The following is a 109660-nucleotide window of genomic DNA, read 5'->3' as shown; positions in this document are numbered from 1 at the left end:
TCTGCGAAGCAGCCGCCGAAGGGTTGCGCAGGGCGCCGGCCAGGAAGTTGCCTGCAACGTTGCCCACCCCGATTGCGGCTGCGCCGGAACCGATTGCTGCCAGGCCTGCGCCGATGTGTGCGAGATCGCCTTCCATGATGTTTCTCCTTACGAATTGGAAGTTTCGATGTTGGGGTATCGGACCTTAGTGCGACGGATGCAGCGCATCCTTCAGGTAAACACAGGTCAGAATGGTGAAGACGTAGGCCTGAATGAAGGCCACCAGGACCTCGAGGCCGTACATCGCGGTGATCGCCAGAACCGACACGGGCGAGATCACGGCAATCGCGGCAAAGCCTGCGAACACCTTGATAACCGCGTGGCCTGCCATGACGTTACCGGCAAGACGAATGGAGTGGCTGACCGGGCGTACGAAGTACGAGATCAGCTCGATGATCGCCAGAATGGGGCGCAGCGCCAGCGGCGCGCTGGACACCCAGAACAGGCCCAGGAAGCTCGCACCGTTCTTGACGAAGCCCAGAATGGTCACGGTCAGGAACACGGCCAGCGCCAGCGGGATGGTCACGGCGAAATGCGATGTGGTGGTAAACGACGTCGGGATCAGGCCCAGGAAGTTCGCGGTCACGATGAACATGAAAAGGGTCATGACATAGGGGAAGAACTTGACGCCTTCCTTGCCGCAGATGTCCTCGAGCATCTTGTAAATGAAGCCATAGGCCAGTTCGGCGATCGACTGCATGCGGGTCGGCACGATGGCGCGCTTGGAGGTGCTGAGAACCAGCAGGCCGATGATGGCCAGGATGGCCAGAAACAGCCACAGGGTCACGTTGGTCGGCGTGTACCAGGCAATCGGGCCGTCGCCGAACAGCGGCTTGACGATGAACTGGTCCATCGGGTGGAAAACCAGGCTGCTGCCTTCTGCTGCTTCTGCGCCGTGTTCCGCGGTTTTCGCGTCGCCTGCCACGTTCAGTCCCTCTCGTCCTTCTCGGCCGCGTTTGCCGCCGTCTGTTTCTCTTGAACCTCCTTCGCGCTGCGGAGCATAACCTTCACGCCCGCGACAAGGCCCAGCAATGTGAACAGCACCAGAAAGATCGGGATCGTCCCGAACAGGCTGTCCAGCCCGTATCCGATGCCAAATCCGATCGCCAGACCGGATACCATTTCGATGACCATCCTCCAGGCAAGCTCGCCCCCGGATATGTCAGCATCCGCGCGGGGCTTGGGCTGTTTGGCCTTTTTCGCCGCGTCGATCCGCTCCTCAAGCTGCGACAGGCGCTGCTTTTGGTCGTCTTCGGTCAACGGCGTTACCCTCACGCTTTCTTGGCCATGGTGCTAAGGGGGAGAAGGCGTAGAGTCAACGGCTCAGATGTCGCGCGTCGCGCCTGTGTAACCCGTTGTTATATTGCGTATTTTCAGCAAGAAGAAGCAGAGGCGCGCACGTGCCACGGCGGGCGCGTAGGCCAAATGGGACGAAATCGCATATTCAACCAAATGGTTGACGATTGATCGGGGTTATGGTTCTGCCGGGACATGTCCGACGATCTCGACGCTGTCTTTGCGGCCCTTGCCGACCCCACGCGGCGCGCCATTCTGGCGATGCTGCTTGAGGATGACATGGCGGTGACGGATGTGGCCGAGCCCTTCGAGATGTCGCTGGCGGCGATCTCGAAACATCTGGTGATCCTGACGCGGGCGGGGCTGATCGCGCAGGAAAAGCGCGGGCGGGTGAAGTGGTGCAAGCTGGAGCCGGACGCGATGCGCACGGCCACCGTATGGATGCAGGGATTTGGCCAGTTCGAGCCGGTGAATCTGGATGCGTTCGAGCGGTTTCTGGAGACCGAGTTAACCGAAGCCGAGGGCACTGGGACCGAAAGCGCCTGATCCGACTAGGGCCGGCGGTGGGCCGGTGCGGCCTGATCCTCGGGTTTCAGCAGCATCAGTAGCGCCACGACGGTCAGGGCGATGCCAATCAGGACGAGGCCGGTTGGCGCGCCGTTGCCCAGCGCGATCTCCCACAGGATCACCCAGCTTGGGGTGAGGTAGGTATAGGCCATGACCTTGGCCGACGGCAGATAAAGCGCGGCGTATTGCAACAGCACGAAGGTGGCCGCACTGGCAAAGATGGCCACATAGAGCAGCCCGATCCACACGATGGCGGGCAGATTCAGCCAGTCGGTCGCCCTCAGATCGGACCAGCCGTAGAAGATGAGCATCACACATCCGGCCAGCAGCATGCCAAAGGTGAAGACCACCGCAGGTTCGCCCCGGTTCAGCTTGCGGACCATCGGCGCATAGATCGCGTGGGCCACGCAGCCCCAGAAGTAGATGACCTCGCCGCTGCCGATCTGAAAGGCACGCAAGGCAGCCCAATCGGCGCGAAAGATCACCCAGAGCGCCCCGGCGGCGCCCACCGCAAGGGCCGCGGCCATGCGCAGCGTCGTGATCTGCCGCAGCAGTATCCACCCCGCAAGAGCAGCCATAACCGGGGTCAAGGTGAAGACGGCGGCGGCACTGACCGGCGGGGCGGTTTTCAGCCCCTCGAACATCAGCACGAAATAGGTGGCGAACAGACCGCCCAGCACGAAGTACCGCCACGGGGCGCGGAATGCGCTGCCGTGCAGGCTGGTGGTTGCCAGAGCGGCAATCCCGATCACGATCGAGGCAATGGCAAAGCGGGCGGCGTTCAGGGCGGCAGGTGTGATCTCGTTGGCGATCATCGAGCCCAGCGAAAAACTGCCCGCGACCAGCGCCGAGAATGTGAGCATGGCCAGATGGCCACGGGCCTCGGGGCTCACACCGACCAGCCCTTGGACTGTTCCTTGATGAATTTCAGGAAGGCTTGAACCTTGGTGGTGCGGTGCAGGTCCACATGAGTGACCAGCCACAGCTTGCCCGACCAGTCGGGCAGCGGGTCCATGACCTCGACCAGATTGTCGTCGCGGGCGGCTTCCCACCGGGCCATGAAGCCGATCCCGGCCCCGGCGCGTACGGCCTCGCGCATGGTGAAGTTGTTGGTGCAGCGGAAGGTGAGCGCTTCGGCGGGCGCAGTGGCACGTAGCCAGCGGGAGAAGGGCGCGCGGCTGTTTTCGTCGTCATTGCCGATGAAGAAATGGTTGGCGAAATCCTCGATGCCCGAGGGGCGGCCATACCGGGCGATATAGGATTTGCTGGCATAGAGCCCAACCTCCTGCGCCACGAAAGGCTGCACCACATTGTCCGGCTGATCTGGCGCGGCACCGGCGCGGATCGCCACATGGGCCTCGCCATATTCCAGCCGGAACAGGCGGTCGCCGGTCAGGTAGCGCACGATGAGGCCCGGATGCGACTGCTGGAACTCGGTCAGCGCAGGCACGACCAGCGGCGCCAGCGAGGCCAGAGAGGTCACCACCAGTTCGCCCGAGACATCGTCGCCCTTGCCCTTGAGCCGCCCGACCAACTGGTTGAACTGATCCTCGGTCGCCTGCGCCACCCGTAGCAGATCGTCCCCGGCCTCGGTGGGCGTGTAGCCGCGCGCGTGGCGCTGGAACAGTTTGACGCCCAGCCGGGCCTCGATGGCGTCGATATGGCGGATGACGGTGGCGTGGTGGACGCCCAGCACCTCGGCCGCGCCGCTGACCGTTCCCATCCGCGCCACCTGATAGGCGGTGCGCACCTCGTCCCAGTTGTCCATATCGGGTCGCCCTCAATGTGCAAATTCCAACACTTCTTGTTGATATATCGGCGTTGCGTTCGCAGGTGCAACAACCAATTTTGGGGCACCTGCAAGAAACATCTCCCTAAAAGGAACCGCAAAATGCCGCATACCATCCTGCATATCGACGCCTCGGCCCGCCGCGCGGGCTCAACCACCCGCGAACTGTCCGGCCAGATGGTCAAGCATCTGGGCGCCAACCGCATCATCCGCCGCGATCTGGCCACGCCGCTGCCGCTGCTGACCGAGGATTGGGTCAACGCCAACTTCACCCCTGCGGATCAGCGCGACGCGGTGCAGCGCGATCTGCTGTCGCTGTCGGACGAACTGGTGTCCGAGTTGAAGGAGGCCGATACCATCGTGATAGGCCTGCCGATCTACAACTTCTCGGTGCCTGCCGCGTTCAAGGCCTGGATCGATCTTATCGCCCGCGTGGGTGAAACCTTTGCCTACAGCGAGACCGGACCCAAGGGGCTGCTGGAAGGCAAACGTGCCATTCTGGCCGTGGCCTCGGGCGGCACCGCCGTAGACTCCGAAATCGACTTTGCCACCACCTATACCCGTCATGTTCTGGGCTTTGTCGGCATCACAGAGGTCGAGGTGATCGCCGCCGACCGCATGGCGCTGGACCCCGAGGCAGCGCTGGAAGGCGCGCGCGCCGCAGTGGCGCGGCTGGCCGCCTGATCCGCTACCACTCACTGCCGCCGGCCGTTTCCGGGTCGGCGGCATGCCACCTCTGGTCAACACTCCGGGAACCGGTCAGACTGCGCCCTTGGACGGAACTGCAGACGGGACCCACATAAAATGAAAAAGATCGGCATTCTCGGCGGCGTCGGCTGGGCCTCGACCGTGGATTATTACCGCGCGATAGCCGAAGGCGCAGGCCGGTTTTTTGCCGAACGTGGCCATGGCTCACCCCTGCCGATCCCGCCGATGACCATCGAATCCGTGACCCAGGCCAAGACCCGCGCCCTGCGCGGCACTCCCGGCGATGAAGAGAGCTGGGCCGCCTTCGACGTCGTCTTTCGTGACGCCCTGCTGACGCTGGAGAAGGCCGGTTGCGATTTCGCCATCATCGCATCGAATACGCCGCACGCCCGGCTGCACGCGATCCGGCAGGGCGTGAGCCTGCCGATCCTCAGCATCTTCGACGAAACTGCCCGGGCGACTGCCGCCACCGGTGCGACGCAGGCGCTGGTCCTCGGCACCATGGTGACCATGCAGGCGCGCAACTACGCCGAAACCTTGTCCACACACGGGATCACCGCCAACGACACTCTGCCCGACAGCGAGATTGCCGAGATGCAGGCCATGGTCGACGAGGATTTCTATGGCGGCGCCTCGAACCGCGCCCGCACCCGTCTGCTGGAGTTCTGCAACGCACACGCCGAGCCCGGCACTGCCATCCTGCTCGCCTGCACCGAATTGCCGCTCGCCTTCCCCGAACATCTCGACGCGGTCAGCTTCGAGGCCAAGGGGCACCTGTTTATCAACCCCTCAGCCGCCCACGTCGCTGCCGCCCTGCGCGAAGCCTTGCAGGATGAACGCGCGGCTCAACCCGGCTGAGCGCCCCCCAACTGTTCCTCTTGCCACAAACTTCCCCACCGGAGGCACGCGCCCACGGGGCGCGTATCCATGCTCAGGGCAGCCAGGTCACCTCACATCCGATCCGCTCGCAAAACGCCATCACATCCGCCTGCGTCATCGCCACGGTCCGGTCGTTGACCAGCGGGTGCATATAGATGACCTCGGCCTCCTGCGCGGCGGCATCCATGAAAAAGCGCACATCGTTGTTCACGCCGTTGATCATCGCCAGCGGGCTGACCGCACCGGGGCGGATACCGAGGTTCTGCATCAGCCGGTCGGGCGAGCCAAAGGACAGGTTCCCCACCCCAAGCGCGGCGCCTAACCCTTTGAGGTCGATCTCGCGGTTCTGCTCCAGCGTGACCAGATAGTTCCGCTTCTTCTTGTCCCGCAGATACAGGTTCTTGACCCGCAGCGCGTTTTCGCCGGGCACCATGAACTGATCCTCGACCGCCTTGGAGTCCTCGACTGTGCGCAGTGGCGCATGCTCGTGCAGGCGATAGTTCAGCCCCCACTCGGTAAGCTGCGCCAGAAGCGCATCGGAACTTACCGGCAGACTGTCCTGAAAGGCCGAAGATGCGTCCATGAGATCCTCCTGAGGTTGCCTGGCGCTCTTGACCCAATCGCAAACCCATTGCAAGGGCGGGCAGCGAGGCGACAGGTTGACTCGGGCGACCAATCCGCCTAAACGCACCGCCAATCATACGGAAGCGTCAAACCTTCCGGTCCTTGAGTCGTTCAGGGATCGCCCCCCACCAGCGTGTCACGCCCGTGGGGGCGTTTGTGCATTGACCCGTCGGTCCCTAAGTATGGGGCGCCAACAGCAAACCGGCAAAGGAGGCCGCAGGCATGTTTGAAAATCTATCCGAACGCCTCTCTGGCGTCTTCGATCGGCTGACCAAGCAAGGTGCCCTGTCAGAAGAGGATGTGAAAACCGCCCTGCGCGAAGTGCGCGTTGCCTTGCTGGAGGCCGACGTTTCGCTGCCAGTCGCCCGCGACTTCATCAAGAAGGTGCAGGAGCAGGCCACCGGTCAGGCCGTGACCAAATCGGTCACCCCTGGCCAGCAGGTGGTCAAGATCGTCCATGACGCGCTGGTCGATGTGCTGCGGGGTGAGGAAGATCCAGGCAAGCTCAAGATCGACAACCCTCCTGCGCCGATCCTGATGGTCGGCCTGCAGGGTGGCGGTAAGACCACCACCACCGGCAAGCTCGCCAAACGGCTGAAGGAGAAAGAGGGCAAACGGGTCCTGATGGCCTCGCTCGACGTCTACCGCCCGGCGGCGATGGATCAGCTGGCGGTGCTGGGCACCCAGATCGGTGTCGACACGCTGCCGATCGTGCCGGGCCAGAAACCGGTGGACATCGCCAAACGGGCCAAACAGCAAGCAGCACTCGGCGGCTACGACGTCTACATGCTGGACACCGCGGGCCGTCTGCATATCGACGAAGTGCTGATGCAGGAGGTCGAGGACGTCCGCAACGTGGTCGAACCGCGCGAGACCCTGCTGGTGGTCGACGGCCTGACCGGTCAGGTCGCCGTCGAGGTGGCCGAGGAGTTCGATGCCAAGATCGGCATCTCGGGCGTGGTCCTGACCCGGATGGACGGCGACGGGCGCGGCGGCGCGGCACTGTCGATGCGCGCGGTCACCGGCAAGCCGATCCGCTTCGTCGGTCTGGGCGAGAAGATGGATGCGCTCGAAACCTTCGAGCCGGACCGGATCGCGGGCCGTATCCTCGGCATGGGCGACATCGTCGCGCTGGTCGAAAAGGCGCAAGAGACCATCGAGGCCGAACAGGCCGAGCGCATGATGAAGCGCATGGTCAAGGGCCAGTTCAACATGAACGACCTGAAGATGCAGCTGGAACAGATGATCCAGATGGGCGGCATGCAGGGCATGATGGGCATGATGCCGGGCATGGGCAAGATGGCCAAGCAAATCGAGGATGCGGGCATGGACGACAAGGTCCTGCGCCGTCAGATCGCCATGATCCAGTCCATGACCAAGAAGGAACGCGCTAACCCCTCACTGCTGCAGGCCAGCCGCAAGAAGCGCATCGCGGCAGGCTCGGGCATGGAGGTCAGCGATCTCAACAAGCTCCTGAAAATGCACCGGCAGATGTCGGACATGATGAAGAAGATGGGCAAGATGGGCAAAGGCAAGATGCTGAAACAGGCCATGAAGGGCATGTTCGGCAAGGGCGGCGCGCCAGCGGATATGGCCGAGATGGCCAAAGGCATGGACCCCAAGGCGCTGGAACAGGCGGCAAAGGCGATGGGCGGCGGCAAAGGCCTGCCCGGCCTCGGCGGCGGCATGGCCCTGCCCCCGGGTCTGAGCGGGTTCGGTAAGAAGAAGTGACACCCATGCCTGCCACCGGTCCCACAATATGCCGCAGGGCGATCACGCCTGCCACGCGCGCACCCTCTCCCCTCGGGGGAGAGGGTCGGGGTGAGGGGGCTGTCCACCCATGACCGGCCTATCCCTGAACATCCCACGGCTCGAGACCGGGCGTCTGATCCTGCGCGCGCCCTGCGAGGCGGATCTGAACGCTGAGGCTGAGTTCTTCGCCTCGGACGCCTCGAAATTCGTCGGTGGACCCAAACGCCCCGATGAAACTTGGCGCTCGATTGCGATGCTGCTCGGCCACTGGGCCCTGCGCGGCTATGGGTTCTGGGGCGTCGAGGAGAAGGATACCGGCACTTATGTCGGCCATGTCGGCCTGTGGTTCCCGCACAGCTGGCCCGAGCCGGAAATTGGCTGGACCCTGATGAACACCGCGACCGGCAAGGGGTACGCGACCGAGGCTGCGCTGGCTGCCCGCGCCCATGCCTATGACGTGCTGGGATGGGAGACGGCGATCTCGCTGATCGACCCGGCAAACACTGCCAGCCGGGCGGTGGCCGAGCGTTTGGGCGCGGCCTTCGATTACACCTATGAACACCCCGCGTTCGGTACCATGCAGGTCTGGCGCCACCCTGGCCCGGGCGATCTGGTGAATGGCGGGATGGAGGCCTACGCATGATCGACCTCCAGATCCCCACTCTGAAAACCGACCGCCTGATCCTGCGCGGCCCCGAGGCGCGCGACTTCGACAATGTCGCCGCGTTCTTTGCTGACAAGGACCGCAGCTGGGGCTTTGGCGGACCGCTGGGCCGCAACGAAGCGTGGCGCTGGTACGCCAGCATGATCGGCCATTGGGTTCTGCATGGCTACGGCTTCTGGATGGCTGAAACCCATGAAGGTCAGCCCGTGGGCTTTGTCGGCATCTGGGGGCCCGAGGGTTGGCCGGAACCGGAGCTGGGCTGGGTCATGTTCGAGGGCGCCGAGGGCAAGGGCTATGCCCGGGAAGCCGCCGAAGAGGTGCGCCGTTTTGCCTATGAGGTGCTGGGCTTCGACACGCTCAGCTCGAACATCTTTCCGGGCAACGCGCGCTCCGTCGCGCTGGCGGAACGCATGGGCGCCACTTACGAGCGCAGCTACGAGAATGTCTCTCACGGCACCGAGATGGTCTATCGCCATCCCGGCCCGGAACAGCTGGCTGAGGGGAAGGCATGACCGGCTTTTCTCCCTCAGACCCGACCCTCGAAACCGAGCGCCTGATCCTGCGCAAACCTGCTGGGCGCGACACCGACGCGATGCTGCAACTCTTTCAGAGCGACCGCGCGGTTCATATTGGCGGGCCCTATTCGCTGGGACGCGCCTGGCGGCACTTTGCCTCTGAAATCGGCCATTGGGACATTCTTGGATTTGGCATGTGGGCCGTGACCGCCAAAGACGATGACCAGATCCTGGGCATGGTCGGTCCGTGGTGTCCGGCGGACTGGCCGGAGAACGAAATCGGTTGGCTGGTTCTGCCCGAGGCCGAAGGCAAGGGTATCGCCTTCGAGGCGGCGCAGGCCGCGATACGGCACGCGTTTGATGTGCTGGGATGGGAAACGGCGGTCAGCTATATCGATGCCGACAATGCGCGATCGATTGCTCTGGCCGAACGGTTGGGCGCAACGCTCGATCCGAAGGCACCGCAACCCAAAATCGACACACCGTGTCTGGTCTATCGGCATCCGCGCCCGATCGCAGGAGGTGCCGCATGAGCTTTGCCTGCGAACTCCCCATCAAGGGGCCAGCCGCCGACCGCGCCGCTGCGATGGCCGTACAAATCCCGGTGCTGGAGACCGAACGCCTGCGCCTGCGCGCGCCCGTGCTGACGGATTTCCCGGCCTATGCCGAGATCGCCTGCAGCCCCCGCGGCGCCTATCTGGGCGTCTCGTCGCGCAAGGACGCCTGGTATGATTTCGCCAACACGGTGGCGGGGTGGCTGCTGCGCGGGCACGGGTTGTGGTCCGTCGAAACCCTTGACGGCATCCTGCTGGGTTTTGTCGTGATCGGGTTCGAACCCGGCGACGAGGAACCCGAACTGGGCTTCGTGATGACCGAAGCCGGTGAAGGGCACGGCTATGCCGCCGAGGCCGCGCGCGCCGCGCGCGATTTCGCCTTCGGCACGCTGAAACTGCCCTCGCTCGTCAGCTATATCGACGCCGACAACGCCCGCTCGATCGCGCTGGCCAAGCGGCTGGGCGCGTATCAGGACGGCGTGATCCGCGAAGCGGGTGAGCCCGAGGCCTGCATCTTTCGCCACCCTCTGCCGGGGGAGGTGTGAGATGAGCGCACAGAACATCCCCACCCTCGAAACCCGGCGCCTGATCCTGCGTGGTCCCGCGCCGGAGGACTATCCGGATTTCAAGGCCACCTTCACCAGCTACCGCGCGCGTTTCATGGGCGGGCCGCTGAATACTTATGAATCGTGGATGCTCTATGCCGCCGAGATCGGCCACTGGCAGATCCGCGGCTATGGAATGTGGATGATCCACGACAAGGCCACGGACGAAACCTATGGCATGGCCGGCGGCTGGAAACCCGCAGGCTGGCCCGAGGCCGAGATCGCCTGGGTGATCTGGCCCGAAGCGGCGGATAAGGGCTATGCGCTGGAGGCCACCCACGCGGCGCGCGCCTATTTCTACGGCACGCTCGGCTGGGATAGCGCCGTCAGCTATATCGATCCCAAGAATCTGGACTCGATCCGGCTGGCCGAACGGCTGGGGGCCAAGAAGGACCACGACGCCGCCACCATCGACGGCAGCGATGCGGTCTACCGCCATCCCGCGCCTGCTGAACTCATCGGAACCCAGCTTGGCGACGGGATCGAGATGGAGATCTCGCACTATGCCGACCCGCTCTTCAAACCGAAAGGATGGGCCCTTGACTGAACACATGTCCGATCCCGTGGCCCGCGCAGCCGAACTGTTGGCCGAGCACCGCGACAGTATCGACCGGCTGGACGCGATCCTTGTCTACACCCTGGGCGAGCGGTTCAAGCACACCCAGTCGGTGGGTAGGCTGAAAGCGGCACACGACCTTCCCCCGTCCGATCCCGCGCGCGAAGCGGCGCAGATCGCACGGCTAGAAGACCTGGCAAAAAAGGCCGACCTGGATCCCGATTTCGCCAAGGCTTTCCTGAACTTCATCATTCAGGAAGTCATCCGACACCATAAGAAACACCAGGAATAACTCGTGACCCTAGCTGTCCCCTTGTCCAACTCAAAAGCTGAAAGAGCACTAAGCTCGGCCATTGGCAAAACAATTGAGTTTTGCCATGCCGAAGGCGGCTGCCTGGAAGCTGATGAGCATGGTCTTCAGGAGCAGCACACTCTCTGGGGTAACGTCAGCCTCGCCGTGGATGAAGATGCATCATTTGCACTGACTTCGCACAATGATGCGCTTCAGGTTTCCGAATATTGCGGGCAACCCGGCTTGAATGCCGCCCTAGGGCATCGTCCTAGAGCTGGCATCTATCTGCGCGGACTTGGGGACTTCACGCCGATTTCCCAGCTTCGCGTTTTTGAGGACAGAGAGACCTCGGCACTAATTGTTAACTTTGAAGCCGGCGGCCTTGTGGTGTTTGAGGCATGCGCAAAGGCAATCTCAGTTACAATCTCAAAAAAAGACACCGAAACAGCCGGTTTGTGGGCAGAGCGCTTGCAGACTGCAAAAGCCATCCAAGGAGAAATACAATGGCAATGAAAATCCGTTTGGCCCGCGGCGGCTCGAAAAAGCGTCCCTTCTACCGCATCGTGGCGGCCGACAGCCGCATGCCGCGCGACGGCCGTTTCATCGAAAAGCTGGGCACCTATAACCCGCTGCTGCCGAAAGACAGCGAAGAGCGCGTGAAGATGAACATGGAGCGCGTGCAGTACTGGCTGGATCAGGGCGCGCAGCCCACCGACCGGATCGCCCGCATGCTGGAAGCTGCTGGTGTTCGCGAAAAGGCCGAGCGCAGCAACCCCAACAAGGGCACCCCGGGCAAGAAGGCCCAGGAACGCGCTGAAGAGAAAGCCGCCAAGGCTGCTGATGCCGCCGAGGCCGCTGCTGCCCCGGCAGAAGAAGCTGCCGAAGAATAAGCGGGGCCTGCGTGCAGGATCAGGCTTTCAGTGACGATTTCCGCACGCAGTTCGATCTGCTGATGCGGCTCCGGCGTGATGTGCGCCGGTTCCGCACCGATCCGGTGGACGAGGCGGTGCTGGCGCGCTGCCTTGACACCTTTCGCCTGGCCCCTTCGGTGGGGCTGAGCGAACCCTGGCGCGTGATCCGCGTCGAAAGCGATGCGGCGCGCGCCGCCGCTTTGAAGAATTATCGGACCGCCAACGCGCAGGCGCTGTCGGGCTATTCCGGCGACCGCGCGCGGCAGTACAGCCGGTTGAAGCTGTCGGGGATGCAGGACGCCCCGGTGCAACTGGCCGTCTTTTGCGATGACGCCACCGGCAAGGGCCACGGGCTGGGCGCCAGGACCATGCCCGAGATGCGCCGCTATTCGGTGGTGACCGCCATCACGCTTTTCTGGCTCAGCCTGCGGGCGGAGGGGCTGGGACTGGGCTGGGTGTCGATCCTCGACCCCGAGCAACTGGCCCGCGATCTGGACGTACCTGAAGGCTGGCGCCTGATCGGGTATTTCTGCATTGGCTGGCCGCAGGAGGTCTCCGAGACGCCGGAGCTTGAAACCGAGGGCTGGGAAATGCGTGACAAAAACCTGTTGATCGAGACACGCTGAGGGCAGATGTTCAGACCGATCCGATTTGTCCTGCTGATCGCAATCGCCTTCATCGTCGGCGTGTTCTACGAGCGCAACGCCCACGGCGAGCGCTGCGCGCAGGCCGGTGGCCGGGTCGTGTCCAACCTGTGTGAAGGAGGCCAGAGATGAGCGATCTTGTCTGCGTCGGTGCCGTCGCCGGGTCGTTCGGGGTGCGCGGCGAGGTGCGGCTGAAAAGCTTTTGCGCCGTGCCGGAGGATATCGAGGCCTATTCGCCGCTGACCGACGAGACCGGCAAGGACAGCTATCCGGTCATCCTGACCCGTGCGGTCAAGAACGGCTTTGCCGCGCGGCTGGGCGGAATCGAGACCAAGGAACAGGCCGACGCGATCAAGGGCCTGCGCCTCTATGCCCGGCGCGATCAGTTGCCCTCGCTGCCGGATGACGAATATTACCATGCCGATCTGATCGGGCTTGAGGTCTATGACACCGGCGGCACACCAATCGGCCAGGTCAAGGCGGTGCAAAACCACGGCGCCTCGGATCTGCTGGAGATCCAGGGACCGGGGCTGAAATCGACCGTGCTGCTGCCGTTTACGCTGGCCGCCGTGCCGACTGTCGATCTAAGCAAGGGCCGCATCATCGCCGACCCGCCCGAGGGGCTGTTCTGAATCATGTCCGACACCCCAGCAAAATCCCACGGACGCAAGGCGATCCGCCCCACGTTGAAACCGCGCGAGTTGATGACACCGACGCCGGATCTGGTGGGCGTGTGGAAGGCCAAGATCATCACCCTGTTTCCCACCGCCTTTCCCGGCGTGCTGGGCGAAAGCCTGACCGGCAAGGCGCTGCAGGAGGGGCTGTGGCAGCTTGAGACCGTTGATCTGCGCGAGTTCGGTATCGGCAAGCACCGCAATGTCGATGACACGCCGGCGGGCGGCGGCGCGGGCATGGTGCTGCGCGCCGACGTTCTGGGCGCCGCGATCGAGCAGGCGATGGTCGGGGTGCAAGGGAACTGGCCATTGATCTATCTGAGCCCTCGCGGCAGGCCGATGGACCAGACGCTGATGCAGAACCTCGCCCGCTGCGATGGCGTCACCCTGCTCTGTGGCCGGTTCGAAGGCGTCGACGAGCGGGTGCTGGATCACTACGGCGTGCAGGAGGTCAGTCTGGGCGATTTCGTCATGACCGGCGGTGAGATCGCGGCGCAGGCGCTTATCGACGCCACTGTGCGGCTGATCCCCGGGGTTCTGGGCAATCAGGCCTCGGCCGAGGAGGAGAGCTTTTCCTCGGGCCTGCTGGAACACCCGCAATACACCCGCCCCGCCGAATGGCAGGGCCGCCCGATCCCCGAGGTTCTGATGTCCGGCCATCACGGGCGCATCGCGGACTGGCGGCATCGGATGTCGGAAGAGATCACCAAGGCCCGCAGGCCCGACCTGTGGGCGCGGCACCAGCAGGCGAAGGATGGCGAAACCGACTGAGGTTTTGCCAAACCACACCGGAATCTTGGTCCTTTTTTACGCTTCATGTGGACTGGACGCTACGGAGTCCGGGATTCTCGGCATATGCTGCTTCAAGTTGTGCCAAAGCCGCGATAACACATCTTGAACTTTTAAAGGCCGCGCGATTCGAAAGCGGTCCGAAGGGGAACGGATGAAAAAGATATTGTTAGGAGCTTTGGTGCTCATGACGGCGTGCGGGCGGCTGCCCGGCCCGTCGATTCCGATGCAATCCGGTCATAACCTGCATTCCGCCCGCGCCGCCGTACAGGCGTGTTCGGCCCATGCAGACCGAGGCGGGAAAAGTGCCGTTGTCGGCGGGTATGTCAGCAGCATCATTCTGGCCGGCGTGATTGTCGGACCGATCGTCGTCGCCTCGAACCAGCGCAGCATTCGTGCGCATGGCGAGGTAGACGGAGTGGACCGCTGCCTGTCCAAGCGCGGGTTCGAACGGCGTGATCTGACTTCGAACGAGGTCGCCCGGCTGAGCAACAGCACGCCGGAGCAGCGCGAGCGAATTCTCGATCACCTCGTCGGCGGCGGCAATATCGACACGTTTGGTTTGCCTTCGGTTTAAGCCGGTTCGGACAATGCCACCGCTACGGCGCGGGCACACCCGAGACCCAGCGCGACCAGCTCTCTGGGCCGCCACGGAAGACGTTGATGTCCACCCGGCCGCTGATCCCGGGCACCAGACCGGTGCCGGTATACTGCCAGAAGGTCCAGGGCGCGCCGGGATAAACCTCACGCGGGTGCCCGGCCACAGAGCGTAGCCAGAACTCGGTACCACGCAGGCGCCCGATGCCGGTTTCCTGATAGAAATCGACCGTCGTGTAGACAATGGGCCGTCGCCCGTAATGCCGTTCGAGAATATCCAGGAACCGTCTGGCCTCGGCGCGAACAGTCGCGCCGTCCGGGCGTTTCCGACAGGTGCGCGAGCGCGGGTTCCATTCCATGTCCAGCACATGCGGCAGGTCAGAGCCCTTGGGGACGTGCCGGATGAACCATCGCGCCTGTACATCCGCAGGTCGACAGAAGTAGAAATAATGATATGCGCCCCAAGGCACCCCTGCTGAACGAGCGCCGCGGCGGTGGTTCTCGAACATCGGGTCCGCCAGATCACCGCCTTCGGTCGCCTTGATGAAAGCGAAACTGACGCCCGAGGCACGGGCCGTCCGCCAGTCGATATCCCCCTGCCAGCGCGATATGTCGATGCCGTGAACCGGATAGGACCCGGGCGCACGGCCTTCCCATTCATGCGGATCGGCATCGCCGAACCTCGGATAGGTGACAAGAGACCCGGCTGCCGCGGTCGCGGGTTGCGCGGTTGGCCTCGGCTCGGGAGCGCGACGGCCGCAGGAAACAAGAACGGCCATCATCAGAAGAAGGGACAAAACCAAACGCATCAAATCACTCCAAACGTCTTTGACAAATCGCTTTCCCCCTCGATGTCCAGAATGCGTCTTTGGCATCGAAAGACAATCGGCCATGACCCGGCTTGCCGGATTTCCGCCGCCCGGTTCGAATTTTTGCGCAGGAACCCGGACAACAGCCGGTTGAGGGCTTGATCCCCGACCGCAAATTCCCTAAACGAGGCCGGTCTGGAATCGCCTGCCGCGACTCCGGGCCTTTGATCTGTCGCGCAACTGCCTGCCTTGCTTTCTTCGGCACACGGCGCGCGCCAGCGGATCGACGCAAAGGAACAGACGATCTGACCTCTGGCGGGCCGCCACATGCGGGACCCGGTGAAGACCAAGAGCTCTCAGGCCGCGCGCAACTTCGTGGATCAACCACGAGCAAACAGGAGAAACTGCGATGGACCTGATCGCACAGCTCGAGGCGGAACAGATTGCCGCCCTGGGGAAGAACATCCCCGACTTCAAAGCCGGTGACACCATCCGTGTCGGCTATAAGGTGACCGAAGGGTCGCGCACCCGTGTGCAGAACTACGAAGGTGTCTGCATCGCTCGCAAGAACGGCGACGGCATCGCCGGATCGTTCACCGTCCGCAAGATTTCGTTTGGCGAAGGCGTGGAGCGTGTGTTCCCGCTGTATTCGACCAACATCGACAGCATCACCGTTGTCCGCCGTGGCCGCGTCCGTCGCGCCAAACTGTACTATCTGCGCTCGCGCCGTGGTAAGTCCGCGCGTATCGCAGAGGTCACCAACTACAAGCCCAAGGCTGGCGCCGAGGCGTAAGGAGCGGAAAGATGAAAAAAGACATCCATCCCGATTATCACCTCATCGACGTCAAGATGACCGATGGCACCGTGGTTCAGATGAAATCCACCTGGGGCGCCGAGGGCGACCAACTGGCCCTGGAAATCGACCCGTCCTCGCATCCGGCCTGGACTGGCGGCGGCACCCGCCTGATGGACACCGGCGGCCGCGTGTCGAAGTTCAAGAAGAAATACGAAGGTCTGGGCTTCTGATCCTCATCCCCTTCGGAAGATACAAGGCCGTCCCGGTGGGACGGCCTTTTCTTTTTTGTACCACCGGCAAACAGCGTGGCGGCACATTATCTGGTTTCGATGCACGGCAGGCTCAGGTGAGATCTTCCATCTTGGCGTCCGGTGCGTTTTTCTTCACGGACTCGATGCCGTTTTCGCGCGATGCCGTGCTTTCATAGGTTTCGCTGGTGCCGATCACCTGCCCATTCGTCGCCTTGAGATTGAACATCGGCTTGCCGCTGCTGGTGTCCTTGCGCTCGTAGCGCCCGTCTTCCGGAGCGTTCTTGCGCACGGACTCGATGCCGTTCTCGGCACTGGCGCGCTGCTTGTAGCCCTCACTCGCCAGAATGATCTGACCGTTACCGGCCTTGAGACGGAACCGGAATTCGCCGGCCTTGTCCTTATAAAGCTCGAATTTCCCAGCCATGAAGCACCACCTTTCTTTTCACTGTCATGATGTGTGAACCTTACCCAGCATTTCGCTGTTGGCAATCACCGACCGTTTCCGGGCGCGCGAAATCGCGCCTTTGCCCGGCGATGGCAGGGCATCCGTACCTGCCCTGGCGAAATCCACTTTCCGCTCCGTCACTGTTCCCTTAGCGCCGCATTGCCCTTTTTTGGTGGGTAAGATCGGCGTCTCACCGCTTCCCTTCCTTTGGCGCACAACATATAGTGTCCGGCAACAACGCGCAGGCAATCGCGCGAAGGCTGGGGACACAGGCATGGCACATATCATTGTGGTCGGAAACGAAAAAGGCGGCGCCGGGAAATCCACGGTCTCGATGCATGTGGGCACCGCGCTGGCACGGCTGGGGCACAAGGTCAGCTCGCTCGATCTTGATCTGCGCCAGCGCAGCCTGGGGCGGTATTTCGAGAACCGGCGCACCTTCATGAACGGCTCGGACCTGAACCTGCCCAGCCCCGATCATCATGACCTGCCCGAGATCGACCCGGCCTCGCTGAAACCCGGTGAGAATATCTATGACCACCGCCTGTCCGCCGCCGTCGCCACGTTGGAAAGCGACAGCGACTTCATCCTGATCGACTGCCCCGGATCGCACACGCGGCTCAGCCAGGTGGCGCATTCGCTGGCCGATACGCTGATCACGCCGCTCAACGACAGTTTCATCGACTTCGACCTGCTGGCCCGTATCGACGCCAAGGGTGAAAAGATCCTCGGCCCCTCGGTCTATTCTGAGATGGTGTGGAATGCCCGCCAGTTGCGCGCGCAGGCCGGGTTGAAACCGATCGACTGGATCGTGGTTCGCAACCGCGTCGGCACCCAGCGGATGGTCAACAAGGAAAAGATGCAGCGCGCCATTGACATGCTGTCCAAGCGCATCGGGTTCCGCACCGCACCCGGCTTTTCCGAGCGGGTGATCTTTCGCGAGCTATTTCCGCGCGGCCTAACGCTGTTGGACCTCAAGGATATCGGGGTCAAGCAGCTCAACATCTCGAACATCGCAGCCCGGCAGGAATTGCGCGACATGATGAAAGCGCTCAGCCTGCCCGGGGTGGAGATCGATTTCTGAGCTTTAGCAGATTTGTTTGTTTGATTTGCGGGTCTTCCACACATTCGTTGCGACCGATGTGTAGGCAAGGCCGAACAGCAACAAGCGCAGAACGCGCCCCTGGCAAATTGTGGCTGTAGTTTCACAAGCGGACGCTAGCGCGGCTTGGCGCTCGGGAGGGGCAATCCCCAACTTCGAATCCCGCAATAGCCCTGCGCGAGTTGCTATTCCTTTTCCACATTTGCCAGAGCCATTTGCAGTTTCACGATCTTCGAGTCGCGCAGGGCGGCCAGTTTTTCAATAGACACATCGCCGATGGCTTCGCCAAGACCCTCAGCGAGCATTTGAGATACTTCAGGGGTGAGTTGCGGAGTACCGAGATCTTCCCACCAGCCGTTGAATGTATCGGAAAAATGGTCACAGAAAGCCGCCAAACCGCCTGATCCGGCACCAAGACTGAACAGCGTCGTCGGCCCCATTACCGCCCACCGAAGCCCGGGGCCTGCGGACATGGCTTTGTCGATATCTCCTACGCTGGCCACACCGGATTGCACCAGATGGATCGCCTCGCGCCAGACGGCGGCCTGAAGACGGTTTGCCACATGGCCCGGGACTTCCTTGTTCACGCGAATGGTGACCTTGCCGATATCCTTGTAGAATGCCTCGGCTGTGGAAACCACGCCTGGATCCGTCAGGTCATTTCCCATCACCTCGACCAGGGGGATCAGATGCGGCGGATTGAAGGGGTGGCCCAGAATGAAGCGCCGGGGGGTTCCCCATCCGGCCTGCATCTGGCCAAGCGTCAGGCCAGAGGCCGAGCTTGCCACGACGGCATCCGGTTCGACAGCAGGTTCGATCTCCGCAAAGATGGCGTGTTTGATTGGCAAGCGTTCCGGGACGTTTTCCTGAATGAAGCCAGCGCCTTCAACAGCCTCGCGCGCCGAAGGCACAAAGGTGACTCGATCCGGACTGCCTCTTGACGTCAGGCCCAACTCGCTCATGGTGTCCCAAGCCTGATCGATATAGGCGCGCACGGCGTCCTGCGCGCCTTCAGCCGGGTCGTAAACCGCAACCGAACGGCCGGAGGCCAGGAACAGCGCCGTCCAACTGGCGCCGATGGTCCCGGCCCCCAGCACGGCAGTGTGTGTGATATCAGCCATCAGAACAGACCCGTGTTGATTGGCGATGCGGCGGTCATGCCGCCGTCGATGGTGAACAGCTGCCCGGTGGCGAAACCCGCCTCGTCCGAGGCCAGCCAGACCGCCATGGCGGCGATGTCCGCGGGCTGGCCGAAGCGGCGGGCTGCATGGCGTGCCAGTGCGTCCTGTCGTGCCGCTTGTGGGTCATCCGACAGATCAAAGCCCGCCTCCAGCATGCCGGTTTCGATCCACCCCGGACAGATCGCATTGCAGCGGACACTGGGGCCATGATCGACCGCGATGGAGCGTGTCAGCCCATGCACAAAGGCCTTTGACGCGTTGTAGAGCGCCATCGTGGGGTCCGCGACCTTGCCGGATATCGACCCGATATTGATGATCGACGCGCCCTGAGGCATGACGGGAATGAACGCCCTGCACATGTTGAACACGCCGCGGCAATTGGCTCCGATGATCAGATCCCAATCGGCGTCAGTGCTGTCCACAACAGTCTTTTCGACCTGAACCCCGGCGTTGTTCACCAGGACATCGATGGAGCCAACGGCCAGCGCCAGTTCCATGACCCGCTCTGCATCCGCAACATCCGCGCTGTGCCAGGTGACAGACTCCGGCAGATTTTCCGGCCGGTCCCCGCGCCCACAGGTACTGACGGTTGCGCCTTCGGCCATGAAAGCCTCGACAATGCCGCGCCCGATGCCCTGACGACCGCCGGTGACCAGCGCTTTTTTCCCCGCGAGCCGCATTAGTGCGCCACCATGACATGTCGGATCGAGGTATAGGCGTCCAGCGCATAGACGCTCATATCGCAGCCGGTACCGGAGCCCTTCATCGCGGCCCAAGGCATTTCCGGGGTGCCCACGCCGTGGGTGTTGACCCATGCAAAGCCGTAGCGCAGGCGGCTGGTCATTTCCATCGCGCGGCCGACATTGGCGGTCCAGACAGAAGAGGCCAGACCATACCGGCCTGTGTTGGCGATGCGCAGGGCGTCTTCGGCGTCTCGGAAACGGGAGACCGAAACAACAGGGCCGAAGACCTCCCGTGTGGCAACTTCGGCGTCGTTGTCGACATTGGCCAGCACGGTCGGGTGGTAGAAATATCCGGCGCCTTCGCCCGCTGTGCCACCCGTCACAACCTCGCAGGAAGCGCGAGCGCGGTCGACGAAGCCTACAACGCGGGCGCGCTGGTTGGCCGAGATGACCGGCCCCATTTCCGTGCCCTTGGCCTTTTGCGCGCCGGTCTTGATCTGGTTGACCTGTGCCTCGATCGCCGCGACCAGCTTGTCATACACCCCATCCTGGGCCAGCACGCGGCAGGGCTGGGCGCAGTCCTGACCGGCGTTGAAAAAGCTGCCATAGCGGATGGTTTCGGCAACGGCATCTATGTCTGCATCGTCAAAGACGATCACCGGGGCCTTGCCGCCCAGTTCCAGATGCACATGGCGGATCTGATTGCCCGCAGCCCGCATTGCCGCCATGCCGGTCGCGGGGCTTCCGGTCACGGTGATGGCCTCCATCTGCGGGCTGTTGATCAATTGATCGCCGATGGTCGGGCCAGCGCCGTGGATGACATTCAGAACGCCCTTGGGCAGAATTTCGTTCAGCAGTTCTGCAGCCCGCAAAGTCGACAGCGGCGTGAGTTCGGAGGGTTTCAGCACAACCGTGCAGCCTGCTGCAATCGGTGCCGCCAATTTCCAAGCCGCCATCATCAGCGGATAGTTCCAGGGTGCAATGGCCGCAACAGGCCCAACAGGGTCTCGGCGGATCATGCTGGTATGGCCTGCGACGTATTCCCCCGCGGCAGAACCGGACATGGTCCGTGCCGCGCCCGCAAAGAAACGGAACGTGTCGATCGTCAGCGGCATTTCATCGTCGCGGGCCGAGGGCCATGGTTTTCCCGCGTCCAGGCTTTCGAGCTCGGCCAGTTCATCCTGATTTGCCTCCAGGCAATCGGCGACCGCCAGCAGCAATGCAGACCGTTCCGCCGGGGTGCTGCGCGAGAAGCCTTCGAAGGCTTCCTCAGAGGAACGCACAGCAGCCTCAAGCTGTTCCGGGCTGGCTTCCTGCACCTGGGCGATCTCGGACCCGGTGGCCGGATCCAAGATCGGCAACGCTGCGCCGTCTCCGGCAACCAGTTCGCCATTGATCAGCATGTTTATCTGCATGTTTTCCCCTTCAGAATGCAACCTGATCGCCGCCCTTCAGCCGCAGGCGCGCGCGCGCCTCGGCTGGGGTGGCCACCTTGAGGCCCAGATTTTCGATGATGTTGCGGATCTTCATGACCTGCTGGGCGCTGGACACCGCCTTTTCCCCCGGCCCGATATAAAGGCTGTCCTCCATCCCGACGCGAACATTGCCGCCCAGCAAGGCGCTTTGAGTGGTGAAGGGCATCTGGAAGCGTCCAGCGGCCAGAACCGACCACTCATAGTCATCGCCAAACAGCTTGTTGGCGATAGTGTGCATATGCATCAAGTTGTCGAGATCGGCGCCAACGCCGCCCAGAATGCCGAACACCATTTGCACAAAAATCGGACCGTCAATCCAGCCCTGGTCTCGAATCCAGGCCAGGTTGTAAAGATGGCCCAAGTCATAGCACTCGAACTCGAAACGGGTGCCGTGGCCCTCGCCCAGTTCCTTCAGGCAATACTCTATATCCGCAAAGGTATTGCGAAAGATGAAGTCGCGGGTCATGTCGAGAAACTCGGGCTCCCACGCGTGTTTCCAGTTTGAGTATTTGTCCTTCATCGGGAAGATGCCGAAATTCATCGAACCGATGTTCATACTCGCCATCTCGGGCGAGGCTTTGGTGGCGGCACGCAGGCGTTCCTCGCGCGTCATGCCAAGCCCGCCGCCGGTTGAGACATTCATCACCGCGTCCGTCGCCTGTTTGATCCGCGGCAGGAACTCCATGAACAGGTCCGGGTTCGGATCGGGCTTGCCGGTGTCCGGGTTCCGCGCATGAAGGTGGATGATCGAGGCGCCGGCCTCGGCCGCCTCAATCGAGGCCGCCGCGATCTCGCTTGGTGTGATGGGCAGGTGCTCGGACATGGTGGGCGTGTGAATTCCGCCCGTCGGAGCGCAAGTGATGATCACAGATTTCTGCTTGGGCATGACGCTATCCTCAGAGCTTCATCTGCTGGACCTGCGCGGACAGACCGCCGTCCAGTACCCACAGCTGGCCCGAGGCATAGCGCGCCTCATCCGAGGCCAGCCAGTTGACCAGATTGGCGATGTCATCCGGCGTGCCATAGGTGCGCATCGGGTGGACATCGCGCACCGCCTGCTGCAATTGGTCAATGGTCTTCCCGCCACCGCCGGAACCATCGCCCGTGAAGAAGCTTTGCAGCATCGGCGTGTCGATGTAGCCGGGGCAGATGGCATTGACACGGATGCCCTCAGGTCCATGATCGCAGGCCATCGCACGGGTCAGCGCATGCACCGCCCCCTTGGTGGCGCAGTAGGCCGCGAGGCCGGGGTCGGCGATGAAACCATCATAAGACCCGAAGTTGATGATTGAGGCCGAATGTCCCGACTGAGCGGCAGCACGCATGAGCGGCAGCGCGTTTTTTGAGGTCAGGAACGTGCCGGTGCAGTTCACGGCAAAGCTGCGGTTCCATTCCTCCAGCGAGGTATCCTCAATGGTCTTTTCAATCTCGATCCCGGCAGCGTTGACCAGGATGTCCAGCTTACCGGCTTCGGATTTGACCTGCTCCATCGCAGCAATAGCGTCCATTTCCTGAGTGACGTCCAGCTTGACAAAGATACTGCCATCCTCGTCATGCTCTGCCAGAGAGCCTCGCGGTGTCAGATCAGCGGCATACACCCGGGCGCCCTCGCGCAGGAAACGCGCGACAATTGCGCGGCCAATGCCTCCGCGGCCGCCGGTGACCAATGCGGTTTTGCCTTCAAAAATTCCTGTCATCGGGGTTCCTCGGGTTCAGACGGTAATGTTCAGCGGCCACGGTCCAATCCATGTGGTTGCGCACATATTGCTGGCTGGCGTCAGAGGGCGGGTTGTAATCCCAATGCTCTCCGGTCCCCGCATCCATCGCCGCCTGCAAGGCGCGGCGGGACTTCTGTGTGGCGATGATGTTGCGGCGGAGATTTTCGCTATCCCACCGCCCAGCCACCTCAGCCGCAAAGGCAACGACGGCGTCCTTGTAGACTGGATCAGAGGCAAGGTTTCTGGTCTCCAGCGGGTCTTTCGCCAGATCATAGAGTTGCGGCGGATCGGGGTCGCAGTGGATGTATTTGAGCGGCCCGCGACGGATCATGAAAACGGGATACGGCGTCATCTCGGCACAGTATTCGCCGATCGCTTCGTCCATCGGGTCGGCCTCGCCGCGGGCCAACGGCAGCAGCGATCGGCCATCTATGGGCTCGCCAAGGATCGCCATGTCGCCTCCCGCGAGGTCAATGAACGTTGGCAGAAGGTCGAGCAGTGAGCAGGCGTTGGATGCCGCGCCTTGCGCCATGCCTGCACCGGCCATCACGAGGGGCACCCGGGCAGAGTGTTCGAAGAAATTCATCTTGTACCACAGTCCGCGCTCACCCAGCATGTCACCGTGGTCAGCCGTGACGATGACGACCGTGTTTTCACTTTCACCGATGTCATCAAGTGTTTTGACGATTTCACCGACCTTGCTGTCGAAGTAGCTGACATTGGCCAGATAAGCGCGGCGGGCGCGGCGCACCTCTTCTTCGCTCAAAGGGACAATGGCGGCTTCAATCCCGGCCATGACACGGCGCGAGAACGGATCCTGTTCCTCAAGTCCAGGAATATATTCGGGCATGGGGATGTCTTCATCATCGTAAAGATCCCACCACTCGGGTGTCGCGACATAAGGGTCGTGCGGATGGATGAAGCTCGCCACCAGGCAAAAGGGCGTTTCATCCCTCGCCGCCCGTTCGCGGCCCCGGTCTATCAGCCACCGGCGCGCGGCAAACCCCACCTCGTCGTCATAGTCGGTCTGGAAGGTGGCGACGGCGACACCGCTTTCCTTGACCGTTTCCATATTGTGGTACCACTTATCGATCCGCTCATCCGGGGCCTCCCAATCCGGGGTCCAGGCAAAATCGGCGGGGTAGATGTCGGTGGTGATGCGGTCCTGAAATCCATGCTTCTGGTCGGGTCCGACAAAATGCATCTTGCCGGACAGGCAAGTGCGGTAGCCAAGCGCCGTGAGGTAATGCGCAAAGGTCGGCACCGATGCACGGAACTCGCTGGCATTGTCATAGGCGGCAATGCGGCTGATCAACTGCCCGGACATGAAAGCAAAGCGTGAGGGCGCACAGAGCGGAGAGTTGCAATAGGCCGCATCAAATCGCATGCCGCGCGCCGCCAAAGCGTCGATATGCGGCGTCTTGGCCACCGAATGACCATAGGCGCCTGTCCAATGCGGTGCCAGTTGATCGGCCATTATGACAACGATGTTGGGTCGCGTCATCTGCCGGCCCCGGCATAGGCCTCCAAGACTAAGCCGTGAAAGTGGTGCACTGCGTGCTCGGATTTGCCCGACCCGGTTGGGTCATTCACGATACGCCCTTGGGTAAAGGCGGGCGTATTCATGCCGCGCTGTACGCTCTCTACCAGGCTGATGTCTTCGACCTGCAAAACCTCGTCTAGGTAGCGGATCGCATCCAACTCGGCTTCGTTGGGTCCAGGCGTTTCCAGGAAGAAATCATAGGTTTCGAGAGTCCGGTCCGGGCCGACCGGAACGATGTTCAGAACGATCATGCTGGATCGCCCCGGATACCGCATCAGGCAGGTCGTCGGCCACAGCCACCAGACCGCATGGGTGCGCACGGTCGCGTTGGAGACGTCGTAGGCGGAATTTGCGGATTGACCGGCATCGGCCATATGGCTGGAGTAAATCCCGTGCGTGGTCACCTTGTAAGTGTCCATATCGACCAGATCGCAGAAATCCTTGTGTGCAGTCGGGCAGTGATAGCATTCCAGAAAATTGTCGACGACGTTCTTCCAGTTCGACTTAATGTCATAGGTCAGCCGATGGCCAAAGGTCAGTTGGTCGATATCCGGGGCCCAGTGCCGGATTTCGGTTTCCAGATTGCCGGACTGTTCCGCCAGGGACGCGGCAGATGGGTCCAGGTTGACGTACACGAAACCGGCAAACTCCTCGACCTGCACCTGGTCGAGGCAGATCTCGCCGGTGCTGAAGTTCTCCAGATGCTCGGTTTCCGGCGCACGCACCAACTGGCCATCCAGCTTATACACCCAAGCATGGTAGGGGCACATGATACGGGTGGTGCTGCCCTCCCCTTTCAGCAGCTCGTGTGCGCGGTGCTTGCAGACATTGTAAAAGGCCCGCAGCCCGCCCTCGCGATCCCGGACCACGGCAATCGGCTGTCCGGCAATTTCGACGGTGAAGAACGACCCGGGAGCGCGCAGCTTTTCCACGTGGCAGACCCATTGCCAGGACTTGGCGATGATCTCACGCTGATCGGCCGCAAACCACTCCTGCCGGACATAAGCGTCAGCCTTCAGCGACTGCGAATTGCCGGCATCCGCTGAATATCCCTCGCCGATCGCCGAGAACTGAGCACTGGTCGGTAGGTCTGACATGCCGAACACTCCCTCGCCTGCTGGGTTGCAAGGGTATGATCAGCCAAAAACCTCTGAGCGAACGATAATCGAATCGCCCTCAGCTAAACCTCATTCGCCATTTTGCGAGGGTGACGCTGGGCGGTACATCGGCCAGGCTCGGAACTCGAACGGCACGCGGCCCTCTATCCGGTCTCGGCTGGGCGGCAGTCCAAAACGCCGTTTGTAAGCCCGTGCAAAGTGCACATGACTGGGAAACCCGCACGCAAGGGCAACTTCGGAGATGGGCAGCTCGGTTTGTGTGACCAGCCCCCGCGACCGGTCCAGCCGGATATCCCGGTAGTATAGCTGCGGGCTGGTTTTTACATATTCCTGGAACAGACGGTTCAGCTGGCGCTGAGAAACCCCTGCCAGTTTGCAAAGCTCAGGAATGCTGATCAGCGTTTCCAGATGGCGTTCCATGATCTCAATGGCCTTCCGGACCTTGGGCGGCGCAGTATTCCCCAAAGGCTCAAGATGATCATCGGTCTGGTGCGCGCCCGGCCCGCGCAGATTTCTGTAGAACAAGTATTTCGCGCAGTCATTGGTCAGCGCGTCGCCTATGATGCCGCGCAGCAGGAACAGGGCGAACTCTCCCGTTGCGGCGCCTCCGCAGCATGTTCCAAGGTTGCCTTCATGCAGAAACAGATCCTCACAAATCTCCGTTTGCGGGTACTTTTCGCCAAAGGCGTCGATATGCTCATAGTGAACGGTTGCACGCCGCCCCTGCAATAAGCCTGCCTCGGCCAGGATGAAGGCCGCGGTATCGATACCAGCAATGTAACTACCGGTCCTCGCAAACTTCCTTATGGCAGACAACAGCGGTTCACTTGTGAAGGCTTCGGGCGTCCAGCTGCTTGAGACGACGACGATGTCAGGCTGTGTTTGCCTAAGCGCGTTCAGTGGTTTGACCGCAATCTCAAGGCCATTGCTGGCTCGGCACATCTCACCTGCCTCGCTCGCGATGCGCCATTGAAAAAGCTGTTTTCCGCCGAGGTAATTTGCTGCCCGGAACGGATCCAGAAACGTCGTTGTCGCCGCAAGATTGAAGTGCGGCGTGACCAGAACCAAAATCTCGGTGGTCTCATTCTTGTTCTGCATGGCCATAACGTAACGGATTCCGGGATGCACGGCGAGCGAGGTAAGATGCTTCTCCCGCCAAAACTACGGTCGCCTTTGCGGAAAGTAACAACTGCGGCCAGACAATTGCATTTCCGAGCCTTGACCCATCACAGTGGCCAAGCAGAAGGAATTGAAACGACACTCGTGAGCAGTTGGATCGTTGCTTGCATACGTCTCAGCGCTGCATTTCTGTGGCAGTCCGTTCTGACACCTCAGCTCACTCACAAACTACGACCGTTTCGGCCGCGCTAAGCCGCGATAGAAAAGGCCGGACCTTGGCACGGGCGGCTGCAAGCTCATCCCGAGCCAGGGGCACGAGAATGTTCTCTATTCGCCCGGCCTGTACACCGTGAACAACTCCTTCGGTTCGGCCACCCCGCGCAGCATGTACCGGCCCAGAGAAATCAGGTCATAGTCGCAGGGCTCGGCGGCGCGGGCGACTTCGTCCGATAGCAGGATGCGCTGACCCAATGAACGGTGCATTCCGGCGATGCGGGCGGCCTGGTTTACCGCCGGGCCGATCACGGTGAAATCCAGCCGGTTCTCGGCGCCGATATTGCCATAGAGGATTTCACCGGCATGCAGGGCCAGTGTGAACTCGGCCACCGGCAACCCTGCCGCCGCCCGCTCGGCATTCCGCGCGGCCATCCTTGTCAGCAATTCTTCCACTGCGGCTAATGCGGCACGGGCGTCGGCATCTATCTCACCCACGTCGAACATGGCCATCAGCCCGTCGCCCATGAATTTCAGGATGTTGCCGCCGCAATCATGCACGACCCCTACCGCAACCGCGAGATAGTCGTTGAGCATCGCGATCATCTCAAGGCCCGGAATCTGCTCGGACAGGCTGGTGAAGCCTTCCAGATCGAAATTCCAGATCACCGCGTCGATCTGTTGCAACGATCCGCGTCTGATTTCCCCTGACAACACCCGATGCCCGGCATCCCGGCCCAGATAGACCCCAAGCAGGTCCTTGGCCATTTGCCGGTTGGCCGCCGATTTCAGCGCCAGCCCGAGATGCGGCAGCGCCTCGCGGATCAGCGACAGATGCGCGTCGCAAAACCCATCCGGCGCGTCGCTGGTCCAGGACAGCAGGACGCCCTCGGGCGCGTTGTCGGGGTCAACCGGTCGATCCGGGTCGTATTTCTCCAAAAGCAACGCCATCGCCAGATAGTCCGTGGCGCCCCGCTGGCGTAGCTCGTTGAGAAAGGGAAACCGGCTGGCCTCATTCTGCTCCACCAGCCGTTCCCGCAATGTGTCTGTGTCGCTGCCGAGCAAAGCGTAAAGCGGGCTTTGCACCCACCTCTCTTTCGGCGTGTCGCTGTATTCGTAGTTTTCGACCAGCACACCTTGGTCCCGGGTCCAGCTGAACCCGGTGCCGCCATAGTTGGGGTGAAACGCGTTCTGCGCCGCATGAAAACGCATGAGGGGAATACCGAGCGCGGTCAGCTGGTCGCAATAGCCCTCAAGCAGCTCTTGCTGCCCGGCCCCTTCGAGCCCCCGCTCCAACAGCCAGCCGATCAGTTGGTGAGATGCGAGCAAGGGGGTGTCGATCCTGGTCATCGGAGGCTCCAATTCATACCTGCCCGATCTGGGGTCTGTGACCCGAAATTGCCAGTACGTTAATCCATACCTGCCAGCCGCCGCAGCATCATTCGCAGCAATGCCGCCTCGCCCTTGGTGAAGTGCGCGGCCAGTTTGGCGTCATAGTGCTCGGCAATGCCGCGCAGCTCAAGATAAACGGCCAAGCCCGCCGGAGTCAGAGCCAGGCGCTCAACCCGGCGATCCTTTTCATCGCGGGTCCGGCTCAGGTAGCGGCGCTTGCTCAGCTTGGCGACGGCGCGGCTGATCTTGGTCTTGTGGATGATCGCCCGCTCACCGATCTCCTTGGCGGTCATCTCGCCGTAATTTCCCAGATGAAACAGCACCCGCCATTCGGTTCTGAGCATCCCGTAGCGATTCTTGTAGACCCGCTGAAACTCGAGCGAACTTTGCTCGGCGGCCTGATTCAGCAGGAAGGGCAGGAAATTTCGCAAGTCGAAGTCATCTTTTTCTGTCATTTTCGCATCTCCTGTCCTTGTTAGTTACAAAATCAACTATTATTCGACAAGCAGCAAACGGAGGAACGCGCCATGAATCGTCCGACTGATCCGCATGAAATGACCCAGGCAGGCACGCCTGTCGGCACTGTCGAGGGCTATATGCCCGGCTTCGGCAATGACTTTGAGACCGAGGCGCTGCCCGGCGCCGTGCCGCAGGGGATGAACAGCCCGCAGAAATGTAACTATGGCCTTTATGGCGAGCAGCTGAGCGGCACCGCCTTCACCGCCAACCCGCCCGAGCGCACCTGGTGCTACCGCATCCGCCCGTCGGTGAAGCATTCGCACCGCTACGAAAAACTCGATTTGCCCTATTGGAAATCCGCGCCTTGCGTGGACCCGGACGTGATCAGCCTGGGCCAATACCGCTGGGACCCGGTGCCGCATTCGGATCAGGGGCTGACGTGGCTGACCGGCATGCGCACCATGACCACCGCAGGTGACGTAAACACGCAGGTCGGCATGGCCAGCCATATCTATCTGGTCACCGAATCGATGGTGGATGATTATTTCTACTCGGCCGATTCCGAGCTGCTGGTGGTCCCGCAAGAGGGTCGCATGCGCTTTGCCACCGAGCTGGGCATCATCGATCTGGAACCCAAGGAGATCGCCATCATTCCGCGCGGTCTCGTCTATCGTGTCGAAGTATTGGAAGGCCCCTGTCGTGGTTTTGTCTGCGAGAACTACGGGCAGAAGTTCGAACTGCCGGGGCGTGGCCCCATCGGTGCCAACTGCATGGCCAACCCGCGGGATTTCAAGGCACCCGTGGCAGCCTTCGAGGACCGCGAGGTGCCCTCGACTATCACCATCAAGTGGTGCGGCCAGTTCCACACCAGTAAGATCGGCCAGTCCCCGCTGGACGTTGTCGCGTGGCACGGAAATTACGCGCCCTACAAATACGATCTGCGCAACTACTGCCCGGTCGGCGCCATCCTGTTCGACCACCCGGACCCGTCGATCTTTACCGTGCTGACCGCGCCCTCGGGCCATCCCGGCACGGCCAATATCGACTTTGTCCTGTTCCGCGAGCGCTGGATGGTCATGGAGGACACGTTCCGCCCGCCCTGGTATCACAAGAACATCATGTCCGAGCTGATGGGCAACATCTACGGCCAGTATGACGCCAAGCCGCAGGGCTTTATCCCCGGCGGCATGAGCCTGCACAACATGATGCTGCCGCATGGACCGGACAAGGAAGCGTTTGAAAAGGCATCGAATGCCAATCTGGGCCCGGACAAGCTGGACAACACAATGTCCTTCATGTTCGAAACCCGCTTCCCCCAGCATCTGACCGCATTTGCCGCGGATGAGGCGCCATTGCAGGATGACTATATCGACTGCTGGACCGACATCGACAAGAAGTTCGACGGCACCCCCGGCAAGAAATGACGACACTTGCGGCGATCATCCTCTGCGCAGTGATCGCCGCGCTTATCGGTTACGGGCTGTATCTGCACCTGACCGGTGACCCAATGGATGACGAGGACGATCCGGATGACACTTAAGAAAAGCTGGGTGGCTTCGGCCAACGACGCCAACCACCCCTTTCCGCTGAACAACCTGCCCTACGGTGTGTTTTCGACCGAGGGGTCGGACCCGCGCTGTGGCGTGGCCATTGGCGACATGATCCTTGACGTGACGACGGCTGAGGCCGAGGGGATCATCGCCCTGAGCGATGTGCCTCTGTTCGACGTGCCGTTCTGGAACGAACTGATGGAGGAAGGCCCCGCCGTCTGGGCCGCCCTGCGTGAGCGGCTGGTCGCGCTGCTGGCCGAGGGAGCAGCAGAGCAGGACAAGGTCGAATCGCTGCTGGTGCCGATGGAAAAGGCCGAGTTGCACATGCCTTTCGCCGTCAGCGAGTACACCGACTTCTACGCGGGCCGGAACCATGCCTTCAACGTGGGCACCATGTTCCGCGGCCCGGAAAACGCGCTGCCGCCCAACTGGCTGCACATCCCCATCGGCTACAATGGCCGCGCCTCCTCGGTCGTGGTGTCGGGCACCGATATCCGCCGCCCCTGGGGCCAACTCAAGTCTCCCGACCACGACCTGCCCGCCTTCCTGCCCTGCCGCCGCTTCGATATCGAGCTGGAGATGGGCGCCATCGTGGGCACCCCCTCGAACGGTCCGATCACAGTGCAGGAGGCGGATGATCACATCTTCGGCTATGTCCTGCTGAACGACTGGTCGGCCCGCGACATCCAGGCTTGGGAATACCAACCGCTCGGCCCCTTCCAGGCCAAGGCCACCGCCACCTCGATCTCTCCCTGGATCGTCACCAAGGCCGCACTGGAGCCGTTCCGCTGCGACACGCCTGCGCGTGAGTTCGAACTGCTGGACCACCTCAAGGATCGCGGCCCGATGCTCTACGACATCGAGTTGGAGGTGACGATGGCGCCCGAAGGCAAGGACGCCACCACCATCGCGCGGACCAACTACAAGGAAATGTACTACTCCGCCGCGCAGCAGCTGGCGCATCACACCACATCGGGCTGCCCGATGAATGCAGGCGACCTGCTGGGATCGGGCACCATCTCGGGTGCCACAAAACCCGAGCGCGGCTCGCTGCTGGAGCTTAGCTGGGGCGGAAAAGAGCCTCTGACGCTGGATACCGGCGAAACCCGCTCTTTCATCGAGGATGGCGATACGCTGACCCTCAAGGGCGCGGCCAAGGGTGATGGCTACACCATCGGCTTCGGCGGCTGCAGCGGCACGGTCCTGCCCGCCCTCGATAACCCCTACGAGAAGTAACGCCCCCACTTCATCTTTTCCAAAATACTCCCGCCGGAGGCATCCAGACCCCGCCACCGGCGCCCCGTTCGAAAAGGAATAGCACCATGGCTAAAGCTTTCGCCTCCCAAGGCGACATGACTGAAAAGAAAATCAGCTTCACCGAGGTGGGCGAGGGGCTCTATGCTTTCACCGCCGAAGGTGATCCCAACTCGGGCGTCATCATCGGCGATGACAGCGTGATGATTGTCGAGGCTCAGGCAACCCCGCGCCTGGCAAACAAGGTGATCGAATGCGTGCGCTCGGTCACCGACAAGCCGATCACCCATGTGGTGCTGACCCATTACCACGCCGTCCGCGTACTAGGTGCCAGCGCGTTCGGCGCGAACCAGATCATCATGGGCGACACCGCCCGCGCCATGGTCGTGGAACGCGGGCAAGAGGACTGGGACAGCGAGTTCCAACGCTTCCCGCGTCTGTTCGAGGGGCACGAGAGCATTCCCGGCCTGACCTACCCGACCACCACTTTCTCCGAGGACATGACCGTCTATCTCGGCAACCGCCGGGTGGACCTGATGCATCTGGGCCGTGCTCATACGGCGGGCGATATCGTGATCCATGTGCCGGACCAGAACGTGATGTTCACCGGCGATATCGTGGAATACCACTCGGCCTGCTACTGCGGCGACGGGCATTTCGGCGACTGGGGCGATACGCTCGACAATATCAAGGCCTTCGACGTGGACGCCATCGCGCCGGGTCGCGGCGATGCGCTGGTCGGGAAAGAGATGGTGAACGCCGCCATCGAGAACACCCGCGATTTCGTTGAAAGCACCTATCGCCCCGCCGCCCGCGTGGCCGCCGGCAATGGCACATTGAAAGAGGCGTGGGACGCGGTACGCGCCGAATGCGATCCCAAATTCGCCGACTACGCGATCTATGAACACTGCCTGCCGTTCAACGTGGCCCGCGCCTATGACGAGGCACGCGGCATCGACACGCCGCGCATTTGGACCGCCCAGCGCGATCTGGAAATGTGGGAAGCCCTGCAAGGTTGACCCGCGAATCGCGGGGCGACCTTGATCCAGATCGTGTCGCCCCGGGAAAAACGATGTGACCATGAGCCAAGACCTCCGGCGCCATCGTGGCGGAGGACAGGAGATTTGCGTCCTGCATCCTGTTCGGACGCACAGCCATTGGGGGGAGAGCCCATGAACAAGATTTTCGAAGTTCCACTCTATGCCTACGAGCGCAGTCCCGATCAGGACGCGCCCGTGCCGGCACGCCACAAGGTGATCGTCGTCGGCGCGGGTCCCATCGGGCTTGGCGCGGCCATCGACCTCGCCCAGCAGGGCGTCGAAGTGGTGGTGCTTGACGACAATGACAAGGTCAGCTTCGGCAGCCGCGCCATCTGTTTCGCCAAGCGCCCGCTGGAGATCCTCGACCGTCTGGGCTGTGGCCAGCCGATGGTGGACAAGGGTGTCGAGTGGGACGTCGGCAAGGTCTTTTTCGACGACCGGCAGGTCTATGAGTTCAACCTGCTGCCCGAGGAGGGGCACCAGCGCCCGGCCTTCATCAACCTGCAACAGTATTACTTCGAAGAATACCTGGTGAACCGCGTTCGCGAGTTGCAGGCCGAGGGCGCACCCATCGAAATCCGGGGCCGCAACAAGGTCGAGGCCATCGGCACTCATCCCGATCATGTGAAGCTTGAGGTGGAAACGCCCGAAGGCTCCTACACGGTCGAGGCCGACTGGCTGATCGCATGCGACGGCGCCGGATCGCCCATCCGGGCGATGCTGGGCAAGGACTTTGTCGGCCGCGTGTTCGAGGACAATTTCCTGATCGCCGACGTGATCATGGAGGCCGATTTCCCCACCGAGCGCTGGTTCTGGTTCGACCCGCCCTTCAACAAGGGCCAGTCGGCACTGCTGCACAAACAACCCGATGGCGTCTGGCGCATCGACCTGCAACTGGGCTGGGACATCGACAAGGAACGCGAGAAGCGCCCCGAGAACGTCATCCCGCGCCTCAAGGCGATGCTGGGCCAGGATGTGAAATTCGATCTGGAATGGGTCAGCATCTACACATTCCAGTGCCGCCGGATGGAGCAGTTCCGCCACGACCGGGTGATCTTTGCCGGTGACTCGGCGCATCAGGTCTCGCCCTTCGGTGCGCGCGGGGCCAATTCGGGCCTGCAGGACACTGACAACCTGTGCTGGAAGCTGAAACTGGTGCTCGACGGCAAGGCACCGGAAAGCCTGCTGGACAGCTATGACATCGAGCGTATTCACGGCGCGGATGAGAATATCCTGAACTCGACCCGGTCAACCGATTTCATCACGCCCAAGTCCGAGATGTCCCGCACCCTGCGCGATGCGGTGTTGGACCTGAGCGAGCATTACGAATTCGCGCGTCCGCTGGTGAATTCCGGCCGCCTGAGCGTGCCCTGCACCTATGACGGCTCGCCGCTCAATTCGGCAGATGCGTTGGATGGACCGGCGCGCACCCGTCCGGGCTCACCCTGCCCCGACGCGCCGCTGAAGGATGAGTTCCTGCTGCCGAAGCTGGGCGGCAAGTTCACGCTGCTGACCATCGACGCGGATGCGCCGGATGTGATCGAAGAGGACGGGGTCGAAGTCACCCGCCTTGCGCTTTCGGTCAAGGACGACCCGACGCTGGAGTTGAAACGCCGCTATCTGGGCGACAATGACAGCGCCGTTTACCTGATCCGCCCGGATCAGCACGTGGCCGCCCGCCGTCCCAGCTTTGACGAAAACATGTTCCGGCACGCGATCCGCCGGGCCACCGGCAAGGAGTAAGCGACATGACCGATCTGATCCTGACCCCGAATATCGACGGCGCAGACGATTTCTATGCCGATCTTCTGGCCGCGCATGAAGGCCTCGAAAAGTCTGACAGCGACGCATTGAACGCCCGCCTTGTGCTGGTGCTGGTCAACCATATCGGCGACCGCGCAGTGCTGGACCAGGCGCTCAAGGCCGCCGCCCTTAAACAGGAGTAACCCCATGAAAATCGAACAGATCCATCACGTTGCCTATCGCTGCAAGGACGCCAAGGAAACCGTCGAGTGGTACGGCAAAATGCTGAACATGGACTTCATCCTGGCGATTGCCGAGGATCACGTCCCCTCGACCCACGAGCCCGATCCTTACATGCACCTGTTCCTGGATGCCGGGAACGGTAACGTGCTGGCATTTTTCGAGCTGCCGACCAAGCCCGAAATGGGCCGCGACCCCAACACGCCGAAATGGGTGCAGCATATTGCTTTCAAGGTGAAGGACCGCGACGAGTTGGTTGCGTTCAAGGACCACCTTGAAGCCAATGGCGTCGAGGTTCTGGGCGTCACCGACCACTCGATCTTCCACTCGATCTACTTCTTCGATCCGAACGGGCACCGCATCGAACTGGCCTGCCCGGATCCGGAGGAAGAGGCGATGCTGGCCAAGCTGGATACGGTGAAATGGGAGATGCTGGAAGAGTGGTCGAAGACCAAGAAAGCGCCCAAACACGCGGACTGGCTGCATGCCAAGGAACTGGGTAACGTCTGACCACAGGCGATGCGTGCGACAGAGGCAATCGGCCCCGCGCCGGTTGTCTTGCGTTTGGGAGGAACGGGATGAGCGACGTGGTGCTCTATGACTACTGGCGGTCCTCAGCCAGCTACCGGGTGCGGATCGCGTTGAATCTGGCGGGGATCGCTTACCGCCCGGTCATGGTCGATCTGACCAAAGGCGCGCAGAAATCGCCGGAGCATCTGGCCCGCAACCCGCAGGGCTTCGTGCCGGTGCTCGAGATCGACGGGCTTCGGCTGACGCAGTCACTGGCGATCCTTGACTATCTGGACCAGACTCGGGGTATAGGCCTGTTGCCCCCCACGCCTGCCGCGCGCGCGCGGGTGCAGGCGCTGGCCCATGCCATTGCGGTCGACATCCACCCGGTCTGCAACCTGCAGGTCGCCAAACACGCAACGGCGCTGAGCGGAGGGGCTGAGGGGATGCCCGGCGACTGGATGCGCCATTTCATCCGTCCCGGGCTGCTGGCCTTTGAAAGCCTGCTGAGCGGGTTCGATCAGAGCCCCTATTGCTGCGGCGACACACCGGGGCTGGCCGATATCTGTCTCATGCCGCAGCTCTACAATGCGCGCCGGTGGGAAGTGGACGTGTCGGACATGCCGCGTCTGCTGGGTGCCAAGGCCGCCTGTGCCGAACACCCAGCCTTTGCCGCCGCACATCCGGATGCAAACGCGCCTGCGTAGCTCCTCCTTCATGCACAGAATCTGTGTGCGGTTGCGGGTGTTCACCACTACCCGCACGCCCTAGTTTGAGGGCATCCGCTCAAAGAGGTCCAGATGCCCGAGATCACCGGCTATCACGCCCATGTCTATTTTGACGCCGACACGCAGGAGACCGCGCAGCAGGTCTGCGAGGATGCCGCACGCCTGTTCCCGGTGCAGATGGGCCGGATGCATGCCCGCAACGTGGGCCCTCACCCGCGCTGGAGCTGTCAGCTGGGCTTTGCCGCCGATGCCTTTGCCCGGGTGATGCCGTGGCTGATGCTAAATCGGCGGGGGCTGACGATCTTCACCCATCCCGATACCGGGGATCACCTGGCCGATCACCGTGACCGGGCGATCTGGATGGGAGAGGTGCTGGAACTGGATCTTTCGATCTTCGATCAGGCGTGAGACGGGAAAAGCCGCTTCGAAGCGGCTTGCAAGCGGTTAAAACCGCTTGCCCAAGGCGTTTCCAAACGCCTTTCCCCGCGCTGATTTCAGCCTGATGCACCGATCAATCCTATCGCACAACCGATCCGGCTGGCGCCCAAATTTCTTCGAAGAAATTTGACCCAGCACAAACCGTTCACAACGATCGGGCCTGATCGCGCAGCACGAATTTCTGGATCTTCCCGGTCGAGGTCTTGGGCAACGCCCCGAACACCACCGTCTTAGGCGCCTTGAAATGGGCCATGTTGTCCCGGCAAAAGGCGATCAGTTCGGCCTCTCTGGCCTCCACCCCAGGCTTCAGCTCGACAAAGGCGCAGGGGGTCTCACCCCATTTTTCATCCGGCCGCGCCACCACGGCTGCCTCCATCACCGCCGGGTGCTTGTAGAGGATGCCCTCGACCTCCACAGACGAAATATTCTCACCGCCGGAGATGATGATGTCCTTTGACCGGTCCTTGAGCGCGATGTAGCCGTCTGGATCCATCACCCCTAGATCGCCAGAGGCGAACCAACCGCCCTTGAAGACCTCGCCGGTGGCCTCAGCGTTTTTCAGATACCCCTTCATCACGATGTTACCCTGCATGAAGATCTCGCCCATGGTCTCGCCATCGGCGGGCACCGGCTCCATCGTTTCGGGATCGGCGACCATCAGGCCCGAGAGCGCCACGTATTTGACGCCCTGACGCACTTTCAACGCCGCGCGCTGCTCGGCGTCCTTGTCGTTCCATTCGTCCTTCCAGGCGCATACGACCGAGGGGCCATAGGTCTCGGTCAGGCCATAGACATGCGTCACCTCGACCCCCATCCCTTCCATCTTCTCGATCACGGCGGCGGGCGGCGGGGCGCCTGCGGTCATCACTTTGATCTCGTGATCAAAATCCTTGAGCGCATCCGGCGCATTGGCCAGCATGTTCAGCACGATGGGCGCGCCGCAGAAATGAGTAACCTTTTCCTCGCGGAAGGCGCGATAGATCGGCTCGTCCCGCACCGCGCGCAAGCAGACCGACACGCCCGCATTGGCGGCCATGGTCCAGGGGAAACACCAGCCGTTGCAATGAAACATCGGCAGCGTCCACAGATAGACCGAGTGTTGCGGCATGCCCCAGGTCAGAATATTCGAGGTCGCGTTCAGCGCCGCGCCGCGATGGTGATAGACCACCCCCTTGGGATTGCCCGTGGTCCCCGACGTGTAGTTCAGCGTGATTGCGTCCCATTCATCTGCTGGTAGCGACCAGTCGAATTCAGGATCACCCTCGGCCAGCAGCGCATCATAGGTGAGCGCTCCTAGGTTCTCGCCGCCGTCATAGCTCGGGTCTTCGATGTCGATCACCAACAGATCCGAACGTTCGACCTGTTGCAGCGCCTCTTTCACTACGCCCGAAAACTCCGGGTCCACCAGCAGCACCTTGGCCTCGCCATGGTTTAGGATGAAGGCGATGACCGGCGCGTCCAGACGGGTGTTGATCGCGTTCAACACCGCACCGGCCATCGGTACGCCGAAATGCGCCTCGTATAGCTCGGGGATGTTGGCGGCGATGATCGACACAGTGTCGCCGCGCCCGATCCCGCGCGCCGCAAGCGCACTGGCCAGCCGGCGGCACCGCGCATAGGTCTCGGCCCAACTATAGCGCCGATCCCCGTAAACCACCGACGGATAGTCGGGATACACCGCCGCCGTCCGCTCGATATAACTCAGCGGCGACAGAGGTGTGTGATTGGCACGGTTTTGATCCAGATGGCGCTCGTATATATTCGTCGCTGTCATCTGCCATTCCTCCCTGGTCTTCGATCCGAGTTTGAGCACAAAGGCACCGCTCTGACAAACCCGTGAAAATACCAAGGCTGCAAGACTGGCAATACGCGACCGGGCGAACTGGCCCTATCTAACATGGCCCTTTCGCGCTGATCTGAAACATGGAAAACAACCTGCCCGGACGGGACCAATCCCGATTCCCGCGCACCGCTTCACTCTGAAAGGGCATGTCATGGACGGCACGTTCAACGAAAACGATCTTTCCCGTGTGGTCGAGGCCGACCGCGCCCATATCTGGCATCACCTGATCCAGCATAAACCCTTTGAAACCAACGATCCGCGCATCATTGTCGAAGGCAAAGGCATGCGCGTCTGGGATCAGAAGGGCAAGGAACATCTGGATGCCGTCTCGGGCGGCGTCTGGACCGTCAACGTGGGCTATGGCCGCGAATCCATTGCCAAGGCGGTTTACGACCAGCTGATGAAGCTGTGCTATTTCGCCAATACCGCAGGCTCGATCCCCGGCTCGAACTTTGCCGAGATGCTGATTGACAAGATGCCGGGCATGAGCCGGGTCTACTACACCAACTCGGGCTCCGAGGCGAACGAGAAGGCCTTCAAGATGGTCCGCCAGATCGCGCATAAGCGCTATGGCGGCAAGAAGACCAAGATCCTCTATCGCGACCGCGACTATCACGGCTCGACCCTTGCCACCATGTCGGCAGGCGGTCAGGACGAGCGCAACGCGCAGTACGGCCCCTTTGCGCCCGATTTCGTGCGCGTGCCGCATTGCATGGAATACCGCAAGCATGAGCTGGGCAAGGAGGACCTGTCGGGCGAAGCCTTCGGTCAGGCCGCAGCCGACGCCATCGAAGAGGTGATCCTGCGCGAAGGTCCCGAAACCGTCGGCGCGCTGTGCCTTGAGCCGGTGACCGCAGGCGGCGGCGTGATCGAGGCACCCGCCGGCTATTGGGAGCGGGTACAGGAGATCTGCAAGAAATACGATGTGCTGCTGCATATCGACGAGGTTGTCTGCGGGGTGGGCCGGACCGGCACCTGGTTCGGCTATCAGCAATATGGCATCAAGCCGGATTTCGTGACCATGGCCAAGGGCGTCGCCTCGGGCTATGCGGCGATTGCCTGCATGGTAACCACCGAGGAAGTCTTTGAGATGTTCAAGGACGACACCTCGGATCCGCTGAACTATTTCCGCGACATCTCGACCTTTGGCGGCTGCACCGCCGGTCCGGCGGCGGCGATCGAGAACATGCGGATCATCGAGGATGAGAACCTGCTGCAGAACTGCACCGCAATGGGCGAGCGGATGATGGGCAACCTGCAGGCGCTGATGGAAAAGCACAAGGTCGTGGGCGACGTACGTGGCAAGGGTCTGTTCCTGGGCGCCGAACTGGTTGCGGACCGTTCGACCAAGGAACCGGTGGACGAGAAACTGGCGCAGGCGGTCGTGGCCGACTGTATGAACCAGGGCGTGATCATCGGCGTGACCAACCGCTCGCTGCCGGGCCGCAACAACACGCTGTGCTTCTCGCCCGCGCTGATCGCGACTACGGACGATATCGACCAGATCACCGACGCCGTGGACGGCGCTCTGGGCCGCGTGTTCGGGTAAGCTGTTAATTTACCTGTCTATTTCTCCCCGATCATGACAGGTTTACCGGGACCGGCGCGCACCGCGCCGGTCCTGTCTTTTGTGGAGGGTACTTCCATGTGGGCCACGCCCGTTTCGCTGACCGGTCAGCATTGCGCCGCGGTTCCCTTGTCCGCTGCACATGCGGGCGAGCTGCGCGAGGCGGCGGCCGATGGCGAGCTGCACCGCCTCTGGTACACAACGGTGCCTGCCCCGGAGGGCGTCGAAGATGAAATCGCCCGGCGTCTGCACCTGCTGGAAGGCGGTAGCATGGTGCCTTTTGCGGTGCTCGATGCCTCGGGCAAGGCGGTTGGCATGACCACCTACATGAATATCGACCACCCCAACCGGCGGCTAGAGATCGGCTCGACCTGGTACCGCAAAGCGGTGCAGCGCACGCCGCTCAATACCGAGTGCAAGCTGCTCTTGCTGCGTCACGCCTTCGAGGTGCTGGACGCCATTGCAGTCGAGTTCCGCACCCATTTCATCAATCACCAGAGCCGCCGCGCCATCGAGCGGCTGGGCGCCAAGCTGGATGGGGTTCTGCGGGCGCACATGATCATGGCCAACGGCACGCTGCGCGATACGGCGGTCTACTCGATCACGGCGCCCGAATGGCCGACGGTGAAGGTAAATCTGCAATGGCAGCTTGAGAAACCCCGAGGCTAAGGGGTCAGGCTGCACGCCCGGTGCTTAGTTCAATTCCTTAATTTACGTTCATGGTGTCAGCACCGTGCTGCCTGTGGTTTGCCGCGCCTCCAACGCGCGATGCGCATCGGCCACGGCCTCAAGCGGGAAGTGCTGGTCGATGCGGATTTTGACCTCGCTGCCCGTGATCTTTCCAAACAGCCGCCGCGCCATGGCCTGACAGGTCTCGTGCCGGGATATGTGGGTAAACAGCGTGGGCCGGGTGATCTTGAGCGATCCTTTCTGCCCCAGAATGCCGATATTGACCGGCGGCACCGGGCCTGACGCATTACCGAATGAGATCATCATGCCCAGCGGTTTGAGGCTGTCGAGCGAGCCTTCGAACGTGTCGGCGCCCACCGCATCCATCACCGCATCCACGCCCTCGCCCTTGGTCAGGTCACGCACTCGCGCGGCGAAATCCTCGGTCCGGTAGTTTATGCAGGTTGCGGCGCCATGAGCCAGCGCCAGATCGCATTTCTCGTCCGTCCCGGCAGTGCCGATCAATTTGATCCCCTCGGATTTCGCCCATTGGCAGGCGATCAACCCGACACCGCCCGCCGCGGCGTGGAACAGCACCGTATCGCCCCGGTGTAGCGAGGTGGTGCGGTGAAAGAGATACTCGACCGTCATGCCCTTGAGCATCGCGGCGGCGGCGGTTTCGAACTCGATCCCCTCGGGCAACGGGCAGACCTGCGCGGCGGGCATCACCCGCGCCTCGGCATAGGCCCCGGAAGGAGATGCGGCATAGGCGGCACGATCGCCGGGTTGCAGGTGAGTGACCCCCTCGCCCACCGCCTCGATCACGCCGGCCGCCTCCATGCCCAGCGCATGGGGCAGCTCCATCGGATAGAGACCGGTGCGCTGGTAGATATCGATGAAGTTCAGCCCGCAGGCGTGATGGCGGATGCGGACTTCGCCGGGCCCCGGCTCGCCCAGCGGGCGGTCCTCAAGGCGCAGAACCTCGGGCCCGCCAACCTCGTGAATGACAACGGTACGTGCAGTGTCGCTCATGATGTGCTCCTCCGGTTTGCAGCCAAGCTATAGCGTTTCGGGAAAAAGTTGAATCTCCAATACCCTGCCGCACCTGCGGTGCTCTTGCGATATTGGTGATGTCCGTGTCGCTTCGATTTCTCGAAAGGCTGATGCAATCCTGTCCGGCTGCACAATGCCCTATTGCATAGAGGTGATTCGTCCATTTGCCGATCTGTGCTATACTTGGCTCAGGCGTTGCCGGTCGGTCCGGTCTGACGCTTTCCGGATGCCGGACCCATTCCGCGGCGCACCGCTCACGCCAAGGAAGGGAATGACCATGGCAAAGACAATCGGAAACCCAATCTCGTGGGCCGCCCGCAATCTGGGCGCCACCGGCGAACATGTCTCGGATAGTGTCAGCCAGATCGGCAGTTCGGACACGCGCGAGCTTCCTATGGTGCAGACACTGACGATGCAGGATCTGACCGACTGCCTGAGGGCGGGGTATCAGGATTTTCTCGCAATCCGTGCCGACGCGATATTCATTGCAATCGTCTATCCTCTGGCGGGGCTGGTTCTGTTCGGGTTCAGCATGCAGATGGACATGATCCCGCTGTTGGCGCCGCTGGTGGCCGGGTTCGCCCTGCTGGGGCCGGTTGCCGCCGTCGGTCTGTACGAGATCAGCCGCCGCCGCGAACAGAGGCTTGAAGTGCATTGGCTGGACGCGTTCGGCGTCTTCCGTTCGCCCTCGTTCGGCGCGATTCTAGTGCTGGGGTTCTACCTGACGATGCTGTTTCTGATCTGGCTGATGATGGCGCAAAGCGTCTATGTCCAGACCCTCGGCCCCGAGCCGCCGGCTTCGCTCACTGCCTTTGTCCGGGACACGCTGACCACGACCGCAGGCTGGACCATGATTGTTGTCGGCACTCTTGTAGGGTTCCTGTTTGCTCTGGCCGCCTTGGCCATCAGCGTTGTCAGCTTTCCGCTGCTGCTCGACCGCAAGGTCGGGGTGCCGGTGGCGGTGGTGACCTCGGTGCGGGTGCTGCGGCACAATCCGGTGGTCATCCTGAGCTGGGGCGCCATCGTGGCTGGCCTGCTGGTCGTAGGCTCCATACCGCTGCTGTTGGGGCTGATCGTGGTGATGCCGGTTTTGGGGCACGCGACCTGGCATCTCTATCGCCGGGCCGTCGCCTGACACATCCCCGGGTATCCTTGGGTATCAATCGCCGCCACTCAAAAAGCCCCGGGCTCGTTCCCGGGGCTTTTCGCGTCAGCCAGAAACCTTCAGAACGATCTTGCCTATATGGCCCGAGCTTTCCATCCGCGCATGGGCCGCCGCCGCATCCGCCAGTTCGAACTCACTGTCCATCACCGGCGCAACCTTGCCCGCCGCGAGCAGCGGCCAGACCGCCTCGCGCAGATCCTGCGCGATCTGCGCCTTGGCCAGATCGCTCTGCGGGCGGAGAGTGCTGCCGGTCAGGGTCAGGCGCTTGACCATCATCAGGGCAAAGTTCAGTTCGACCACCGGACCCTGAAGGAAGGCGATCTGCACCAACCGCCCATCCTCGGCCAGCGCCTTGACGTTGCGCGGGATGTAGTCGCCGCCCACCATGTCGAGGATCAGGTTCGCCCCGCCCTCGGCGCGCATCGCCTTGACGAAATCCTCGTCGCGGTAGTTGATCGCTTTCTCCGCCCCCAGATCGAAGCACGCCTGACATTTCTCATCCGAACCGGCGGTGGCGAAGACGCGAGCGCCAAAGGCATGGGCCAGTTGAATCGCCGTGGTGCCGATCCCGCTGGAGCCGCCATGGACCAGAAACCGCTCCCCCGCCTTCAGCCCGCCACGAGTGAAGACATTCGACCAGACGGTAAAGAAGGTCTCGGGCAGGCAGGCGGCCTGTTTCATCCCCATCCCATCGGGCACCGGCAGGCAATGCGCGGCGGGGGTGGAGACGTATTCGGCATAGCCGCCGCCCGGCAGTAGGGCACAGACCTTGTCGCCCACCGACAGCCCCTCGGCGCCGGCACCGACCGCGACGACCTCGCCCGAGCATTCCAACCCCGGCAAATCGCTGGCGCCGGGCGGCGGATCATAGGCACCTGCGCGCTGCAACGCGTCGGGGCGGTTCACCCCGGCATAGGCCACCTTGAGCACCACCTGGCCGGTGGCTGCCTCGGGCACGGGACGGGCGGTGAGTTGCAGGACTTCAGGTCCGCCGGGCTGGCTGATCTCGACGGCGCGCATTTCCTGGGACATGGGACCTCCTGTTGATGTGCCCCATGCCTAGCAGGTGCATTCCCGGGCGCAAAGCCCGGGCGCGGTCAGCGGCGTGGGGAAAGCGACCCGGGCAGGTCTGGCATGCCGGATGGCGCCTTGATCTGACCGGCCAGCCAGTTCGGTCCGGCAAGGAAGGGTTTCAGCAGCGGGTTCTTCTGCACCGCCGCCTTGAACTTCTCGAACTGCATCACGTTCTCGATCCGGCGGTCGAGGAAGTCCCACGTGGCCTGATGATCGGGCGAATCGTCGCCCAGCCAGAACAGCACGGTCGAGGAATAGACCCCCGACAGCGTCGCCCGCTTGGTGTACCAGTTCACATCGTCCGAGGTGTCGCCCAGCGCGGTCCAGATCGCATCGCAGGTGCCCCAGATCGCCTTGATCCCGTCAGCGGCATAGGCGGGCAGCGAAAACAGCGTGGTGCCGCGCCGAACCGCCTCGCGGTCGCAAGCGGCCTCAAGCCGAAAGCGCACGGCTGTGGCGACCTTTTCGCGGAATTTCAGATGCGACAGGTCCTCGGAGGTCAGACGTTCCAGCATCAGCGCATCGCCGCGCGCGTGATAGGCCAGTGCCAGATCGACTGCACCGCGCGGACAAACGGCGCGGGCCAACCCCTCGTCCAAATCACTGTCGGCGATCGCGGCACGGAACGTTGCCTCGGACCAGCCGTCAAAGGGAACATGGGCAAGGGCGGCGTCCAACAACTGGGCTTTCGCGTCTTCGTATGGCGTGGTCATGGCAAATCTCCCGATCTCGGCCCCAGTACTAGACAACTTACCGGGGCTTTGCTATACGGCCAACTCCTGCAAACTTCCTTGCAACTCGAAACTTAGAAAGGTGGTGACAACCACATGCAGGTTAGTGTTCGCGACAACAATGTCGATCAGGCGCTCCGTGCCCTGAAGAAGAAGCTGCAGCGCGAAGGCGTGTTCCGTGAAATGAAGCTCAAGCAACATTTCGAGAAGCCGTCCGAGAAGAAAGCGCGCGAGAAAGCGGAAGCGATCCGCCGTGCCCGTAAGCTGGCACGCAAGAAAGCCCAGCGCGAAGGTCTGCTCTAAGATCTCGCTCGTCCAGCTTTGGATGACACTATTTGACGACCCCCGAGGCCCCGCCCGGGGGTTTGTCGTTTTGGGCACCGGATTGCTGAGAGCGGTGCCGCGCCTGCCCGAATCTGTCGTTTTGTGGTATAATTTCCTTCTTTAACACGAAGGAATTTTATTATGTGTACCTCTCACAACCCCATCAACTGCATCGTGCCGCCCCACATGCTGCGCGTCATGGCCATGCGTGGCGACGCCTCCGTTCAGAAAATGGCACGCTCGATGCTGAAGCAGAACAAGCAGGTTCGGAAGGACCGTGCCGACCAGAGCACCGGCGTGATGGTGCCGAACGAAGGCCGGGTCGGGGCCTTTGTCACTTCGGCGCTGGCCCAACCCGCAGCAGCCGCGCATGTGTGCGACCGCCGCATCCATGATGGCGGCAACCGGGCCGCGCTGCCCGGCACTCTGGTGAGGGCAGAGGGCGACCCGGCCACCGGCGATTCAGCCGCTGACGAGGCCTATGACGGCGCCGGTGAGGTGTTCGACCTGTTTTCCACCGAATTCAACCGCAACTCGCTGGATGGTCAGGGCCTGCCGCTGATCGCGACCGTTCATCACCGCCGCAATTACAACAACGCCTTCTGGAATGGAAATCAGATGGCCTATGGCGATGGCGACGGGCAGATTTTCCAGACCTTCACCGAACTGTCGGTCATCGGGCATGAGATGGCGCATGGCGTGGTGCAGTTCTCGGGCGGGCTGGTCTATCAGGGGCAATCGGGCGCGCTGAACGAAAGCGTGGCGGATGTCTTTGGCTCGATGACGGTTCAGCGCAAACTGGGGCAGAATGTGTATGAGGCCGACTGGTTGGTGGGCAAGGGCATCCTGGGTTCAGGCGTCAACGGTGTCGCCCTGCGCAGCCTCAAGGCCCCTGGCACCGCCTATTCCGACGGCCTGCTGGGTCAGGACCCGCAGCCCTATCACATGGACCTGTTCGTCAACACCACCGACGACAATGGCGGCGTCCACATCAACTCGGGCATTCCCAATCACGCCTTCTATCTCTACTGCATGTATCTGGGCGGAAATGCCTGGGAGAAGCCGGGCCATATCTGGTACCGGGCCTTGCAGAACCTCAACAACCCCCTGGCCACGTTCGGCGACTGGGCGGCGCAGACCCTGGACGCGGCAATCGATTTGCACGGGGTCGGCAGCTATGAGATGATGATGCTTCGCCGGGCCTGGCGGCTTGTGGGTATCTCGGTCTGAGCACGAGGAGCCGCCGTTGGGAACGCCCGATGCCATAGCAGGATGTCTTGCAATGATTATCGAAATCACCTCAAGTGGCGGCTTTGCCGGACTGGCAGCGGCTGGCATAGACAAGCGGTTCGACCCTTCCAGCCAGCCGCCGGAACTGGCGCAAACCTATTGCACGGCGTTCGATCCCGAACAGCTTGGCAAGATCGCCGCAGAGACCGAAGGTTTCGAGGGCGTCGGGGCGGACATGATCACCTATCGCATCGTGGTGACCGGTGAGGACGGGGAACCTCGGGTATTCGAGCTGCGCGAGGATCAGCTCTCGCCCGAGATGCTGGATCTGATCGACGAAATGTAGCGGCGCTGCGGCTCACCTCTGCCGCAGCACCCCCAGCCCCCGGCGGCGCACCACACTGCGGCCCCGCAAGGTTTCGCGGAACACGATCAGCAGCCCGGCCCCCACGATCAGGGTCAGGCCGATCCATGTGGATACCCCCGGCAACGCGCCGAACATCAGATACCCCCACAGGATCGCCCATGGCAGGTAGGTGTATTCGAACGGGGTGACCACGCTGGCCTCGGCCAGCCGATAGGCCTGGCTCAGCGCAAAGAACCCGACGCCAGAGGTACAGCCCAGCACCATCAGTAGCAGCCAGTCCGTCGCACCCGGCGCCACCCAGTCCCGGTAGAGGAAGGCAAGGCTCGGATGCGGCGACGCGGTTTGTAGGCCCGAGAAGATCAGCCCCAGAACGCCTCCGCCCAGGATGAAGAAAATCACCGAGAACAGCGTCATCGCGCCGCCATTGCTACGGCTGCCCAGACGGCGGGTGCAGATGATCGAGATGGCATAAGCAACTGCCGCCAGCAATGCCAGCACCGCCGCCGGTTCGAACACCGCCGCGCCGGGTTGCACGATCACCACCACTCCGACCAGTCCCATGACAACCGCCAGCCAGCGATACCAGCCGATCCGCTCGCCCAGAAAGATGGTGGCAAGGATGGTGACGAAAATCGGCGTCGAAAAGGTGATTGCCGCAGTTTCAGCCATGCCAATCGCCGCCAGCGCCATGTAATAGACCAGATAAGAGCAAAACGCCGTCCCTGCCCGCAGCCCTTGCAGCGGCACCGAGCCCAGTTTCAGCGGCCAGAGTGACCCTTCGTACCATGCGATGGCGGCCACCAGCGGCAGGGCAAAAATGCCGCGCCAAAAGACGATCTGATGCACCGCAAGATCGCCGCTGAGGCCTTTGATGATGACGTCCTGAACAGGAAACAGGGTGGTGGCCAACAACAGCCACAGAATGCCGAACAAGGGGCGCGACTCGGACGTTCCACCGCCTCGCGCCATTGTGTTGGGGTCGGTTGCAACCATGTCCAACTCCGCGCGTGAGAATTGCTCAAGGCTGCCCGATCGGGTGGAGCGATCTTGCAGATCCGCGACAACCGAGTCGTTTCCGGACCCGGGCAAACCAAAATTCTGCGTGAAGAACCGCCATCCGTGAGGGCAGGCCTGCGCAGCTTTCTGCCGCCTTTCGGAAACGCAGTTTGCCGTGCAGCTTCTCGCACATCTTGCGTTACAAATCCGGCTGCAATCTGCCGCCGACCGGTAACAACCGCGTGGCTCCTTTTCTCTGCCTTAATGCTGCCACTAAAGGGGGGTGGGGATAATAGCACCACTCACAGGAGTCACTCACATGTCCGTAGCCAGCTCACTCGAACGGCAAATGCTGGACTTAATCAACGCCGAGCGCGCATCGCGCGGGCTCAACCCGGTCCAGCTGGAACTCAGGCTGAACGATTCATCCGAAGACCACAGCGACTGGATGCTGCGATCCGGTAATTTCTCGCATACCGGCAGCGGAGGGTCATCCGCCGGCGACCGGATGCGCGACGCGGGATTTGTGTTTTCAGGCAGTTGGACCTGGGCCGAGAACATTGCTTGGCAAAGCTTGAGGGGCGCTCCTGGTCTGAGCGACGATGTGGAGAACCTGCACGACAGCCTGATGAACAGCTCAGGCCACCGGGCGAACATTCTCAATCCTGACGTCACGGTGATCGGCATCGGGATCGAGACCGGAAGGTTCCAGGGTTACGACGCGATCATGGTCACTCAGAACTTTGCGAAAACCTCGGCTGCCGTGCAGTTGGATACCGGCGGTGGCGGCGGGGGCGGAGGCCCGGTCAGAAAAGTCGTTCCTGCCGGCACCGAGGGGACGGACGCGGCGGACTGGCTTGTTCTTGCTGCTGCCACCCCCGGAAAGCTGGTAGGCCGTGAGGGCAACGACATCCTGGAGGGATCCTCAGCAAACAACACTCTTGAGGGCAACGATGGGGCTGACAGAATTCATGGCAATGGCGGACATGACAGGATCTTTGCCGGAGACGGCCATGATCGCGCATGGGGGGGAGACGGAAACGACATAATCTACGCCGGCATCGGAAATGACTTTGTCTATGGCGGCGCCGGACATGACGCCATGCACGGCATGAACGGCGATGACGTTTTGGAAGGCCATGCTGGCGCCGACAGAATTTTCGGCAACAATGGCAACGACAAGATTTTTGCCGGTGATGGCCATGACCGTTCCAGAGGCGGAAACGGAAACGATGTAATCTACTCCGGTATCGGAAATGACTTTGCCTATGGCGGTGCCGGAAACGACACGATGCGCGGAATGAACGGCGATGACGTTCTAGAAGGTCATGGCGGTGCCGACAGGATGTATGGTGACAATGGCTGGGACAAGATCTTTGCCGGAGACGGGGATGATCTTGTTTGGGGAGGCAATGGAAATGATATCATTGCCGGAGGGACTGGCACCAATGTCCTGCACGGCGGCGCCGGCGCCGATACGTTCATCTTTGGCAAGGGAATCGATACGGTCAAGGACTTCGAGGGCATTGATCGTATCGACCTGCGGTCTTCGGCGCAGATCACCAATTTCGCGGATCTGAGCGCCAACCACATGACCCAGTCGGGCGGAAATGTCCTTATTGACGACGGCGCGGGTCACACCATGCTGTTGGAAAACACCCTGCTTTCCGATCTGAACGCTGGCGACTTCCTGTTCTGATCCAGGCAATCAACCCGCTCAAGAAAACGCCCCGTCGAGACGGGGCGTTTTTTCTTAGTAGACCTTGGGAACGTAAAGCTCGTCCGGCAGAACCCGCCGCTCGTAATCCGGGTTGTATTTGCGGTCCGGCAGCGTGACCTTTTCCTGCGGTACGTCGTCATATGGAATTCGCGTCAGTAAGTGCTCGATGCAGTTCAGACGCTCGCGCTTCTTGTCGTTGCCTTCGACGATATACCACGGCGCCTCGGGGATGTTGGTGCGAAAGAACATATCCTCCTTGGCTTTTGTGTAGGATTCCCACCGGATGCGGGACTCCAGGTCCATGGGTGACAGTTTCCATTGCTTCATCGGATCGTGGATGCGCATGAGGAATCGGAGCTGCTGCTCTTCATCCGTGATCGAGAACCAGTATTTCAGCAAAATAATCCCCGAACGGACCAGCATGCGTTCGAATTCCGGAACGTCCTGAAAGAACTGCTCGACCTGATCGTCTGATGCGAACCCCATCACCCGTTCGACGCCTGCGCGGTTGTACCATGAGCGGTCGAACAGCACGATTTCACCCGCTGCCGGCAGATGCGGCACGTAACGCTGGAAATACCACTGGCTCTGCTCGCGGCGGCTGGGGGCCGGCAGGGCCACGACACGGGCCACACGCGGGTTCAGACGCTGGGTGATCCGCTTGATCACACCGCCTTTGCCTGCGCTGTCGCGGCCTTCGAACAGGATGCAGACCTTGGCACCGGTATGCATCACCCAGTCCTGCACCCTGATCAGTTCGGCCTGCAGCCGCAGCAGGTTGCGGAAATAGACCTTGCGGTCCAGCATGTTCGGGTGCTGGTTCCTGTAGATCTTGCGGACTTCCATCGACAGCATCGGCTCGCTGAACTCGATCTCGAAATCCTCGTCCAGCGTGTCCTCCAATTCGGCAGCCAGCCAGTCCTTATTCGGGTCTTCAGCGTCGTAGTTCAAGATCTGCTCCTTCTCGTCCAATGCGTCGCACTCCGTTACCGGAGTATAGTAAATTTCAGGCGTCATCCGCGCGATATCGCCGCCTGCAACAAATCCGGCACCCCCCGTTTGAACGGAGTATTCGGGCGGGATGCCCGATGTGCAGGCAGGAGACGCGGGATCACTCTAAAATCCTATGTATGTCCCGGGTTTACAAGCGACAACTTTGACGCAAGCCCGGTGCGGATTTCCGCCGTTCAGACCGGCAGGGCCGTGGTTTTGAAAACCGTCCGCAACGCAAACGAGCTCTGCATCTGCGCCACCCCCGGCAGCCGCGACAGGTATTGCTTGTGAATGCGGGCGAAATCCTCGGTGTTTTCGGCCACGACCTTGAGGATATAGTCCGCCGTTCCCGCCATCAGATGGCATTCCAGCACATCCGGTATCCGCGCCACTGCCCGCTCGAACGCGTCCAGCACCTCTTCAGCCTGACCCTGCAGTGTGATCTCGACAAAGACCGTGGTGGGCACGCCCATCTTGCGCGCATCCAGCAACGCCACGTAATTGCGAATATAGCCGTCCGCCTCAAGCCGCTGTACGCGTCGGTGGCAGGCTGAGGGAGACAGATTGACCTGCTCTGACAGCTCGGCATTCGACATCCGGCCCTTGTTCTGAAGCGCGGCCAGAATCTTTCGATCCGTTGCATCGAGGCTCATTCACGCACATCCATTGCAGAAAATTAGCATAATATCGAATTCTATCCCGCATTTAGCAACAAAGACGAGTGGAGTTTCACAGAAATTGCGCCCTGTTTTGCACATAATTTAGGCAGTTTATGAATGGAGAGGATGGACAATGAAAATCGGGTGTCCAAAGGAAATCAAACCTCAGGAGTTCCGCGTGGGCATGACCCCCAACGCGGCCCAGGAAGCGGTTGTGCGTGGGCATGAGGTGATCATCGAGACCAAGGCCGGGCTTGGTGCCGGGTTCGACGACGCGGCCTATGTCGAGGCCGGGGCCCGCATCGTCGACACCGCCGAAGAGGTGTTCGCCACCGCCGACATGATCGTCAAGGTGAAGGAGCCGCAGGCGGTCGAGCGCAAGATGCTGCGCGAAGGGCAGTTGCTGTTCACCTACCTGCACCTCGCGCCGGACCCGGATCAGACCCATGACCTGCTGGCCTCGGGCTGCACCGCCATTGCGTATGAGACCGTGACTGACCGGAATGGCGGCCTGCCGCTGCTGGCGCCCATGTCCGAAGTGGCGGGCAAACTGGCACCGCAGGTGGGCGCCTGGACGCTGCAGAAGGCCAATGGCGGCCGCGGCGTGCTGATGGGCGGGGTTCCTGGCGTGGGCCCGGCCAAGGTTGTCGTGATCGGTGGCGGCGTGGTGGGCACGCATGCGGCGCGCGTCGCGGCAGGCATGGGCGCGGAAGTAACCGTGCTGGACATGAGCCTGCCCCGTCTGCGCTATCTCGACGACACCATGCGTAGCGAGTTCAAGACCTCGTATGCCTCCAAGGGCAACACCGCCGAGCTTGTGGCCGAGGCTGACATGGTGATCGGTGCGGTGCTGATCCCGGGTGCCGCCGCCCCCAAACTGATCACCCGCGAACAGCTTTCGACCATGAAGCCCGGCGCGGCGCTCGTGGACGTTGCCATCGACCAGGGCGGCTGTTTCGAAACCTCGCGTGCCACCACCCATGCGGACCCGATCTATAACGTGGACGGCATCATGCACTACTGCGTGGCCAACATGCCGGGCGCGGTGGCGCGTACCTCGACCATCGCACTGGGCAACGCCACCATGCCGTTCATGCTGGCACTGGCCGACAAGGGCTGGAAACAGGCCTGCCAGGACGATCCGCACCTGCTGGCCGGTCTGAATGTGCATGCCGGTCAACTCACCTACTACGCCGTCGGCAAGGCGCTTGGCATCGACGTGGTGTCGCCAGGCGTGGTGGTGAAGGCCTGAGAGACGTGGTGCTCCCGCCCCTGAAAGCGCCCTCTGTCGAGGGCGCTTTACAGCGTTGGGCCAAGCGCCGCGCTGAAGGCGCGGCGCCGGGCCCAACGGGAGGAGGGCATTGCAAAATGCCCGAACGACGGGCGGGAGCGCTTGTCACGCCTCTTTCTTGATCTCCACCGAATGCGGATAGGGGATCGAAATACCCTTGGCGTCAAACGCCTCTTTCACGGCTTTGGTCAGTTCGAACTTCACATCCCAATAGTCGTCCGCCGCGCACCAGACACGAGCCGTCAGATCGACCGAGCTGTCGCCTAGGTTGGTGACCTTCACCCAAGGCTCGGGATCGGTCAACACGCGTTCGTCTGCACCTGTCACACTGTGGATGATCTCCATCGCCTTGTCCGCGCTGTCGCCGTAGTCGATCCCGAACACCAGATCCACACGCCGTGTCTCGTGGGCGGAATAGTTGGTGATGACCGAGCCCCAGGACTGCCCGTTCGGCACGATGATTTGTACGTTGTCTGGGGTCACAAGCTCGGTGGTGAACAGGTTCAGGTCCTTCACCGTTCCCGCAGTCCCGCCGATATCCACATACTGGCCCAGCTTGTAGGGCCTAAACACCACCAGCATCACACCAGCTGCCAGATCACTGAGCGTACCCTGCAGAGCCAAACCGATGGCCAGCGAGGCCGCACCCAGAATGGCGACAATACTTGTGGCTTGGATCCCGAAAATGCCCAGCACGGCCACCAGGACCATGGCCAGGACAACCCATTTCACCAGGCTGGCAACAAAGTTGCCCAGCGTGGGGTCGATCTGAGGCGTCGCGTTTATCCGCCGACGAACCATACCGCTGATTGCACCAGCGGCGATCCACCCCAGCACAAGGACAATGAGCGCCTTGCCCGCATTCAACAACAGCGGCCACGCACCGTTTGTCAGTTCTACAACCTGTTCCATATCAAATCCTGATCATTCGCCACACGAACCTTGGTGCGGCACCCAAGAAAAAGGGACCTGCGAACTGCTGCAGATCCCGCTCATTCTCGACGACTGCGGTTATTTCTTCAACGCGTCGCGAATTTCCATGAGGATGTCCAACTCGCTGGGCCCTGCCGGTGTCTCTTCGGCCTGCTCTTCCTCTTTCTCTGCCGCTTCCTTCACGCGGTTGACCATCTTGACGAGCATAAAGACGACCCATGCGATGATCAGAAAGTTGATGATGGCCATGATGAAGGCACCATAGGCAAAGACCGAAGCCCCGGTCTCGCGCGCGGCCTCAAGGCTCGCACCTGCAGGCACCTCGCCCGCCAGAACGGCATAGTTGTTGGTGAAATCGACACCACCTGTGAACAAACCGATGATCGGATTGATCAGATCCCCAACCAGCGACGTCACGATGGCCGTAAAGGCCGCGCCAATGATGATCCCGACGGCCATATCCATCACATTGCCCTTGGCAATGAAGTCCTTGAACTCGTTTATCATGGCTCTGTTCTCCCTATTTCCAACCGCCATGCGGTGAGTGGTTTCCGCATCAGCGCAGATTCAATGTGCGCAATTCGCATGAACGGGAGAATGGTTTTATGGGAAAGCGTGCTTATTTTTCCCCAACCAGTCGATTTCAGGAGACACCATGCCAGACCTTTCGAGCTTTCCGATCACCAAACGGTGGCCTGCCGCCGATCCGTCCGTCATTCAGCTTTACTCCTTTCCGACGCCCAATGGTGTCAAAGCCTCGATCATGCTCGAGGAAACCGGGCTGCCTTATGAGGCGCACAAGGTCACGCTTGCCGATGCGGATGTCAAAAGCCCCGAGTTCCTGTCGCTGAACCCCAATAAAAAGATCCCCGCGATCATCGACCCGAACGGCCCGGACGGCGCGCCCATCGGCCTGTTCGAAAGCGGCGCGATCCTGCTGTATCTGGGCGAAAAGACCGGCAAGTTCATCGGCCAGACCGCCAGCGACAAGGCGCATATCACGCAATGGCTGATGTTCCAGATGGGCGGCATCGGCCCGATGTTCGGGCAGCTTGGATTCTTCTACAAATTTGCCGGCGCCGAAATCGACGACCCGCGCCCGCGCGAGCGCTACGTCAACGAAGCCAAACGCCTGCTGGCCGTGCTTGAGGGGCAACTGGCCGGACGCGACTGGATCGCTGGGGAGTATTCTATCGCCGACATCGCCATCGCACCCTGGCTGCGCGGGCTGGATTTCTACGAGGCCCGAGAGGTTGTCGGCTGGGACGACAACAAGAACGTGGTCGCGTATCTCGACCGATTTCTCGCCCGCCCGGCAGTGCAGACAGGGCTGGTTACGCCGCCGCGCGACTGATCTCATCGGCGATCTTCTCGGCAATCATGATGGTGGGGGCGTTTGTGTTCCCGCCAACCAGTGTCGGCATAATCGAAGCATCGACCACCCGCAGCCCCTCGACCCCGTACACACGCGCGTGCGGGTCGACCACGGCCATCTCGTCATTCCCCATTTTGCAGGTGCCGACCGGGTGATAGATCGTGTCGGCCCGGGCGCGGATATCAGCCTCGAGCGCCGCATCGCTCCCGTCCAGAGGATAAAGCCGCTTGCCGCGCCACGGCTCCAGCGGGGACGTCTGCAGGATCGCCTCCATCTGCCGCGCGCCGGTCTTCAGCAGATCCAGATCGCGAGCATCGCTCAGGAAGGCCGGATCGATCCGTGGAGCGTCCGAGGCGCGGGCCGAGGCTAGGCCGACATGCCCGCGCGAGAAGGGTCGCAGCACGCAGACATGGCATGAGAACCCGTGCCGAAAGTGGATCTTGCGCATGTGATCGTCGACGATCCCGACAACGAAATGCAATTGCAGATCGGGGCGCGGCTGGGACGGGTCTGATTTAACGAAAGCGCCACCCTCGGCAAAGGGCGTCGCAAATAGCCCGCGCCCGTCCTTACGCCATTTCAGCCCGGCCTTGGTCAGATCCCACAACCCGCCCGGCGTCAGCCCGACCACATCCTTGCGTTTGGAGTGATAGCTGGTCACGTAATCCAGATGATCCTGCAGGTTCTGCCCCACTCCGGGCAGTTCGTGAACCGGCGTAATCCTGAGTTGGGCAAGCTCGTCCACCGGGCCGATCCCCGACAGCATCAGCAATTGCGGAGAGCCAAACGCCCCGCCCGACAGGATCACCTCACGCCGCGCCCGGACCTGCTCGGGCTGACCCTTGCGGCGAAGCTCCACACCAACTGCCCGTTTGCCGTCGAACAGAACGCGCTGAGCAGCGGCGCGGGTCAGGACGGTCAGGTTGGGACGGTTCAGATTGCCGCGCAGATAGGCCGCGGCGGCGGAGCAGCGCTCGCCCCGGGCCTTGCCGGAATGGAACTGCGTGACCTGATAGAGGCCCGCGCCCTCCTGCTCGGCACCGTTGAAATCCGGATTGGCTCGGATCTGCTGCTGGCCACAGGCCTCGACGAACGCATGGGAGATTGCACGCGGTTCGGACTGGTCCGCAACCTGCAGCGGACCGTCGCCGCCATGCAGGTCGTCAGCGCCGCGCATATTGCCCTCGGCCTTGCGGAAATAGGGCAGAACGCTCTGCCAGTCCCAGCCGTCGCAGCCCAGATCGGCCCAGCCGTCATAGTCGGACGGGTGTCCACGCACATAGAGCATGGCGTTGATGGCCGAGGACCCGCCCAGCGCCTTGCCCCTTGGTTGATAACCCTTGCGCCCGTTCAGGCCGGGCTGCGGCACCGTTTGGAACGCCCAGTTGTTGATCTTTGGCCGGCCCGAGATCATCGCCGCCACCATCGCGGGCGCCCGGATCACGAAATCCTCGCCCCTGCCGCCCGCCTCGATCAGGCAGACCGACACATCCGGCGCCTCGCTGAGCCGTGCAGCAAGAACGCATCCGGCGGACCCGCCGCCGACAATCACATAATCGAATTCCGTCACGAGCGTCTCCCCAAGCTCTGCCATGTGACGGTAGGAGGCACCCCGCGAGCAGACAAGAATGACGTGACGGCGCTCAGCCCGGCAAGCTACCGGTCAACACGTAGCGCAAGATTTCCACCACCTGACGCGGCTCTTCGGCGACGGCCAGCGCGGCGGCGTGCACCTCTTTCAGCGCGTGCTGATGCTCGGGCGGGTTCAACACGATGATCGACTTGCCGAGTGCCGCGGCATAGCCCGCATCAAAGGCGGCGTTCCACTGCTTGTACTTATCGCCGAAGCGGACCACGACGACGTCGGCGTCGGCAATCCCCTTGCGGGTCCGGATCGCGTTCACCATCGCGCCCTTGTGGTCATGCCAGTATTTGTTCGGCTCGGCCCCGAGGATCGATACGCCGCAATCGTCCGAGGCACCGTGATCCGTCACCGGGCTGTTGAATGCCACATCCAGCCCGGCAGCCTCTTCGACGATCTGTTCGCGCCAGTCGGTGTGGATCTCGCCGGAGAGGTAAACGGAAAGGGTCATCGTGCGGTCCTGCTGCTGTGATGGGTACTGCCCACAAGGTGAGACAGGATATTCTTGCTCCAATCGGCAATCGGGTGCAATCTCGATCCATGAGGATGCGCCTGCAACAATTCGTGCACCGTTTGACCGGAACCTGGAGTTCCCGGTCCTGCTGGCCGAATTTCATCATCAACAACCGCAGCTCTCCGGCGACCTGACAATTGACAACCGCCCCGCGCATAGCGGGACCGAAGCAATTGTTGGGAGATCAAATCATGACACTTACACCGGAACTGGAAACCGTGCGCGCCAACTACCGCACCGATGGGGTTGTTAATCTGAAGGGCATTCTGACCGATGAATGGCTGGAAACACTGCGCACAGCCATCGACGCCGAGGTGCAGAAAGGCGACCGGTATTTCGCCTACAAGAACATGCGCAAGGAACCGGGCGCCTTCCAGGATTTTTGCCTGACCTCCGACATCGGCCAGCGTGTGGCCGAGGTCGCCGGATCAAGCTGGGCATCGCTGATCTATGACCAGATCTTCGTGAAAGAGCCGGGCACGAAGACGCAGACAGGGTGGCACACCGATCAGCCCTACTGGCCGGTCAAGGGACCGATCATGACAATGTGGATCGCGCTGGACCCGGTTGACGAGGACAACGGCGCATTGGAATTCGTGCGCGGCTCACATGCCTGGGGCGCCAATTATCGGCCCTTCAAGACAGATCAGTTGGGCGGCTTTCTGCATTATCTTGAGGAGGACAATCCGGACTATATCGACATGCCGGATTTCGAGGCGGACCGCGAGAAATATGATATCGCCCACTACAACATGGACCCGGGCGACGCGCTGGCCTTTGACGGGATGATCGTGCACTCGGCAATGGGCAACCGCACCTCCACACGGAGACGGCGGGGATACGCAATCCGTTTCGCCGTGGATGGCGCGACCTATAATCCGCGCGACAGTGTGACCGAGTGGTTGCACGATCCCGGCATGACCGCCGGTCAGGTTTTTGCCAGCGACACGTTCCCGGTCATTTATCGAAACGTCTGAGGAAATGGGCCGGTTGATCCGGCCCATCCATTCGGGAAACCGGGCCTCAGCCGCGCAGAACGCCGCCAGTGGCCTTGGCCACCTTTTCGACGATCCGGGCGCTGACTGCCTCGATATCCTGTTCCTTCAGCGTCTTCTCGGTCGGTTGCAAACGCACGGTGATGGCCAGAGACTTCTTGCCCTCACCCACACTGCCACCGATGAATTCGTCGAAAACGCGCACATCCTCGATCAGCACCTTGTCGGCCCCGGCGGCGGCATTGACCAGCGTCAGCGCCTCGATTTCCGCGTCGACCACAAAGGCAAAGTCACGCTCGACCGCCTGCAAATCACGCAGCTCCAGCGCCTGCCGGGTCGCACCGGATTTGCGCGGCAGCGGCACCTCGTCCGGCCAGATGGTGAACGCCATTGCCGGGCCTTTGATGTCCATGGCCTGCAACACACGCGGGTGTAGTTCGCCGAAAACGCCCAGCACCTTTTTCGGGCCGAGACAGATCTTGCCGTGGCGGCCCGGATGCCACCACTCGCGCGCACCGCGCAGGATCTGCACCTTGGCCGGCGCACTGATGGCGGCCAGTACCGCCTCGGCATCGGCCTTGACGTCATAGACATCCACGGGGCGCGAGGCGCCTTGAACGTCCTTGGGTCCGGTGCGGCCGACCAGCAGGCCCGAGATCAGGCTGTGCTGTTCACCCGGCTCGCCGCCATGGAAGGCAGGCCCGGCCTCGAACAGCGCCAGATCCATGAAGCCGCGCGCCTGGTTGCGGGCGGCGGCCTGCAACAAGCCGGGCAGTAGCGCCGGGCGCATATGGCTCATCTCGGACGAGATCGGGTTCTCCAGCATGGTGGCATCGTCGCCACCGCCAAACAGCGCCGCTGCCGCCTTGTCGATGAAGGTGTAGGTCACGCATTCGTTGTAGCCCAGCGCGGCACAGGTACGGCGTGCCATCGCCTGACGACGTTGCTTGGGGGTCATCACCGGTTTCGGAATACCAGCGGTCAAACGCGACAGCGGTTTGCCTTCGAGCTTGGTGAGCGACGCGACGCGCGCCACCTCTTCCACCAGATCGGCTTCACCCATGACATCCGGGCGCCAGCTCGGCACATGCGCCATGTTGCCCTCAAGCCGGAAGCCCAGCCGGGTCAGGGTCTGGCGCTGATCGCTTTCGGGAATGTCCATGCCCACCAGCGACTGCACCCGTTCGGCATCCAGCTTGTAGGCGCGGGAGTGATCCGGGACCTTGCCCGCAACGACGACTTTGGACGCCTCGCCACCACAGATATCGAGGATCATCTGGGTCGCGTGCTCCAGCCCCTCGAGCGTGTATTCCGGGTCCACCCCGCGCTCGAACCGGTACCGCGCATCCGAATTGATCTTGAGCGCCCGGCCCGCCAGCGCGATCTGCACATGGTTCCAATAGGCGCTTTCGAGGAATACATTCACGGTTTCCCCGGTGCAGCCCGTTTCCTCACCGCCCATGATCCCGGCGATGGACTCCGGCCCATTGTCGTCCGAAATCGCCATCATGCCGGGCTGCAGGGTGTATTCCTTCTCATCCAGCGCGGTCAGCGTCTCGCCACCCGCCGCGCGATGCACCCGCAGATGGCCCGCCACCTTGTCCACGTCGAAGACGTGCAGCGGGCGGTTGTGGTCGTAGGTCATGTAGTTGGTGATATCGACCAGCGCCGAGATCGGACGCAGGCCGATGGCCTTGAGCTGATCCTGCAGCCATTGCGGGCTGGGGCCGTTTTTCACCCCCCGGATCACCCGACCGGTGAACAGAGGGCAGCCGTCCAGCGTATCCTCGTCGATGGTCACCTTGATCGGGCTTTCGTACTCACCCGGAACCGGTGTGTAATCGCGGATCTTGAGCGCCCCCAGACCGCGCGCCGCCAGATCGCGGGCGATGCCCGCCACGCCCAGCGCATCAGGGCGGTTCGGCGTGATCGCGATATCGATCACCGGATCGACCTTGGCCGGGTCATTCTCGGCCAGCCAGTCCACGAACCGGTCGCCCACCTCGCCCGACGGCAGCTCGATGATGCCGTCATGCTCGTCACTCAGCTCCAGTTCGCGTTCGGAGGCCATCATACCATAGCTGTCCACGCCCCGGATCTTGCCCACACCGATGGTGATATCGAGGCCGGGAATATACATGCCCGGCTTGCAGACCACGACAGTGATCCCCTCGCGCGCGTTGGGAGCGCCGCAGATGATCTGCATCTCACCCTCATCGGTGTCCACCTTGCAGACGCGCAGCTTGTCGGCATCGGGATGCTTCTCGGCATGTATGACCTTGCCGAGGGTGAAATCCTTCAACCGGTCGGCGGGGTTCACCACCTCTTCGACCTCAAGGCCAAGATCGGTGAGCGCCTCGACGATTTCCTCGACCGACGCATCGGTTTCAAGGTGATCTTTCAACCAGGACAGAGTGAATTTCATTGCGCGGGGCCTTTTGGCAAAAACATGCGGTTGCCAGAGGCAATGACAAAGAATGGACCAAGGTGCAAGTCTTGGGCCAGAGCGGCGTCACGGATAGCTGGGGGTGAGGCCCAAAAGCTCATCCAACTGCCGCGCGATCCAGCCATGCGGGATGAAATGCCCGCCCGGATGGACGTCCAGAGTGACCTTGCCTGCGGCGCAATCGGTCCATTCGGTGCGGGTGAGGGTAAGGAACGGTTTTGCCTGCCAGTCACCGCCGGGCGTGGGGTCGGCGCAGCCGTATTTCTCCCGCCAGAGGGCCACCGGATAGGTGGTGTCAGCACCGGGGCCGAAAGGGAAATCCATCACCGTGTCATCCAGCCCGTGCACATGGCGAACCTCGGCGGGGCCTTGGGGACAGGCCTCGGTCTGGCTGAGGGTGCCTGCGATGGCGAGCAAGGCCGCGGCGCTGTTGCCGGACTGGCACGCGTAGCGCCAGGCCATGGCCGAGCCGTAGGAATAGCCCGAGACATAAGTGCGCTGCGGGTCCACGGGATAGCGTTTCGCGACATCCGTCAGCACCCGGTTGGCGAACTCCACATCATCGGTCTCGGACGTCCAGAAATCCCAGCTTCGATGCCGCCCATTCGGGGCCACCAGCAGTACGCCCCGCCGTCTGGTCGCACCCGCGATGCGCGTGTGGTTCACCACGACGTTCCCCTGCCGCGCCCAGCCGTGGAAATGCAGCAACACCGGCAGCGGGGTTTCTCCGTCCCAACCGTCGGGTTCGAGGATGTGATACGAGCGGTCGCCGAGCTGGCACGCGGTATCGCCGTGGCAGGTATCAACCGCGAGGGCTGGGGAGGCGGTGAGCAGAAAGATGCAAATCAATCGGTAGATCATAAGCCGGAGCCTAAAGGCTTGGGGGCAAGTGTCACGTCACATATCTGTGGGTGACCAAGAGGAGACAAGCCGCGCAATCGCCAGACCGCGGGATGGCGATCCGAACTCGGAGCAGATCACTTTATGGCAGCCAAATCCGTGTGAAGGTCGAGCGTGGGGCTGCTGGAGCCATATCGCCAGCCCGTGCGGGCGGTCTGGCGATTGCGCGGCGGCCTATCGGCCTTGATTCCGCGCTTGGGCACTGCTCGCGGCAATCGCGGAACCTTCAACAGTGCAAATCACCACCATCTGCGGCGTGATGTTCTCCCATTGTCAATCAGCTTTCGTGTTTTGATCGCGCCCTCCATTTGCTCCAGTTCCCTTCGTCTTTGCTCCTCTCGCCGTTGCGAAACCTGCTGTGCAGCAAAGACAAACGGCACAGCGAAGACGACTGAAAGAAACAGACATAGAAGAACAAACCAGTTGGGCGTGAAGTAGATTGCCAGCACCAATCCGAGCGTCACGAGTGCATTGACTGCGTGACCCACCCAACGCGGCAGTTTTTCCGCACGGGCAAGATGCCATTCAAGATACCTGGTTAAATAGAAGGTAACGGACCACATCTCACCGCGATAAGCCACCGTGCAGGTTCGGCATATCCAGCGCCGCGAACCCGTAGTGCCTCAACCAGCGCAGGTCTGAATCAAAGAACGCCCGCAGATCCGGAATGCCGTACTTCAGCATCGCCAGACGGTCGATGCCGATGCCAAAGGCAAAGCCCTGATAGACCTCGGGGTCGATGCCACCGGCCTCGATCACTTTGGGATGCACCATTCCGCTCCCGAGGATCTCCATCCAGTCGTCGCCCTCGCCGATCTTGAGCTGACCGCCCTCCCACGAGCAGCGGATATCGACCTCGGCCGACGGCTCGGTGAACGGGAAATGCGAGGCGCGGAAGCGCAGTTCGACGTCATCGACCTCAAAGAACGCCTTCACGAACTCTTCCAGAACCCATTTCAGGTTCGCCATCGAGATGTCCTTGTCGATGGCCAGCCCCTCGACCTGATGGAACATCGGCGTGTGGGTCTGGTCATAGTCGGCGCGGTACACCCCGCCCGGGCAGATCACCCGGATCGGCGCGCCCTGCTTTTCCATCGACCGGATCTGCACCGGCGAGGTATGGGTGCGCAGCACATGCGGCGGACGATTGTCGCCCGGTGCGCGGTGCATGTAGAACGTGTCCATCTCGGCCCGTGCGGGATGGTGGCCGGGGATGTTGAGCGCGTCGAAATTGTACCAGTCGGTCTCGATCCGCGGGCCTTCGGCGACCGAAAAACCCAGTTCGGCAAAGATCGCCGTCAGCTCTTCGCTGGCCTGGCTGATCGGGTGCAGCGTGCCCTGACGGCGCGGGCGCGAGGGCAGTGTCACGTCCAGCCATTCAGTGCGCAGCCGCTCATCCAGCGCGGCGTCGGCCAGAGCGGCCTTCTTGGCGGACAGCGCCGAGTTGATCTCATCCTTCAGCGCGTTCAGCGCGGGGCCTGCGACCTGCCGTTCCTCGGGCGTCATCTTGCCCAGCTCACGCATTTTCAGCGCGACCTCACCCTTTTTGCCCACAGCGGCCACGCGGATCGCCTCGAGCGCGGACTCGTCGCCCGCATCCGCAATCTGCCCCAGATATTTCGCCTTAAGATCGTCCATCGGCCGTGCCCTGAATTCTGCTTGGGCTCTGCTATCACAGCGACGGCTGAAAGCAAGGCGTAACGAGCTCCAGCCGCATTGAGCTGCGCGCTCGTTCCTCAATCAATGTCGGGTTCAGTGCGCCAAGATCATGGGACCGCGGGATTGGGCTGACACTTGCCTGCGGCAGCATCCATATCCTCTGCTTCGGCAAACATCATCAACTCCACGCGCCGGTTGTTCTGCTGAGCCAGTGCCAACGCGTCCCCATGCCGGCTGCCTTCATCAAATCGCGGGCACATGCTCCCCAACCCTTCCGAGCGAATTACCACACCGGTAAGTTGCGGTTGTCTGGATAGCCAATCGGCCACGGCCGAGGCGCGGTCCTGTGACAGTTTCATATTGTATGCGTCATCGCCTACAGAATCAGTGTGTCCTCTGACCAGAACCAATACCGGATCGAATGCAACGATCTCAGCCAATTCCGCTGTCATTTGATCGCCTGCCGGATCGGAAATCGTTCTTTTGTCAGTCTCAAAGACGAACTGAGCCGGAATGGTCCGGATTCTTTGGTCACCCTGATCCAGAGTCACATCCGTGATCGGCGGGTCGGCAAGGTCCATCGACATCAACAACAGGCTTGAAACGATTCCGGTCTGAGCCACCGCGAAAAAAACAAATAGCAAGACATATCCGACAGCCTGCGACCATTTCGGCCAGGCTGCATTAACATTGTATCCAACCCCACTCAGAATATTCTCAATTGGTTGACCTGATGCCTTGAACCGTCGTTTCACATCCCGGTACATCCAGGGTCCAACGATGGCAACGATCTTGGTTCTGGCGACCCCATTCAGAGTTTTAACCATCAGCCCATCGCAGGCCAGATAAAGCAAGATGGCCGCAATAGCAGCCAACAGTATCCAAAGCCAAAGTGAGGGTAGTGCAAGCATGACTTCCGGGTTGTTCTTGGTCATCCAGACAAGAGCTCCAACCGCAGCGATATTCAGCACACTGATCACTCGCAGGATCAGAGGCCGACGCGGCACATCGGGAAAAAGCGGTTGTGTCTTCGGAAATATGAGCTGCGTGGCCGAGATCACGGTCAGCACCAAAGCTGATAAATAGAAATACCCGGTTTCGAACGCACCGTATTCAGAAGCGCCAGCGGCTTGTTCCAGCATTCGAACGCCCTCAAAAATCTATCAGTTGCGCATAGGGATTGATTAGGTAGCAGGAGTGTGAACGGGTTTCTTCCTGCCCGCTCGGAGGATTGATATCCATGGTTGCAAAGCGGTAAACCCCTTCGACGATAACGCGCGACACTCTGTTATTCGCCCCGGTTTTGCCAAATGGATCATTACGACGCGTTACCCAGGCAGGCCAATAGTCGACATGGATATTCGGATTGTTTGTAATCAACGTGAAATCCACATGACCGGGCGGCACGTGGGCTCCACCCGCGGGTCTGCGTGGTGCAGCGGCCGCCAGTACGGCTTCTTCGATATCTCTTCCAAACAAGCTGAGAACCGATCGTCTTACCTCTGCCGCATCAGACCAGATTTCGATCTCGGGCACACCTTCAATCGCCTGCAGTACAGCCCTGGCCTGACCGCCGGTTAGCGGTCCATCAACCCGGAGTGGCAGGGGAACGCCCGTCTTGCGACCCAGATAAACCAGATTCCCAGGGTGCGTCGCATCAAATATCGGAAGAGCCCAATCCGGGGCATCTTTCGGACGATAGACCGGATATCCGCCCAATTCGCTCAACTCTAGTCGTTTCAGGGTCATCCGGACATCATCGAACTTGATTGGCAGGGCAGAATGTTCAACGGCATTCTCCACCTGTTCGTCGGCTAGCCTTGTCGGGGTTTCCAAGCCTGCGGTCGCCGTTTTTGCCGCCGCACGCATCGCGGTAAAACTGTCGATACGTTCGGCAACAACCTCTTCCATCGGTAGTGGCATTCGATCGGATGGGCCCTGTTGTTTGAAACCACCCGGTTGAAAGGGAGCATGCCAATGGGGCGCTGTCTGGTCGTCAACGTCCAAGACTGAAACCAGAAGGTCGACCATTTCCCCGGATCGGGCCAATTCAAAATACGAATGTGTCAATGTAACGCCTCACACGAAAATGTCCTCTGAGACTACAGAATCCTCAGCACTTTGAAAGAGCATGATACCGTTGCCGAGGTGCAGATGTGCAGGGCATAAACGAAAAAGGCCGCTCCCTTCGGAACGGCCCTTGATTCACTGTCTCTCGAATGAGTGTCAGGCGCTCAGAGCGGCCTGTGCCTTGGCAACGATTGCGCCGAACGCTTCGGGCTCGTGCACGGCCAGATCAGCCAGAACCTTACGGTCCACTTCGATGCCGGCCAGGTTCAGGCCGTTGATGAAGCGGGAATAGGTCAGAGCCTCGTCGTGCGAACGGACGGCAGCGTTGATACGCTGGATCCACAGCGCGCGGAAGTTGCGCTTGCGGTTCTTGCGGTCGCGGGTTGCATACTGGTTGGCCTTGTCGACGGCCTGACGGGCAACCTTGAAGGTGCTCTTGCGGCGGCCATAGTAACCTTTGGCGGCCTTGATGACCTTCTTGTGACGGGCGTGAGTTACGGTTCCACCTTTAACGCGGGACATCTCTCAAATCTCCTCTTAGCGGTCGTAGGGCATGTAGCCCTTGACGATCTTGGCGTCGGGGGCGGACAGGGTGGTGGTGCCACGGGCGTCGCGGATGAATTTTTTGGTCCGCTTGATCATGCCGTGACGCTTGCCGGCCTGAGCCGACATGACCTTACCGGTCGCGGTCACCTTAAAGCGCTTCTTGGCGCTCGACTTTGTCTTCATCTTGGGCATTTCCGGCTCCTTTCAAAGGTTCGGTACGAAACGCGACTCGGCATGCCACACTGGCCGGTCACGCGATCAGAAGCGCCGTTTACGCAAGTTCGGTCATACTGGCAAGGGGGTTTTGGCCGGAATCTGCGCTTTTCAAGCGCCGGTCGGTCACCGGGGCGATCTGGCCGCCCCGGCGAGTTGTCACTTAGCCCGCAAACTTGCGGATTTCACCGCTTTTCAGCCGCGAGGCGTAGGATGCAAGCTCCTCACGCACCACTTTCATCAGGAAGTAGAGCGCGAAGACGTTCACAACCGCCATTGCAAAGATCGCAGCATCCGAGAAGTCGATGACCGGGCCAAGGTTGGCCGCCGCACCGATGACCACGAAGATGCAGAAGATGATCTTGAACACCAGTTCCTTGGTGTGACCTTCGCCGAACAGATAGGTCCAGGCCTTGAGGCCATAATAGGACCAGCTGATCATGGTCGAGAAGGCAAACAGGATCACCGCGATCGCAAGGATATACGGGAACCAGCTGAAGGCACTGCCGAAGGCGGCCGAGGTCAGGCTGACGCCGGAGTTGCCGTCAACTGTGGCAATCGCCGTGCCGGCTTCGTTCAGCATATAGTTGCCGGTTTCCGGGTCGATGATCATCTGCTGGGTGATGATGATGACCAAGGCGGTCATGGTGCAGATCACGACCGTGTCGATGAACGGCTCAAGCAGCGACACAAACCCTTCGGTGATCGGCTCCTTGGTCCGCACGGCCGAGTGTGCGATGGCCGCCGAGCCAACACCCGCCTCGTTCGAGAATGCGGCGCGCTTGAAGCCCTGGATCAGCGCACCGACCATGCCGCCCGCGACACCCAGACCGGTAAAGGCACCGGCAAAGATCTGACCGAAGGCCCAGCCGATCTTGTCGGCGTTCATGCCGATGATGACCAAGGCCGTTACCACGTACATCACGCCCATGAACGGCACGACTTTTTCCGTCACACGGGCGATGGATTTGAGGCCGCCAACAATCACCAGGAACACGACCGCGGCAAAGACCAGCCCGGTGATCCAGCCCGGATAGTCACCGACAATGCCGGCGATCTGCTGATGGGCCTGGTTGGCCTGGAACATGTTGCCGCCACCAAGGGCACCCAGGATACAGAAGATCGAGAACAGAACCGCGAGGATTTTACCGCCCGGCAGGCCCAGCTCGTTAAAGCCCTTGGACATGTAATACATCGGACCACCGGACACGGTGCCGTCGTCATATTCGTTGCGGTATTTCACACCCAGCGTACATTCGGTGAACTTCGACGCCATACCCAAAAGACCGGCAAGGATCATCCAGAACGTCGCCCCTGGTCCACCGATACCGACAGCGACGGCCACACCGGCGATGTTACCAAGGCCGACCGTCCCCGAAAGCGCGGTCGCCAGCGCCTGAAAGTGGCTGACTTCGCCCGCGTCATTGGGATCGGAGTAGTCCCCTTTGACCAGGCTGATAGCGTGGCTGAAAAAGCGCATCTGCACGAAGGCAAAGTAGAGCGTGAATACCGACGCGGCGATCACCAGCCACATCACGATCCACGGGAAGCCGGTGCCTGGGAACGGTGCAAAGATGAAGCTTACGAAAGGCCCGGTCAGATCGGCAAAGGCCTGATTGATTTTCTCGTCGAGGCCCGGCGCCTCCTGCGCGGCGGCGGAGCTGGCCAGCAGCGCGGCTGCCGCACCCGCCAGTCCGAATTTGCATGTCTGTTTCATCGTCCCTCTCCTATTTCACAACGGTGACCGGAACATCGGCATGCATGACCAGATTCTGCGTCGCGCTGCCAAAGATGCGTTTGGTGAAGCCATCTGCCGAGGATCGTCCGACCACGATCTGCGACCCGTTGTTTTCCACCGTTATGGCGTTCAGCGTTTCGGCCACGTCACCATGACGCACGACGCCGTGTGCGCTGAAACCCGCCGCCTTGAGCGACTCGACCGCCGGGGTAACGACCCGCGACATCGCCGTTTCGATTTCTTCTTCTCTCCGCTTGTGCCGTTGAGCGTTCTCCTCAGGGGTCTGGAATGTGAATGGGGACCACTCGATGACATAAACCACCAGCAATTCACTGCCGTCGATCCGTCCTGCCAGATCCTTGGCAAAGGCGATCGCCCGTTCGCCGGCTTCTGTCCCGTCAAGTCCTATGACAATTTTAGCTGTCATGTCCTTCCTCCGTTTTTTCATTTGGTCGGGGGACGTAGTTCCCCGTCAGGGCAGCCAGATTTGGGAACTCGACTTGAAGACTGCCCTCACGGAAGTATCAGGAAAAATCACTAGGAAATGGAGATTTTTTTGGGCTATTATCAGTGATAACTGTCGTTTCTTGGTATAAATGCAGGGATTTTTGCTGATAGACAGAGATTTGGATAAGATCGATCAACGCATCCTGCAGGAGCTTGAGGCCAATGGCCGCCTGCCGATTGTCGAGCTCGCCGCGCGCGTCAATCTGACGAACACGCCATGCTCGGAACGGGTCAAGCGGCTGGAGCGGACCGGCTATATCACCGGCTACAGCGCGGTTGTCGACAAGGAACGGCTGGGGCTGGCGCATCTGACTGTCGTTCAAGTGTCTCTTGCGGCAACCGCCGAACAGTCGCTGGACAAATTCAACGAGGCCGTCCGCAAAGTGCCCGAGATCGAAAGCTGTCTGATGGTTGCAGGCTCTTTCGACTATCTCCTGACGGTGAGAACCCGCGACATCGCGCATTTCCGCATGGTGCTCGGAGAGAAGATCAACAAGCTGCCCGGTATTCATCAGACAAGCTCCTTCACCGTCATGGAGACCGTCAAGGAACCTGTCGGAGTGAAGGCCGTCAGCTATTAACGTTTCACTCGGCGTCAACCCGGATCGGTGTTGTAGATCAGGCGCTCGTCACAGGGCGCGATCCGCAGAATGTTGGTGGTGCCCGGCACATTGAAAGGCACACCGGCGGTTACCACGATCTGATCCGTCTCGATGGCAAACCCTCCGGCGCGTGCTGCCCGCGCGGCGCTGACCACCGCGCTTTTGAACCGCTCCAGCTCGGGTGTCATCACGCAGTTACACCCCCAGCTCAGGCATAGCCTGCGCGCGGTGCCTTGCAACGAGGTCATGGCGATGATCGGCACACCGGGTCGCTCACGTGCAGTCAGCAGGGCAGTAGTACCACTCTGGGTGAAACAGCAGATTGCCTTGATGTCGGTCTTTTCCGCGATCTCGCGCGCAGCGGCCACAATACCGTCGGCGATGGTGGTGCCCATCGCGCTGCGGGACGCGGCGATGATCTGGGTATAGGTCGGATCGGCCTCGACCTCGGTCGCCACTTTGTCCATCGTCTGCACGGCTTCGATCGGATACCCGCCAGCCGCCGATTCCGCGCTGAGCATGATGGCATCCGTTCCTTCATAGATGGCAGTGGCCACGTCCGAAACCTCGGCACGCGTGGGCATCGGGCTTTCGATCATGCTTTCCAGCATCTGGGTCGCCACGATCACCGGCTTGGCCGCCGCCCGGCAGCGCCGCACCAGCCGCTTCTGGATCGGCGGCACCGCCGAGACCGGCAATTCCACTCCCAGATCACCTCGCGCGACCATGATCCCGTCTGAGGCGTCGAGGATTTCATCAAACGCCTCGACCGCCGCCGGTTTCTCGATCTTCGACAGGATCGCGGCGCGGCCATCGGCGAGCGAGCGCGCCTCGAACACGTCCTTGGCCCGCTGCACGAAACTCAGCGCCAGCCAGTCCACGCCAAGCTGGCATACGAATTCCAGATCAGAACGGTCCTTTTCCGACAGCGCCGCCAAGGGCAGCACAACGTCCGGCACGTTCACCCCCTTGCGGTTCGAAATCGTGCCACCGGTCACCACCACACAATCGGCGAAATCCGCGCCACAGCTTTCGACGCGCAGACGGATCTTGCCGTCATTGACCAGCAGATGCGCACCGGTTTCCAGCGCCTCGAAAATCTCACGATGCGGCAGGCAGACGCGCGAGGCATCGCCGGGTGCTTCGTCCAGATCCAGCCGGAATGCCGCGCCCTCTTCCAGCTCTTCGGCGTCATTGGCAAAGACACCCACGCGCAGCTTGGGACCCTGAAGATCGGCCAGAATCGCAATCGTGCTGTCCAGATCCTTTTCCACCTGCCGGATGATGCGGTGCTTTTCGCGAATCTCGTCATGGCTGCCGTGGCTCATGTTCAGACGGAAAACGTCCGCCCCGGCCTCGTGCAGCGCGCGGATCACGTCATAGTCTTCCGACGCCGGTCCCAGCGTCGCCACGATTTTCACATTTCTCAGGCGTCGCACGTCCCTGATCTCCTCAATTCGCAAATGTTACCGCAAACAGCGCTTGAGGCCGCTTATCGCGCAATTCCCTTTCGCAGGCAACTGCCCTACACCTGCGGCAAACAAGATGACAGGCTGATGACATATTTTCCGTTCTTCATTCACGGCGAGGACAGGCCGTCCCGCTGGCTGATCACATGCGATCATGCAACCAATACCGTACCGCCCGAAGTGAACGGCGGCGACCTTGGCCTGCCGCGTGAGGATATGGAGCGCCATATCGCCTATGATGTCGGCGCCTATGAAGTGTCGAAACATCTGGGCGAAATCCTGAACGCCCCGGTGATCGCCGCCAATTTCTCGCGTCTGGTGATCGATCCCAACCGGGGTGAGGACGATCCGACCCTGCTGATGAAGCTCTATGACGGCTCGATCATTCCCGGTAACCGCCATGCCGACGCGGTCGAGCGCGAGCGACGGCTGAACATGTGTTACCGCCCCTATCACGAGGCGCTGGCACGGATGGCCGCCCTGCCCCATGCGGTGATCGTGTCGATGCACTCCTTTACGCGCCAGTTGCGGGGCCGCGATCCGCGCCCGTGGGAGATCGGAGTGCTCTATACGCAAGACGAACGCTTCTCACGCCCGTTCATCGAGCGGCTGAGGGCCGAGGGCGATCTGACGGTGGGCGAGAATGAGCCCTATACCGGCTATCTGCCCGGCGACGCCATCGACAAGCACGGCACGGCGCACAACCGCCCAAATGCCCTGATCGAATTGCGCAACGACCTGATCGCCGACCACGCCGGTCAGCGCGCCTGGGCCGAACGGTTGGCCCCGATTCTGGAGGCAGCCCTGGAAGACTCAGGCGTCTGACGCAGGGTCACATGCGCCCGAATTCGGCCCTCACATTCTTGTGAGGGCACCCGTGTGACCCCATATAAGTAGGGAAGCCCCAACAGGAAATTCCACGATCAGGAGGCGCAGATGACCCATGAAACCCTGACTGCCGTCTTCGGATGGATGACCGTGCTGAACCTTGGCCTGCTGATCTTCAGCACGCTGATGGTGCTGGTTCTGCAGGACTGGGCCGTGCGCATTCATGGCCGGATGTTCCAGATGGAACCGGCGGATGTGCGCAAGGCGTATTTCAAGTACCTCGCCAACTACAAGGTGCTGACGCTGGTGTTCTGCCTGATGCCCTGGCTGGCGCTAAAGCTGGCCTGATCCGGTTTTGCGAAGCTCACCGCGGGGGGCCTGTTGGCCCCCTCTTTTGTTGTAACCGGGGGCGTTGATTGCTAACTCGGGCACAGGGACGCCAAATACTCACTTCGGAGCCAAGACATGGACCAGCAGACCGAAATCGAACTCCAGGCCGCCGCCTTTCGCCGCCTTCAGAAACACCTGATGGAGGACCGGACGGATGTGCAGAACATCGACATGATGAATTTGGCCGGCTTTTGCCGCAATTGTCTGGCCCGCTGGTATCAGGAGGCGGCCAACGACAAGGGCATCGAGATGGACAAGAATACGGCCCGCGAGGTTTTCTACGGCATGACCATGGACGAGTGGAAAGCCAATTATCAGACCGAGGCGAGTGCCGAGAAACAGGCCGCCTTCAAGGTCGCGTTCGAGGAAAACGTGCTCAAGAAGGGCTGAACACCACGCCCCGCGCGGCCAGATCGTTGAATGTGGCCGCGTCGATGCCCAGCTCTTCCAGCACCGCCCGGCTGTCGGCCCCATGCGCGCGCGGCGCGCTGTCCAGCGAAGGCGTGCCGTGGTCATAAGTAAAGCCGGCCACCGCGAACCGGTCCTGCCCGACCTGCTGCACCACGCTGCGGGTCCCAAATTGCGGCTCATCCAGCGCTTCGGCCAACCCTCGCACCCGCGCGGCGGGAACGTGGTGAGTGTTCAGGATCTCCTCCCATTCCGCCGCCGTTTTGCCGCGCAGAACACCGGCCAGCAGCGCAGCGTCGCCTTCCCTGCGCCCGGCGATCTCCGCACGCGGTGTGGCGGCCAGCTCATTGGCCACCGCATCCTCTCCAACCGCTCGCATCAGGTTCGCCATCTGAGCGTTGGTATAAGCCCCGATCATCAGAGTGCCGTCGGCCGTCTCATAGGTCGCGTAACCCGCCAAAGACGGGTCTCGATTACCGTGCGGCCTGGGCGCCACCCCGGTCGCCAGCGTCGTTGCGGTGTGCGAGTTCATTAGCATCAGCGCACAATCGGCCATCGCCACGTCGATCCGCCGCCCCTGCCCTGTCAGCGCCCGGCCATACAGCGCTACCGAGATCGCCAGCGCTGCCTGCGCGCCGGTGCCGTAATCGACCATGGCCGGACCGACCCGAACCGGATCGCTTCCAGCCTCGCCATTGGCGGCCATAACGCCCGCATAGGCCTGAATCACAACGTCATAGGCGGGATGCGCCGCCTTGGGACCGGTCGCCCCGAACCCGCTGATGGCGCAATAGATCAGATCGGGTTTAAGCGCCGCCAGCCGGTCATATCCCAGCCCCAACTCCTCGACCGCGTGCGCGGTATAGTTCTGCACCACCACGTCCGCCGTCGCCAGCAACCGGTCGAAGATTGCCTGCCCTGCGTCGGATTTCAGATCCAGCGCCAGTGCCCGCTTGCCGCCTCCCTGCGCCTGAAAGGACAGTCCCATTCCGGCCGCGTTCAACTCCGCATCGGCTCCATCTGCCCGCGTCATGTCGGGCCGGTCCACCGGCTCGATCTTGATCACCTCGGCACCCAACACGCCCAGTTGATAGGTGCAAAACGGCCCGGCAAAGACATGGGTCAGGTCCAGAACCCGCAGCCCCTCGAATGGTCGCATGAAAAATCCTCCCACCGGCAGGCTACCAGCGAGAGGATTGGAAAACGGTCCGTTTTCGTCAGCTTGAGGTCGGTTTTGCCGCCTCAGACCGCCGCCTTACGGCTTTCGTCCAGATAGATCTCGCGCAGACGTTTCGCGATTGGACCCGGCCTACCGTCACCAAGTGTCACCCCGTCGATCTCGACCACCGGCATCACAAAGGCGCTTGCCGAGGTGGTGAACGCCTCATCCGCCTCCTTCGCCTCGTCGATGGTGAACAGACGCTCTTCGATCTCCATCTGTGCCTCCGCCGCCATCCGCAGCACCGCCTTGCGGGTGATGCCGTGCAGGATATCGGTCGACAATGGACGGGTGACGATCTTGCCGTTCTTGACGAAATAGGCGTTGTTCGAGGTGCCCTCGGTCACATAGCCATCCTCGATCAGCCACGCATCATCGCAACCGGCGGCCTTGGCCATCATCTTGCCCATGGAAGGGTAGAGCAGTTGCGTCGTCTTGATGTCGCGGCGACCCCAGCGAATATCCTCGATCGAGATGATCTTGTTGCCCTTCGCAGCCGCCGGACTGTCGGCCAGACCCGGCTTGTTCTGGGTGAACAGCACGATGGTCGGCTTAGTGTCCGCCGAGGGGAACACGAAATCCCGATCACCATCCGAGCCACGCGAGACCTGCAGATAAACCAGCCCCTCTTCGATGCCGTTCAGCTCCACCAGCTTGCGGTGAACCTCCAGCAGCTCCTCCTTGCTGCACGGCTCGGCCATGTCCAGCTCGTCCAGCGAGCGCTTCAGGCGCACCGCGTGGCCCTCGAAGTCAATCAGCTTGCCGTCCAGAACACTGGTCACCTCGTACACCGCATCAGCCATCAGGAACCCACGGTCAAAGATCGAAACCTTGGCCTCGGTCTCGGGCAGGTATTCGCCATTCACGTAAACGGTACGGGTCATGCGTCTCACAGTCCTTTCCAATTGCGCCCCCTCTCCCCTCGGGGGAGAGGGTCGGGGTGAGGGGCTTAACCCCAAAGTGCCGCCTTGGGCGGGTGCACTCCGGCGTCGTCAAAAATCAGCGGCTCATCGCGGTCTTCGGCCAACAGAAGCGGGCCGTCAAGGTCCGTCACCATTGCACCCTGCGCCACCAGCGTCGCAGGCGCCATGGCCAGCGACGAGCCGACCATGCAGCCCACCATGATGCCATAGCCCTCGGCCAGCGCCGCCTCGCGCAGCTTCAGGGCCTCGGTCAGACCGCCGGTCTTGTCGAGCTTGATGTTGATCACATCGTATTTGCCCTTGAGCCCCGGCAGGCTGGCCCTGTCATGGCAGCTCTCGTCGGCACAAACCGGCACCGGGCGCTCCATCCCGATCAGCGCCTCATCGTCCCCGGCAGGCAAGGGTTGTTCGACCAGCGCCACGCCCAACCGCACCAAATGCGGTGCCAGATCGGCATAGGCCTCCGCCGACCAGCCCTCATTGGCATCGACAATGATCTTGGCATCGGGCGCGCCCGCACGCACCGCTTCCAATCGCGGCATGTCATCCGGCGTGCCCAGTTTGATCTTGAGCAGCGGCCGATGCGCATTCTTCGCCGCCTGCGCCCGCATCGCATCGGGCGCATCCAGAGACAAGGTATAGGCGGTAATCTCGGGCCCCGGCGCAGGCAACCCGGCCAGTTCCCACGCGCGCTTGCCGGCCCGCTTGGCCTCCAAATCCCAAAGTGCACAATCCACTGCGTTGCGCGCCGCACCCGCAGGCAGCAACTCCATCAGCCCCTCGCGGGTGAACTCCGCAGGCAGCCCGGCAATCTCTGCCTCGACCGACTCCAGGGTCTCGTCATAGCGGGCATAAGGCACACACTCGCCCCAACCCTGATGCACCCCATCCGAGACCCGGACCGTTAACACCTTTGCCTCGGTCCGCGACCCGCGCGAGATGGTGAACACCTGCGCCAGCCGGAACACATCGCGAGAGACCTCAACCTGCACGCGCCCGCTCCTTCATCTTTTCCCAAATACTCCCGCCGGAGGCGGACCACACCGCCACCGGCGCCGAGCTTAGATCACATCGCAGCCAGCGCATCCACCAGCTTGTCCGGCCCGAACCGGAACGGGTCGGTCGCGGGCAGGCCCATCTCGGCCTCAACCTTGGCCAGATAGGCACTGGCGTCCTCTTCGCTCATGTGCTGAGTGTTCACCGAGATGCCCACCACCTTGCAGTCGGGGTTTGCCACCAACGCCAGACTCAGCGCGGTGTCACGCAGCGTTTCCAGCGACGGCAACTGATAGGTCGGCAGACCCCGCATATGCTCGCGGGTCGGTTCATGGCTCAGGATCAGCGCGTCCGGCTGGCCGCCGTGGATCAGCGCCATGGTAACGCCCGAGTAAGAGACATGGAACAGCGAGCCCTGACCCTCGATCAGATCCCAATGATCGTCTTCGTTGTCCGGGGTCAGCCATTCCACAGACCCGGCCATGAAATCGGCGATCACCGCGTCCAGTGGCACGCCGTCTCCGGTGATCAGGATGCCGGTCTGACCTGTGGCGCGGAAGGTCGATTTCATCCCCCGCTTGCGCATCTCGGCGTCCATCGCTAGCGCGGTATACATCTTGCCCACCGAACAGTCGGTGCCCACCGCAAGGCACCGCTTGCCCCTGCGCTTGATACCGTTGGCAATCGGATAATCCACCGACGGCACCCGCACGTCGTGCAGCGTGCGCCCGGTCGCTTCGGCCACCGCCACCAGATCGGGCTCGTCGCGCAGCAGGTTGTGCAAACCGCTGGCCAGGTCGAACCCTTCCTCCAGCGCCATCACCAGCACCTTCTTCCATTCCTGGCTGATCACGCCACCCCGGTTGGCCACGCCGATCACCAGCGTCTTGGCACCGGCCTCGCGGGCCTCGACCAGATCCATGTCTTTGAGCCCCAGATCGGCTTTGCAGCCGTCCATGCGGAACTGACCCACGGCGTTTTCCGGGCGCCAGTCCTTGATGCCCTGGGCCACCTTGGCCGCCAACTGGTCGGGCGCATCGCCCAAAAACAACAGATACGGTGTCTCGATCATTGCGGTGCACTCCTTTGATTCCGGCGTAAGGTATTGAACGGCCCTGACGAGCGTTTCGCGTTTTTCCCGGCCTTGCGCGGACCAGAAAGAAGAATTTCGCGCATGTTTTGAAATCTGCGCAAAATTCTTCGAAGTTTTTAAACTGACTAATCTTTAATCGCCTCAAACGGCGCCCATCGCGAAGATGCTGCACTGCCAATGCTGCAAGTGCACAAAGACGCTTGCGCACGCTCGCGCAATTTAATACCTCATCTCAGGATAAAATCGCAATTTCCTTACCCGCGAGAGGACCGCCCATGAGTTTCCGCATCCAGCCCGCCGCCCCCGCGCGCCCCAACCGTTGCCAGTTGTTCGGCCCCGGCTCGAACACCAAGCTGTTCCCGAAAATGGCAGCTTCGGCGGCGGATGTGATCAATCTCGACCTCGAGGACTCGGTGGCGCCCAGCGACAAGGACGTCGCCCGCGCCAACGTAATCGAGGCGCTGAACACCGTGGATTGGGGCAACAAATACATGTCGGTGCGGATCAACGGGCTGGACACGCCGTATTGGTACCGCGACGTGGTGGATGTGTTGGAACAGGCGGGCGACCGGCTGGATCAGATCATGATCCCCAAGGTGGGCTGTGCCGCAGATGTCTATGCGGTCGACGCACTGGTCACCGCCATTGAGCGCGCCAAGGGCCGGACCAAGCCGATCAGTTTCGAAGTGATCATCGAATCCGCCGCCGGCATCGCTCACGCTGAAGAAATCGCTGCATCGTCCCCACGTATGCAGGCGATGAGCCTTGGTGCGGCAGACTTTGCGGCCTCAATGGGCATGCAGACCACCGGCATCGGCGGCACGCAAGAGAACTACTACATGCTGCGCGAGGGCGAGAGGCACTGGTCAGACCCCTGGCATTGGGCGCAGGCCGCCATCGTCGCCGCCTGCCGCACACACGGCGTGCTGCCAGTGGACGGGCCGTTTGGCGACTTCTCGGATGCCGAAGGCTATATCGCGCAGGCCAAACGTTCGGCCACGTTAGGCATGGTGGGCAAATGGGCGATCCACCCCAAACAGATCGCGCTGGCCAATCAGGTCTTTACTCCGTCGGATGAAGCTGTGGGCGAGGCGCGCGAGATTCTGGCCGCAATGGAGCAGGCCAAGGCCAATGGCGAAGGCGCGACGGTTTATAAGGGCCGTCTGGTCGATATCGCCTCGATCAAGCAGGCCGAAGTGATCGTGGCACAAGCCGAGTTGATCGCCGCGAACGGCTGATGCCCTTCGGCAAAACCCGAACAAGGGCGCCCAAGCGGGCGCCCTTGTTCTTTGAAATTTAAGCAGCTGTCAGACAGGAAAGCGTCGGGTTCAGCGCCCGAAGGCTTCGTTTGGCACCCATTTCATCTTTTCCCCTTGCTTGCCCCATTTCATCATCAGGCAAGAGGTGCCGTATTTCTGGTAATAGAGGATGCTCAGGTCGTACCAACCGGCCTTTGGAACCTCGACCGTCACGCGCTGGTTGGCCTCGCAGGGCTGGCGCCCACGCACGAACCCGATCTGCTGCCCCGACACCCGCGCGTCGATCCCGTCATTTGACCAGGTCTCAAGCTCATAAACGCCCGGCGCGTCGAACCGGATATAACCGCGGATGTCCGCTGCGACGTTGTAATGCTGAGGGTGGGTCATCACCGGATCGCCCTTGTCGGTGTCCCGGTAGTCCAGCCCCTTCAATGGCTGCCCCGGCTCGGCCTCTTTCTGCAGAAGCTTCCGAGCCATCTTGAGATTGTTGATCGCAGCGGGTGGCCGTCCGCCCCAGGCGTATTTCACCGACAAGCCCGGTTTTACACTGGAGGGCTGTGGACTGGCGGGCTTCAGCTTCAATGTCTGGGCCATGCCCGCCGAGGCCAGCATCAGCCCAAGCGCGGCAACCGCTCCGGTCAAAATGGATTTCATACGTTTCTCCCTGTTGGTCGCATCGCTGCCGGTCTGATGCCGGTCTTGTGCAACGAAATCGTGATGAGCCTAGGCTTCAATTTTTTGTGCGGCAAGCCCGGCGCGGATCACAATTACCCCATCAGGCCCGCATATCCTTGGGCGAGCCCATGACCACATAAGAGGTGATCGAGGTCACATGGGGCAGCGTGCCCAGCACCTCGGTGTGGAAGGTTTTGTACGACGGCAGGTCGGCGCATTCGACGCGCAGCAGGTATTCGATAGTGCCGGTGATATTGTGGCACTCGACCACTTCCGGCGCCTGTTGCAATGCGCGCTCGAACCCCTCCTGCGCGGCCTTGGTGTGCTCTCCCAGCCCGACGCCGATATAGGCAACAAACCCAACCCCCATCGCCGCCGGGTTCAGCACCGCGCGATAGCCTGCGATGACGCCTGCACGCTCAAGCTCCTGCACCCGGCGCAGGCAGGCCGAAGGGGACAGACCCACGCGCTCGGCCAGTTCCAGATTGCTGATCCGTCCGTCGCGGGTCAGTTCACGCAATATTCGGTGGTTTATCTCATCCAGCTTCGCCATTTGTTGCGCAAACTGACGCAACATACGTCAAAACGCAATTTCATTTGGGCCATTTGCGCCGATTCTCTGCGCCATGACCCATGACCTGCTCCTCGCACTGGTGACCTTTGCCTTTGTCTCATCGATCACGCCGGGGCCCAACAACCTGATGCTGATGGCCTCGGGGGCCAATTTCGGGTTCCGCCGCACCATTCCGCATATGCTGGGGATCGGGCTGGGCTTCACCTTCATGGTGCTGATGGTAGGCGCCGGGCTGGTGCAGGTTTTCGACGCCTATCCGGTGAGCTACACGGTGCTCAAGGCGTCCTCGGTGGCCTACCTGCTCTATCTGGCGTGGAAGATTGCCAATGCGGCACCGATCCGTGAGAAGGAGGCCGAGGGGCGGCCCCTGACGTTCTTGCAGGCAGCGGCGTTTCAATGGGTGAACCCCAAGGCCTGGGCGATGGCGCTGACCGCCACCACCGCCTATGCGCCCACCCAATCGCTGAACGCCATTCTGGTCGTGGCGGCGGTTTTCGGTGCAATCAACTTGCCTTCGGTCAGCACCTGGACTGTATTGGGGCAGCAGATGGCGCGGTTCCTGACGAATCCGCGTCGGCTAACAATGTTCAACTGGACCATGGCGGCGCTGCTTGTGGCCTCGCTCTACCCGGTGCTCTGGCCTGCCTGACTATTTGAGCGGCAGACAGATCTCGGTCAGCAGATCCTCAGGCGCGGTTTCGCGCGGGTTGTTGAGATAGATCTCGTAGCAGGGCACATCTGCCGGCTCTTCACCCGAATGCGGCAGCCAGTTGCCAAAGAGCGACTGATAGGCGGCATGGATACCCGAATACGGCCCCTTGTAGGTCATCACCGCGGTCTTCCCACCTGAGATCTGCCGTTCCTCCAACCCCTCGGGCACATCACCGCCCCGGTATTCACCCCCGGCAAAACTGCGCAGATCGGCCTCGGGCACATCCTCGGGGCTGTCATAATATATCGCCAGCATCGGCCCCATCTGCGGCCAGAGGTTGCGGGTTTCACAGATAGCTCCGAACGCCTCAAAGCTTTTGCCGATCTCCATATAGGCGCCACTGTGGGTCAGGCCGATGATGCGGCGATCAGGTTCGGTGCGGGTGGTGACGGGATGCATGGGGTATCCTCCGGTTTTGAACTCTGGGTAAGGCGGCAACAGCCGGCCCGCCTTGCGAAAGGCGGCTGGGCTGCTGCCATAGGCCTCGGCAAAGGCCCGGGTGAAAGAGCTGAGATTGGAATAGCCCGCGTCAGACGCCACTTTCGCCAGCGGCTTGTCGCCCTGTACCAGCCAGTTGGCGGCCCGGTGCAGCCTGATCCGCCGGACCGCCTGCGCACAGGTCTCGCCCGTAACGGCCCGGAACACCCGGTGCCAGTGAAACCGCGACATGGCCGCGATATCGGCCAGCGCATCCAGCGACAGATCGCCTGCGGGATTGTCGTGAATGTAGTTGAGAACCCGCAGGACGCGGTCTTCGTAGCTGGCTGTCATTGCTGGTGTTCCATCCTTGCCCTTTCGCCCTACCCGGATCGCACATCCGGTCTTTGCAAATCTTGCGGTTTTGCCCCTACCTGCGTCGCGCACCCCTGTTAGACTGGACCGTGACAGCACCAAACCCGTCTCATTCTGGACTGGGAGACCATTGGAGGACAGCCATGAAAAAGATCGCCCGCAAACTCCGCCGTACCCTCGCCGCCACCGGGCTTGCGCTGGCCTGCGCGGCCCCGGTTCTGGGCGAGGATCTGCCGGTGCAGACCCAGGACATGCTGAACACCCGGGTGAGCGAACACAGCCCTGCCAAAGAAAGCTACATCAAGGACCGCCCGATTCTGGGCTGGCACCTGACCAGCGACCGGTTCGAGGATATCCCCGACGCCATCCGCGCCGCGTTGGGGAGCGTGGATGCCACCGGTTACGATCAGGCCTACCTGACTGCCAACAAGGGCTCGATCATCGCGCTGCAGATGCAGAAGGACGGGACCGATTTCTACATCATCGGCAAGGACACGTTCGACAGTAAGTACGAATTGGTTCCGCTGGCCGAGGTGGCCGAGAAAAACACGCGCCTGATCGAACGGCTGGGCATGGCGCCCGAGGTCAAGACCATGTTCGAGACCGGCGCCGAGGGGCTGGTCGGCGCGCTCAAGACCACTCCGGTCGAGATGATCCGCGCCAGCGCACTGGGCTATCCGCAGGCGGACGCGCTGACCATTCAGGCGCCCTGGGGCGAGCAGACCAAGCCCGCTGGGCAGGATGCGTTCCTGGTCTGGGACGACGGCGAGAGCCAGTATTACATGGTCAACCAAGGCGACGATGGAAACCCCGCCAGTTACGTGCCCTCCAAATAAGGGGAATCGGGACCCGCATCGGATGACCCCCGCCAGCGGGGCCGCGATGTTGCATTCCGGGGGCGAGAACGTCATATAGCGTGAAATTCCGCTCACGTGAGGCGCCATGACCCAGTATCTGGATTTCGAAAAACCGCTGGCCGAGATCGAAGGCAAGGCGGAGGAGTTGCGGGCACTGGCCCGGGCCAATGAAGAGATGGATGTGGCCGACGAGGCCGCGGCGCTGGATGCCAAGGCGGCCTCATTGCTGGAAGAGCTTTATAAAGACCTGACGCCTTGGCGGAAATGCCAGGTGGCGCGGCATCCCGAGCGGCCCCATTGCAAGGATTACATCGAGGCGCTGTTCTCGGAATACACGCCGTTGGCGGGCGACCGGAACTTTGCCGACGATCTTGCAGTGATGGGCGGTCTGGCGCGGTTCAACGATCAGCCGGTGATGGTAATTGGGCACGAAAAGGGCTCGGACACCAAATCGCGGATCGAGCGGAATTTCGGCATGGCCCGGCCCGAAGGCTATCGCAAAGCTGTGCGCCTGATGGAGATGGCGGGCCGGTTCGGCCTACCGGTAATCACCCTGATCGATACTGCCGGCGCCTATCCCGGCAAGGGCGCCGAAGAGCGCGGCCAGTCCGAGGCCATCGCCCGTTCGACCGAGATGTGCCTGAAGATCGGCGTGCCGCTGGTGTCGGTGATCATCGGCGAGGGCGGCTCGGGCGGCGCTGTCGCATTCGCCACCGCAAACCGCGTGGCGATGCTGGAACATTCGGTCTATTCGGTGATCTCGCCCGAGGGCTGCGCCTCGATCCTGTGGAAGGACGCCGAAAAGATGCGCGAGGCCGCCGAGGCGTTGCGCCTGACCGCGCAGGACCTGCAAAAGCTGGGCGTTATCGACCGGATTATTCCTGAGCCGAAGGGCGGCGCCCATCGCGACCGGATTGCGACGATCGACTCGGTGCGAAAGGCCATTGCCGCAATGTTGGGCCAGCTTGAGGGCAAGGACGGCGCCGCGCTGGTCAAGGACCGGCGGCAGAAATTCCTTGATATCGGGTCCAAGGGGCTGGCGGCCTGATACGGGCCATTCTGTGCCAACATCGAGGCCGGGGGCTAAGCCGCTTGTAAGCGGCTTAGGCGGTTTGCAAACCGCTTGCTTCAACGCGCTTGCAAACGCGTTGGTCGCGGTGGGTCCTTGGGGCCTATCCGCGCCGTAGCCTTTGCAATAGTTCCATCGTCGGCTCCCCAGTTACCGGCAGCCCTGACGCGCGTTGATAGGCACTGATCGCCGCCCGGCTGTTCGAGCCGATCACCCCGTCGGACCCTTGCGTGTCGAACCCAGCCTTGGTCAGACGCTCCTGCAACTCCTTGCGATCATCCAGCGTCATGCCCTGCGCGTCGGGCGGAAAGCGGCCTTGGATCGGTGGCCCACCCGTGATCCGGTCGGCCAGATGCCCAATACCGATCACGTAGCTTTCGGAATTGTTGTAGCGAGTGATCACGGTAAAGTTGTTGAAGATCATGAAGGCAGGGCCACTTGCTCCTGCCGGAGTAATGATCGACGCCGCACCATGATTGGGCACTCTGCCCCCGCGCACGTCCCGCACCCCGAGGCTCGCCCAATCCGCCGGGCTGCGCCGGGTGCCGCGCCCCACCAGCCGTCGATTGAACCCGTTCGGCAACCGCACCTCAACGCCCCAGGGCTGGCCATAGGTCCAACCTGACCTCTTGAGATACGCCGCCGCTGAGGCCAGCGCATCGGTCGGATCGTCCGCCCAGATATCACGCCGCCCGTCCCCGGTGAAATCCACCGCATAGGCCAGATACGAGGTCGGAATGAACTGCGTATGCCCCATCGCCCCGGCCCAGCTGCCGGTCATCCGTTCGGGAGTTGTGTCGCCGTTCTGTAGGATCTTCAGCGCTGCCACGAGTTGTTTCTGAAAAAACGCCCCCCGCCGCCCGTCATAGGCCAGCGTCGACAGGGCCGAGACCACCTGAATATCGCCGCGCCGGGCGCCATAGCGGCTCTCCAGCCCCCAGACCGCCGTCACGTATTGCGGTTCGACCTGATAGCGCGCCTCGATCTGGCTAAGCGTCGCGCCATTCTGACGCAGCTTCGCCTTACCGGTGCTCACCCGCTCATCCGAGGCGGCGATGGCCAGATAATCCTCAAGCGAGCGCTTGAACTCGGTCTGGTTGCGGTCCCGCTCGATCACACCAGGCAGATATCCCGCCCCGCGAAAGGCACGGTCGATGGTGGATGCCGAGATGCCCTGCGCCGCGGCACGCCCCTTGAACCCCGCAACCCAAGCGTCCCAGCCTGCATTCGGAACCGCCTGCATACGCGTCCTCGGGGCGCTCTGAGTCACCCCGCCACCGCTACATGCCGACACCAGCGCTGCGCCAAGCCCAACGGAAAATACACGTCGATTGATCATGACTGAAACCTGCTCTTCTTGCCCTGCCTCACGGTACTCCGATCATCCGCACGACACCAGCAGACGTTTCTCCAACCCGGCGGCAATTCGGCTTGTTGACCTGATCATCGCGGAAGAGGCCACCGCCCGGCAAAAAGCCGCTCAGGATCGTGATGGCCTCGCCGCCCAATCCAGACCCCAACTGCTTCTTCTTGCCAAAAATATGCAAATCCCGTCCGCGCCACAGGCGCTCAGGTCACCAGCAACCGCAACCCTTGCGTCACATCCGACCGCACCGCCAGACGCAGCCCGGGCTCATCCCCCGCCTTCAGCGCTGCAATGATCAGCTTGTGGAAATGCGGCGGATCGGTGCGCCGCAGCCGCCCGTAAAGCGCCCGCATCGTCGGCCCCAACTGCAGCCAAACGGTTTCGGCCATGGCCAGCATCGCCGGAGCCTGCGCCCGCAGATAAAGCGTGCGATGAAACTCCAGATTGGCCCGGATATACCCCACCGCATCCCGCTTAGTGACCATCTCGGCCACGGTCATGTTAATGCTCTGCAGCCGGTCGATCAGCGCGATATGCGCGCGCGGCAAGGCGCGGCTGGCCAACTCGACCTCCAACAGCGCGCGCAACGCCGCCAACTCCTCGATCCGATCATTGGTCAGTTCGGGCGTCGACACCCGGCCCGACGATGACAGAAACAACGCTCCCTCCGCAGCCAGGCGGCGGACAGCTTCGCGCGCAGGCGTCATCGAGACGTCAAAGTCCTTGCCGATACCGCGCAGCGTCAACGGCTGCCCCGGCGCCATCTCGCCATGCATGATCCGGGACCGAAGAGCGCGGTAGACCCGGTCGTGGGTCGCCGAATGGGTATCGGTGGCGCGCGCAGTCAACATGCCCTCATGTGATCACAAATTTCAGCGAGGTCAACTCGACGCGCCATCAAAACGGTAGCGGTGCAGACCGCCCCCATGCTCACGCAGCCAACGACGCGCATCATCGTAAGGTCCGTGAATCCGTTCAACCTGCGCCCAGAACGCGGGTGAGTGATTCATCTCGGCCAGATGCGCGACCTCATGCGCCGCGACGTAACGCAGCACCTCAGGCGGGGCAAGGATCAGCCTCCAGGAGAACATCAACGCCCCCGCCGAACTGCACGACCCCCAGCGAGAGCGTGTGTCGCGCAAGGTCATGCGCGTGTAGGACTGCCCGAGTCGCCCGGCATAAAAATCGCACGCCGCGGTCAACCGATCACGCGCCAGCTCCTTCAGAAAGCTCTGCAATCGCCGCGCTTCGGCACCGTCGGGCACAGTCACCTCATCCCGGCGCAGCGCGACCCTGCGCCCCTCGGCCCGCACGATTCGCCGCACTTCGCCTTCAATTGGAATACGCTGGCCGAAACCCACCTGCGCGTCCTCCGGGCGCGCGCTCAGGTGATGGCGAATCCAGTCTTCCTTGGTCCGCGCAAAATCCAGTGCCTCGTCCTCGGGTATTCCGTGTGGCAAAGTCAACGTAACCCGCCCGTCCAGCTGGGAAATCCGCAGGCTGATCCTGCGCGCCCGGGCCGAACGGCGCAGAGTCAGCGGCACCGGCGGCCGGCCCGGCAATGCGTGTCCTCCCATAGTACTGCTCCCTCTTGCGCAAAGGCTTTGACAGTCCCCACCGCATATGGCAGGTGACCTGAATCGTCGATACGACTCACCAGATATCAAGGGGATTTGACATGCCCAAGGAAGAATGGGGCGTAAAGCGCGTTTGCCCGACCACCGGCAAACGGTTTTATGACCTGAACAAGAACCCGATTGTTAGCCCGTACACCGGCGAGATCGTGGAACTGGAAACCGGCAAGAGCCGGATGATCGCCGCAGATGCCGAGGACGCGGCATCGGCCAAGGCACGCGAAGCAAGCTCTGATGACGATATTGTCCTCGAGGACGACGATGTCGATGTTGAGCTCGACGACGACATACTCGATGACGACGACGAGGATAACGTCTCGCTCGACGAAATCACCGATGTTGCATCGGAAGACGAGTCCTGACCCGTACCGGGGCGCGTCCGCCCCGCTTACCTGTCAGCTGTCGGCCTACCGGCAGCGGCACATATCTGACCAGAATATTTTTGTCTGAACCGGATTTTGGGCTTGCGCTCGGCGGCAGTGTTTCATAAACGTCCGTCCACCGCTGCAATAGCGGCACCGGATCGGGGCCTTAGCTCAGTTGGGAGAGCGCTTGCATGGCATGCAAGAGGTCAGGGGTTCGACTCCCCTAGGCTCCACCAAATCCCAACTGTTACGTGCCACATAGTTTGACCCCTATGGACAGCACTTTGACCCCTATAGCCACATAGATTGACTTTTTCCGGCAGTATCGCTGACCCATCGGGGCAAAGCGGGCGTTAGTGCACCGCGCGGCGAAGGTTGAAGGAGAGCCCATTTTAACCAATGCTGCAATTTACACGAATGATCGCAATGCCGCGAAGTTCGAAAGTTTTCAGCCCGCGACGACCAGAACTGACCGCTTCAATTCAGCCAAAAACGCAAGCAGGTCTTCTCGGGATTCGCTTTGGCGTTTGGCTTGCATGGCAGCAGTGACAATGAAGTCTGCATAGGCCTCGGGCGTGGTTCCGATCAACGGCCGATCCATTAGTGCTTCCGTGACCAAAGCTTTCTCGGCCGCGCGGGTGTCGCGGATAGCTGCCTTGCTCGCCTCGCCAATTGCGGTGTCGAAGGCGTTTGCGTCCGGGGCGCTGTGCAGCATGTCGAACCCTGCGACCACCAGTCGGTCAAAGAACAGGTCCAGCTTTTGGCCCAGATCATCCGCTCCTTTCCAGGCATCGCGGACAGCAGTAACCGCCGCTCCCTTGGCGAGCCGGATGGACCCTGCAAGGGCGGCATCTTTGTTGCGGAATGTGGCATAAAGCGTGGGCTTCGAAACGCCGGCCTCGGCTGCGATCTCTTCCATCGTGGCTTTACGCACCCCGAACTTTTGAAACATCGCAAGCGCGGCCATGGCGAACTTCTGCTCAGATTTTGTCATTTCCATATTGACGATTATTGTAATTTCGTTAAGTGGCGGGTTTACGAATTGACTAAACCCGTAAATCGCCAGGGACAACCCAATCTTTCTCGGACCCAAAGAAATGATCACGCAAGAACAGCAAGCCGCGCTCGAAACGCTCGCCAAAGGCCTCTCGACCCCACCCCGGTTACCGGTCCTGTGGACGCCCGCAGATTACGACATGACCTTCGAGGAGGTGTCGTTCACAACCGCAGACGGCGTCGCGGTGTCTGCGTGGTTCATGCCTGGTACCTCGGGTCATGTAATTTTAAGCAATCACTTCTCACCCGGCAACAAATACGGATTTGCGGGCCACATGGTGGGGCTCGGCTTTGCGGGCGGGTTCGAGGTGAACTTTCTGCCCCGTTACAAGGCGCTGGTTGACGCGGGTTACAGTGTTCTCGCCTATGACCTGCGCGGCCATGGTGGCAGTGCAGACGGTGAAGGCGGCATTTCCGGCGTTGGCTACCATGAATGGCAAGAAGTGATTGCTGCGCTGGACTACGTTCGGAGCCGCGACGACACCACGGACATATCTCTTTATGTGATGTGCATGGGTGCCAATGCCACCTTCAACGCAATGGACAAGCATCCCGAAGCTTTCGAGGGTATCAAGTCGATGATCGCAATTGCGCCGCTCAAAGGGCGTACGACGATTGAACGCAACTGCGAGCATATGGGTATTCCCGCCGACGAAGGCGTCAAGGCGTTTGAACCGATCTACAACGGCATCACCGGACTGACGGTGGACGATCACAACATCATCCCCAAGGCTCTGAGCATCACAATTCCGACCTTCTTTGTCCAAGTGCGCGATGACATGAACTCGCACTGGCAGGATGTGCAAGAGATGTTCGACCTTGCACCGGTTGCAGACAAAAAGATCTTCTACATCGAAGGCACACCCTGGCGGTTCAGGGGCTACAGCTATTTTTCCGAAAACCCCGGCCAAATGGTCGAATGGTTTAGCGCGCACAAGTAAGGGGAACACTGATGTTTGGCAAAATGATCTCAAACATGATGGTGAAACCCTATCAGTCGCCACTGTTTGATAGCCCTGAAGCGCACGGGCTTGACTATGAAGACGTCGAATTTCCTGCGAGTGACGGCACCACACTGCGTGGCTGGCTCATCAAAGGCGGTGAGGACAAGGTGATCGTGCAAAGCCATTTCGGCGTGCAGTGCAACCGTAGCGGCTGGTCGCCCAAGGGCAAGGGGCCGATCAAACCGTGGAAGGAGGACATTAAGTTCTTGCGGCAGGCCAGGCACTTCGTCGATCAGGGCTATTCTTTCCTGATGTATGACCTGCGCGGCCATGGCGAGAGCGATCTCGGTCCAACACCGTGGGTCAGTTGGGGGCCAGAGGAAGCCAAGGATGTGCTGGGAGCGGTCGATTTCGCAAGCTCGCGCATTCCGGACGCTGCCATCGGCCTCTTGTCGATTTGTATGGGCGCGGCCTCAACAACTTATGCCTATGGGCTGGAAGAGGGTCTGGCCTCACGCGATCAGGTTAAGGCGCTGATCGCGGTCCAACCATTGCTTTATACATGCTTCATCGATGCACTTGGCATGCCTGGGTTCATGGCACGCGCGGGCGAGAAAGTCAGCAATGAGCGGCTGGGGTTCGACATGTCCTTGCCGAATTTTGTCGAGCATGCACCGAAGATCAATGTGCCAACGCTGGTTGTTCAAAACAAGAACGACCCGTGGACCCAGATGAGCATGGTCGAAGATTACTACAATGCGCTGATGGTTGAGAAAGAGCTGAAGCTGCTTGATATCGAGAAAAGCCGGTTCGCGGCCTATGATTATATCGGCGCGCATCCTGAAGAGTTGATGGGCTGGTTTGACAGGTATATGTGATGCTGTGGTCCATACTGAAATGGGTACCGCCTGTTCTCGCCCTTATCGTGGGGGCGGGCGTGTTCACCCGAAAAACCTTCCATGTGGAAACCTTCATCCCGGCCACCCCCCAGCAGATCTGGGCGGTGCTGGCAGAGACCGAGGCCTATCCTGATTGGAACCCTGTCTTTGTCGAGGTTGAGGGGCAGTATGCCCAGGGCCGAAAAGTCCGATACAAGTTGCGTGATCCTTCCGGCAAGATCCTCGAGATGACGGCAGCGGTGAAAACACTGACCCCAAACCGTGAATTGCGTCAGAAAGGCGGCATCCTGGGCTTTCTCACCTTTGATCACCAGTGGCTGCTGGAACCGGTAGAGGGCGGCACCAGAGTCACCCAGCATGAAGTGGACCGCGGCATCTATCTTTGGTTTTGGGATTCCAAGTGGATCGAACCAGCGTATCTAAGCGTCAACAAAGCGCTGGAAATGCGTCTGAAGGGTGCATCGTAAAACCCCGGGGCTTGGGGTCACCCGGCCGCCAGTTTCCGGCTGCGATCCGACGCCGCCTTTGCGGTCTGCTCTACCAATTCCAGGATACCATTGCCTTGGCGCATAAACACATCAAGGCCGGCAGCGGTCGTTCCTTTGGGCGAGGTAACCTGTTCCCGCAAAAGCGCTGGTTCGTCGCCGGTCTGAGACATCAGTTTGCCGGACCCTGCCACCATGGCAACCGCAAGCCTGGACGATACTTCCTGAGAAAGACCCAAACCAATACCGGCCTGAGTCAGTGCTTCGGTCATGGCAAATACATAAGCCGGCCCCGAACCAGACAAGGCAGTGACCGCGTGCATCTGTTCCTCGTGGTCCAGTAAAACAACCTCTCCCACCGCGCCCAATAACTGCTCGGCCAGGTGCAGTTGATCCGTCTCTACGTGGGGATTCGCAACCAGCGCCGTGATTCCGGCACCGATGGCGGCCGGTGTGTTTGGCATCGCGCGCACGACGGGTGTTTCCGGGCCCAGAATGCTCTCGAAAGTCGAGATCAATGTGCCTGCCGCAACCGATATGAACATCGTGGGGCCATTGCCGAATGCGGCAACGCCCGGGATAGCATCGGCCATGATCTGCGGCTTGGTGGCGATGACGGCAATTGCGGGCGGGGTATCCGGCTGCGTGTTCAGTCGCAGCCCCTGGATCTGCAGGTCTGTCAGCCATTCCGCCGGATGAGGGTCCAAAACCGTCACCTGGTCCGGTGTCAGCCCGTTGGCCAGCCAACCGCGCAGCATCGCGCCACCCATCTTGCCGCATCCAAGCAACAGCAGACCTCCTGCCCCAACGTCCATCATCAAGCGCATTTCTGCTCTGCCACGTTCCGCGCCACCAGCTCTTTGTACAGCGCACGCAGGCGCAGGGTCATGGGGCCTGCGCCCTCATGCACACCGATCTTCTTGCCGTCGATCTCAGCCACCGGCGTCTGGGCGCCGAACGTGCCGGTCAGGAAAGCTTCGTCAGCGCCATAGACCTCGTACAGCGAATAGTTCTTCTCGCGCACGGGGATGTCATGCGCTTGACACAGGTCGATTACCTTCTGACGGGTCACCCCGTTCATGCAGTAATCCCCGGTCGAGGTCCAAACCTCGCCCCGGCGCACGATGAAGAAATTGCAGGCGTTGGTGGTATTCACAAAACCATGTGGATCAAGCATCAGCGCCTCGTCCGCGCCGGCCTGTTCGGCCTGCAGGCAGGCGATAATGCAATTCAGCTTGGAATGGCTGTTATACTTGGCATCCTGGCTCATCGGCAGGCCGCGTACCTGCGGCACCGTAGCCAGTCGAATGCCCTGCTTCATCAAACTTTCGGCGGGTTTGGAATGCTCGACGATTGCAACAACGGTTGGACCGGACCTCGACAGTCCGGGATGCTGAAAGGGTTTGGCCTTGGGCCCGCGCGTCACCATTAGGCGGCAGTGGGCGTCTGACGTCATTCCGTTGGCCTCTGCCGTAGCGTTTAGGGCGGCAAGAATCTCTTCTTTGGTCATCCCGATATCGATGGAGACCGATTTGCAGCTGTTAGTCAGCCGGTCCATATGTTCCTCGAAAAACGCCCATCTGCCGTTGTAGAGCCTGAGACCTTCCCACATGCCGTCGCCCAACATGAAACCGCTGTCATAGACCGACACAACCGCCTTGGCGCGTGGGACGATTTTGCCGTTCAGGAAAATCTTGATGTCTTGATTGCGCTGATCCTGTTCGGCATCGTGGGTGGAGTGGCTGGCGGGTTGCTCGCTCATCTTGTCGCTCTTCTTAAAAGTGCCCACTGAAGGTTGGGGCAGCAGCCCAGGCCGCCACCCCATGAGAGAGGCCTCACTCGATAAGGCCGACCTCGCGGAAATACTTTTCTGCACCTGGATGCATCGGGGCCGAAAGACCGTTCACCACCATCTCCTCTTTCTTGAGATTGGCGAATGCCGGGTGGAATGTTTTAAACGCATCGAAGTTGTCGAAGACGGCCTTGACCATCACATAGACTGTCTCTTCGGGCACGTTTGTCGAGGTGACAAATGTTGAGGGCAGTCCAAAGGACGGGACATCCTCATCCACGCCGCGGTAAAGCCCGCCGGGAATAGTCACCTTGCCATAGTAAGGCTTGCTTTCGATCAGTGAATCTACCTTGTCACCTTCGACTGCGATGATGTTGATATCGCAGGTCGTGGCCGCTTCGAGGACGTTGGCAACCGGGTTGCCGGCGACCATCAAAAACGCATCAATGGTATTGTCGCAAAGCGCAGAAGATTGCTCTGCGGACTTCAGTTCGGTGACCAGCCCGAAATGATCCATATCCCAACCCAACGCATCGACCAGCACTTCGGCCGTTCCTCGGGTGCCTGAACCTGGGTTGCCCAAGTTTATGGTTACGCCGCCGAGGTCATCCAGCGATTTGATGCCTGTGTCCTGACGCGCCGCAATGATCACAGTGTCGGGGTGCAGTGAGAATAGGCTGCGAAGTTCATCATCCGCGCCGTTTTCCTCGAATAGACTGGTGCCGTGCAGGGCGTGGAATTGCCAATCCGACTGGACGATGCCCATCTCAAGTTCGCCCTGGCGCATCGTGCGCAGATTGTAGACCGATCCACCGGTACTTTCCACGGAGCAGCGGATACCATGTTCTTTTCGACCCTGGTTGACCAACCGGCAAATGCCGCCGCCGACAGCATAGTAAATACCTGTCACACCTCCGGTGCCGATTGTAAGGAACTCCTCTGCTTTGGCGGGTGTGCCGCCACCCAAGAATGCCGCTGTGGTAAGGACCCCAACTCCTGCGCGAACGTATGTTCCGAACGTGTCCGAAGATAACATAACTGTCTCCCTTTTCGTTTGTGATGCCGTCCCGATCTCAACTCGGCCGAATGGCGATTGTTCTTAAGGCGCGACTGGCCCGGCGAGTGGCCGAACACTCCTGGGCCATCGAATCTCAATGAAGGTAACGGTACCCAGTTCAAGTGAGATTGTCGACAATTATAATTAATGTCGACAATCTTGAGTTTTTGATCCACCATTCCAACTAAGGGAAGCGCGACAACCTGGAACTTGAAGTGTACGAATTATTTGCTTCAGCTGCTCAGCGCGCTTAGGCAGCCTCGGGAGAAAGGTTTGAAATTCGATCGTGACAATGGTGCTATGAACCCGCAATGAAGTCTCTCAAAGAAACATCGTCGCCGTCTGGCGATACGCTTAAGGATCGCACGCTGGAGCGACTGCAGGAACTGATAGTGACCGGCGATCTCGTTCCAGGGTCGAAAGTTCTTGAAACGAAGGTTGCCGCGAAGCTCGAAGTCAGCCGGGCAACCTTGCGAGAAGCCATGATACGCCTCAGTGAGATCGGTCTTCTGGTTAACCTTCCCTTCCGTGGCACCTACATTCGGAAGCTCGATCGCGTCGATCTGCAGGAGATCTATTCATACCGGACCGGGCTGGAGAAGATGGCTTTTCAGTTCTGCTGGGACAACCGCGATTTGGTCAGCCTGGCTGATCTGCAGATGCGAAATGATCGTCTCTGCCAGCGGATCTCTGAAAATGATGCCTACGGCGCCATCATGGCGGAACTACACCTGCATAATTGGTGCTACGAGCTCTCAGGTCACAGTCTGCTATTGCAGAGCTGGGAACGCCTCAAGCCCAACCTTCAGTTCTATTTTGCCATGCATCAGAAGGCACATGAACGTGCAGGTCCTCTCAGAGAATCCCACGACGAATACATCCGCCTCGCAAAAGGCGAGAGCCTGGACGAAATGCTTCTTCATCTGGAGCATCACATGCAACAGGGCCTCAAAAAAACACTGAGCTTCCTGGACGCTCCTAACTGATCGCCTGTCTGACACGACGGCGTCTTAGAGTCTCTAGCAGTAAATGAGCTGAGTGCAGCCATTGAAGCAAACACAACGAACGGCAGGTTTGTCCGCTCCTTCTCCGTTCGGTGCAGATGAAGTGGACGGCTGCGCAATCCGAACCCGGCCATTGGCGCATCAAGCGGCGAAGCATCATGTGGAGCCCCAATTTACCGGGTTCTGCAGAAGGCACTAACGACCGCTTCTTTGGCCTGCGGCTACTCTACTAACATCTCTGTGCGATCCCGGAGCTCGAAGAAACCGTCCTGAGGTTCACTTAATTCAAAGACCCGATGCTGGGAGAGGTCAGAGTAAATTCCTCGAAGAACTCGAGAGGTCAGACCGTGACAAACAACCAAATTGGTCTCTGCGAATGATACCTCTTCGCACCATGCAGATACCCGTGCATGAACATCGGCGTAAGACTCACCAGAAGGTGCCGGGATGTTCCATTTGTCCGTCGAACGCGCTCGCCACTCTTCGGGGTAACGAGCTTTGATCTCAGAGGTGGTCAACCCCTCCCAAATTCCAAAACTGCATTCCATCAATCGAGGCTCAAAGACGATAGCCTGCTCGGGAATTCCAAGGTCCTTAGCCACTATCAAAGCCGTTTGCCGTGCGCGGCCAAGCGGGCTTGCAAAAAACGCGACTTTTCCGTCGAGAGACAATCGCTTCCGCAACCGCTTCGCGTTTTCTTGAGCCTGAAATTCACCTCTCTGCGTAAGAGGCGAGTCGAGTTGACCCTGCCTTCTGCCTTGTACGTTCCAGTCAGTTTCGCCATGACGAAGCAGATAGATAGCGGTGTTCGAATTCATACCAGATTGGGCCCCAGTGTATGCGGCTTCCCGAAGCAGTCTTTGCCAGTTGGAGTAAAGATCACACCAAAGCTCAAGCCAATGGCCCCTACAGTTTGGAGCAACTAACCCAACACGTCGACTTCCTTGAACTTTGCACGCACTTGGTCTCCTGAATAGAAATCTAGCAAGTCTTCTTTGCTCAACGTACCATCTGATAGGAATTTCATCAGGTATTCCTGCGTGAACTCAAGCGTAAGCGTTGCATGTAGCCCCGGGTCAGGGTCTTTTTATGACACAACCACTGCAGTATATTGGCCTTACGGCCAATATACAGAATGACAAAATAATAGGACTTCCGGCCCTTTCCTGCCGTTCGACCTTAGTCAATGTCGCTGCACTGCGACCCGTCGAACCTGCCGTTAGCTGCAAACGCAAAAGACGAAGGCCCTTCGAACGCGTGGTCGCGGGCGAAACGGACCTTCATCCGGCTCGCCCGCCTCTGGTCACCTACAACTGGAACAGACCCAAGGCACTCACAACATCCCGCCTTGTCGCCTCGGTGCGCTCTCGCGCGCGTTCCGTGCCCTCTTTGATTACATCAAGAATGTATCCCCGGTCCTTGGAGAGCTGTGCCCTACGCTCGCGAATTGGGGCGATGAGCTCCTGAAGGATAGCTTCCAGACGCGCCTTGATCTTGCTATCGCCAAGCCCGCCTCTCTGATACTGAGCCTTGAGCTCGGCAAGCCCGTCCAGGTCCGGATCGAAGGCGTCGAGATAGGTAAAGACGACATTGCCCTCGATGCAGCCCGGGTCTTCGACACGCAGGTGGTTCGGATCAGTGAACATCGCTCTGACAGCATTTCGGATCTCATCGGACGACGCTGACAGCGCAATGGCGTTGCCACCGGATTTCGCCATCTTGGCCTTGCCGTCGATACCGGGCAACCGGCCCGCCCGGGGGATGATCGCCCGCGCCTCGGGCAACACGGCCCGGCCTGAGATTGCATTGATCCGCCGAACAATTTCGTTCGTTTGCTCGATCAGCGGGGCCTGATCCTCACCGACCGGCACGACCGTCGCTTTGAAAGCCGTGATGTCCGCCGCCTGTGCCGCCGGATAACAGAGAAATCCGGCGGGAATATCCCGTCCGAACCCGCGCACGCGAATTTCGTCCTTAATCGTCGGGTTCCGTTCGAGCCGCGCGACCGAGACGAAGTTCAGGTAGAGCATCGACAGCTCCGCCAACGCCGGAAGATGTGATTGCAGGCAGATGGTGGTGCGACAGGGATCAATGCCCACGGCCAAATAATCCAGCGCGACCTCCATCACGCTGCGACGCACCTTTTCCGGATCATGGGCGTTGTCGGTCAGGGCTTGGGTATCTGCCAGCAGCAGAAATTGCTCATGGCTGTCTTGATAGCGCAGCCGGTTTGCAAGCGAGCCTGCATAGTGCCCGATGTGAAGCGGCCCCGTGGTGCGATCACCTGTCAGAATGGTTGGTCGGTTCATTTGTGTCTTCTCGTGAATAGGGAGACGGCGCATCGGGAAGCTCGGAAAACAAAAGGCCGCCCATGCGGCGGCCTCGGAATACCTTTGGTCATCCGGCCACCCTGTCAGGAGGCCAGCCACCAAGTCATTGCGATGATCGCAGTGTTTTCCATGGAACACTGACTATCGTCTGCAAGACTACTGGTCAATCAAATGGTGAAAAGGCTCGAGGCTGAACTCGGATGCGGTGCAGCACGTTCGCGATCGGGGTCGCTATGCGATGCAAGGACGGCCCAAAGCCGACCTTCCCCACTCCATCAGTTCCCGCAGTGCGGCTTCCCTGAACCGGTCGTTCAGCGTCGTGCCAGAAAGTTCAGGCGCAAAACATCAACTCAGCGTGGGTCGCAACCAATTCCCTACTGATCCTTTTCGTCGTTGTCGTCGGTTTAGCGTTATACTCGGGCGGAGAATCCAGCAAACCGAAGATATAAAGCGCAACCGGACCTATATTGCCAGTCAGATCGGCGCCAAAGGATAACGCATGGTTCCCCATCACCTCGTCGCTTCACTTGCCACCGCCGCCGATACGGCGATCAACAATGTCTTGCAGGTAGGAGCATCCGGCCAAAGCAAACCGACTGGAGAAGTCGGATTTGTGGCGGCAGTGGTCATTGGTGGCGTCCACGACATCGCCAATGCTTGGTCGCCTTTGCTCCATCCGCACGGCCTGTCAGTCAAGATGAGCGGCGTATTCTGCCACCAGACCCCAAGAGCGACCTTCACCGACAATCACGGCACGATCGTTAGTTGCGAGCTCGCTGACCTGCTGGTTGTTGTCGAGGACAACACCGGTGGTCGGCCCGGCCGGCGTTGGGCCGTACTAATCCAAGCGAAAATGGCCGCGCCGGGCGGTGGTCAGACGCTGACCCAGCCTGGCGACTTGCGCCAGCTCGATCTGATGTCACGGTGGCCATCGTTCACGCTGCCAAAAAACTTTGCGCCTGGCGCGCGCAACTTCGCAACATGCAGGTATCAGGGAAAGCCGCTTGATTGTGGCCGCTACGGGCTTGTCGAAGGGCAGCCCAGCCCGGATTGGCATCAACAGGCGCCCGCGCCTGTGATGCCTGCCGGAGGCGATCGGTTGGGGTCTTTCCTAGCACATATGGTCGAGACAGGGCAGGTCGGATATGGCCGCGAGGCAACCGGCCTCGGCGATGACTGGTCGCGGACGGTCGATGAGCTCATGACTCAGACCTATTCGCAGTTTTTTAGCTACGCAGCTGGATTCAGTGGCCGCCGACAGCGCGGGCACAGCGCTTTCGCGATGGCCATATCGGGCCCTTATGATCCTTCCATCGTCTATTTTAACTCAGATGGACCTCCCCCGTCGGGCGGACGCCCCGACGAGTTGGGTGACGATGAAAGACCGAACGGGATCAACCTGCTGCGGATTGCAATCGGTTCAAATGATTACTCGGAGTAGTAGCCAGGGAATTACATCCTGACTGCGACTGGGGGCGGCTGAAGAGACCGACCTGCTTTGTCGCGACATTTTTGTGTACGGATCGAAGAATTTTCCGAGACTGCGATGGCGGCCCAGATGCCCATGCATTCCGGAAGGCGTATCAGGTAGGGGCAAAGCCCCCCGCGGTATTGCGGGACCGTCACAACCGGGTGAACTTCTTCACGTAGAAGTGGTAGCGGAGCTGCGGACAAAACGCTGCCGAATTGAGATTGCTGCAAATCTTGAAACCGCAGGTGGAGAGTTTGCCTAGGTGCGCTCTTAGCGATTTTTGCACCGCATTGCCAATGGTTGGCATCTGAGAGGCTCAGAGCGGACTGTGGGTCGCATTGCTGTTAATTTTGCCCCCCCGCACACGGCCCAGAGCCGACCTTTGCCGGACTGGATTCAGAGAAAACCAGCCCTGTAAAAAAAAAACAGCGAAGCCGGAGACTAGTCACAGGTAACGTTCAATTAGTTGTTGAGGAAGACACGATTTCTCGTTGGCGCAATTTTACGTTATGGTCTTTCCTATAGATACGACGAGGATTGTAGTAGTGACGGCAGATGACAAGGCACTTTTAAAAACGCAAGTCGAAAAGATTCTTCTGATCCAAGGAAACCAATTTATCAAAGAGCTATTGAGGGAGAACAGCCTTCCCATTGGTTCTACGAAAAAGGACTTCCTGACCAACATAACCAACGCCATCGACGAAGATCGTCTTACTCGGGAGATGATCGAAGCTTGGCTTAAGCAGGTCGAAGGATGGGGTAACCAACACCTCTATCTATTCGAGCCACCCGAAATCACCCCGCAAGATGCCCGTGAGGCGATCTCGCAAAGTGAGTTTTCTCCGTTGATTGAGCAAGGGTTTGGTTATGAGTTTCCCGACGATCTTCAACTAACGAACATCGAACTAGGCGAAGAGGGTATCTCGCTTGTTTGGCAGCAAGGAAAAGAAGGTTGGAACCGTACCCGTGCAAAAGACATCAGCCCACAGCAAGAAGGGTTGGAGGTATACAAATATGAAGCTTACCGGCAGCGATTTGACCGCAGTACGGTTCGTTTTGAATGGCGCTTTGCTGACCCCTTCGTAGGCATACTGATCCACCGTAGTAAGGAAATCGATCACAGCACTGCAATAGAGCTAGTGTGGCAGGGAGTTTCTGCACTCGGAATCTGTGCCGCTCGAACCGCACGCATTTCTTTGAGCCGCGCCGTCAAATCAGCAAGCGACGGAGATGTCGAAACCAAGTCCACCAGGTTCGGAACCGACGATGGCCATGTGGAGATGGTGTCCAACCTTGCAAGCGGTGGCATCAACGACGTAGCAGCCGTGCGCCAAGCTAGGCTCGGGCTGAATGTTGATGATTTTCCTCGAGCCGAAGGAGCCTTCGTCATGAATGAAGAGGGCTTCAACCTAAGTCGGGATTTGTCCATCAAAGTAGTGGGCAGCATAGGGCATGTCGCCATCTGGGCGCATTGCAAGCGCGATGACATATATACCGTGCTTGACAACCTAATAGCGCTGAATGCGGGAGATAATGACGAATAACGGGGCGAAAGAGTGGGAAGCAGAACTTGCGCGCCGGCAGCATGTCGGTGACGGGCTCGAATTTTTGCCCGAGAGCTTCCTGCGCACTGTTGGGGACACGCCAACAGGCGATAGTTTCGAGCTATGGTTGAAAAAAAAGGTTAGCCAAGGTGAGCTTGTAACCCTCGAAGCATGGCAATGTCCGGTGGAAGGTTGCGGGCGTGTCATCGACAAGAGTGAAATAGAAGCGAACGTTTGCCCGAAATGCGGAACCGACTTTCAGGAGTTTGGTGAAGACCCCATCAGGCAAACAAGATATCGAGCCAAAGGCGAATCCAGTAGAGATATCTACTGGATGATCGTCATCCACGGCATGAACACTCGTGGCGCCTGGCAGGAAGAACTAAGTTGGCGTCTGGCAAACAAGCTCAAATATTCGGCACCCGTGCTGATCTACAAGTACGGATGGGCAACAATCGATGTTCTTGTAAAACGTTGTCATCAATCGCTTGTGAACAAACTCGGCATACGCATCCGCGAGGCCATTCGGTTTGCAAACGAGCACAATAATAACCATTGCCCGGACGTCATAGTCCATAGCTTTGGCAGCCAACTGTTTGCCCTACTGTTGGAAAGCGAAGAGTTTAGCGACCTGAAGTTCGGGCGCGTGATAACCGTCGGTTCGATCATTCACCCTGATTTTGTTTGGAGCAGGCATATGGATAGCGGGAAGATCGAAGCGGTGTTGAACCATGTTGGCAAGAAGGACGCTCGAGTTCGCGCCGCCCAGTTCTTCATCCCAGGAACTGGACCGAGCGGACATAAAGGTTTCACGGATTCTGCCAGCATCAACGTGCCTGAACAAAGCTATGGTCACTCAAGCGCCTTTGAACCGAGCGAGCTAAAGAAAAACCTTGGTACAGGCGGCCTTTGGGATCAGTTCCTCCAAAGCCCGCTGAACCACTTCAAGCCATCTACCGCGTTTCGTTTAGAGGAGTGGAAGCCATTTTGTGTGTTGGTACGATGCGCCACCAGATTTCTAGGTTACCTGATCTTCGCTGTTCTTGCGCCATTCAGCTTCGTCCGCCGACTTTTGGACCCATAATGCTTCAAATCTCAATTTGACGCGCCGCGTTGCCGCTCTTAGTGACCCGCCCAGCATTGATATTCTGGTCACTTGGGCTGTGAATGGCTGCTTTTCACATTCCCAGCCAAGGATTTCGCGCTTGCAGCGAACTTCCGCTTCCCGCCCTCGCTTCAAGCAGCTTGCTCATACGGCGCGTGTTTGTACCGCGGTACTGGAGGCTGGCCCATACGGCAATGTTCTGGCGCGTTCCAAGGGAGAAGTTCGTCATACCTGCTGCCTTTGGGAAATAAGGCTCCAGACGCGCCATTTGCGCATCGCTTAACCTGTTCGTCACCGCTCGTTTTTGACGCGGTGAATCACGCAGCGGAACAGAAATCAATGGGTCCAGACGCTAGCGGTTCGAGTAAGGCGATTCAGGAACACCGTAGCGTCGCAGTCCAGGCCAGCCCTCTGCGGTTCCGACAGTACGTTTCTGTCCAGCATGATCATTCGAAATCGACATCTCGCGGCGCCCCGTCGGATCGTTTGATCTCAAGGCGTCCGCCAACATTCGCGCCCCAGGTTGCTCGCATCTGAGCGCCAAGGCCCTTCCCTACTTCGCCCAGAACCGAGGCAGAAATGATTGTTCGGGCCTCCACTTCGATGCTTCGCTCGTTCTGTTTGGCGAGTAGCTTCAATCGCCTGTAAACTTCATCCGGCAGATTTCGAATCGTCAAATTCGCCATTGATTTCGTCTCTTGTTTGATTGCGCTTTGCCTTCACATTGAATGAGTGACGTAAATTTTTTTTCCGCCCATCGCGATCTAATTGGTATGTTGACGACCATGGGTCAAGGCGGCGACGGTCCGGTTTGCCTGAGCTTTCGTAGCTGAGATTCGAATTCTGCCACGAACATCGCGCGCATCCCGGCCCGTACCGGGCCATCGATATCGGCCGACTTCGTGTCCCCAACAAAGAGAATTTCGCGGGGTAACACCCGCAGTTCGTTCGCCACGGCGGCGTAGATCTCGGGATCCGGCTTCGCCCGGCCAAGCTCATACGAAAACACCGTGGCATCCGGTTCGTCCGGCAAGGCTGCAAGCGTGGCGGCACCATAAGGGGACGCCAGATTGGAACAGATGCCAAGGCGAAAACCGCGTTCCCGCAGTTCTTTCCAGGCACGATCCATGCCCGGTCGTGTCCGGATAGACTGGGCTTCTGAGTGAATGCGTCGTTCAATCTCGGTGATTTCCAACTGACCGGCGGGAAAGCCCAACGCTTTGGGCCAGTCCGAGATGTCTCTACACTCTCGCAACACCCGCCATTTCAATGGCTTTCGGGCGTGCGGCGGCGCGATCTTGAGGAGTTGAGACCACGTTCGCTCAGGAGCCGCGATCTCCATCAATGTGCCAAAGGCATCGAAGCATACCGCCTCGATGCCGGCCATGAAATTGAAATCAAGAATGGGCGGGAATCCACGCATTGCAGTTCGCAATCTAACATTTTTTGCCACATCAAAGCCATCCCGGCTACTCTGCACCGCCCGAGCCAAATAGAGTTCTGCTTTCATCGGACCGGTGTGTTCAGGAGCAGGAAACCGGCAATCATCCGCACAACTTCTGGCAGAATCCAGGGATCATAACGAAACGGGAACATCCGGTATCAGGTGTTATGTGAAGCGATCTCTGGTTGAGCAGGCCTGTCGTCACCTTGAAGCCGGAGCTGACCCCAAGACCGCCTCAGTATCGCCTTAGAAGGCCCGCTCGTCTCCAACTCGGAAGTATGGCTTGCCGCCAAATCTCGGAAACAGTTACTCGATCTTTTACATCTTTCCCGCCGCTTTCAGCCGGTCGGCTGCAGTGCTCCAATGTATCCCTGCACGCAGCGCCGCTTGACGGACAGAATTCGTCGCCTGAAACACACGCTTGAGATCCTCGTCATCAACCCCGCGCCGGTGGTTGCCGCGTTTCAATTGAACACCGGATCGTCCGAGCCAGTTTGAGAGGGTCTCGGCCTTCGGGCCGTGCTTTTCCGACAGCTTGTTCAAGCTGCTGCCGCTCAAGTACTCTCGCTCAATTTGCTTTGAAAAATTTACGCCGTTGGCTTCCAGCACCTTTTTTGCAGTCTTCCAACTCAAGCCATACCGCGCCGCAAATGTGCGAAGGCATGGATCAAGCTGGTAGACGGTTTGAATCTCATTTGTTTCTACAAATCGCACCACAGCATAGGATGGGGTCCTGATCCCGTGAGCGAGGCCCCTTCCCTTTCGAAACACCACTGAAAACCCTACAGGATATATCATTGCGAAAACCGAAACAGGGGGTGAAACGAATAGATTCCCACGAAATCCTCTTTGTTCGTTGACGTGCAGAATCGCGTTTGTTTCAGTTTTCTCAGTAAAACATGGTCCAACAACTTTGACGAGGCGCCATGAGTGTTGACCTGCATCGTCATGAATTTCTGAAATGCCAGCTTCGCTGTGCCGGTAGTTCGTTGACAGATATCGCCAGGCGCCTCGGAGTGTCACAATCGACTGTGACGGTTGTCTGCCAAGGCTACCGCAAATCGCATCGGATTCAGACCGCAGTCGCGGAATGCCTTGGGACGACCCCACAGCACCTCTTTCCAGACCGTTACCCCGCAAAGGAGGAAAACATGACCTAGACACCGAACCGGGTACAGAGAAAAGGCCTCCTGATCGTCAAACCGAGGAGGCCTTTAGCTGAAGTGTCGATTGTAGCCGACGCTTCTTCATCCCCCGAGACGCAACAAAAGTCAACCAGTCGACCGCGAATCAATCGTGTTCGACTGGCTTGTGGCAACCCCAATGAAGAAGGTGGAGCGACCCCCACTCACTCCAACTGCGCTTTGCGTGGTCGGGCGGTGGCGGCTTGTTCCAGGAACCAATGACTGATCAATATCCAGCTTTTCGACCTCCGCATCCCAGCCGTGCGACGCGCAACATACCCTTGCGCTCGAAGGGTAGCCTGAGAGGAACGCTTGTCGCACAACTCCCCGCCGACAGGCACCCACGCGAAATTTGGTTTGAGAGCAAGCTGGAGGAACGATTCCTGTTTCTCCTGCTTGCTCGCTGCGACGTTCACGATGTCTGGGACCAGCCCCCCGCCGTCGCCTACCGGGATGTGGCAGGAAATTTACGAACACACACATTCGACTTCCGTGTCGTCTTCGTCTCAGGACTGACTGCGGCCGTAGCAATCAAGCCAATGGCGCTCGTGCTCAAACGGGACTTCGTTGCGGATTTGCGCCGCATCAAAGCCAACGTGCCGAAATCGTTCGCACAGAAGGTGTTCCTCATCACTGATCGCGGGGTCAACCAGACAGAAGCACAGAATGCCGCGCGTTTTCATGAGTTTTCCAGAATGCCCGACGGGGCGGCCGATCGCGCACTGACCAATCTGCTCGCAACTCTAGCTGGGCAATACCGAATCGCCGATCTCGTCGATCAGATCGGCCTTGAGGGGCGCGGCTATCGCGCAGTCGTTCGCGCAATTTATCACGGTCGGTTGAGTGCTCCGCGCAAGGAACTGATCAGCCCTGAGACAATCGTAACAGCGGAGACGATCCAATGACCTACCGCATGAGATTTTCCGAGACTGATCGGCTGAGCGTGGACGGCATCGCTTACCGCGTCCTGGATCATACAGAGGACGGCGTGATCATCGGCCAGGTTGAGAACCCTAGCCTGGTCGACAGCCTGTCCTACACGGCGCTCTCTGAGCTGCTTTCATCCCGAACGGCACGTCATGAGCCACGGTATTTTGAATGGGCCACGCGCAAGCAATCGCTGAATAACGAGATCGAGTTTCTATCACACCTTCCACAGGACATCATTGAACAAGTCCTTTGGCGGCAGACATGCTGCGACGCCTTGCTGCGGCTTATCGCAAAGGGAGATGCCGTCAGAACTGAAACAAGCATTGCTGGCGTTCGGCTTCTTCTGCGTGCGGCCGTTCAAGAGGCCGAAGAACGCGCGCAAGCTGCCGGTAACTCTCGGCGGTGTGGGAGCATGGTGTCCGTTCGGCAGTTTCCGTCACCCATCACCCTCAAGCGGTGGCTTGGGAAATACGAAGGGAGCGGCTTTTGCGTGCTATCGCTCATTCCCGGCACCCACAACTCGGGCAACGCATCGCGCCGGTTCCCCATCGCAACGGAGGTATTGCTGACGACATGTATCGAGGCCTACGCAAGTTATCAGCGACCGACCAAGCGGTCCGTGATCGACGATACGGTGTCTCGGTTTGACGAGAAAAATGATCGACGCGCCAAGGATGGCCAGGAGCTGCTGATCGTTCCTTCCGAACGCACAATCCGTCGGCGTATCGACGCTCTTGACCCGTACTATGTCTATGCTCAGCGCTTTGGCCCGGAGGCCGCAAACCGGAAATTCAACCTTTACGAAGTCGGCGTCGAGGCATCCTACCCTCTTGAGCGGATTGAGATCGACGAATGGCGCGTAGACGCGATATCCCTCTTCACATTGAGCGGTATAATCGACCACCTTAGCCCGGAGCGCCGGGCTCGGCTGGAACGGGGGCGCCGTTGGCTCTATGTCGCGCTAGATTGTGCCACCCGTTGCGTCGTGGCAATGCGGCTTGCAGAAAAACAGGCCGGCATCGAGGCGGTGCGAACGCTCGAGGAAATTACCCGGGACAAGACAAGGCTTGCTGTGGATCTTGGCTGCGAAAGTGCCTGGGACCAACATGGTGGCATCACGACGATCGTGACTGATCAAGGCTCCGCGTTCGTTAGCAAGAAGTTCCGCACGGCCGTAACCAGCCTTGGCGGCACCGTCGAACTCCCGCCCGCTGGAGTCCCGTCGCTGCGTTCCCGGATCGAACGAGTATTCAAGACATTTGGATCGCGGCTCCTGCCGCGCCTTTACGGGCGAACTTTCTCCAACGTGACCGAACGCGGTGACTACGACTCGGAGGCCTGGGCCGTCCTGTCAGATGACGAGTTGATCATGTCGCTGGTTGTATACGCCGTCGACATCTATCAACATGAGCCCCATGCAGGCCTCGCAGGTGAAACACCTGCCGATTGCTGGACGCGGCTCGCCAAGGCTTATGGCGTCACGCCGCCACCAGACGCTCATACCCGTCGCGCGGTCTTCGGGACCAGACATATTCGCCGCGTGTCCGGCCGTGGCGTCAGGGTTCTCGGGATCGACTACACTTGCTCAGCGCTACGGGAGTTCCACCTCCACAGCGTGGAAAGAGACGTCGAGGTTCGGGTAGATCAACTCGACCTCGGGTGGGTTTCGGTGAAGATCGGGGACACCTGGTATGCAGCCTCCGCGATTGTCCCCGGCTTTGACGGGAAGTCCGTGGCTGAATGGGTAGAAGCCAGCAGAAAGCTTCGGCTCGAAAACCACCATGTCGATAGGCTATCGTCGGCAATGATCGCACGAGCCTTCGACAAAATCACAGAAATCAACCGTCAAGCTCTGAGCCGCATGCGGCTTACCCCGCATCACTACACGGCTGCGGACATCAAACGCCATGAACAACAGCTCTACCTCGGCCTGAACATCGAGACCGAAATTGGTTTGGAATCGGCCTCGCGTCGGGATGCGGATTTGTTCGACAACGCCACCGAAATCGATCCGGCCGTTGCACCGCGGGCTCAACGGGAATCAGAGACCCCAGCGACAGATCGGGACACCAATCGCGGAGCGACCGAGCCCGGCTCTCGGCGTTCCTCCTGGAAATTGGAGGACGAGTGACATGACACGGAAAGAACTCCATCAGATCAGCGAAACGATTGCGAAGCTGCGGGCACACTTCGTATCGACAGAGCGCTATACAACCATCGAAGAACAGTTCCATCTGCTCCTGCAGAAACGCCGCGCAGACATCAAGGCCGGACGCACTACCGAGGCACGATGCATCGCACTAATCGGCGGCTCAGGAAGCGGTAAAACCACTGCTATTGAGCGTCTGTGCCGTCTGAATGCGCAAAGCCGCAAACGATCCAAAACCAACACCCACGAGGTGGTCAGTCTCCGGGTTCCTTCGCCCGCAACCCTGAAATTTGTTGGCCAAACGATCCTTCGGTCCCTCGGTTACGATCTGCGCACCGATCGGCAGGCCTGGTACATCTGGGACCTTGTTCGGTTCCACGCCAGGGAACGGGGTGTTCTGTTCCTTCATCTGGACGAAGCACAAGACCTCTCGGCACGCGGCACGGAGCGCGAGCGGCAGGCGGTTGTGAACATGCTGAAATCGCTGATGCAGGATCCAGCATGGCCCGTGGGGTTCATTCTCTCGGGAACACATGAGCTTAAAGGGATCCTGAATTTCGACGCCCAACTCGGCCGCCGGGTCTATCCGATTCAACTCGAACCGCTCGACGCACTCAATGACGGAGACGACGTTCGCGGACTTGTGCAAGCCTATTGTCGCAAGTCCGTGCTTGCCGCGGCAGACACGCTTTCAAGCGCTGATTTCACCGCACGGCTCGCCCATGCTGCGGCCAACGAATTCGGCTTGGTGATCGAGCTGATCATCGCGGCCATCGAGGAAGCCCTGATTGCAAAGCAAACCCAGCTGACGCCCCGCATGTTTGTCGATGCTTTCAGGCGGCGATCAGGGTGTATCGATGGGTTGAATCCCTTCCTGATCGAAGACTTCGAACGCATCGACCCTCGTGCGATCCTCAGCCGCCTGGAGGTCTTGTAATGTTGGACAACAACATCAAAGGACTACTTCCAGTACAGCTTGGAAGAGGTGAAACTGCGAATTCCTTCGCATCCCGGTTGGCCGTACGAAACGGCACCACACGTCTTCTCGAATTCTGCACTGACATGGGGCTGTCTTTTCATCAGCTCGGTCACGGAGACCCAGGCACGCTACGTGCATTGGCGCGGATAGCGGGCGTCGAAAGTCGTCAGCTGCTTGCTCACACTCCCAGAATGATCCGCCGGAATTGGTTTGAATTCGGCGCCGAACACATAAAATGGCGTGCGATGCAGCGAGTGAGACTGCGTTATTGTCCGATTTGCCTTGCCAACGACATTCAGCTGAATGGAGCGCTTGGCCCTTTTCAACGGTCCAGTTGGCTCTTGACCTCGATCCGAACGTGCCATGCCCACCAGTGCATGCTGACGGACCTGCGCTATACTGGCCACTCAAATAGTTGCGATGATTTTCTGTTGAAGCTGACCACCCTGCGCTCGGGGCGAGACGATCCAGACGGCAAAGCTGTCCGTCCAAGGGCCTTAGCACTTGAGCGGTATCTTCTACGGCGTATCCGCGGTGCCAAAGGGCCGGATTGGCTAGACACGTTGCAGTTTCATGTAGCCGCACAGCTTTGCGAGAATTTCGGGCTTCTTTTGACGAAAGGCGCTGATGCCGTTCGACATCAGACCACTGAGCGCGAATGGGTTGAGGCAGGCGCTGCCGGTTATCAAGTGCTGAGCGAGGGCAAAGATGCATTGACTAGAAAGCTGAAGGAGATCCAGAACAGAAATCCGATCGAATACCAGCTCTATCGCAGCAAGTATCGTGTCTTCTACCAGTGGCTTCGAGACCGGGATGAAGGGCCGGAGTATGATGAAATCCGCGACCATGTTCGCCAGTTCGTGTTCGACAACTTTCCTGTAAAACCGGGAGCCCTCGTACTTGGTGTGCCCTGTACCGAACAGAAACTTCACACCATATGCACGGCAAGCCGGCGTTTTGGGATCTCAAGACAGATGCTCAGCCGATGCCTTGTCGAGCGCGGCTTGGCTGAACAGGTGCCGGGATCTACCACTCCTAAGATACACGCGTATATTCAAAATGCGGCAGTCGAAAACATCATGTTCGAAACGATTGGTACGATGGATATCAGACAGGCTGCTCAGTATCTCGGTATCGACAGAAACCTAATGGCGCGATTTGTTGGGAGAGGCTGGATCACCCATTTGGTGAAACCCGGAACAGATTGGCCCCGCTTCACCGAAATTCACTTGAAACGCTTCATTGCAGAGCTTTGGAGGAAACCGAAAGACCGGCTGACCATTGAAACGTTGACAGATATACCGACGGCGGCACACCGAACGCGCTGCCGTATCGAACACATCGTTGAACTGATCCTTAAAGACCGACTTGGATCCAGCAGGTGTGCCGCAGGTGAAACGCCTTTCAAATCTGTTGGTGTTGATCTGTACGAGTTACGAAAACTGCTTGTTCCGCCGGCCGACATTGGCTTCTCCATCAACGATGCCGCCAAGTATTTACGTGTTTCGACCCGCACAATTACAAGCCTGACTGATGCAGCAGTGCTCAAGTGCGATAGCTTCAACTGGCCGGTTGTGGGTCGGTCGGTTGAACTCGTCACAGCACAATCAGTTGCGAAGTTCCGGTCGAAATACATCTCTTTGGCGGAACTTTCGGACACCAGGAAGCGTGCGCCGGGGCCTTTGGCTCAACACCTGGCGGCCAAGAACATCCAGCCGACAAGTCTAGTGAGTGGTGAAAGCAGGATTTACAGGCGAGCCGATCTTATCTCCATCTGAAACACCCAATCCGAGCGCATGGGCCAGCGTTTGCTGGCCCTTTTTTGTACCGTTTCCGCATCGTTTTCGGCTGCAGAGTCAAACTATGTGTCAAAAAAGGTCAATCAGGTGCTACATTCAGATTTTCAGCGTAGAAAAATCAATGGGTTAGCTGGCACCCGAGGGTCAAACTATGTGGCACTCCACACCAACAGTTCAACATGTTAGTGTGCATTGGAGCGGTTTGACGCAAAATGAAGCCGTGTACGTATCTCTCACGGTCAAGACACGGCATATACTACTTCCGTTGGCCACCGCCCGACACGACCGTACAGCCTGCCCCAAAAACATCCAAGAACTTTGAACGACCACTTTGCGCACGGAACTATTCAAATCTTCCTACCTATAGGCCATTTACGTTCAGATAGACTGCATATAACGAGCTGGTTCCCGCTGCGAAAAGCCGATTCAATTTCGCTCCGCCGAAACACACATTTCCGACCATTTCTGGAAGTTGGACCTTTCCGATCAAGTCTCCTTGCGAGTTAAGGCAATGAATGCCATCTGCCGCGGAACTCCAGATACGGCCATGTCGATCTGGTCTGAAACCATCGAAAACTCCTTGTGTGCATTCCGCAAAGACCTCACCTCCTGTCAGGCTTTTCCCATCGGACGAAACGGCAAATCTGCGGATGTGGGCCGGGCCGTCCGGATCATGCGTAACGCCCGTATCTGAAATGAAAAGGGTGCTTTCATCGGGAGAAAACGCCAGGCCGTTGGGTTTCATGAAATCTGTCGCGACAGCCGTCACCTCGGCCGTGTCGGGATCGATGCGATAGACATGGCATGCTCCGATTTCGCTGTCTGCCCGTTCGCCTTCGTAATCCATCATGATGCCGTAAGACGGATCGGTGAACCACACAGAGCCATCCGACTTGACCACGACATCATTCGGTGAGTTCAGACGCTTGCCATCCCAGGCATCCGCCAAAACCGTGATCGAGCCATCATGCTCGGTTCGAGTGACGCGGCGCGTCAGGTGTTCACAGGAGACCAGCCGCCCCTGTCGATCTACCGTGTTGCCGTTGGTATTGTTGGAAGGCTGCCGAAACACCGAAACCGACCCATCCGTATCATCCCAGCGCATCAGACGATTGTTGGGGATGTCGGACCAAACCAGATAGCGCCCGGCGGCGAACCATGCCGGGCCTTCAGACCAGCGCGCGCCGGTCCATAACCGCTCGACCCGGGCATGACCGATGATGCAAGCCTCGAATTCCTTTTCCATGACGTCGAAACCCGTGCCGTCCAGAACACCAAACATCAATCTCCTCCTCTGTTCATCAAATCACCGGGCCTGGCCGTGGCCCACCACGTCTGTGCCATTTGGCTCCTCGGCAACGCAGGATCAGGCCCCCAGATGGTTTGAAAGGTAGCAAAAACACACCCCGCCCGGCGCAAAAGGACGGTGATGCTGCACAGAACGCCTGAATAGAGAGCGACCGCAAACCACATCCAGCAGGGTGCATTAGCAAACCACAAACCGCTCAGGATTATGATGACGATAATCGGCAGGAGGGCATAGCCAACGCGTGGGTGAATATGGCTGAATTTCAGGCGCCTGCGGATCATGTCATAGTGGCCTCCTAGCATGCCACCGGGATCTGATGGACCTCCCTTTGAACCGCGCGCCATGGCGCCCAGAAGCTGCAAGAAACAAAAAGACAGAACAAGATTCCCAAGCACAGCGTGAAACTTCACAACGACGCACGGAATACTCCAAACCAGAAACACAGCCGGCAATGTCAGGAAACAAGCGGTACTCTGACCAATCTGAGGGCACTGCCACCAGATTGGATTACTCGAAACGCGCAGCCAATCTTGGCACGGCATGGCTTTAAAGCACTGCGCTGCGATTGCGGCCGCAGGACAAATGACCGCCCAGGCTAGTGCCATCAGCCGCCGGTGCCATGACACGGCGAGGCCAATCTCGTGACCTCGCCCCGGGTCAAAGGATGACAAAAGCCATTCCGTCATCCGCATTTCGCCTCAGCCTTGTATTTCATCCGGCAACAACGCATTGGGGATGTTCTGGTAGCTCACAGGGCGCAGCCAGCGCACGATGGCCAACGTGCCCACCGATGTGGCCCGCACGTCCGTGCTTGCCGGGTACGGCCCGCCATGCATCATCGCGGAACAGACCTCGACACCGGTTGGGAAACCGTTTGCCAACAGGCGGCCCGCTTTTTCTTCGAGGATCGGCATGAGTGCCTGTGCTTGCGGTGTATCCGCATCATCCACATGCAGGGTCAGGGTCAACTGCCCCTCCAGACATTCGGCCAGTGCCTGCATCTGATCTGCGTCGTCACATAGAACGATGATACCCGCAGCGCCAAACACCTCGTGTTGCAGTTTGGGGTTTGCCATCCAGTCGGCTGCGTTGACCTTGAACAACGCGGGCGATGCCCAGCGTTTGCCGGACGCCGAGCCGCACGACGTCACCTCGACCATCAGCTCACGAAACTGATGGACCCCTTGTTCGTAGGCATCGTGGATGCCATCGGTCAGCATCTTCTGTTCGGCGGTTTCGTTGAGCGCTTTGGCACAGGCGGCTTCAAGTGCCCCCGCTTCTGGTCCTTTCAGCATGACGGCAACGCCGGGATTGGTGCAGAACTGCCCCGCACCCATGGTCAGGGATGCAGCCCAACCTGACCCTATTTCGGCCGCACGTGCGGACATGGCATGAGGCAGGCAAAACATCGGGTTGACCGAGCCCAGTTCGCCGTAAAACGGGATCGGTTGTGGGCGTGCATGGCA

Annotated in this window: 120 protein-coding genes, 1 tRNA gene and 2 pseudogenes (1 of these 123 running past the window's edge); 61 read left to right on the top strand and 62 right to left on the bottom strand. The window is 60.4% G+C overall.

Annotation, left to right across the window (positions count from 1 at the left end; genetic code table 11):
- The 3 genes and pseudogenes from AB3N21_RS18850 to AB3N21_RS18840 all read right to left on the bottom strand — a co-directional run.
- Positions 1-136: pseudogene (locus AB3N21_RS18850) on the bottom strand (F0F1 ATP synthase subunit C); the annotation flags it as partial.
- A gap of 48 nt (positions 137-184) precedes the next feature.
- A complete protein-coding gene (locus AB3N21_RS18845; RefSeq protein WP_367936657.1) occupies positions 185-964 on the bottom strand; it encodes a F0F1 ATP synthase subunit A in 780 nt (259 codons plus the stop codon).
- 2 nt (positions 965-966) lie between these two features.
- Positions 967-1299: an AtpZ/AtpI family protein gene (locus AB3N21_RS18840; RefSeq protein WP_367936656.1), complete on the bottom strand. Its 333-nt coding sequence runs from the start codon at positions 1297-1299 to the stop codon at positions 967-969.
- 231 nt (positions 1300-1530) lie between these two features.
- On the opposite strand from AB3N21_RS18840, the gene AB3N21_RS18835 reads away from it, so the two are divergent.
- A complete protein-coding gene (locus AB3N21_RS18835; RefSeq protein WP_171178005.1) occupies positions 1531-1881 on the top strand; it encodes a helix-turn-helix transcriptional regulator in 351 nt (116 codons plus the stop codon).
- 5 nt (positions 1882-1886) lie between these two features.
- Here the strand turns inward: AB3N21_RS18835 and AB3N21_RS18830 are convergent, their stop codons facing one another.
- Entirely contained in the window at positions 1887-2795 is a 909-nt protein-coding gene (locus AB3N21_RS18830; RefSeq protein ID WP_367936655.1) for a DMT family transporter, read from the bottom strand.
- A complete protein-coding gene (locus AB3N21_RS18825) occupies positions 2792-3670 on the bottom strand; it encodes a LysR family transcriptional regulator (protein ID WP_171178009.1) in 879 nt (292 codons plus the stop codon). Before AB3N21_RS18825 ends, AB3N21_RS18830 begins: the two co-directional genes overlap by 4 nt.
- A 123-nt stretch (positions 3671-3793) precedes the next feature.
- Between AB3N21_RS18825 and AB3N21_RS18820 the strand changes: the two genes are divergently transcribed.
- Positions 3794-4375 carry an FMN-dependent NADH-azoreductase gene (locus AB3N21_RS18820; protein ID WP_367936654.1) on the top strand — a complete coding sequence of 194 codons (582 nt, stop codon included), beginning with the start codon at positions 3794-3796 and terminating at the stop codon, positions 4373-4375.
- Positions 4376-4495: 120 nt separating this feature from the next.
- On the top strand, positions 4496-5257 hold the full coding sequence (locus AB3N21_RS18815; protein WP_367936653.1) for an aspartate/glutamate racemase family protein: 762 nt from the start codon (positions 4496-4498) through the stop codon (positions 5255-5257).
- Between the two features lie 73 nt (positions 5258-5330).
- Here the strand turns inward: AB3N21_RS18815 and AB3N21_RS18810 are convergent, their stop codons facing one another.
- Positions 5331-5861: a prolyl-tRNA synthetase associated domain-containing protein gene (locus AB3N21_RS18810; RefSeq protein ID WP_367936652.1), complete on the bottom strand. Its 531-nt coding sequence runs from the start codon at positions 5859-5861 to the stop codon at positions 5331-5333.
- Between the two features lie 263 nt (positions 5862-6124).
- On the opposite strand from AB3N21_RS18810, the gene ffh reads away from it, so the two are divergent.
- The 14 genes from ffh to AB3N21_RS18740 all read left to right on the top strand — a co-directional run bounded on the left by ffh (position 6125) and on the right by AB3N21_RS18740 (position 14435).
- A complete protein-coding gene (gene ffh / locus AB3N21_RS18805; protein ID WP_367936651.1) occupies positions 6125-7633 on the top strand; it encodes a signal recognition particle protein in 1509 nt (502 codons plus the stop codon).
- 109 nt (positions 7634-7742) lie between these two features.
- Positions 7743-8297: a GNAT family N-acetyltransferase gene (locus tag AB3N21_RS18800; protein WP_367936650.1), complete on the top strand. Its 555-nt coding sequence runs from the start codon at positions 7743-7745 to the stop codon at positions 8295-8297.
- Positions 8294-8830, top strand: a complete 537-nt coding sequence (locus AB3N21_RS18795; RefSeq protein ID WP_367936649.1) for a GNAT family N-acetyltransferase — start codon at positions 8294-8296, stop codon at positions 8828-8830. Before AB3N21_RS18800 ends, AB3N21_RS18795 begins: the two co-directional genes overlap by 4 nt.
- Entirely contained in the window at positions 8827-9366 is a 540-nt protein-coding gene (locus AB3N21_RS18790) for a GNAT family N-acetyltransferase (RefSeq protein WP_367936648.1), read from the top strand. Before AB3N21_RS18795 ends, AB3N21_RS18790 begins: the two co-directional genes overlap by 4 nt.
- Positions 9363-9932 (top strand): GNAT family N-acetyltransferase, encoded by a 570-nt coding sequence (locus AB3N21_RS18785; RefSeq protein WP_367936647.1) that lies wholly within the window; start codon positions 9363-9365, stop codon positions 9930-9932. Before AB3N21_RS18790 ends, AB3N21_RS18785 begins: the two co-directional genes overlap by 4 nt.
- Before the next feature lies 1 nt (position 9933).
- Positions 9934-10539 carry a GNAT family N-acetyltransferase gene (locus AB3N21_RS18780; RefSeq protein ID WP_367936646.1) on the top strand — a complete coding sequence of 202 codons (606 nt, stop codon included), beginning with the start codon at positions 9934-9936 and terminating at the stop codon, positions 10537-10539.
- A 4-nt stretch (positions 10540-10543) separates the two neighbouring features.
- Positions 10544-10840 carry a chorismate mutase gene (locus AB3N21_RS18775; protein WP_367936662.1) on the top strand — a complete coding sequence of 99 codons (297 nt, stop codon included), beginning with the start codon at positions 10544-10546 and terminating at the stop codon, positions 10838-10840.
- Positions 10841-10843: 3 nt separating this feature from the next.
- A complete protein-coding gene (locus AB3N21_RS18770) occupies positions 10844-11353 on the top strand; it encodes a hypothetical protein (protein ID WP_367936645.1) in 510 nt (169 codons plus the stop codon).
- Entirely contained in the window at positions 11344-11730 is a 387-nt protein-coding gene (gene rpsP / locus AB3N21_RS18765) for a 30S ribosomal protein S16 (protein WP_367936644.1), read from the top strand. The genes AB3N21_RS18770 and rpsP overlap by 10 nt, the downstream gene beginning before the upstream one ends.
- Before the next feature lie 11 nt (positions 11731-11741).
- Positions 11742-12377, top strand: coding sequence for a 5,6-dimethylbenzimidazole synthase (gene bluB, locus AB3N21_RS18760; RefSeq protein ID WP_367936643.1), 636 nt, complete (start codon positions 11742-11744; stop codon positions 12375-12377).
- 6 nt (positions 12378-12383) lie between these two features.
- Complete coding sequence (locus tag AB3N21_RS18755; RefSeq protein ID WP_367936642.1) at positions 12384-12527, top strand: hypothetical protein; 144 nt, start codon at positions 12384-12386, stop codon at positions 12525-12527.
- Positions 12524-13027 carry a ribosome maturation factor RimM gene (gene rimM, locus AB3N21_RS18750; RefSeq protein ID WP_367936641.1) on the top strand — a complete coding sequence of 168 codons (504 nt, stop codon included), beginning with the start codon at positions 12524-12526 and terminating at the stop codon, positions 13025-13027. Before AB3N21_RS18755 ends, rimM begins: the two co-directional genes overlap by 4 nt.
- A gap of 3 nt (positions 13028-13030) precedes the next feature.
- Complete coding sequence (trmD, locus tag AB3N21_RS18745; protein ID WP_367936640.1) at positions 13031-13840, top strand: tRNA (guanosine(37)-N1)-methyltransferase TrmD; 810 nt, start codon at positions 13031-13033, stop codon at positions 13838-13840.
- Positions 13841-14012: 172 nt separating this feature from the next.
- Positions 14013-14435, top strand: coding sequence for a hypothetical protein (locus AB3N21_RS18740; RefSeq protein WP_367936639.1), 423 nt, complete (start codon positions 14013-14015; stop codon positions 14433-14435).
- A 22-nt stretch (positions 14436-14457) separates the two neighbouring features.
- Here AB3N21_RS18740 and AB3N21_RS18735 read toward each other — a convergent pair whose 3' ends face one another.
- Positions 14458-15264: a glycoside hydrolase family 25 protein gene (locus AB3N21_RS18735; RefSeq protein ID WP_367936638.1), complete on the bottom strand. Its 807-nt coding sequence runs from the start codon at positions 15262-15264 to the stop codon at positions 14458-14460.
- A 409-nt stretch (positions 15265-15673) separates the two neighbouring features.
- Here AB3N21_RS18735 and rplS point away from each other — a divergent pair, with 409 nt between their 5' ends.
- Both rplS and rpmE read left to right on the top strand, forming a co-directional pair.
- A complete protein-coding gene (gene rplS / locus AB3N21_RS18730) occupies positions 15674-16057 on the top strand; it encodes a 50S ribosomal protein L19 (RefSeq protein WP_171178047.1) in 384 nt (127 codons plus the stop codon).
- Positions 16058-16068: 11 nt separating this feature from the next.
- On the top strand, positions 16069-16290 hold the full coding sequence (gene rpmE, locus AB3N21_RS18725; protein WP_171178049.1) for a 50S ribosomal protein L31: 222 nt from the start codon (positions 16069-16071) through the stop codon (positions 16288-16290).
- Positions 16291-16402: 112 nt separating this feature from the next.
- Here the strand turns inward: rpmE and AB3N21_RS18720 are convergent, their stop codons facing one another.
- On the bottom strand, positions 16403-16735 hold the full coding sequence (locus AB3N21_RS18720; RefSeq protein WP_171178050.1) for a YegP family protein: 333 nt from the start codon (positions 16733-16735) through the stop codon (positions 16403-16405).
- A 295-nt stretch (positions 16736-17030) separates the two neighbouring features.
- On the opposite strand from AB3N21_RS18720, the gene AB3N21_RS18715 reads away from it, so the two are divergent.
- On the top strand, positions 17031-17840 hold the full coding sequence (locus AB3N21_RS18715; protein WP_171178053.1) for a division plane positioning ATPase MipZ: 810 nt from the start codon (positions 17031-17033) through the stop codon (positions 17838-17840).
- Between the two features lie 203 nt (positions 17841-18043).
- Here the strand turns inward: AB3N21_RS18715 and AB3N21_RS18710 are convergent, their stop codons facing one another.
- From AB3N21_RS18710 to AB3N21_RS18665, 10 genes are all read right to left on the bottom strand, one after another.
- Positions 18044-18979: a 3-hydroxyacyl-CoA dehydrogenase NAD-binding domain-containing protein gene (locus AB3N21_RS18710; protein WP_367936637.1), complete on the bottom strand. Its 936-nt coding sequence runs from the start codon at positions 18977-18979 to the stop codon at positions 18044-18046.
- Entirely contained in the window at positions 18979-19719 is a 741-nt protein-coding gene (locus AB3N21_RS18705) for an SDR family NAD(P)-dependent oxidoreductase (protein ID WP_367936636.1), read from the bottom strand. Before AB3N21_RS18705 ends, AB3N21_RS18710 begins: the two co-directional genes overlap by 1 nt.
- A complete protein-coding gene (locus tag AB3N21_RS18700; protein WP_367936635.1) occupies positions 19719-21137 on the bottom strand; it encodes an aminobutyraldehyde dehydrogenase in 1419 nt (472 codons plus the stop codon). The genes AB3N21_RS18705 and AB3N21_RS18700 overlap by 1 nt, the downstream gene beginning before the upstream one ends.
- Before the next feature lie 10 nt (positions 21138-21147).
- Positions 21148-22083, bottom strand: coding sequence for a 3-keto-5-aminohexanoate cleavage protein (locus AB3N21_RS18695; RefSeq protein WP_367936634.1), 936 nt, complete (start codon positions 22081-22083; stop codon positions 21148-21150).
- Positions 22084-22093: 10 nt separating this feature from the next.
- Complete coding sequence (locus AB3N21_RS18690) at positions 22094-22894, bottom strand: SDR family NAD(P)-dependent oxidoreductase (protein ID WP_367936633.1); 801 nt, start codon at positions 22892-22894, stop codon at positions 22094-22096.
- A complete protein-coding gene (betC, locus tag AB3N21_RS18685) occupies positions 22878-24419 on the bottom strand; it encodes a choline-sulfatase (RefSeq protein ID WP_367936632.1) in 1542 nt (513 codons plus the stop codon). Before betC ends, AB3N21_RS18690 begins: the two co-directional genes overlap by 17 nt.
- On the bottom strand, positions 24416-25555 hold the full coding sequence (locus AB3N21_RS18680) for an SRPBCC family protein (protein ID WP_367936631.1): 1140 nt from the start codon (positions 25553-25555) through the stop codon (positions 24416-24418). Before AB3N21_RS18680 ends, betC begins: the two co-directional genes overlap by 4 nt.
- A gap of 90 nt (positions 25556-25645) precedes the next feature.
- Positions 25646-26674, bottom strand: a complete 1029-nt coding sequence (locus AB3N21_RS18675; RefSeq protein ID WP_367936630.1) for a GlxA family transcriptional regulator — start codon at positions 26672-26674, stop codon at positions 25646-25648.
- A gap of 348 nt (positions 26675-27022) precedes the next feature.
- Positions 27023-28258: an adenylate/guanylate cyclase domain-containing protein gene (locus AB3N21_RS18670; RefSeq protein WP_367936629.1), complete on the bottom strand. Its 1236-nt coding sequence runs from the start codon at positions 28256-28258 to the stop codon at positions 27023-27025.
- Between the two features lie 59 nt (positions 28259-28317).
- Positions 28318-28755, bottom strand: a complete 438-nt coding sequence (locus tag AB3N21_RS18665; RefSeq protein WP_367936628.1) for a MarR family winged helix-turn-helix transcriptional regulator — start codon at positions 28753-28755, stop codon at positions 28318-28320.
- A 72-nt stretch (positions 28756-28827) separates the two neighbouring features.
- Between AB3N21_RS18665 and hmgA the strand changes: the two genes are divergently transcribed.
- From hmgA to AB3N21_RS18625, 8 genes are all read left to right on the top strand, one after another.
- Positions 28828-30183: a homogentisate 1,2-dioxygenase gene (hmgA, locus tag AB3N21_RS18660; protein ID WP_367936627.1), complete on the top strand. Its 1356-nt coding sequence runs from the start codon at positions 28828-28830 to the stop codon at positions 30181-30183.
- Positions 30184-30288: 105 nt separating this feature from the next.
- The gene (fahA, locus tag AB3N21_RS18655) at positions 30289-31545 is read left to right on the top strand and encodes a fumarylacetoacetase (RefSeq protein WP_367936626.1); all 1257 of its coding nucleotides are present in this window, start codon (positions 30289-30291) and stop codon (positions 31543-31545) included.
- A gap of 86 nt (positions 31546-31631) precedes the next feature.
- On the top strand, positions 31632-32582 hold the full coding sequence (locus tag AB3N21_RS18650; RefSeq protein WP_367936625.1) for an MBL fold metallo-hydrolase: 951 nt from the start codon (positions 31632-31634) through the stop codon (positions 32580-32582).
- A gap of 153 nt (positions 32583-32735) precedes the next feature.
- The gene (locus AB3N21_RS18645) at positions 32736-34346 is read left to right on the top strand and encodes an FAD-dependent oxidoreductase (protein ID WP_367936624.1); all 1611 of its coding nucleotides are present in this window, start codon (positions 32736-32738) and stop codon (positions 34344-34346) included.
- 5 nt (positions 34347-34351) lie between these two features.
- Positions 34352-34549: a DUF2783 domain-containing protein gene (locus tag AB3N21_RS18640; RefSeq protein WP_367936623.1), complete on the top strand. Its 198-nt coding sequence runs from the start codon at positions 34352-34354 to the stop codon at positions 34547-34549.
- A gap of 4 nt (positions 34550-34553) precedes the next feature.
- Entirely contained in the window at positions 34554-35096 is a 543-nt protein-coding gene (locus AB3N21_RS18635; protein WP_367936622.1) for a VOC family protein, read from the top strand.
- A gap of 68 nt (positions 35097-35164) precedes the next feature.
- A complete protein-coding gene (gene maiA / locus AB3N21_RS18630) occupies positions 35165-35803 on the top strand; it encodes a maleylacetoacetate isomerase (RefSeq protein ID WP_367936621.1) in 639 nt (212 codons plus the stop codon).
- Between the two features lie 93 nt (positions 35804-35896).
- A complete protein-coding gene (locus AB3N21_RS18625; protein ID WP_367936620.1) occupies positions 35897-36232 on the top strand; it encodes a DOPA 4,5-dioxygenase family protein in 336 nt (111 codons plus the stop codon).
- Positions 36233-36407: 175 nt separating this feature from the next.
- Here AB3N21_RS18625 and AB3N21_RS18620 read toward each other — a convergent pair whose 3' ends face one another.
- A complete protein-coding gene (locus tag AB3N21_RS18620) occupies positions 36408-38036 on the bottom strand; it encodes an acyl-CoA synthetase (protein WP_367936619.1) in 1629 nt (542 codons plus the stop codon).
- A gap of 220 nt (positions 38037-38256) precedes the next feature.
- Here AB3N21_RS18620 and AB3N21_RS18615 point away from each other — a divergent pair, with 220 nt between their 5' ends.
- On the top strand, positions 38257-39654 hold the full coding sequence (locus AB3N21_RS18615) for an aspartate aminotransferase family protein (RefSeq protein WP_367936618.1): 1398 nt from the start codon (positions 38257-38259) through the stop codon (positions 39652-39654).
- 96 nt (positions 39655-39750) lie between these two features.
- A complete protein-coding gene (locus AB3N21_RS18610; protein ID WP_367936617.1) occupies positions 39751-40341 on the top strand; it encodes a GNAT family N-acetyltransferase in 591 nt (196 codons plus the stop codon).
- A 48-nt stretch (positions 40342-40389) separates the two neighbouring features.
- On the opposite strand, the gene AB3N21_RS18605 is transcribed toward AB3N21_RS18610, so the two are convergent.
- Positions 40390-41373 carry a quinone oxidoreductase gene (locus tag AB3N21_RS18605; protein ID WP_367936616.1) on the bottom strand — a complete coding sequence of 328 codons (984 nt, stop codon included), beginning with the start codon at positions 41371-41373 and terminating at the stop codon, positions 40390-40392.
- A 298-nt stretch (positions 41374-41671) separates the two neighbouring features.
- Here AB3N21_RS18605 and AB3N21_RS18600 point away from each other — a divergent pair, with 298 nt between their 5' ends.
- Entirely contained in the window at positions 41672-42529 is an 858-nt protein-coding gene (locus AB3N21_RS18600; protein WP_367936615.1) for a DUF2189 domain-containing protein, read from the top strand.
- 75 nt (positions 42530-42604) lie between these two features.
- Here AB3N21_RS18600 and AB3N21_RS18595 read toward each other — a convergent pair whose 3' ends face one another.
- Both AB3N21_RS18595 and AB3N21_RS18590 read right to left on the bottom strand, forming a co-directional pair.
- A complete protein-coding gene (locus AB3N21_RS18595; RefSeq protein WP_367936614.1) occupies positions 42605-43591 on the bottom strand; it encodes an NAD(P)H-quinone oxidoreductase in 987 nt (328 codons plus the stop codon).
- Positions 43592-43656: 65 nt separating this feature from the next.
- Positions 43657-44346, bottom strand: a complete 690-nt coding sequence (locus AB3N21_RS18590) for a COQ9 family protein (protein WP_367936613.1) — start codon at positions 44344-44346, stop codon at positions 43657-43659.
- Positions 44347-44460: 114 nt separating this feature from the next.
- On the opposite strand from AB3N21_RS18590, the gene rpsU reads away from it, so the two are divergent.
- From rpsU to AB3N21_RS18575, 3 genes are all read left to right on the top strand, one after another.
- Positions 44461-44667 carry a 30S ribosomal protein S21 gene (gene rpsU, locus AB3N21_RS18585; RefSeq protein WP_005614280.1) on the top strand — a complete coding sequence of 69 codons (207 nt, stop codon included), beginning with the start codon at positions 44461-44463 and terminating at the stop codon, positions 44665-44667.
- A gap of 162 nt (positions 44668-44829) precedes the next feature.
- Complete coding sequence (locus AB3N21_RS18580) at positions 44830-45918, top strand: M4 family metallopeptidase (RefSeq protein ID WP_171178108.1); 1089 nt, start codon at positions 44830-44832, stop codon at positions 45916-45918.
- A gap of 52 nt (positions 45919-45970) precedes the next feature.
- On the top strand, positions 45971-46264 hold the full coding sequence (locus tag AB3N21_RS18575; protein WP_171178110.1) for a protealysin inhibitor emfourin: 294 nt from the start codon (positions 45971-45973) through the stop codon (positions 46262-46264).
- Between the two features lie 12 nt (positions 46265-46276).
- Here the strand turns inward: AB3N21_RS18575 and AB3N21_RS18570 are convergent, their stop codons facing one another.
- Positions 46277-47278, bottom strand: coding sequence for a DMT family transporter (locus tag AB3N21_RS18570; protein WP_367936612.1), 1002 nt, complete (start codon positions 47276-47278; stop codon positions 46277-46279).
- Positions 47279-47600: 322 nt separating this feature from the next.
- On the opposite strand from AB3N21_RS18570, the gene AB3N21_RS18565 reads away from it, so the two are divergent.
- Positions 47601-48980: a CAP domain-containing protein gene (locus tag AB3N21_RS18565; protein ID WP_367936611.1), complete on the top strand. Its 1380-nt coding sequence runs from the start codon at positions 47601-47603 to the stop codon at positions 48978-48980.
- 54 nt (positions 48981-49034) lie between these two features.
- On the opposite strand, the gene ppk2 is transcribed toward AB3N21_RS18565, so the two are convergent.
- The gene (gene ppk2 / locus AB3N21_RS18560) at positions 49035-49952 is read right to left on the bottom strand and encodes a polyphosphate kinase 2 (RefSeq protein ID WP_171178113.1); all 918 of its coding nucleotides are present in this window, start codon (positions 49950-49952) and stop codon (positions 49035-49037) included.
- A 236-nt stretch (positions 49953-50188) separates the two neighbouring features.
- Complete coding sequence (locus AB3N21_RS18555; protein WP_171178114.1) at positions 50189-50647, bottom strand: Lrp/AsnC family transcriptional regulator; 459 nt, start codon at positions 50645-50647, stop codon at positions 50189-50191.
- Between the two features lie 139 nt (positions 50648-50786).
- Here AB3N21_RS18555 and ald point away from each other — a divergent pair, with 139 nt between their 5' ends.
- Positions 50787-51905 (top strand): alanine dehydrogenase, encoded by a 1119-nt coding sequence (ald, locus tag AB3N21_RS18550; protein ID WP_367936610.1) that lies wholly within the window; start codon positions 50787-50789, stop codon positions 51903-51905.
- A gap of 144 nt (positions 51906-52049) precedes the next feature.
- Here ald and AB3N21_RS18545 read toward each other — a convergent pair whose 3' ends face one another.
- Positions 52050-52856: a mechanosensitive ion channel family protein gene (locus tag AB3N21_RS18545; RefSeq protein WP_367936609.1), complete on the bottom strand. Its 807-nt coding sequence runs from the start codon at positions 52854-52856 to the stop codon at positions 52050-52052.
- A 99-nt stretch (positions 52857-52955) separates the two neighbouring features.
- Positions 52956-53384, bottom strand: a complete 429-nt coding sequence (mscL, locus tag AB3N21_RS18540) for a large conductance mechanosensitive channel protein MscL (protein ID WP_367936608.1) — start codon at positions 53382-53384, stop codon at positions 52956-52958.
- 148 nt (positions 53385-53532) lie between these two features.
- On the opposite strand from mscL, the gene AB3N21_RS18535 reads away from it, so the two are divergent.
- A complete protein-coding gene (locus AB3N21_RS18535; protein WP_367936607.1) occupies positions 53533-54231 on the top strand; it encodes a glutathione S-transferase family protein in 699 nt (232 codons plus the stop codon).
- On the opposite strand, the gene AB3N21_RS18530 is transcribed toward AB3N21_RS18535, so the two are convergent.
- Both AB3N21_RS18530 and AB3N21_RS18525 read right to left on the bottom strand, forming a co-directional pair.
- A complete protein-coding gene (locus AB3N21_RS18530; protein WP_367936606.1) occupies positions 54212-55822 on the bottom strand; it encodes a GMC family oxidoreductase in 1611 nt (536 codons plus the stop codon). The genes AB3N21_RS18535 and AB3N21_RS18530 overlap by 20 nt on opposite strands.
- Before the next feature lie 73 nt (positions 55823-55895).
- The gene (locus AB3N21_RS18525; protein ID WP_367936605.1) at positions 55896-56345 is read right to left on the bottom strand and encodes a YtoQ family protein; all 450 of its coding nucleotides are present in this window, start codon (positions 56343-56345) and stop codon (positions 55896-55898) included.
- A gap of 254 nt (positions 56346-56599) precedes the next feature.
- Here AB3N21_RS18525 and AB3N21_RS18520 point away from each other — a divergent pair, with 254 nt between their 5' ends.
- A complete protein-coding gene (locus AB3N21_RS18520) occupies positions 56600-57385 on the top strand; it encodes a phytanoyl-CoA dioxygenase family protein (protein WP_367936604.1) in 786 nt (261 codons plus the stop codon).
- A gap of 46 nt (positions 57386-57431) precedes the next feature.
- Here AB3N21_RS18520 and pheT read toward each other — a convergent pair whose 3' ends face one another.
- The 10 genes from pheT to AB3N21_RS18470 form a co-directional block, all read right to left on the bottom strand.
- A complete protein-coding gene (gene pheT, locus AB3N21_RS18515; RefSeq protein ID WP_171178124.1) occupies positions 57432-59828 on the bottom strand; it encodes a phenylalanine--tRNA ligase subunit beta in 2397 nt (798 codons plus the stop codon).
- Positions 59829-59915: 87 nt separating this feature from the next.
- Entirely contained in the window at positions 59916-60710 is a 795-nt protein-coding gene (locus AB3N21_RS18510) for a PHB depolymerase family esterase (protein ID WP_171178126.1), read from the bottom strand.
- Positions 60711-60988: 278 nt separating this feature from the next.
- The gene (locus AB3N21_RS18505) at positions 60989-61312 is read right to left on the bottom strand and encodes a hypothetical protein (RefSeq protein WP_367936603.1); all 324 of its coding nucleotides are present in this window, start codon (positions 61310-61312) and stop codon (positions 60989-60991) included.
- A 1-nt stretch (position 61313) separates the two neighbouring features.
- Positions 61314-62387 (bottom strand): phenylalanine--tRNA ligase subunit alpha, encoded by a 1074-nt coding sequence (gene pheS / locus AB3N21_RS18500; protein WP_367936602.1) that lies wholly within the window; start codon positions 62385-62387, stop codon positions 61314-61316.
- Positions 62388-62515: 128 nt separating this feature from the next.
- Entirely contained in the window at positions 62516-63550 is a 1035-nt protein-coding gene (locus AB3N21_RS18495; RefSeq protein ID WP_367936601.1) for an OmpA family protein, read from the bottom strand.
- Between the two features lie 10 nt (positions 63551-63560).
- Positions 63561-64439, bottom strand: a complete 879-nt coding sequence (locus AB3N21_RS18490) for a hypothetical protein (protein WP_367936600.1) — start codon at positions 64437-64439, stop codon at positions 63561-63563.
- A 195-nt stretch (positions 64440-64634) separates the two neighbouring features.
- On the bottom strand, positions 64635-65000 hold the full coding sequence (gene rplT / locus AB3N21_RS18485; protein ID WP_170497924.1) for a 50S ribosomal protein L20: 366 nt from the start codon (positions 64998-65000) through the stop codon (positions 64635-64637).
- A gap of 15 nt (positions 65001-65015) precedes the next feature.
- Positions 65016-65216: a 50S ribosomal protein L35 gene (gene rpmI, locus AB3N21_RS18480; protein WP_039523697.1), complete on the bottom strand. Its 201-nt coding sequence runs from the start codon at positions 65214-65216 to the stop codon at positions 65016-65018.
- Between the two features lie 184 nt (positions 65217-65400).
- A complete protein-coding gene (locus AB3N21_RS18475; protein ID WP_367936599.1) occupies positions 65401-66954 on the bottom strand; it encodes an alanine/glycine:cation symporter family protein in 1554 nt (517 codons plus the stop codon).
- 10 nt (positions 66955-66964) lie between these two features.
- On the bottom strand, positions 66965-67402 hold the full coding sequence (locus AB3N21_RS18470; RefSeq protein ID WP_367936598.1) for a universal stress protein: 438 nt from the start codon (positions 67400-67402) through the stop codon (positions 66965-66967).
- Between the two features lie 187 nt (positions 67403-67589).
- Between AB3N21_RS18470 and AB3N21_RS18465 the strand changes: the two genes are divergently transcribed.
- Complete coding sequence (locus AB3N21_RS18465; protein WP_367936661.1) at positions 67590-68063, top strand: Lrp/AsnC family transcriptional regulator; 474 nt, start codon at positions 67590-67592, stop codon at positions 68061-68063.
- Positions 68064-68077: 14 nt separating this feature from the next.
- Here the strand turns inward: AB3N21_RS18465 and pyk are convergent, their stop codons facing one another.
- Positions 68078-69523, bottom strand: coding sequence for a pyruvate kinase (pyk, locus tag AB3N21_RS18460; RefSeq protein WP_367936597.1), 1446 nt, complete (start codon positions 69521-69523; stop codon positions 68078-68080).
- Between the two features lie 117 nt (positions 69524-69640).
- Here pyk and AB3N21_RS18455 point away from each other — a divergent pair, with 117 nt between their 5' ends.
- The 3 genes from AB3N21_RS18455 to AB3N21_RS18445 all read left to right on the top strand — a co-directional run bounded on the left by AB3N21_RS18455 (position 69641) and on the right by AB3N21_RS18445 (position 71161).
- A complete protein-coding gene (locus AB3N21_RS18455; protein WP_367936596.1) occupies positions 69641-70378 on the top strand; it encodes an N-formylglutamate amidohydrolase in 738 nt (245 codons plus the stop codon).
- Positions 70379-70489: 111 nt separating this feature from the next.
- The gene (locus AB3N21_RS18450; protein WP_367936595.1) at positions 70490-70729 is read left to right on the top strand and encodes a DUF6868 family protein; all 240 of its coding nucleotides are present in this window, start codon (positions 70490-70492) and stop codon (positions 70727-70729) included.
- 117 nt (positions 70730-70846) lie between these two features.
- Entirely contained in the window at positions 70847-71161 is a 315-nt protein-coding gene (locus AB3N21_RS18445; RefSeq protein WP_367936594.1) for a DUF1244 domain-containing protein, read from the top strand.
- On the opposite strand, the gene AB3N21_RS18440 is transcribed toward AB3N21_RS18445, so the two are convergent.
- The 4 genes from AB3N21_RS18440 to dgcN form a co-directional block, all read right to left on the bottom strand.
- Positions 71148-72338 carry a CaiB/BaiF CoA transferase family protein gene (locus AB3N21_RS18440; protein ID WP_367936593.1) on the bottom strand — a complete coding sequence of 397 codons (1191 nt, stop codon included), beginning with the start codon at positions 72336-72338 and terminating at the stop codon, positions 71148-71150. The genes AB3N21_RS18445 and AB3N21_RS18440 overlap by 14 nt on opposite strands.
- An 83-nt stretch (positions 72339-72421) precedes the next feature.
- Positions 72422-73282 carry a D-amino-acid transaminase gene (locus AB3N21_RS18435; RefSeq protein ID WP_367936592.1) on the bottom strand — a complete coding sequence of 287 codons (861 nt, stop codon included), beginning with the start codon at positions 73280-73282 and terminating at the stop codon, positions 72422-72424.
- Positions 73283-73347: 65 nt separating this feature from the next.
- Entirely contained in the window at positions 73348-74313 is a 966-nt protein-coding gene (gene dgcA / locus AB3N21_RS18430) for an N-acetyl-D-Glu racemase DgcA (RefSeq protein WP_367936591.1), read from the bottom strand.
- 74 nt (positions 74314-74387) lie between these two features.
- A complete protein-coding gene (gene dgcN, locus AB3N21_RS18425) occupies positions 74388-75389 on the bottom strand; it encodes an N-acetyltransferase DgcN (RefSeq protein WP_367936590.1) in 1002 nt (333 codons plus the stop codon).
- Positions 75390-75685: 296 nt separating this feature from the next.
- On the opposite strand from dgcN, the gene AB3N21_RS18420 reads away from it, so the two are divergent.
- Positions 75686-76648 carry an L-malyl-CoA/beta-methylmalyl-CoA lyase gene (locus tag AB3N21_RS18420; protein WP_367936589.1) on the top strand — a complete coding sequence of 321 codons (963 nt, stop codon included), beginning with the start codon at positions 75686-75688 and terminating at the stop codon, positions 76646-76648.
- Positions 76649-76738: 90 nt separating this feature from the next.
- Here AB3N21_RS18420 and AB3N21_RS18415 read toward each other — a convergent pair whose 3' ends face one another.
- Both AB3N21_RS18415 and AB3N21_RS18410 read right to left on the bottom strand, forming a co-directional pair.
- Positions 76739-77323 (bottom strand): PA14 domain-containing protein, encoded by a 585-nt coding sequence (locus AB3N21_RS18415; protein ID WP_367936588.1) that lies wholly within the window; start codon positions 77321-77323, stop codon positions 76739-76741.
- Between the two features lie 121 nt (positions 77324-77444).
- Complete coding sequence (locus AB3N21_RS18410) at positions 77445-77897, bottom strand: Lrp/AsnC family transcriptional regulator (protein ID WP_367936587.1); 453 nt, start codon at positions 77895-77897, stop codon at positions 77445-77447.
- Positions 77898-77970: 73 nt separating this feature from the next.
- On the opposite strand from AB3N21_RS18410, the gene AB3N21_RS18405 reads away from it, so the two are divergent.
- Positions 77971-78567: a LysE family translocator gene (locus tag AB3N21_RS18405; protein ID WP_367936586.1), complete on the top strand. Its 597-nt coding sequence runs from the start codon at positions 77971-77973 to the stop codon at positions 78565-78567.
- On the opposite strand, the gene AB3N21_RS18400 is transcribed toward AB3N21_RS18405, so the two are convergent.
- Positions 78568-79401: a GyrI-like domain-containing protein gene (locus AB3N21_RS18400; protein WP_367936585.1), complete on the bottom strand. Its 834-nt coding sequence runs from the start codon at positions 79399-79401 to the stop codon at positions 78568-78570.
- A gap of 164 nt (positions 79402-79565) precedes the next feature.
- Here AB3N21_RS18400 and AB3N21_RS18395 point away from each other — a divergent pair, with 164 nt between their 5' ends.
- Together AB3N21_RS18395 and AB3N21_RS18390 are read left to right on the top strand one after the other, a co-directional pair.
- Entirely contained in the window at positions 79566-80258 is a 693-nt protein-coding gene (locus AB3N21_RS18395) for a hypothetical protein (protein ID WP_367936584.1), read from the top strand.
- 106 nt (positions 80259-80364) lie between these two features.
- Positions 80365-81327, top strand: a complete 963-nt coding sequence (locus tag AB3N21_RS18390; protein ID WP_171178161.1) for an acetyl-CoA carboxylase carboxyltransferase subunit alpha — start codon at positions 80365-80367, stop codon at positions 81325-81327.
- Positions 81328-81451: 124 nt separating this feature from the next.
- Here the strand turns inward: AB3N21_RS18390 and AB3N21_RS18385 are convergent, their stop codons facing one another.
- The 3 genes from AB3N21_RS18385 to AB3N21_RS18375 all read right to left on the bottom strand — a co-directional run bounded on the left by AB3N21_RS18385 (position 81452) and on the right by AB3N21_RS18375 (position 84291).
- Complete coding sequence (locus AB3N21_RS18385) at positions 81452-82687, bottom strand: lytic murein transglycosylase (protein WP_367936583.1); 1236 nt, start codon at positions 82685-82687, stop codon at positions 81452-81454.
- Between the two features lie 230 nt (positions 82688-82917).
- Positions 82918-83565, bottom strand: coding sequence for a GntR family transcriptional regulator (locus AB3N21_RS18380; RefSeq protein WP_171178163.1), 648 nt, complete (start codon positions 83563-83565; stop codon positions 82918-82920).
- 30 nt (positions 83566-83595) lie between these two features.
- On the bottom strand, positions 83596-84291 hold the full coding sequence (locus AB3N21_RS18375; RefSeq protein ID WP_367936582.1) for a M48 family metallopeptidase: 696 nt from the start codon (positions 84289-84291) through the stop codon (positions 83596-83598).
- Between the two features lie 101 nt (positions 84292-84392).
- On the opposite strand from AB3N21_RS18375, the gene AB3N21_RS18370 reads away from it, so the two are divergent.
- Positions 84393-84710, top strand: a complete 318-nt coding sequence (locus AB3N21_RS18370) for a TIGR02300 family protein (RefSeq protein WP_367936581.1) — start codon at positions 84393-84395, stop codon at positions 84708-84710.
- A gap of 163 nt (positions 84711-84873) precedes the next feature.
- Positions 84874-84949, top strand: a tRNA-Ala gene (locus AB3N21_RS18365).
- 212 nt (positions 84950-85161) lie between these two features.
- Here AB3N21_RS18365 and AB3N21_RS18360 read toward each other — a convergent pair.
- Positions 85162-85818 (bottom strand): TetR/AcrR family transcriptional regulator, encoded by a 657-nt coding sequence (locus AB3N21_RS18360; RefSeq protein WP_367936580.1) that lies wholly within the window; start codon positions 85816-85818, stop codon positions 85162-85164.
- On the opposite strand from AB3N21_RS18360, the gene AB3N21_RS18355 reads away from it, so the two are divergent.
- Genes AB3N21_RS18355 through AB3N21_RS18345 form a run of 3 tightly spaced genes read left to right on the top strand, consistent with a single transcriptional unit; the run spans position 85811 to position 88079 of the window.
- Complete coding sequence (locus tag AB3N21_RS18355) at positions 85811-86710, top strand: alpha/beta hydrolase family protein (RefSeq protein ID WP_367936579.1); 900 nt, start codon at positions 85811-85813, stop codon at positions 86708-86710. The two genes, AB3N21_RS18360 and AB3N21_RS18355, sit on opposite strands and share 8 nt — an antisense overlap.
- Before the next feature lie 11 nt (positions 86711-86721).
- Entirely contained in the window at positions 86722-87591 is an 870-nt protein-coding gene (locus AB3N21_RS18350; protein WP_367936578.1) for an alpha/beta hydrolase, read from the top strand.
- Positions 87591-88079 carry an SRPBCC family protein gene (locus tag AB3N21_RS18345; protein WP_367936660.1) on the top strand — a complete coding sequence of 163 codons (489 nt, stop codon included), beginning with the start codon at positions 87591-87593 and terminating at the stop codon, positions 88077-88079. Before AB3N21_RS18350 ends, AB3N21_RS18345 begins: the two co-directional genes overlap by 1 nt.
- Positions 88080-88096: 17 nt before the next feature.
- Here AB3N21_RS18345 and proC read toward each other — a convergent pair whose 3' ends face one another.
- From proC to AB3N21_RS18330, 3 genes are all read right to left on the bottom strand, one after another.
- Positions 88097-88924: a pyrroline-5-carboxylate reductase gene (proC, locus tag AB3N21_RS18340; protein WP_367936577.1), complete on the bottom strand. Its 828-nt coding sequence runs from the start codon at positions 88922-88924 to the stop codon at positions 88097-88099.
- On the bottom strand, positions 88915-89859 hold the full coding sequence (locus AB3N21_RS18335) for an aminotransferase class IV (protein WP_367936576.1): 945 nt from the start codon (positions 89857-89859) through the stop codon (positions 88915-88917). Before AB3N21_RS18335 ends, proC begins: the two co-directional genes overlap by 10 nt.
- Before the next feature lie 73 nt (positions 89860-89932).
- Positions 89933-90925: a TAXI family TRAP transporter solute-binding subunit gene (locus AB3N21_RS18330; RefSeq protein ID WP_367936575.1), complete on the bottom strand. Its 993-nt coding sequence runs from the start codon at positions 90923-90925 to the stop codon at positions 89933-89935.
- Between the two features lie 332 nt (positions 90926-91257).
- Between AB3N21_RS18330 and AB3N21_RS18325 the strand changes: the two genes are divergently transcribed.
- Positions 91258-91932 (top strand): GntR family transcriptional regulator, encoded by a 675-nt coding sequence (locus AB3N21_RS18325; protein ID WP_367936574.1) that lies wholly within the window; start codon positions 91258-91260, stop codon positions 91930-91932.
- Between the two features lie 239 nt (positions 91933-92171).
- Here the strand turns inward: AB3N21_RS18325 and AB3N21_RS18320 are convergent, their stop codons facing one another.
- A complete protein-coding gene (locus tag AB3N21_RS18320; RefSeq protein ID WP_367936573.1) occupies positions 92172-92768 on the bottom strand; it encodes a histidine phosphatase family protein in 597 nt (198 codons plus the stop codon).
- 489 nt (positions 92769-93257) lie between these two features.
- Complete coding sequence (gene trpS, locus AB3N21_RS18315) at positions 93258-94259, bottom strand: tryptophan--tRNA ligase (protein ID WP_367936572.1); 1002 nt, start codon at positions 94257-94259, stop codon at positions 93258-93260.
- A 520-nt stretch (positions 94260-94779) separates the two neighbouring features.
- Here trpS and AB3N21_RS18310 point away from each other — a divergent pair.
- From AB3N21_RS18310 to AB3N21_RS18300, 3 genes are all read left to right on the top strand, one after another.
- Entirely contained in the window at positions 94780-95721 is a 942-nt protein-coding gene (locus AB3N21_RS18310; protein ID WP_367936571.1) for a hypothetical protein, read from the top strand.
- 575 nt (positions 95722-96296) lie between these two features.
- Positions 96297-97295, top strand: coding sequence for a hypothetical protein (locus tag AB3N21_RS18305; RefSeq protein ID WP_367936570.1), 999 nt, complete (start codon positions 96297-96299; stop codon positions 97293-97295).
- Positions 97273-98379, top strand: coding sequence for a hypothetical protein (locus tag AB3N21_RS18300; RefSeq protein WP_367936569.1), 1107 nt, complete (start codon positions 97273-97275; stop codon positions 98377-98379). Before AB3N21_RS18305 ends, AB3N21_RS18300 begins: the two co-directional genes overlap by 23 nt.
- Before the next feature lie 467 nt (positions 98380-98846).
- Here AB3N21_RS18300 and AB3N21_RS18295 read toward each other — a convergent pair whose 3' ends face one another.
- The 3 genes from AB3N21_RS18295 to AB3N21_RS18285 form a co-directional block, all read right to left on the bottom strand.
- On the bottom strand, positions 98847-99086 hold the full coding sequence (locus AB3N21_RS18295) for a hypothetical protein (protein ID WP_367936568.1): 240 nt from the start codon (positions 99084-99086) through the stop codon (positions 98847-98849).
- Between the two features lie 104 nt (positions 99087-99190).
- Positions 99191-99910: an HAD family hydrolase gene (locus tag AB3N21_RS18290; protein WP_367936567.1), complete on the bottom strand. Its 720-nt coding sequence runs from the start codon at positions 99908-99910 to the stop codon at positions 99191-99193.
- Positions 99911-100162: 252 nt separating this feature from the next.
- Positions 100163-100558 carry a hypothetical protein gene (locus AB3N21_RS18285; RefSeq protein WP_367936566.1) on the bottom strand — a complete coding sequence of 132 codons (396 nt, stop codon included), beginning with the start codon at positions 100556-100558 and terminating at the stop codon, positions 100163-100165.
- 212 nt (positions 100559-100770) lie between these two features.
- Between AB3N21_RS18285 and AB3N21_RS18280 the strand changes: the two genes are divergently transcribed.
- The 6 genes and pseudogenes from AB3N21_RS18280 (at position 100771) to AB3N21_RS18255 (ending at position 106864) form a co-directional block, all read left to right on the top strand.
- Positions 100771-101004 (top strand): transcriptional regulator, encoded by a 234-nt coding sequence (locus tag AB3N21_RS18280; protein WP_367936565.1) that lies wholly within the window; start codon positions 100771-100773, stop codon positions 101002-101004.
- A gap of 242 nt (positions 101005-101246) precedes the next feature.
- Positions 101247-101933 carry a hypothetical protein gene (locus AB3N21_RS18275; RefSeq protein ID WP_367936564.1) on the top strand — a complete coding sequence of 229 codons (687 nt, stop codon included), beginning with the start codon at positions 101247-101249 and terminating at the stop codon, positions 101931-101933.
- Entirely contained in the window at positions 101930-104089 is a 2160-nt protein-coding gene (locus tag AB3N21_RS18270) for a Mu transposase C-terminal domain-containing protein (RefSeq protein ID WP_367936563.1), read from the top strand. The genes AB3N21_RS18275 and AB3N21_RS18270 overlap by 4 nt, the downstream gene beginning before the upstream one ends.
- Before the next feature lies 1 nt (position 104090).
- Entirely contained in the window at positions 104091-105044 is a 954-nt protein-coding gene (locus AB3N21_RS18265) for a TniB family NTP-binding protein (RefSeq protein ID WP_367936562.1), read from the top strand.
- A pseudogene (locus tag AB3N21_RS18260) lies at positions 105044-105457 on the top strand (TniQ family protein); the annotation flags it as partial. The gene AB3N21_RS18265 and the pseudogene AB3N21_RS18260, both read left to right, overlap by 1 nt.
- Before the next feature lie 6 nt (positions 105458-105463).
- A complete protein-coding gene (locus AB3N21_RS18255; RefSeq protein WP_367936664.1) occupies positions 105464-106864 on the top strand; it encodes a hypothetical protein in 1401 nt (466 codons plus the stop codon).
- A gap of 382 nt (positions 106865-107246) precedes the next feature.
- On the opposite strand, the gene AB3N21_RS18250 is transcribed toward AB3N21_RS18255, so the two are convergent.
- The 3 genes from AB3N21_RS18250 to AB3N21_RS18240 all read right to left on the bottom strand — a co-directional run.
- Positions 107247-108167, bottom strand: coding sequence for an SMP-30/gluconolactonase/LRE family protein (locus AB3N21_RS18250; RefSeq protein WP_367936561.1), 921 nt, complete (start codon positions 108165-108167; stop codon positions 107247-107249).
- Positions 108167-108799 carry a cytochrome B gene (locus AB3N21_RS18245; protein WP_367936560.1) on the bottom strand — a complete coding sequence of 211 codons (633 nt, stop codon included), beginning with the start codon at positions 108797-108799 and terminating at the stop codon, positions 108167-108169. Before AB3N21_RS18245 ends, AB3N21_RS18250 begins: the two co-directional genes overlap by 1 nt.
- A gap of 93 nt (positions 108800-108892) precedes the next feature.
- Positions 108893-109660, bottom strand: partial view of an aldehyde dehydrogenase (NADP(+)) gene (locus AB3N21_RS18240; RefSeq protein ID WP_367936559.1) — the 3' portion only. 735 nt of this gene lie beyond the right edge of the window; the window shows 768 of its 1503 coding nt (coding positions 736-1503); its start codon lies off the right edge, out of view; its stop codon occupies positions 108893-108895.

Origin of the sequence: Ruegeria sp., from assembly GCF_040830605.1 — a bacterium.
GTDB lineage: Bacteria > Pseudomonadota > Alphaproteobacteria > Rhodobacterales > Rhodobacteraceae > Ruegeria.
This window is presented reverse-complemented; position numbering and strand designations above follow the sequence as displayed.

What these genes read in the sequence shown, in the direction of transcription:
- AB3N21_RS18835 (WP_171178005.1), top strand. Translation starts at nt 1,531, where the DNA reads ATGTCCGACGATCTCGACGCTGTCTTTGCGGCCCTTGCCGACCCCACG.
- AB3N21_RS18825 (WP_171178009.1), bottom strand. Translation starts at nt 3,670, where the DNA reads ATGGACAACTGGGACGAGGTGCGCACCGCCTATCAGGTGGCGCGGATG.
- AB3N21_RS18820 (WP_367936654.1), top strand. Translation starts at nt 3,794, where the DNA reads ATGCCGCATACCATCCTGCATATCGACGCCTCGGCCCGCCGCGCGGGC.
- AB3N21_RS18815 (WP_367936653.1), top strand. Translation starts at nt 4,496, where the DNA reads ATGAAAAAGATCGGCATTCTCGGCGGCGTCGGCTGGGCCTCGACCGTG.
- AB3N21_RS18810 (WP_367936652.1), bottom strand. Translation starts at nt 5,861, where the DNA reads ATGGACGCATCTTCGGCCTTTCAGGACAGTCTGCCGGTAAGTTCCGAT.
- ffh (WP_367936651.1), top strand. Translation starts at nt 6,125, where the DNA reads ATGTTTGAAAATCTATCCGAACGCCTCTCTGGCGTCTTCGATCGGCTG.
- AB3N21_RS18800 (WP_367936650.1), top strand. Translation starts at nt 7,743, where the DNA reads ATGACCGGCCTATCCCTGAACATCCCACGGCTCGAGACCGGGCGTCTG.
- AB3N21_RS18795 (WP_367936649.1), top strand. Translation starts at nt 8,294, where the DNA reads ATGATCGACCTCCAGATCCCCACTCTGAAAACCGACCGCCTGATCCTG.
- AB3N21_RS18790 (WP_367936648.1), top strand. Translation starts at nt 8,827, where the DNA reads ATGACCGGCTTTTCTCCCTCAGACCCGACCCTCGAAACCGAGCGCCTG.
- AB3N21_RS18785 (WP_367936647.1), top strand. Translation starts at nt 9,363, where the DNA reads ATGAGCTTTGCCTGCGAACTCCCCATCAAGGGGCCAGCCGCCGACCGC.
- AB3N21_RS18780 (WP_367936646.1), top strand. Translation starts at nt 9,934, where the DNA reads ATGAGCGCACAGAACATCCCCACCCTCGAAACCCGGCGCCTGATCCTG.
- AB3N21_RS18775 (WP_367936662.1), top strand. Translation starts at nt 10,544, where the DNA reads ATGTCCGATCCCGTGGCCCGCGCAGCCGAACTGTTGGCCGAGCACCGC.
- rpsP (WP_367936644.1), top strand. Translation starts at nt 11,344, where the DNA reads ATGGCAATGAAAATCCGTTTGGCCCGCGGCGGCTCGAAAAAGCGTCCC.
- AB3N21_RS18755 (WP_367936642.1), top strand. Translation starts at nt 12,384, where the DNA reads ATGTTCAGACCGATCCGATTTGTCCTGCTGATCGCAATCGCCTTCATC.
- rimM (WP_367936641.1), top strand. Translation starts at nt 12,524, where the DNA reads ATGAGCGATCTTGTCTGCGTCGGTGCCGTCGCCGGGTCGTTCGGGGTG.
- trmD (WP_367936640.1), top strand. Translation starts at nt 13,031, where the DNA reads ATGTCCGACACCCCAGCAAAATCCCACGGACGCAAGGCGATCCGCCCC.
- AB3N21_RS18740 (WP_367936639.1), top strand. Translation starts at nt 14,013, where the DNA reads ATGAAAAAGATATTGTTAGGAGCTTTGGTGCTCATGACGGCGTGCGGG.
- AB3N21_RS18735 (WP_367936638.1), bottom strand. Translation starts at nt 15,264, where the DNA reads ATGCGTTTGGTTTTGTCCCTTCTTCTGATGATGGCCGTTCTTGTTTCC.
- rplS (WP_171178047.1), top strand. Translation starts at nt 15,674, where the DNA reads ATGGACCTGATCGCACAGCTCGAGGCGGAACAGATTGCCGCCCTGGGG.
- rpmE (WP_171178049.1), top strand. Translation starts at nt 16,069, where the DNA reads ATGAAAAAAGACATCCATCCCGATTATCACCTCATCGACGTCAAGATG.
- AB3N21_RS18720 (WP_171178050.1), bottom strand. Translation starts at nt 16,735, where the DNA reads ATGGCTGGGAAATTCGAGCTTTATAAGGACAAGGCCGGCGAATTCCGG.
- AB3N21_RS18715 (WP_171178053.1), top strand. Translation starts at nt 17,031, where the DNA reads ATGGCACATATCATTGTGGTCGGAAACGAAAAAGGCGGCGCCGGGAAA.
- AB3N21_RS18710 (WP_367936637.1), bottom strand. Translation starts at nt 18,979, where the DNA reads ATGGCTGATATCACACACACTGCCGTGCTGGGGGCCGGGACCATCGGC.
- AB3N21_RS18705 (WP_367936636.1), bottom strand. Translation starts at nt 19,719, where the DNA reads ATGCGGCTCGCGGGGAAAAAAGCGCTGGTCACCGGCGGTCGTCAGGGC.
- AB3N21_RS18700 (WP_367936635.1), bottom strand. Translation starts at nt 21,137, where the DNA reads ATGCAGATAAACATGCTGATCAATGGCGAACTGGTTGCCGGAGACGGC.
- AB3N21_RS18695 (WP_367936634.1), bottom strand. Translation starts at nt 22,083, where the DNA reads ATGCCCAAGCAGAAATCTGTGATCATCACTTGCGCTCCGACGGGCGGA.
- AB3N21_RS18690 (WP_367936633.1), bottom strand. Translation starts at nt 22,894, where the DNA reads ATGACAGGAATTTTTGAAGGCAAAACCGCATTGGTCACCGGCGGCCGC.
- betC (WP_367936632.1), bottom strand. Translation starts at nt 24,419, where the DNA reads ATGACGCGACCCAACATCGTTGTCATAATGGCCGATCAACTGGCACCG.
- AB3N21_RS18680 (WP_367936631.1), bottom strand. Translation starts at nt 25,555, where the DNA reads ATGTCAGACCTACCGACCAGTGCTCAGTTCTCGGCGATCGGCGAGGGA.
- AB3N21_RS18675 (WP_367936630.1), bottom strand. Translation starts at nt 26,674, where the DNA reads ATGCAGAACAAGAATGAGACCACCGAGATTTTGGTTCTGGTCACGCCG.
- AB3N21_RS18670 (WP_367936629.1), bottom strand. Translation starts at nt 28,258, where the DNA reads ATGACCAGGATCGACACCCCCTTGCTCGCATCTCACCAACTGATCGGC.
- AB3N21_RS18665 (WP_367936628.1), bottom strand. Translation starts at nt 28,755, where the DNA reads ATGACAGAAAAAGATGACTTCGACTTGCGAAATTTCCTGCCCTTCCTG.
- hmgA (WP_367936627.1), top strand. Translation starts at nt 28,828, where the DNA reads ATGAATCGTCCGACTGATCCGCATGAAATGACCCAGGCAGGCACGCCT.
- fahA (WP_367936626.1), top strand. Translation starts at nt 30,289, where the DNA reads ATGACACTTAAGAAAAGCTGGGTGGCTTCGGCCAACGACGCCAACCAC.
- AB3N21_RS18650 (WP_367936625.1), top strand. Translation starts at nt 31,632, where the DNA reads ATGGCTAAAGCTTTCGCCTCCCAAGGCGACATGACTGAAAAGAAAATC.
- AB3N21_RS18645 (WP_367936624.1), top strand. Translation starts at nt 32,736, where the DNA reads ATGAACAAGATTTTCGAAGTTCCACTCTATGCCTACGAGCGCAGTCCC.
- AB3N21_RS18640 (WP_367936623.1), top strand. Translation starts at nt 34,352, where the DNA reads ATGACCGATCTGATCCTGACCCCGAATATCGACGGCGCAGACGATTTC.
- AB3N21_RS18635 (WP_367936622.1), top strand. Translation starts at nt 34,554, where the DNA reads ATGAAAATCGAACAGATCCATCACGTTGCCTATCGCTGCAAGGACGCC.
- maiA (WP_367936621.1), top strand. Translation starts at nt 35,165, where the DNA reads ATGAGCGACGTGGTGCTCTATGACTACTGGCGGTCCTCAGCCAGCTAC.
- AB3N21_RS18625 (WP_367936620.1), top strand. Translation starts at nt 35,897, where the DNA reads ATGCCCGAGATCACCGGCTATCACGCCCATGTCTATTTTGACGCCGAC.
- AB3N21_RS18620 (WP_367936619.1), bottom strand. Translation starts at nt 38,036, where the DNA reads ATGACAGCGACGAATATATACGAGCGCCATCTGGATCAAAACCGTGCC.
- AB3N21_RS18615 (WP_367936618.1), top strand. Translation starts at nt 38,257, where the DNA reads ATGGACGGCACGTTCAACGAAAACGATCTTTCCCGTGTGGTCGAGGCC.
- AB3N21_RS18610 (WP_367936617.1), top strand. Translation starts at nt 39,751, where the DNA reads ATGTGGGCCACGCCCGTTTCGCTGACCGGTCAGCATTGCGCCGCGGTT.
- AB3N21_RS18605 (WP_367936616.1), bottom strand. Translation starts at nt 41,373, where the DNA reads ATGAGCGACACTGCACGTACCGTTGTCATTCACGAGGTTGGCGGGCCC.
- AB3N21_RS18600 (WP_367936615.1), top strand. Translation starts at nt 41,672, where the DNA reads ATGGCAAAGACAATCGGAAACCCAATCTCGTGGGCCGCCCGCAATCTG.
- AB3N21_RS18595 (WP_367936614.1), bottom strand. Translation starts at nt 43,591, where the DNA reads ATGTCCCAGGAAATGCGCGCCGTCGAGATCAGCCAGCCCGGCGGACCT.
- AB3N21_RS18590 (WP_367936613.1), bottom strand. Translation starts at nt 44,346, where the DNA reads ATGACCACGCCATACGAAGACGCGAAAGCCCAGTTGTTGGACGCCGCC.
- rpsU (WP_005614280.1), top strand. Translation starts at nt 44,461, where the DNA reads ATGCAGGTTAGTGTTCGCGACAACAATGTCGATCAGGCGCTCCGTGCC.
- AB3N21_RS18580 (WP_171178108.1), top strand. Translation starts at nt 44,830, where the DNA reads ATGTGTACCTCTCACAACCCCATCAACTGCATCGTGCCGCCCCACATG.
- AB3N21_RS18575 (WP_171178110.1), top strand. Translation starts at nt 45,971, where the DNA reads ATGATTATCGAAATCACCTCAAGTGGCGGCTTTGCCGGACTGGCAGCG.
- AB3N21_RS18570 (WP_367936612.1), bottom strand. Translation starts at nt 47,278, where the DNA reads ATGGTTGCAACCGACCCCAACACAATGGCGCGAGGCGGTGGAACGTCC.
- AB3N21_RS18565 (WP_367936611.1), top strand. Translation starts at nt 47,601, where the DNA reads ATGTCCGTAGCCAGCTCACTCGAACGGCAAATGCTGGACTTAATCAAC.
- AB3N21_RS18555 (WP_171178114.1), bottom strand. Translation starts at nt 50,647, where the DNA reads ATGAGCCTCGATGCAACGGATCGAAAGATTCTGGCCGCGCTTCAGAAC.
- ald (WP_367936610.1), top strand. Translation starts at nt 50,787, where the DNA reads ATGAAAATCGGGTGTCCAAAGGAAATCAAACCTCAGGAGTTCCGCGTG.
- AB3N21_RS18545 (WP_367936609.1), bottom strand. Translation starts at nt 52,856, where the DNA reads ATGGAACAGGTTGTAGAACTGACAAACGGTGCGTGGCCGCTGTTGTTG.
- mscL (WP_367936608.1), bottom strand. Translation starts at nt 53,384, where the DNA reads ATGATAAACGAGTTCAAGGACTTCATTGCCAAGGGCAATGTGATGGAT.
- AB3N21_RS18535 (WP_367936607.1), top strand. Translation starts at nt 53,533, where the DNA reads ATGCCAGACCTTTCGAGCTTTCCGATCACCAAACGGTGGCCTGCCGCC.
- AB3N21_RS18525 (WP_367936605.1), bottom strand. Translation starts at nt 56,345, where the DNA reads ATGACCCTTTCCGTTTACCTCTCCGGCGAGATCCACACCGACTGGCGC.
- AB3N21_RS18520 (WP_367936604.1), top strand. Translation starts at nt 56,600, where the DNA reads ATGACACTTACACCGGAACTGGAAACCGTGCGCGCCAACTACCGCACC.
- pheT (WP_171178124.1), bottom strand. Translation starts at nt 59,828, where the DNA reads ATGAAATTCACTCTGTCCTGGTTGAAAGATCACCTTGAAACCGATGCG.
- AB3N21_RS18510 (WP_171178126.1), bottom strand. Translation starts at nt 60,710, where the DNA reads ATGATCTACCGATTGATTTGCATCTTTCTGCTCACCGCCTCCCCAGCC.
- AB3N21_RS18505 (WP_367936603.1), bottom strand. Translation starts at nt 61,312, where the DNA reads ATGTGGTCCGTTACCTTCTATTTAACCAGGTATCTTGAATGGCATCTT.
- pheS (WP_367936602.1), bottom strand. Translation starts at nt 62,387, where the DNA reads ATGGACGATCTTAAGGCGAAATATCTGGGGCAGATTGCGGATGCGGGC.
- AB3N21_RS18495 (WP_367936601.1), bottom strand. Translation starts at nt 63,550, where the DNA reads ATGCTGGAACAAGCCGCTGGCGCTTCTGAATACGGTGCGTTCGAAACC.
- AB3N21_RS18490 (WP_367936600.1), bottom strand. Translation starts at nt 64,439, where the DNA reads ATGGTCGACCTTCTGGTTTCAGTCTTGGACGTTGACGACCAGACAGCG.
- rplT (WP_170497924.1), bottom strand. Translation starts at nt 65,000, where the DNA reads ATGTCCCGCGTTAAAGGTGGAACCGTAACTCACGCCCGTCACAAGAAG.
- rpmI (WP_039523697.1), bottom strand. Translation starts at nt 65,216, where the DNA reads ATGCCCAAGATGAAGACAAAGTCGAGCGCCAAGAAGCGCTTTAAGGTG.
- AB3N21_RS18475 (WP_367936599.1), bottom strand. Translation starts at nt 66,954, where the DNA reads ATGAAACAGACATGCAAATTCGGACTGGCGGGTGCGGCAGCCGCGCTG.
- AB3N21_RS18470 (WP_367936598.1), bottom strand. Translation starts at nt 67,402, where the DNA reads ATGACAGCTAAAATTGTCATAGGACTTGACGGGACAGAAGCCGGCGAA.
- AB3N21_RS18455 (WP_367936596.1), top strand. Translation starts at nt 69,641, where the DNA reads ATGACATATTTTCCGTTCTTCATTCACGGCGAGGACAGGCCGTCCCGC.
- AB3N21_RS18450 (WP_367936595.1), top strand. Translation starts at nt 70,490, where the DNA reads ATGACCCATGAAACCCTGACTGCCGTCTTCGGATGGATGACCGTGCTG.
- AB3N21_RS18445 (WP_367936594.1), top strand. Translation starts at nt 70,847, where the DNA reads ATGGACCAGCAGACCGAAATCGAACTCCAGGCCGCCGCCTTTCGCCGC.
- AB3N21_RS18440 (WP_367936593.1), bottom strand. Translation starts at nt 72,338, where the DNA reads ATGCGACCATTCGAGGGGCTGCGGGTTCTGGACCTGACCCATGTCTTT.
- AB3N21_RS18435 (WP_367936592.1), bottom strand. Translation starts at nt 73,282, where the DNA reads ATGACCCGTACCGTTTACGTGAATGGCGAATACCTGCCCGAGACCGAG.
- dgcN (WP_367936590.1), bottom strand. Translation starts at nt 75,389, where the DNA reads ATGATCGAGACACCGTATCTGTTGTTTTTGGGCGATGCGCCCGACCAG.
- AB3N21_RS18420 (WP_367936589.1), top strand. Translation starts at nt 75,686, where the DNA reads ATGAGTTTCCGCATCCAGCCCGCCGCCCCCGCGCGCCCCAACCGTTGC.
- AB3N21_RS18415 (WP_367936588.1), bottom strand. Translation starts at nt 77,323, where the DNA reads ATGAAATCCATTTTGACCGGAGCGGTTGCCGCGCTTGGGCTGATGCTG.
- AB3N21_RS18410 (WP_367936587.1), bottom strand. Translation starts at nt 77,897, where the DNA reads ATGGCGAAGCTGGATGAGATAAACCACCGAATATTGCGTGAACTGACC.
- AB3N21_RS18405 (WP_367936586.1), top strand. Translation starts at nt 77,971, where the DNA reads ATGACCCATGACCTGCTCCTCGCACTGGTGACCTTTGCCTTTGTCTCA.
- AB3N21_RS18400 (WP_367936585.1), bottom strand. Translation starts at nt 79,401, where the DNA reads ATGACAGCCAGCTACGAAGACCGCGTCCTGCGGGTTCTCAACTACATT.
- AB3N21_RS18395 (WP_367936584.1), top strand. Translation starts at nt 79,566, where the DNA reads ATGAAAAAGATCGCCCGCAAACTCCGCCGTACCCTCGCCGCCACCGGG.
- AB3N21_RS18390 (WP_171178161.1), top strand. Translation starts at nt 80,365, where the DNA reads ATGACCCAGTATCTGGATTTCGAAAAACCGCTGGCCGAGATCGAAGGC.
- AB3N21_RS18385 (WP_367936583.1), bottom strand. Translation starts at nt 82,687, where the DNA reads ATGATCAATCGACGTGTATTTTCCGTTGGGCTTGGCGCAGCGCTGGTG.
- AB3N21_RS18380 (WP_171178163.1), bottom strand. Translation starts at nt 83,565, where the DNA reads ATGTTGACTGCGCGCGCCACCGATACCCATTCGGCGACCCACGACCGG.
- AB3N21_RS18375 (WP_367936582.1), bottom strand. Translation starts at nt 84,291, where the DNA reads ATGGGAGGACACGCATTGCCGGGCCGGCCGCCGGTGCCGCTGACTCTG.
- AB3N21_RS18370 (WP_367936581.1), top strand. Translation starts at nt 84,393, where the DNA reads ATGCCCAAGGAAGAATGGGGCGTAAAGCGCGTTTGCCCGACCACCGGC.
- AB3N21_RS18355 (WP_367936579.1), top strand. Translation starts at nt 85,811, where the DNA reads ATGATCACGCAAGAACAGCAAGCCGCGCTCGAAACGCTCGCCAAAGGC.
- AB3N21_RS18350 (WP_367936578.1), top strand. Translation starts at nt 86,722, where the DNA reads ATGTTTGGCAAAATGATCTCAAACATGATGGTGAAACCCTATCAGTCG.
- AB3N21_RS18345 (WP_367936660.1), top strand. Translation starts at nt 87,591, where the DNA reads ATGCTGTGGTCCATACTGAAATGGGTACCGCCTGTTCTCGCCCTTATC.
- proC (WP_367936577.1), bottom strand. Translation starts at nt 88,924, where the DNA reads ATGCGCTTGATGATGGACGTTGGGGCAGGAGGTCTGCTGTTGCTTGGA.
- AB3N21_RS18335 (WP_367936576.1), bottom strand. Translation starts at nt 89,859, where the DNA reads ATGAGCGAGCAACCCGCCAGCCACTCCACCCACGATGCCGAACAGGAT.
- AB3N21_RS18330 (WP_367936575.1), bottom strand. Translation starts at nt 90,925, where the DNA reads ATGTTATCTTCGGACACGTTCGGAACATACGTTCGCGCAGGAGTTGGG.
- AB3N21_RS18325 (WP_367936574.1), top strand. Translation starts at nt 91,258, where the DNA reads ATGAAGTCTCTCAAAGAAACATCGTCGCCGTCTGGCGATACGCTTAAG.
- AB3N21_RS18320 (WP_367936573.1), bottom strand. Translation starts at nt 92,768, where the DNA reads ATGAATTCGAACACCGCTATCTATCTGCTTCGTCATGGCGAAACTGAC.
- trpS (WP_367936572.1), bottom strand. Translation starts at nt 94,259, where the DNA reads ATGAACCGACCAACCATTCTGACAGGTGATCGCACCACGGGGCCGCTT.
- AB3N21_RS18310 (WP_367936571.1), top strand. Translation starts at nt 94,780, where the DNA reads ATGGTTCCCCATCACCTCGTCGCTTCACTTGCCACCGCCGCCGATACG.
- AB3N21_RS18300 (WP_367936569.1), top strand. Translation starts at nt 97,273, where the DNA reads ATGCGGGAGATAATGACGAATAACGGGGCGAAAGAGTGGGAAGCAGAA.
- AB3N21_RS18295 (WP_367936568.1), bottom strand. Translation starts at nt 99,086, where the DNA reads ATGGCGAATTTGACGATTCGAAATCTGCCGGATGAAGTTTACAGGCGA.
- AB3N21_RS18290 (WP_367936567.1), bottom strand. Translation starts at nt 99,910, where the DNA reads ATGAAAGCAGAACTCTATTTGGCTCGGGCGGTGCAGAGTAGCCGGGAT.
- AB3N21_RS18280 (WP_367936565.1), top strand. Translation starts at nt 100,771, where the DNA reads ATGAGTGTTGACCTGCATCGTCATGAATTTCTGAAATGCCAGCTTCGC.
- AB3N21_RS18275 (WP_367936564.1), top strand. Translation starts at nt 101,247, where the DNA reads ATGACTGATCAATATCCAGCTTTTCGACCTCCGCATCCCAGCCGTGCG.
- AB3N21_RS18270 (WP_367936563.1), top strand. Translation starts at nt 101,930, where the DNA reads ATGACCTACCGCATGAGATTTTCCGAGACTGATCGGCTGAGCGTGGAC.
- AB3N21_RS18265 (WP_367936562.1), top strand. Translation starts at nt 104,091, where the DNA reads ATGACACGGAAAGAACTCCATCAGATCAGCGAAACGATTGCGAAGCTG.
- AB3N21_RS18255 (WP_367936664.1), top strand. Translation starts at nt 105,464, where the DNA reads ATGCTGACGGACCTGCGCTATACTGGCCACTCAAATAGTTGCGATGAT.
- AB3N21_RS18250 (WP_367936561.1), bottom strand. Translation starts at nt 108,167, where the DNA reads ATGTTTGGTGTTCTGGACGGCACGGGTTTCGACGTCATGGAAAAGGAA.
- AB3N21_RS18245 (WP_367936560.1), bottom strand. Translation starts at nt 108,799, where the DNA reads ATGGCACTAGCCTGGGCGGTCATTTGTCCTGCGGCCGCAATCGCAGCG.